The sequence below is a fragment of the Pseudomonas sp. FeS53a genome (assembly GCF_000931385.1).
GTDB lineage: Bacteria > Pseudomonadota > Gammaproteobacteria > Pseudomonadales > Pseudomonadaceae > Metapseudomonas > Metapseudomonas otitidis.
Window position 1 is genome coordinate 1 of the sequence record NZ_JYFT01000061.1, and the last position, 111,102, is coordinate 111,102.

Sequence of the window (111,102 nt, forward strand, 5' to 3'; positions counted from 1 at the left end):
GCATCTCCAAGATGGGCTCATCGCGCCTGAGGGCCGGCCTGTACATGCCCGCGATCAGCGCCCTGACCTACAACGAAGCGATCAGAGCCATGGGCGAACGGCTAAGGGAGCGGGGCAAGACCGGCAAGCAGATCGTCTGCGCAGCGATGCGCAAGTTGCTGAACATCGCCTATGGCGTGCTGAAATCGGGCCAGCCGTTTGACGCAAAACTGGCCCTTGCTCACTAGAAATCAAGACGGTATCTACGGGAGTGCCCCAGAAGTGCTCCCTACAGGGGCCTAGCGCCCGTCACCGCTGCGCCATGCGCTCGATCAGCGCTTCTGCCCGATCAGGTACAGCCCGATGAACATCGCCACCCCGCACAGGGCCGCCACGTAGTAGGCCGGCCCCAGCGGATCCCACTTCATCAGCAGCGACACGATCATCGGCGTCAGCCCGCCGAAGATGGCGTAGGCGAGGTTGTAGGAGAACGACAGGCCGGAGAAGCGCACCACCGGCGGGAAGGCCTTGACCATCACGTAGGGCACCGCACCGATGGTGCCGACGAACAGCCCGGTCAGCGCATAGAGCGGGAACAGCCAGTCCGGGTGCGCCTTGAGGCTGGAGTAGAAGGTCCAGGAACTGGCCGCCAGCAGCAGCCCGCCCACCAGGAAAGTGCGGCCCGCACCGAAACGGTCGGCCAGGGCGCCGGAGGCGATGCAGCCGACCGTCAGGCAGACGATGGCCAGGCTGTTGGCCTTGAGCGCGGTGGCCGCGTCGAAGCCGTACACCGTCTGCAGCACGGTGGGGGTCATGAGGATGACCACCACGATGCCAGCCGACAGCACCCAGGTCAGCAGCATGCTGATGGCGATGGCGCCCCGGTGCTCGCGCAGCACCGCCTTCAACGGCACCTCCTCGGCCAGCGCCTTGCGCTGCTGCAGCTCGGCGAACACCGGCGTCTCGTGCAGCCAGCGGCGCAGGTACACGGAGAACAGGCCGAACACACCGCCCACCAGGAACGGCACGCGCCAGGCCCAGGCCTGCACCTCTTCCGGGGTGTAGAGGGTGTTGATCAGGGTCGCCATCAGCGAGCCCAGCAGGATGCCGGCGGTGAGGCCCGAGGTGAGCGTTCCGCAGGCGTAGCCGACGTGCCGCGCCGGCACGTGCTCGGCCACGAACACCCAGGCGCCGGGCACCTCGCCACCGATGGCCGCGCCCTGGATCACCCGCATCAGCAGCAGCGCCAGCGGCGCCCAGATGCCGATCTGCGCATAGGTGGGCAGCAGGCCCATCACCAGGGTCGGCACCGCCATGAGGAAGATGCTCAGGGTGAACATGCGCTTGCGCCCCAGCAGGTCGCCGAAGTGCGCCATGACGATGCCCCCCAGCGGCCGCGCCAGGTAGCCGGCGGCGAAGATGCCGAAGGTCTGCAGCTGGCGCAGCCACTCGGGCATCTCGGCGGGGAAGAACAGCTTGCCCACCACGGCGGCGAAGAACACGAAGATGATGAAGTCGTAGAACTCGAGGGCGCCGCCCAGGGCGGACAGGGACAGGGTCTTGTAGTCGCTACGGGTCAGGGGACGCGCGGGCGCCTCGGAGGCGGAAACGGTGGCCATGTGGGGTCTCTTGTTCGGGGGGCAGGCAAAGCGTGCCCGCCACTGCGTTGGCGGCGGGCCGGTCCGCAACATAGCAAAAAGGCCTACCGGGCACACAATCTCTGACGTATGACCGCGACAAAGCCCGACCGGGCGGTCGTCGCCCGCCACGCCGACCTATATACTGCGCGCTGTTGCGCACGGACGACGGGCAGTGGGTCGACGGGCGCCCGGGGATTCTTTGCAGGGCAGCGTGCCCTTCCCCGCCCACCGAAGCCAAATCAGAGCAGCACAGGGGTAGAGGCACCCCAGGCATGATCGAGATCGAAGAAGAAGAAAACCTGACTCCCCAGGGCGACCTGGCCCTGCAGATCACCGCGCTCCCGCGCGAAACCAACGGATTCGGCGACATCTACGGCGGCTGGCTGGTCTCCCAGATGGATCTGGCCGGAACCGCCATGGCCAACAAGGTCGCCGGCGGACGCGTCGCCACCGTGGCCATCGACCGCATGGCCTTCCTCGTCCCGGTCGCCGTCGGCGCCCAGCTCTCCTTCTATACCCAGACCCTGGAGATCGGCCGCAGCTCGATCCAGATGCTGGTGGAAGTGTGGAGCGACGACCCCCTCTCCAGTGAATGGCGCAAGGTCACCGAAGCGGTGTTCGTGTTCGTCGCCATCGACGGCAGCGGCCGCACCCGCCCGGTTCCCCGCCGCAGCTGATGCACCGGCCGGCGGGAACCTCGCCGGCCCTGCCCTTGCCCAAGCTCGGGCCATCCCCCACGAGAGAACGCCGATGACCCGCGCGACCCCGCAGATCGAACGCATCGAAATGGACTCGCTCGCCTGCTGGCGGGTACTCACCGCCGAAGCCGAGCTGCTGGTCGCCCAGCAGGGCGCCCAGGTGCTCAGCTACCGCCGCCACGGCGAGCAGCCGCTGATCTGGCTCAGCGAACAGGCCGGCTACCAGCGCGGCCAGTCGGTACGCGGCGGCGTGCCGGTGTGCTGGCCCTGGTTCGGCGACCTGCGCCGCAACCCCGATGCCGTGCAGGCGTGCTACCCCGGTGACGGCAACGCCCCTGCCCACGGCCTGGTACGCGGCCTGGACTGGGAGCTGGACGGCGTCGAAGCCCTCGACGGCGAGGTGCAGCTGCGCTTCAGCCTCGACACCCGACGCCAGCCCCTCCCCGGCTGGCCCCACGCCGCCCGCCTGGGCCTGACCCTGCGCCTCGACGCCCAGCGCCTGCACCTGGCCCTGGACACCGAGAACCTCGGCGACGCGCCCCTGGCCATCAGCCAGGCGCTGCACACCTACTTCGCCGTGAGCGACATCCACCAGGCCCGCGTCGAAGGGCTGGACGGCTGCGACTACATCGAGACCCTGGACGGCTGGAGCCGCCGCCGGCAGGCCGGTGACGTGGCCTTCAGCGGCGAGACCGACCGCATCTACCTCGGCGTCCCCCGCCGCGTCGCCATCCACGACGCCGGCTGGAACCGCCGCGTGGTGCTGGAGGCCGAGGGCTCGTCCTCGGCGGTGGTGTGGAACCCCTGGATCGACAAGTCCACCCGCCTCTCCCAGTTCGCCCCCGACGCCTGGCAACGCATGCTCTGCATCGAGACCGCCCAGGTGATGGACGACGTCCTGCACCTGGCGTCAGGCGCGCGGCACCGCCTCGCGTTCAGCCTGTGGAGCGAAGCGCTCTGATCCCCTCAGGGGGCCGGCATGCGCCCGCCCCCACGCCTCGCTAAAAATCCCGATACATTCTCTCGCTGGTCATCACCCCGGTGACTGGGCAGCATGGCGCGCGTGATTCCCAACCCTATAGAGAGCCTGTGATGCGCCGATTCCTCAGTATCGCCCTGGCCCTGTGCGTCGGCCTGACGCTCAGCCTGGACGCCAACGCCAAGCGGATGGGCGGGGGCAAGACCTCCGGTGCCGCGCCGACCCACCAGACCCAGCAGACCCGCCAGGCCCAGCCCAACACCCCGGCCGCCGCCCCCAACGCAGCGGGCCGCCCGGCTGCCGCCAGTGGCGCCTCGCGCTGGCTCGGCCCGCTGGCCGGCCTCGCCGCCGGTGGCCTGCTGGCCTCCATGTTCATGGGCGACGGCTTCGAAGGCATGCAGATCTTCGACTTCCTGATCATCGCCCTGATCGCCTTCGTCATCTTCCGCTTCATCGCCGCCCGCAAGCGCCAGCAGATGGGCCAGCCGGCCATGGCCGGTGCCGCCGGTGGTGCCCCCTTCCAGCGTGAAATGCCGCAGCAGCAGGCGCCGATCTTCGGCAGCGCCGCCCCGGCGGCCCCGGCTCGCGCCTTCAACGCGCCGAGCTGGTTCGACGAAGCCCGCTTCGTCGAGGCCGGTCGCGAGCACTTCCTCGCCCTGCAGCAGCACTGGGACGCCGCGGAGATGGACAAGATCGCCGAGTTCGTCACCCCGCAGATGCTCAACTTTCTCAAGGAAGAGCGCGCCAGCCTGGGTGAAGGCTTCCAGTCCACCTACATCGACAACCTGCAGGTGCAGCTGGACGGCATCGACGAACTGGCCGACAAGACCGTCGCCACCCTGACCTTCAGCGGCGTCTCCAAGACCTCCCGCTTCGACCAGGGCGAAGTGTTCAGCGAAAGCTGGCGCATGGAGCGCGTCAACGGCGACAACCAGCCCTGGCTGGTGGCCGGCATCCGCCAGAACTGATCGCGACACAGGCATGAAGAAACCCCGGGCTTGTCCCGGGGTTTTCTTTTGTGGGGCCTTGGGGATGAAGGGTGGATGACGCTCTTCACATCCACCAACTCCCGCCGCCCACCCCCCGGTCGGGCTGTACACGATCCGTAGGATGCGCTGAGGCCACGAAGCGCATCGCGTCCACGCCAGGCCGTGGCACCACATGTTGCGCCCGGCCCGATGGGCATCGCTGCGCTCAGCGCCATCCTACGGGGGCGTTGACCATGGCTTTGGCGCGGGCCGGGACGCTGCGCGGCATCACACCGTCTCGGTCATCCCAGCGCCCGCCGCCTTGCGCATGCCGATATGGGGGATGTCGTCCTCCAGGTACACCTCGGTCACCGGCTCGAAGCCGAACCGCCCGTAGTACCCCTGCAGGTGCGCCTGGACCGACAGGTACACCGGCATTCCCGGCCAGAGCCGTTCGCAGGCTTCCAGCGCCTGGACCATCAGCGGCCGACCCAGGCCCGCGCCGCGCGCGCTCGCCTCGATCACCACCCGGCCGATGACCACCTCGCCGCCCTGGCGAACCGGGTCCAGCAGGCGCAGGTAGGCCACCAGGCGTTCACCGTCACGGGCCATCAGGTGGTGGGTGTCGCCCACCAGGTCCAGCCCATCCACCTCCAGGTAGGGGCATTTCTGCTCCACCACGAACACCTGGGTGCGCAGGGCGAGGATGGCGTAGAGCGCCTCCTTGGTCAGGGCGTCGTGGTGCTGGCAGCTCCAGTCGAGGGTCATGTGCGGGCCTCGCGTAGTCGATCAGGCCGGGCAGTATGCCGGCGCAGCACGTCGCCCCGCGACGGTTTTTCCGACACGCCGGCTACTGTATAAAGCGCATCCCAATGCACGAGGGCCTGTCGCCGTGGAAGAAGTCATCGAACAGCTGCGCGAACTCAACGAACCGGTTCCCGTCCCGCTGGAGCTGCCCGACGAGGAGCTGCTGGTGGAGATCGAGGAACAGTTGCTGATCAACCTGCCCTTCGAACTCCGCGAATTCCTGCTCAAGGTCAGCGACGTGGTCTACGGCCGCCTGGAGCCGGTGACCGTCACCGACCCGCAGTCCCACACCTACCTGCCGGAAGTCACCGCCGTGGCCTGGGACCTGGGCCTGCCCCGCGACCTGGTGCCGATCTGCCAGGACGGCGACGACTACTACGTGGTCGACGCCGAAGGCGAGGTGCTGCTGTGGTCCGGCGCCGAGGGCAAGATGACCGACGAGAGCTGGGACTCCGTCTGGCACTGGGCTCGGGACGTCTGGCTCGCCAACTGAGCCTCCGCCCCGGGCCACCGTCGGCAGGCGGCGATCAGCCGCCGCTGCGGGCCTGGCTGGTTTCCAGCGCCAGCAGGTTCATCAGGAAGTTGCCGAAGAACTGCATGTCCTGCTCGATGGCCGCCCGCGCGCCACGGGCGTCGCCTGCCCGTGCGGCCTCATAGGCGTCTTCATGGAAGTCGTTCAGGCGCAGGGACAGGTCCGCCTCGGTGAACAGCTGGTTGAAGAAGGGCCCGACCTGCAGCCAGAGGGATTCGATCATGCGCAGCAGCGTCGGGTTGGCGCAGGCGCGGTAGAGGGTCAGATGGAACAGGCTGTTGTCGTCCAGATAGCCCTGCACGTCGCGGCGCTCCAGGGCCTTTTCCATGCGCTCGACGCAGCCTTGCAAGGTCGCCAGCTCATCGGCGCCCAGGCGCGGTACGGCGGTTTCCACCGCCAGCCCTTCCAGCGCCAGGCGCACCTGGAACACCTGGGCGAAGCGTTCCCGGGTCATCACCGGCACCCGCACCGAGCGCTGCGGCTCGCCTTCCAGGGCGCCTTCGGCCACCAGGCGCTGCAACGCGGCGCGCACCGGCATCGGGCTGGTGCCCCAGGCGGCGGCAAGGTCGCGGATCTTCATGCGTTCGCCGGGTTTGAACTGGCCTGCCAGCAGGCCTTCACGGAGTCGGAGGTACAGCTGTTCCTGCAGGTTCTCGGCCATGGCGGATCACCGTGCGGAAACCGGCGGGGCCGGCAGTTGGCTGAGGGTCAGGCTGCAATCGCGCATCGTGGACACCGTCTATATCAAGGGTTGGGGAGGCCCGCACGGGCTGTGCGGGCGCGGAATTCGATCAGCAGAAGGACGGTTTCATTCGCCTCCTTGTGATCACAAAGCAGGTGAAAGGCTACTCCAAACGACGTATTCGGCCAATGCTTGACACAAATGTGATCACAAATCACGATGTGCGGAAATTCGAACGAGGTGTTCAGCATGACCGCCAGTGGTATCAGCCAAGCCGCCGTGGAAACCTTCGCCGCCCGTGAGCGCACCCGCTTCATCGAGCGCAACCCGACGTCCGTCGCCCTCGCCGAGCGCGCCCGCAACTCGCTGTATGCCGGCGTGCCGATGCACTGGATGGCCGACTGGTCCACCCCCTGCCCGCTGTTCGTCGAGCGCGCCAAGGGCGCCCGTTTCTATGACGTGGACGGCCACGAATACATCGACTTCTGCCTGGGCGACACCGGCACCATGTTCGGCCACTCGCCGGACCCGGTGGCCCGCGCCATCGCCGAGCAGGCCGGCAACGGCCTGACCACCATGCTCCCCGGCGAAGACGCCGTGGTCTGCGGCGAGCTGCTGGCCGCCCGCTTCGGCCTGCCCTACTGGCAGGTGACCGCCACCGCCACCGACTCCAACCGCTACGTGCTGCGCTGGGCCCGTGCCGTCACCGGCCGCAAGACCCTGCTGGTGTTCGACGGCTGCTACCACGGCACCGTGGATGACGTGATGGTGCGCAGCCGCGACGGCCGCACCGTGCACCGCTCCGGGCTGGTGGGCCAGGCCTACGACCTGACCCAGTACAGCCGCGCCATCCCCTTCAACGACGTCGAGGCCCTGGAGGCCGCCCTGGCCCAGGGCGACGTCTGCGCCCTGCTCTGCGAGCCGGCCATGACCAACATCGGCATGGTCCTGCCGGACCCGGGCTTCATGCAGAAGTGCCGCGAGCTGACCCGAAAGTACGGCAGCCTGCTGATCATCGACGAGACCCACACCATCTCCACCGACATCGGCGGCTGCACCCGCCTGTGGAACCTCGACCCGGACTTCTTCGTGGTCGGCAAGCCGATCGCCGGCGGCGTGCCCTGCGGCATCTTCGGCTGCAGCGCGGAGATGGCCGAACGCATGGCCGCCTCGCGCAGGCAGACCCAGGAAGACAGCCATGGCCACGGCCACAGCGGCATGGGCACCACCCTCTCGGCCAACGCCCTGGCCATGCACTGCATGCGCGCCAACCTCGAAGCGGTCATGACCCAGGCCGCCTACGACCACATGCTGCCCCTGGCCAAGCGCCTGGCCGACGGCTTCCGCCGGCTCATCGCCGAGCACGACCTGAAGTGGTCGGTGACCGAGCTGGGCGCCCGCAGCGAATTCCAGTTCTGCCCGGTGTCCCCGCGCACCGGTGCCGAGGCCGAGGCCGCCTTCCACGACGAGCTGCAGATGGCCCTGCACCTGTACCTGATCAACCGCGGCATCCTCATCACGCCGTTCCACAACATGACCCTGTGCTGCCCCGCCACCTCCGAGGCGGACGTGGACCGGCTGATCGCCACCCTGGACCAGGCCATCACCGAGCTGCTGGCCATCCCCGGCGCCCGCGAATAGTCCGTAGACCGGTCGGGCGGATGGCGCTGTCATCCGCCCACACCCAACCACCGGTGGCTGGAGGACGCGCCAGCCACCCGACGCGAGAACCCCCATGCCCTTCGCCCATCCCCAGGAAGCCCGCGACTTCCTCGAACGCCACCCCGAAGTCCGCAGCATCGAGCTGATGCTGATCGACGCCAACGGCATCCCCCGCGGCAAGCTGCTGCACCGCGACGAGCTGCTGGCCATCTACGAGAACGGCCGTCCGCTGCCCAGCTCCATCCTCTCCCTCACCCTGCAGGGCGAAGACGTGGAGGCCAGCGGCCTGGTCTGGGAAGTGGCCGACGCCGACTGCTGGACCTACCCCCTCGCCGGCTCCCTGTGCCTGCAACCCTGGCGCGCCACCCCCACCGGCCAGGTGCAGGTGAGCATGCACCCGACCCAGGGCCAGCCGGCCGCCGCCGGCGACCCGCGCCACGTGCTGGCGCGCACCATCGACCGGCTCAAGGCCGACGGCTACCACCCGGTGATGGCGGTGGAGCTGGAGTTCTACCTGCTGGACAAGCAGCGCGACGCCAACGGCCGCCCGCAGCCCGCCCTGCAAGCCAACGGCGTGCGCCCGCAGGCACCCCAGGTCTATGGCGTATACGAGCTGGAACAGCTGCAGCCCTTCCTCGACGACCTCTACGCCGCCTGCGAAGCCCAGGGCCTGCCGGTGCGCACCGCCATCTCCGAATACGCCCCCGGCCAGCTGGAGCTGACCCTGGAGCACCGCTTCGACGCGCTGCAGGCGGTGGACGAAGGCCTGCGCTACAAGCGCCTGGTCAAGGGCGTGGCCAACAAGCACGGGCTGATCGCCTGCTTCATGGCCAAGCCCTTCGGCGACCTGGCCGGCAGCGGCCTGCACATGCACGTCAGCCTGGCCGACGCCGAGGGCAACAACCTGATGGCCAGCGAAGACCCCCACGGCACCCCGCTGCTGCGCCACGCCATCGGCGGCATGATGGCCACGCTCAACGACGCCCTGGCGATCTTCTGCCCCAACGCCAACTCCTACCGGCGCTTCCAGGCCAACAGCTACGCGCCGCTGGCCAAGAGCTGGGGGGTGAACAACCGCACCGTGTCCTTCCGCGTGCCCGGCGGCCCGGCGAAAAGCCGCCACGTGGAGCACCGCATCTGCGGCGCCGACGCCAACCCCTACCTGGCGGCTGCGGCCATCCTGGCCGGCATCCACACCGGCATCCGCGAACAGATCGACCCGGGCGAGCCCATCGTCGGCAACGGCTACGAGCAGGCCCGCGAAACCCTGCCCACCGACTGGCTCACCGCCTTGCGCAATCTTGAGCAGTCCGCCTGGGCGAAGGATGCCCTGGGCGAGGCGTTCCTGAAGATCTACCTCGCCATCAAGTGGGAGGAGTTCCGCCAGTTCGTCAGCGAAGTGGGCGAGCAGGACTGGCGCTGGTACCTGACCCACGCCTGACCGCTGGAAGCCCTGCCGACCCATGGGCCGGCAGGGTTATCCACAGCGTCAGCGCAACGGCAGGCAGCGGGCGTTGGGCCTGGGTTCGAGGGGCCCGGCGAAGCACACCCGGTTCCCGCCCTCCAGGCGCGCCGGCTGGCCGGGGTAATAGGGGTTATCCACAGGCGAGGCCGCCAGCGCCGCCGCCCAGCCGGACGGCTCGGCGGGCAGGTCATCCAGCAACGCCAACAGGCGCAGCTTCGCGTCCAGGTCCTGGATGCGGCCGGCGTAGGCACGGAAATCCGGGCCAGCGATCCCCACCAGGCGATCCCCCATCCAGTTACGCCAGCCCGTGGGCTTGGGAAGGAGCCGGGGCTGTGCCTTCACCTCGCGGGCAAAATCCTTCGGTTCCAGCCGGGACAGTTCGGCAACCTGGCGGAAGGGCGGAAACGTGGCATTGAGGCTCATGTTCGGCCGCACCAGCAGTGCCATGCCGATGCGCTCCTTCAACGGTACCTCCTTGCCACCGGGCAGGCTCTGGAACAGCGTCGCGATGTACAGCAGCTCCCGCTGCAACGGCTTGACCAGGGCACGCTCCGCCTCGTTCAGCGGTGCGGGCTGCTGCGGTACAGGCATCCAGCCCTGACGGTACAGGCGGGCCTGCAACTCCAGGTTACGGTCGATCAGCTTGCTGGTCATGACTTTCACGACAAGCTGGTCCGTCCTCGCCAAGAGGCGGCGCAGGCTGACCAACTCCTCTGCCAACAAACGCCGGGCCTCCTCACCCTCGCCGCTGCGAGCTCGCTGCATGATCTGCAGGCCAAACATCTGCTGGGCCCGATTGAGAGGGGACAGCTTCGGCAAGGGCTCGCTGGCACCTTCGGTGGTCAGCGTCTGATAGTCATCCAGCGTCAGCAGGTGGTTGTAGCGTCCGATCAGCAGGCCATGGTCGCGCACCCACGCATCCAGCTCACCCTCCCGAGCCACAAGGCTCTCCCAGCAGCCGTCCTGCCCCAGGTCACACAGCTGGGGGATTTCGGACAGTTCAAGTCCGGGCAGGTCAGGCAATTGGGCGTCATCCGCCAACCCATGCTGGGCATACCAGCGCTCGTAGATGTCCAGCCGCTCGCGGCCGTAGGCCTCCGGCGTCTGGTCGGCCGGCGCATCCATGCCCATCAGGTAAAGGAATGCCGCGCTGTCGGCGCCCTCGTGGCGGGCATCCCGCAGCCAGTCGGCCACCTCCGGACGCAGCGGGTCGTCCCGCAGCAGCAGCGCGCCCCCCGTCACCAGAGCGCCCACCAGCACCGCACTGCCGAGCAGCCCGATCACGGCGCGCTTCATGGCTGCACCCGGGCAATGGGAAGGAGGATGAAGTTTTCGCAGCGCCACGTGGGGCGCCAGGTGTAGCCTGCCGGCATGGGAGGGCGTCCTTGCTTGGGAAAAAGACGCCCATCATACGGGCGCCCGTCCCGGCGCGGTTGGCACCGCGTCACGCACCCCGATTCACACTGCCTCTGGAGCCCCGATGGAACCCGGCAACGCACAACTGACGATGACCGTCCTGATGACCCCGGACATGGCCAACTTCTCCGGCAACGTCCATGGCGGCACCCTGCTCAAGTACCTCGACGAGGTGGCCTACGCCTGCGCCAGCCGCTACGCCGGGCGCTACGTGGTGACCCTCTCGGTAGACCAGGTGGTGTTCCGCCAGCCGGTGCACGTCGGCGAGCTGGTGACCTTCCTCGCCTCGGTGAACTACACCGGCACCACCTCCATGGAGATCGGCATCAAGGTGATCACCGAGAACATCCGCGAACGCTCGGTGCGCCACACCAACAGCTGCTTCTTCACCATGGTGGCGCTGGACGACGAGCGCCGCCCGGCGCCGGTCCCGCCGCTGGAGCCGCAGACCCCCGACCAGAAGCGTCGCTACGTGCAGGGTCAGCAGCGGCGGGAGATCCGCCAGGAACTGGAACGCCGCTACCGCGCCTTGCGCGGCGAGGACGACGTCCAGGGTTGAGGATCCGGCTTGCACCCGGCAGGGGCGAGCGCCCCTGCTGGCGGGTGCAGGCCGGCAGGCGGTTACTGGGCGTGACCGCTGTGCTGGCTGTGGTCGCCCTGCTCGGCGTGCTCGCCGTGGGCGTGGGCCTTCTCGGCGGCGGGAGCGGCCTTCTGCACGGCGATCTCCACCTTGAGGTCGCCGGCCTTCTCGAAGTGCAGGGTCAGGGGGAAGCGCTCGCCATCCTTCAGCGGCTGCTTCAGGCCGAACATCATCAGGTGGTAGCCACCCTGCTCCAGGCGTACCTCGCCCCCGGCGGGAATGGCCAGGCCACCTTCCACCTGCTGCATCTTCATCACCCCGTCCTTGTGCACGTGCTCGTGGATCTCGGTCTTGCCGGCACGGGGGGTGTCGGCGCCCACCAGGCGGTCCGGGGTGTCGCCGTTGTTGTGCACCACCAGGTAGGCCGCGCCGTTGGCGGACACCGGCGGCAGCTCCAGGGCCCACGGGTGGTCGATGTGCAGCTTGGCCACCTGGTACTCGTGGGCCAGGGCGGCGGTGCTGAACAGGCCCAGCAGGGCAGCGGCGGAAATCAGGGTCTTGCGCATGGGGTCACTCCTTGGAAAGTCGATCGGCGCCGGAGCCGGGCAGCGGCTACCCGGGCGCCGGGAACGCCGCGCACAGGGGCACGCGGCGGCAGACGGTTTCAGGCGAGCGACGGCGGTGCGCGGGGCCGGGCACCGGGGAATACCGAGGCGGCACCATGGCCCGCCTCCGGCTCCAGCGGGGCGAAGAACGCCGTGGCCGGCAACAGGGCGGGCAGCAGCGGTGCGGGCGTGAGTGCCGGGGAGGCGGAGAGCAGCGTGCAGTAGCCGCACTTGGCCAGCAGGTGGTCGGGGTGGGCCGGGAGCTTGGCCGAATCACGCCCGGAGGCGCAGGCCATCTCCGCCAGCCAGGCCGGCAGTTCGCCCGCCTGGGCGCGGACCTGGGACAGCAACGGGCCGGCCACCACCAGCCACAGGGCCAGCAGTCCGAGCCAGGCGCCGAAGCGCATGCGTCCGTGATGAGCCAATCCCGTCTCCCGGGTCCGTTGGAGGGCGGCGTGGGCAGCGGCACCACGCCGGAAACCGCGCCATGCTAGCGATACAGCGCCGGCAAGCATAGCCGCTGAAGGGCACCTCCAAACACGGCCTGCGTTGTCATCGCGGCGTTGAAAACAGCCTCAAATGCTCATTTACCGCACGTAAACTGCGCTTTTTCGCCGGTTTTTGCCTTCGGCTTCCGGCCTCGCCGACGTTTTTGGACGTGCCATGAGTCAGATGGCCGCAGGTCAGCCCAGGCGACGCGCCTCGAAGCGCACGCGCGGGTGGGCGATGCGGTCCTGGGCCCGCACCAGCTCCAGTTCGTAGCTGCCGCAGGCCTGGGTTTCCAGCAGCACCTCGTGCACCGCCGAAGCGGCGAATTCGAAGGCCGCCACCAGGGTGTCCCCCAGCAACAGGCGGGCGAGGAACACCCCTGACGTCAGGTCGCCCACGCCCACCGGCTGGCGCGGGAAGGCCAGCAGCGGCCGGCGCAGCAGCCAGCTGCCGTCGGCACAGACCAGCAGCATTTCGAAGTCCTCCGGGGCGCGGCCGGGGTAGTCCAGGTGCTTCACCAGCACTGCACGCGGGCCACAGGCCAGCAGCGCGCGGGCCATGGCCACGCAGTCCTCCATGGACTCCGGGCGGCGCCCGGCGAAGCTGTTCAGCTCCAGCTGGTTGGGGCACAGGTAGTCGGCGGCGGCGGCGGCCTCTTCCAGCAGGAAGCGGCTCACTTCGGGGGCCACCACGCAGCCCTTCTCCGGGTGGCCCATCACCGGGTCGCACAGGTACAGCGCGCGCGGGTTGGCCGCCTTGATGCGGGCCACCGCCTCGAGGATCTCGCGGCCCTGGGCGGCGCTGCCCAGGTAGCCGGACAGCACCGCATCGCAGTTACCCAGCTCGCCGATGGCGGCAATGCCCTCCACCAGCTGGGGGATCTGCCGGGGCGGCAGCACCTCGCCGGTCCACTGCCCGTACTGGGTGTGGTTGGAGAACTGCACGGTGTTCAGCGGCCAGACCTTCACCCCCAGGCGCTCGACCGGGAACACCGCCGCGCGGTTGCCGGCGTGGCCGAACACCACGTGGGACTGGATGCTGAGGAGATGGGGCGTGCGCGACATGGAAGGTCCTTCGGGTCGGGGTGGATCGAATGCCAGGAGGTGCGGGCTCGGTTCGCCGGCCATAATGGCAGGATTCTCCAACCTGCCGGCACCCAGCGTCACCATGGAATCCCTGTATTTTTCGCCCATGCTGCTCGGGCTCAACCTGATGCTGGGCAGCGCCCTGGCCTGCACCGGGCTCTGGTACGTCTCGCGCCCCTACCGCGGTCCCGGCTTCTGGGCGGCCGGCGCCTGGCTGCTGATCCTCGGCATCCTCGCCTTCTTCGTCTTCGTCGCCACCGGCAACCGCGTGCTCAACGTCCTCGGCAACGCCACCCAGCTGGCCGGCGAGGCAGTACTGATGCTCGGGGTGTTCCGCTTCCTCGGCCGGCCGTTGCCGGTCTGGACGGTGCCGGCCAGCGCCGGGCTGATGGCCGCCTTCAACAGCTGGCACTGGTGGGTGGCACCGCTCAACAGCGAGCTGCTGATCGCCGTCTATGCCGCCATCGGCGGGGCGCTGCCCCTGCAGGCCGCCAGCGCCCTGCTGCGCCACCCGCGCGAACCCCAGCTGCGCGGGGTGTGTGCCGGCGTCGGCGTGGTGCTGCTGGGCTACGCCCTGGTCACCCTGCTGCGGGGCGGCATCGCCGTGCACGACTGGCTGAACGCGGTGGAGCACCCCGACGTGACCCGCTCGGTGGCCTACCTGCTGCCCTACAACTTCGGCATCCCGCTGTGGGTCATCGCCCTGGTGGGCCTGGCGCTGATGACCATGCGCCGCATCCTCCTCGACAGCCAGCGCCACGCCGAGCAGGCCGAGGCCGGCGCCCAGCGCTTCGAGCGCCTGATGGGCCTGACCAGTGTGGGCCTGATGGTGCTGCAGGACGGCCGCATCCAGGACAGCAACCCGGCCCTCGACAGCCTGTTCGGCCTGCCCCGCGACGGCCTGCGCGAGCGCACGCCCCAGGCGCTGTTCCCGGCCAGCGAGCAGGCTGCGCTGGAGCGCCTGCTGACGGAGGCCGACGGCACCCCGCGCGACTTCGCCGTGCAGCGCCAGGACGGCACCCTGCTCGCCGTCGAGTGCTCGGTGACGGTGCTGGACGACCATCAGCGGCTGATGGAGATCCGCGACGTCAGCCACCGCAAGGCCCTGGAGGAACGCCTGCGCCTGCAGGCCACCACCGACCCGCTGACCGGCGCCCTGAACCGCCGGGCCTTCGACGCCCGCGCCGAGCAGGAGCGCCTGCGGGCCCTGCGCCAGGGCCAGCCGCTGTGCCTGGCGATGCTCGACATCGATCATTTCAAGCGCATCAACGACCAGCATGGCCACGCCGCCGGCGACCAGGTGCTGCAGGCCTTCAGCCGCCTCTGCCAGGCGGCCGCCCGCAGCACCGACGTGTTCGCCCGGATCGGCGGCGAGGAATTCGTCTTCCTGCTGCCCGACACCCCGGCCGATGCCGCCCGTCGTTTTCTTGAACGGTTGCGTGAGGCCGTGGAGCAGCTGCGCATCGAAATCGACGGTCAGGCGCTGGCCGTCAGCGTCAGCATCGGCCTGGCCGAAGCCCCGGCGGAGCGGGGTCTGGAAGCCCTCCAGGAGGCGGCCGACCAGGCGCTTTATCGAGCCAAGCAGCAGGGTCGCAACCGCCTCGAGCTGGCCTTCTGATCGGCCACGGATGGGTTAAGCTTCAGCGCATCCGAGGGGAGTGATCATGATCAGTCTGGCCGATGTCTTCCTGTTCCTGCTGCTTGCCGCCGGCGCCGCCTGGCTCTGGCGCGGCCACGGTGTGCGCGAGCGCGCCCTGGTGCTGGTGAAACAACACTGCGCCCGTTTCGACGTGGACCTGCTGGACGGCAACGTCGCCCTGCAGCGCATGGCCATCGTCCGCGATGCCAAGGGCCACCGGCGCCTGGCGCGCATCTATGGCTTCGAATTCACCGTCACCGGCGAGCAGCGCCTGACCGGCACGGTGCAGATGTTCGGCAACCACCTGGGGCGCATCCAGATGGACCCGCACCCCTTCCAGGCCCCGCGCGAGCCGGAAGTGGTCGCCAGCAACGTCATCCAGCTGGACACCTGGCGCCGCAACCACCCGCGCCAGGACGAGCAGCGCCAGGTGGAATGACCCGCCGGGCTCAGCCCTCGCCGAGCCCCTCCAGCCTGTGGATAATCCCGTTCCAGTCCGCCCGCGTGGCGCCGGTCATGGCGCCGTGCAGCAGCCGGCAGCCCAGGCGGAAGCCGAGCCGCACCCGCCGCGCCTGGTTATGCCGGCAGCGTTCGAACAGCCAGTCGGGATCGAACCCCTGCCACACCCCCGCCACGCTCCAGGCGTTGAGCCAGACGGCGGGCGCCACTTCCAGCGCGTAGATCGCCTCCAGCTCGGCCTGTGGATAACCGCTCTCGCGCAGGCAGCGCGCCAGCCGCTGCAGGTCGCCCGCGTCCAGCTCGGTGTCCAGCCACAGCTCCGAAAGCGCCAGCCAGACCGCCTCGCGGCGCGGGTCGCTCACAGGCCGCGTCCGAGGAAGTCCGCCACCCGCTCGGCGGCGGCGTCCGGGTCTTCCTGCATGAAGCAGTGGCCGCCCTCCACCACCTGGGCGCTGACGTGGCCGTTGAGGGCACAGAGCCGCGCCACCGAACGGGCGACGAAGGGGTAGCTGGCCTCGCCGTGGAGGATCAGGGTCGGCGTGGCGATGCGTGCCAGCGACGGCCAGAGGCGTTTCGGGCAGGAGCTGAACACCTCCGCCTCGCGGCTGGGGCGGCACTTCAGTTCGACGCCGTCCTCCACCGTCTTGATCGCATGGTCCACGTAGGCCGCCAGGGCATCGTCGCGCCAGCCACGGAAGATGCCGCGCCCCTGCAGCGCCTTGAACGCTGCCTCGCGGTCACTCCACTGGTGGCGTCGGGCCCGGGCGCGCTTGGCCAGGGTGGTGCGCCGGTGCAGGCCGAGCACCTCGCTGAAGGCCATCACCCCGATCATCGCCGGGGTGAAGATCACCGGGTCAAGCAGCACCGCACGCTGGAACAGCGCGGGATGGCGGGCCAGCACCAGGCTGGTGAGCACGCCGCCGAAGCTGTGCCCCAGGGCCAGGCGCGGCACCTCGCCGAAGCGCCCGCGACCGGCCTCGAACGCCTCCACGGCCAGCTCCGCGTTGCGGTTCCAGCCCAGGAAACGCCCACCGTGATCGCTCTCGCCGTGGCCCTGCAGGTCGCACAGCCAGAGGTCGAAGTGCGCCTCCAGGCGCGCCAGCATCGGCGCATAGGCGCGGGTGCAGAAGCCGTTGCCGTGCAGGAAGTGCAGCAGCGGCCGGCCGCTGGGCGGGCTGTGCCAGCCACGCAGGGTGAAACCGGCGGACGTGGAATGGGACCAGGCGATCAACGACATGGGACAGGCTCGCAACGGGAAGCGCGCAGTGTATCGCCGGATGCCGTCCACCGGCAGCCTGTGGATACCCGTGCCGACCCGCCGGCTCCGGGCTCCAGGGGTTATCCACAGGCCGCCGCCGCCCCGCTCGTGCTATCGTCGCAGCCCCCCTGCACCACCCCGGACCCGCCCGTGCCCAGCCTGTCCCCGCGCATCGTCCCGCTGACCCTGCTGTTCGTCATCGGCCTGCTGCTGTCGATGCACCAGGCCGGGCGCCAGGCCGAGTACGCCGCACTGCGCGAGGAAGGCCTCCAGGCCGGCGCCCAGCTCGGCCTCTACCGCAGCGCCCTGAGCACCCTGATCGAGCGCTACCGCGCCCTGCCCGCCGTGCTGGCCCTGGACCCGGAGCTGCGCCAGGCGCTGCAGGCACCGCTGACCGACGACCTGCAACGGCAGCTCAACCTCAAGCTGGAACGCATCAACGGCGCCGCCCACTCCTCCACCCTGGAGCTGATGCGCGAAGACGGCCTGGCCATCGCCGCCAGCAACTGGCGCCTGCCCACCAGCTACGTCGGCCACAACTACGGCTTCCGCCCCTACTTCCTGGAAACCCGCACCCAGGGCACCGGACGCTTCTACGCCGTGGGCGTGGTCAGCGGCATCCCCGGCTACTTCCTCTCCCATGCCATCCACGACGATGCCGGGCGCTTCCTCGGCGCCATCGTGGTCAAGCTGGAGTTCCCCGAGCTGGAGCAGCAGTGGCGCGAACGCCCCGACGTGATCCTGGTGAGCGACGCCAAGGGCATCGTCTTCATCGCCAACCAGCCGGCCTGGCGCTACCGCGAGCTGGCGCCGCTGGACGCAGGGCAACGTGCCGAGCTGGCCGCCACCCGGCAGTACGACAAGAAGCCCCTGGTGCCCCTGGAGCACCAGACCCGCGAGGACTTCGGCGAGGGCAGCCGCCTGGTACGGGTCAACGGCCCGGACGGCGAACAGGACTACCTCTGGGAATCCGAGGCGCTGCCCAGCGAGGGCTGGACCCTGCACCTGCTGCACCGCCCCCAGGGCGCCGCCAGCAGCGCCCGCACCGCCAGCCTGGCCGCCGGCGGGGTGTGGGCGGCATTGTTCTTCCTCGGCCTGTTCCTGCAGCAGCGCTGGCGCCTGGCACGCCTGCGCCAGCAGAGCCGCGAGGAGCTGGAGCGCCTGGTGGAGCAGCGCACCGCCGACCTGCGCACCGCCCAGGACGGCCTGGTGCAGGCCGCCAAGCTGGCCGCCCTGGGGCAGATGTCGGCCGCCCTCGCCCACGAGATCAACCAGCCGCTGACCGCCCTGCACATGCACCTGGGCAGCCTGCGTCTCATGCTCGACAACGGCCAGCTGGACCCGGCGCGCAAGGCCCTCGACCGCCTCGACGAGCTGCTGCGGCGCATGGCCGCCCTCACCGGCCACCTCAAGACCTACGCCCGCCGCACCCCCGGCGGCCTGCGGGAAACCCTGGAACTCGGCGACGTGGTGGGCAAGGCCCTGCAACTGCTCGCCCCGCGCCTGCGCGACAGCGACGCCCACATCGTCCAGCGCCTGGAGCAGCCGGCCTGGGTCCAGGGCGACGCCATCCGCCTGGAACAGGTGCTGGTCAACCTGCTGCGCAACGCCCTGGATGCCGTCGACGGCCAGGCTTCGCCAAAGGTGGAGATCAGCCTGCGGCGCGACGGCGAGCACTGGTGCCTGGAGGTCGCCGACAACGGCGGCGGCATCCCCGCCGAGGTCCTGCCCCAGGTCTTCGATCCCTTCTTCACCACCAAACCGGTGGGCGACGGCCTGGGCCTCGGCCTGGCCGTGTCCTACGCCATCGTCCATGAACTGGGCGGGCGCCTGTCTGCGGAAAACCGTGGCCCCGGCGCGGTGTTCCGCCTCAGCCTGCCGGCCAGCCCCCCCGAGGAGCGAGCATGACCTCCCCCCACGTGATCTTCGTCGACGACGAAGCCGCCATCCGCGAAGCCGTGCGCGAATGGCTGGAACTCTCCGGCTTCGCCGTGCGCCTGTGCGCCAGCGCCGCCGAGTGCCTGCACGCCCTGGAACCGGACTTCCCCGGCGTGGTGGTCAGCGACCTGCGCATGCCGGGCATGGACGGCCTGGCCCTGCTGGAAGCGGTCCAGGCCCGCGACCGCGACCTGCCCTTCCTGCTGGTGACCGGCCACGGCGACGTGCCTCAGGCGGTGGAGGCCATGCGCCTGGGCGCCTATGACTTCATCGAGAAGCCCTTCACCCCCGAGCGCCTGCTGGGCAGCCTCAAGCGCGCGCTGGAGAAGCGCCGCCTGCAGCAGGAGAACCGCCGCCTGCGCCAGCAGGCGGACAGCCGCGCGCAACTGGACGGCCGCCTGCTGGGCATCTCCCGGCCCATCCTGCACCTGCGCAAACAGGTGCTGGACCTCGCGCAGACCCCGGTGAACGTCCTGCTGCGGGGCGACACCGGCAGCGGCAAGGAGCTCGTCGCGCGCTGCCTGCACGACTTCGGCCCGCGCGCGGAACGGCCCTTCGTTGCCCTCAACTGCGCCGCCATCCCCGAGAACCTCTTCGAGAGCGAGCTGTTCGGCCATGAGAGCGGCGCCTTCACCGGCGCCCAGGGCAAGCGCATCGGCAAGCTGGAGCACGCCAACGGCGGCACCCTGTTCCTCGACGAGATCGAAAGCATGCCCCTGGCCCAGCAGGTGAAGCTGCTGCGGGTCCTGCAGGAGCAGCAACTGGAGCGCCTGGGCTCCAACCAGAGCATCCGTATCGACGTGCGGGTGGTGGCCGCCACCAAGCCGGACCTGCGCGACGAAGTGCGCGCCGGGCGCTTCCGCGAGGACCTGCTCTACCGCCTGAACGTCGCCGAGCTGCAGCTGCCGCCGCTGCGGGACCGCCGCGAGGACATCCCCCTGCTGTTCGAACACTTCGCCGCCCTGGCCGGCGAACGCCTGCAGCGCCCGGTGCCGAACCTCACCCCGGCCGAGCTGGCACACCTGCTGGCCCACGACTGGCCCGGCAACGTGCGCGAGCTGGGCAACGCCGCCGAGCGCCACGTGCTGGGGCTGGCCGCGCCGCTGGACGCCCCCCGCGAGGACAGCGCGCCGTCCCTGGCCGAGCTGATGGAAGCCTACGAGGCGCAATGCCTGCGCCAGGCCCTGGCCCGCAGCAAGGGCGACATCAAGGCGGTGATGGCGCTGCTGCAACTGCCGCGCCGCACCCTCAACGAGAAGATGCAACGCCACGGCCTGGCCCGTGGCGACTTCCTCCCCGGCGAAGACGACTGAGCCATCCACAGGGCCTTCCGGCCCTGTGATCATAAATCCACCTGAACGCCAAAGGCCCCGTCAATCGGGGCCTTCAGCACTGTGGACACAGCTTTTCAACAGGTTGATACACGCTATCTGGGGACAGCTCCCAGGCGGGGCTTTTCCACACCCTGCCCTCCCCTCACTCCGCAAAATCCCTTGTATGGCGGGGCCTTGAGAAAAACATGATCAGTAAATGCACAGTTTGCTCCGTGCCGCACCCGACACGGCCTGTGCACAACTGAAAACAGTTTATCCACAGATTTTTCCCCTTTAAGCGGGGACAAATGTGGACAGCACCGCCAGCGCGTCGCTCGCTGTGTGCATCCAATCGTCCTCGCACCCCTGGTCAAAACGCGATCAAATCAATGAAAGCCTTATGAATAAAGGCCTGTAAGCGATTGAGCACAGCTTATCAACAGGCTGCTCCACCTGATCTGGGGACTGTTGATAGCGTGATGAACAGGCAAACACCACCGCTGCGTGCGGTGCGCCCGGGCCATCGCTCGGAATTCGTACAAACCCTTGGAGGCCTTGAAATCCCTGGCCTTCAGCGAGGTACAGACAGCTTGTACACAGGCCCTTCCACCGTTATTGGGGACGGTGTGGATAGCAGGGAGAACGCCCCTTCTGACAGGCCGACTGCCGCTCCGGCCCGGCCTGTCCGGCACACGCCAGATGCCTGCACCGCCCAGCCAGCAAGGGCTCAATTAATGATCAATCGGCTGAACAGCCCGCCAGCCGTGGGTAGCAGACAGGTGCGTACAGTTTTTCCACAGGGTCTTCCCCGGATACTGGGGGCAATGTGGACAGCAAGGCCACCGGCGCAGGGCCTTTTCCACACGACTGGAGAGCCCGCGCATCGATCAAAAAACGATCTAAACGCCAGAAGCCCCGCCAAATAAGACCTCCGACGGTCTGGCTACAGCTTGTCCACAGGCTCATCCCCGGCGTTTGGGGACAGGTGGGGATCATGCAGCGGTTTTGTCCACAGTTCACAGCAGCAGAAAACCGGCGCATGGCAGGGTCCAGCTGCTGATCAGAATCTGTACGAACGCCTGAAAGGCCCGTTGAAACTGGGTCCTGTCGATCTATCAACAGCTTGTGCACAGTACCGTCCACGGGAATTGGGGACGATACCCAACAGGCCGTATCCGCTCACTTATCCCGTTGGACATTAAGTGATCAAACCTCCACAGACAGCGTACAGCCTGCCCTCTGGCGGGGTGGCTACAGCTTTTCCACAGGCTCATCCACGCCATTTGGGGACAGTCGCCCACAGGGCGGAAGCCCATCCACAGGCCCCGCCCTGTGCAAATCCTGATCGAATGCCTGAAAGCCACGGATGACGGGGCACACGGGAAGCTGCCCACAGCTTGTCCACGCTGTGCTCCACCGGAATCGGGGATGAACACCTGCCCCTGGCGCCCCCCATGTGCGGCGTGGTGCCCGGAAGCCATGCCGAAGGCATGCGCACACCAGCACCGGGCACTCGGCAAGAACCCGCTCATCGCCCGTTCCGGCATCGGCGGGATTCCGCGCAGCGATGCCCCTCCATCGAGCCGAAACCCAGCAACGGCGCGGCCTCCAGTGCCTGGCACAGGTCCTGCTATGGCGCCTGTCCAAGCCCGGCCAGTCCGTGCACACAACAACAACGACTCGAGGAACCACGATGGAAAGCTCCAGCACCCTGACTGCCTCAGCAGCAACCCGCACCACATCCCAGCGCATCAAGTCGATCTTCAGCGGCTCGGTGGGCAACCTGGTGGAGTGGTACGACTGGTACGTCTACGCCGCCTTCTCGCTGTACTTCGCCAAGGCCTTCTTCCCCCAGGGCGACCTGACCGCCCAGCTGCTGAACACCGCCGCGATCTTCGCCGTGGGCTTCCTGATGCGCCCCATCGGCGGCTGGCTGATGGGCATCTACGCCGACCGCAAGGGCCGCAAGGCTGCCCTGCTGGCCTCGGTGCTGCTGATGTGCTTCGGCTCGCTGATCATCGCCCTGACCCCCAGCTACGAGAGCATCGGCATCGCCGCGCCCATCCTGCTGGTGATCGCCCGCCTGCTGCAGGGCCTCTCGGTAGGCGGTGAATACGGCACCTCCGCCACCTACCTGTCGGAGATGGCCACCAAGGAACAGCGCGGCTTCTACTCCAGCTTCCAGTACGTGACGCTGATCTCCGGCCAGCTCATCGCCCTGGCGGTGCTGATCGTGCTGCAGCAGACCCTGACCACCGAGCAGCTGGACAGCTGGGGCTGGCGCGTACCCTTCTTCATCGGCGCGGCCTGCGCCGTGGTGGCGATGTTCCTGCGTCGCGGCATGGAGGAGACCGACTCCTTCACCCAGAAGAAGGACAAGCCCAAGGAAAGCCTGCTGCGCACCCTGATGCGCCACCCCAAGGAAGTGCTGACCGTGGTCGGCCTGACCATGGGCGGGACCCTGGCCTTCTACACCTACACCACCTACATGCAGAAGTACCTGGTCAACACCGTGGGCATGAGCAAGGACGACTCGACCATGATCTCGGCCGCCACGCTGTTCCTGTTCATGCTGCTGCAGCCCATCGTCGGCGCGCTCTCGGACAAGATCGGCCGGCGCCCGATCCTGATCGCCTTCGGCGTGCTGGGCACCCTGTTCACCTACCCGATCCTCAGCACCCTGCACACCATCGAGACCTGGTGGGGCGCGTTCTTCCTGATCATGGCGGCGCTGGTGATCGTCAGCGGCTACACCTCGATCAACGCCGTGGTGAAGGCCGAGCTGTTCCCTACCGAGATCCGCGCCCTGGGCGTGGGCCTGCCCTACGCGCTGACCGTGTCCATCTTCGGCGGCACCGCCGAGTACATCGCGCTGTGGTTCAAGAGCATCGGCATGGAGAGCGGCTTCTACTGGTACGTGACCGCCTGCATCGCCTGCTCGCTGATGGTGTACCTGTTCATGAAGGACACCCGCACCCACTCGCGCATGAACGACGACTGATTCCCTTAGGCCGCCCTGGCCCTGGCTGCGGTGTGCCGTAGCCGTTTTATTCCGCAGACGGGCCCGCAAGGGCCCGTTTTCGTTTCTGTACGCCTCGCGCTCTGTATCCAGGCGCCCAGCTCCCTCCCGAGTGCTGGAGAGGCATCACTCCCGCAACCGACAGGCCTCCAGCCCCGCCGAGAGGGCGGCCTCCTCCTGCGGCTCGCTGAAGATCAGCTCCAGCCGCGAATCCCGCCGCCACTCACTGGGGCGCCAGTGCAGCGGGGCGCCGTCCAGGGCGTTGGCCGACACCCAGCCTTGCACGCTGTGGATAACCAGCTTGGCGCGGCGCCAGTCCAGGCCCTGGAGCCAGGCGGCCAGGTGCTCCGGGTCGAAGCGCTGGGACGGGTGCCAGCGCCAGCCGATACTCCAGCCGTCCCCTTCGCCACCAACCTGGCAGAGGGGCCGGGTCGGGTCCGTCCACAGGGTCGGCAACGCCGGCGGGGCACTGGGCAGCGCGAGGTTATCCACAGCCGCCCCGGCGCGCGCCGCCAGGCCGGGCAGGCGTTCCAGCGGCAGCTGACCCTGTTCGGTCCAGCACTGGGGCACCGCCGGCAGGGCCTGGACGATGCGCTGGCGAACGTCGGCTTCCAGGCCCTCGGCCTTGTTCAGCACCAGCAGCCCGGCACCTTCCAGTGCCGCCTGCTGGCTGGCGGGCAGCGGCTCGCCCCGGGCCAGGGCCTGGGCATCCAGCACCACCAGGGTGGGCTGCAGGGCCAGCACCTCGGTCCAGGGCGCCGCAACGAGCTGCCGACGCAACTCCGCCGGGTGGCCCAGCCCGGACGGTTCGATGAACAGCCGGTCCGGCCGCGCCTTGCGCAGCAGGCGCCCGAGCCCGACCTGGAAGGGCGCGCCGTTGACGCAGCAGAGGCAGCCGCCGGCCACTTCGGCCAGGCTGATACCGTCCTCGCCGGTTTCCAGCAGCGCGGCATCCAGGCCGACCTGGCCGAATTCGTTGATGAGCACCGCCCAGCGTTCGCCCACGGGGCGTTGGGCCAGCAGGTGGCGGATCAGGCTGGTCTTGCCGGCACCGAGAGGGCCGGCCACCAGATGGGTGGGGATGTGGGTCAGCATGGAGGCCATGGTGCGGTATCACAGTCTGTGAATAACAGGACGCCTTTAAAAACGTAGGCGAGGCCGTCAGCGCAAGGCAAAAACAGGCGAAAAGCGCAGTTTACGCGCGGTAAATGAGCATATTGAGCCTGTTTTTAACGCTGCGATGACAACGCAGGTAGTTTTTAGAGGTGTCCTGAAGGCGTGATAGAGTCGCGCATCTCAACGATCCAGGTCGGTGCTTCATGCGTGTGTTCCTGCTGCCCCTGCTGCTGCTCGCCTCGTCCCAGGCCCTGGCGGAAGCCTGCATTGTCCACAGCCAGAGCGACCGGCTGGACGTGAAGGTCTGCCAGGCCAACCGCAGCATTCCCTCCCAGTTGTTCCGCGACGGCTTCTGCAAGCCGGAGATGCCGGGCCAGAAGGTGGAGGTGAGCTACGCCGAGCAGTGCCCCGAAGGGGCCTTCGGCGTCTGCCGCAACAGCCAGGTCAGCAACATCGCCTACCGCCAGGACCTCTACTACTACGGCGTCGCCAGCGACGCGCGCTACCTCAAGCCGTTCTGCGAGGGCCAGGGCAAAGGCACCTGGGAAAGCCCGTCGTCATCAGCCGGTAACAGCCAGGCGGTGAAATAGCCCCGGGTACCTCGCCCATGCCGGCTCAGCCGGTAGGGCCTCGGTGATGCAGGGCCACCTTCGGGTGGCCCTTTTTTTGACCTGTGGATAAGCACCGGCAGGCCCGGCACCTGCCGCCCCACCCCATCGAGCACAACCACACCTGCCGCTCAGACCAACCAATCCAGCGTCAGCAGCAAGCGCGCCTCGCCCGGAAGAACGTCCGGCGACCTGTGGATAACCCCGCGCCCCTCGTTGCCCAGCCACTTCTCGCCCTTGAACAAGGCCACATGGCCGGCCGCCAAGGTCTGCCCGGCGGGTACGGCTGCGGGCTCGGCGGCGGGGTCGCCCAGGCGGCTGCGGGGCATCTGGCCTTCCTGCAGCCAGTGGCTGCCGGCACCGGCGTAGGTGGTGATCAGCCGCAGGGGCACGTGGTCGACGTGGTAGCGCGGGCACATGGCGCGGTCCAGGCGCCGCAGGCGCAGGCCGATGCGCCGGGCATCCAGCAGGCAGGCGAAGGCACGCACCAGCCAGGCCACGTCGGCGAGGAAGCCGGCATGGCCGTCGATGTCGGCGAAGCGCCGGGCCAGGTTGCTCAGGTCGAGGGGCGCCTCCGGGTCCGGCAGTTCCAGGGTCAGGGACTCGCTCAAGGGTTCCCCGAGCCCCAGCAGGCAGCGGGCGTAGTCGCTGATGTGCAGGGGCAGCTGGCGCTCCCAGACGGCGAGGTTGACCTCGTCCCGCAGGGCTTCGCCCAGCACCGCCGGGTTGTCGCCGATGGCCGCCCGGGGCGGCGGGCGCAGGGCCAGGGCTTCCATCAGGCCGCCTCCCCGACCAGGCCGCCGAAGGGATCGGGCAGGCGCGACCAGCCTTCGACGCCCTGGGCCATCTCGGCATCGTCCAGCAGGCAGTCGTCCAGCTCGGCATGCAGGCGCTCGAAGTCGATGCCCTGGCCGATGAACACCAACTCCTGCCGGCAGTCGCCCACCTGGGGGTCCCAGTGCTTGAAGATCGCTTCCAGGCCTTCTTCGTCCTGGGGCCACTGCTCGCGCGGGACGAAGCGCCACCAGCGCCCGGCATGGCCGTAGCGCATCAGGCCGCCGGCCTGGGACCAGCTGCCGGCCTCGCGCCAGGCGCTGGCCAGCCAGAAGAAGCCCTTGGAACGCAGCAGGCGGCCGTTACGCCATTCGCGGTTGAGGAAGGCATGGAAGCGCTCGGGGTGGAACGGCCGCCGCGCCCGGTAGGCGCTGGAGACGATGCCGTAGGCTTCGGTCTCCGGCTGATGCTCGCCGCGCAGTTCCTTGAGCCAGCCCGGCGCACGGGCGGCCCGCTCGAAGTCGAAGCGGCCGGTGTTGAGCACCTTGTCCAGCGGCACGCGGCCCATGCTCATGGGCAGGATCTCCGCCTCGGTATTGAGCCGCTGGAGGATGGCGGTCAGCTCCTCGCGCTCGGCCTGGCTAATGAGGTCGATCTTGCTGATGAGGATGACGTCGGCGAACTCCACCTGGTCGATCAGCAGGTCGGTGATGGAGCGCTCGTCGTCCTCACCCAGGGTTTCGCCACGGCTGGCCAGGCTCTCGGCCTGGTGGAAGTCGCGCAGGAAGTTCACCCCGTCCACCACGGTGACCAGGGTGTCGAGGCGGGCGACGTCGGACAGGCCGCGCCCGTCCTCGTCGAGGAAGGTGAAGGTCTCGGCCACGGGCAAGGGTTCGGAGATGCCGGTGGACTCGATCAGCAGGTAGTCGAAGCGGCCTTCGCGGGCCAGCCGGCCGACCTCTTCCAGCAGGTCCTCGCGCAGGGTGCAGCAGATGCAGCCGTTGCTCATCTCCACCAGGCGCTCTTCGCCCCGGTTGAGGCTGACGTCGCGCTGGACCTCGCTGCCGTCGATGTTGATCTCGCTCATGTCGTTGACGATCACGGCGACCCGCAGGTTCTCGCGGTTCTTCAGGATCTGGTTGAGCAGGGTGCTCTTGCCGGCTCCCAGGAAGCCGGACAGCACGGTGACGGGAAGACGCTCTTGCATGGCGGAATCCTCTTCAGGGCACGGTTATGAGTTCAGGCGTCGCGCAGGTGCCGTTCGCGACGCTCTTCGCGCTCCTTGGCCTCGATGCACAGCTCGGCGGTGGGCCGCAGCAGCAGGCGGCGCAGGCCGATCGGTTCGCCGGTCTCCCGGCACCAGCCGTACTCGCCACGGGCGAGGCGGTCCAGGGCGCTGTCGATCTTGTCCAGCAGCTTCTTTTCCCGTTCCAGGCGGCGCAGTTGCCATTGGCGCTGCTCTTCGCGGGCGGCCACGTCCACCTCGTCGCTGGCGGGCTCGATCTCCCGCAGCTCGTTCATCTCGTTGTCGATGCGCGTACGCAGGTCGTCCCGCTGGGCCTCCAGCAGGTGCTGGAAGAAGGCTTGCTGGGCGTTGTCCATGTACTGCTCGTCCGGTTGGCTGAGCAGGTCGTCTTCGCTGGTGATGAGGTGCATGGCTTCGGTAAGGGTGGCTTGATTTTCAAGTGTTATAACATAACATATCGAATTCCCCGCAAGCCGAGCCCGACGATGAACAACCTCTCCCTGCCCGACGTGGCCAGCCAGACCCAGGCCACCCTCGCCCCGCTGGACCGCGTCGGCATGGCCGGCATCCGCTTGCCGTTGCAGGTGGCCGGGCAAGCCGTGCAGGCGCGGGTGGAAGCCAGCGTCAGCCTCGACACCCCAGGCGTACGCGGCATCCACATGTCGCGGCTGTACCTGGCGCTGGAGGCCCTGGCCGGCGAGGAGCTGACCCTCACCGCCCTGCAGGCGCTGCTGCAGCACTTCCTCGACAGCCACCAGGGCCTGTCCCTCTCGGCACACCTGCGGGTGGCCGGTGAGCTGCTGCTCAAGCGTCCGGCGCTGGTCAGCCCGCTGTCGGGGCACAAGGCCTACCCCTTCGAAATCGCGCTGAGCCTGGATCCACGGGGGTTTCACGTGGAACTCATGCTGGAACTGGGCTACTCCTCCACCTGCCCGTGCTCGGCGGCGCTGTCACGGCAGATGACCCAGCGTGCCTTCAGCGAACGCTTCGCCGGGCAGGCACCCACCTGGGAAGCCCTGCATGAATGGCTGGGCAGCGAAGCGGCCATGCCCGCCACGCCCCACAGCCAGCGCAGCAAGGCGCGGCTGTGGCTGCGCCCGGCGGACCCGCTGCAGGCACCGGACTGGATCGAGCTGGTGGACCGTTGCGAAGCCGCCCTGGGCACAGCGCTGCAGACCGCCGTGAAGCGCGCCGACGAGCAGGCTTTTGCGCTGGCCAATGGCCACAACCTGATGTTCTGCGAAGACGCCGCGCGGCGCCTGGCCGAGCCCCTGCGGGCGCTGCCGGACCTGGCTGCATTCAAGGTGCGTGTGGAGCACGAGGAAAGCCTGCACGCCCACGACGCCGTGGCGGAAATCCACTGGCTCTGGACCTSAGCCCCTTTCCCCGCCCGGCCCCTGGCCTGGCGGCACCCTCCAACTGCCCTTCCCGCTCCCAGGCCGTGGCATTGCGCCCGGCCTGAGGCCCCCGGCTGCCCCTGTCCCCCTGGCGGGCGGATTACGGAATTGTAATCAGCGCCTCATCTCCGGGTTATCCGGCGCTTGCCACGATAGCCCCGCCGCGCGCCGCCCGCGTGAGCGTCGGCGTGTTCGATAACAACAACGACATGGCCTCCACGACCTGCCATACACGAACAGGAGCATCCGATGATCCAATCCGCACGGGCCCCCCTGGCCCTCTTCGTCGCCCTCGCCGCCAGCACACCCCTGCAGGCCGCCGAGCAGAAGCCCGAAGGCTTCATCGAAGGCAGCAGCCTCACCGTCCTCAACCGCAACTTCTACATGAACCGGGACTTCCGCCACGGCCAGTCCAGCCCCACCGACAACGGCTACACCGAAGCCTGGGCCCATGGCGTGATCGCCACCTTCCAGTCCGGCTTCACCGAAGGCACGGTGGGGGTCGGCATCGACGCCTTCGCCATGCTCGGCCTGAAGCTGGACACCGGCGACGGCCGCTACGGCCCGGGCGGCAGCGTCAACCTGCTGCCGGTGAACAGCCGCGGCGAGGCCGAGGACAGCTACTCCAAGACCGGCGGCGCCCTGAAGGTGCGGGCCTTCGACACCGTGCTCAAGGCCGGCGACGTGTTCCCCACCACCCCGGTGGTGCATTACGGCGACGCCCGCCTGCTGCCGGAGAGCTTCCGTGGCGTGACCCTGGAAAACACCAGCCTGGAGGGCCTGAAGGTCCAGGCCGGGCGCCTGCACGCCATGAGCCAGCCCCAGGAAAGCGGCATGCGCGGCAACTTCGCCACCTTCTATGCCGGCCGCGTGGACGCCCCCTGGGTGGCCTACCTGGGCGGTGACTACCAGGTGAACGAGTACCTGGGCCTGAGCCTCTACAGCAGCCGCCTCAAGGACGCCTGGAACCAGCACTACGCCGGCCTCCAGCTGGAGTACCCGCTGGGCGAGGACCTGGCCCTGATCGGCGGCCTCAACCTGTACAAGGCCACCGACGAGGGGCGCCGCCTGTTGGGCACGTTCGACAACACCATCTACAGCGGCAAGGTCGGCGTGCGCTACGGCGCCCACACCCTGGCGCTGTCGCACCAGCGCAACACCGGTGACGACGACTTCGACTACCTGCGCCAGTCCGACTCGATCTTCCTCGACAACTCCATCCAGTACAGCGACTTCAACTCGCCGAAGGAGCGCTCCTGGATGCTCCGCTACGACCTGGACATGGCCGCCTACGGCGTGCCGGGCCTGAGCTTCATGACCCGCTACGCCCGCGGCACCGACGCGGACTACTCCCACGCCAACAGCACCTACATGCGCCGCGACGGCAACGGCGACCCGCTGGTGGACCAGAAGCGCTGGGAGCGCGACATCGAGGCCCGCTACGTGGTGCAGAGCGGCTCGCTGAAGGACCTGTCCCTGCGCCTGCGCCAGGCCACCACCCGCGCCACCGACTTCGAGTCGGACCTGGACGAGGTGCGCCTGATCGTCGAGTACCCGCTGAACGTGCTCTGACGGGGCGTCCGGGCCGCCCCACGGGGGTCGGCCCGGATATCAAAGATGTAATCCGCGCCTCACCGTCCTGTTAGCTTCCGCTCCTTAGCATGGGCCTCGTGGTTCGACGCCAATCCCGAAAGATGAACGAGGTTACCCCCATGAAAGCCAGTCTTCTCCTGATCGCCCTGCTTGGCCTGAACGCCACCGCCGCCCTCGCCGAAGACGGCTCGGAACGCGCCCAGCAGATGGTCCAGGCCGCCCGCGATGCCCAGCTCGCCCGCCCGGCCGACGACAGCCAGACACTCACCGCCCAGCGCGACGCCGACAAGGCCGAGGCCAGGGGCGCCGAACGCGCCAACAACTGATTTCCCCAGGCAATACGTCCACCTCCCGCTTCCGCTCCTTTGGATGGGGTGGACCCTGAGGCGCCCCGGACGGGCGCCTTTTTTTGTGGCCGTCCGGTCGCAAATCCTCTCCCCCTCTCTCCAGCGACCGATTGCCGCGCCACGGCCCGCCGTGCGCCAGGTCCGCTTCTTGCCCCGGCAAACCCGCTACAGTCTCGCCACCCCAACAGGGAGGGAGACTGATGACCGAGAACTGGGATTTCTATTTCGCCCGGGTGGATGACCGCCCGGCATCGCTGTTTGTCGACCTGGGTGCCGTGGAAGAGGCGCCGATTGAGCGCCTGCCGGCCATGGCCTACGTGCGCGTGGAGATGAACACGCCACGGGGCGACGGCCTGTCGAGCAACGAGGAGTACGACGCGCTGATCGCGCTGGAGGACGCCGTGCTGCCGAAGCTGGAAGGTGCCGACCACGCCTACGTCGGGCGCTGCACCACCAACGGCTGCCGCGATTTCTTCTTCTACACCGCCCATCCGCAAGGCTGGGAAGCCCGCGTGGCCGAGGCGTTCCGGGGCTTCCCGGACTACCGCTTCGAGGCCGGCAGCAACCCCGACCCGGGCTGGTCGACCTACCTGGAGTACCTGTACCCCAGCGCCATCGACCACCAGTGCATCCAGAACCGCCGGGTCTGCCAGACCCTGGAACAGAACGGCGACCGCCTCGACACCCCGCGTGACATCGACCACTGGGCCGAATTCGCCGAGGCCGGCGACGCCCAGGCCTTCGCCAACCGCGCCCAGGCCCTGGGCTTCTCGCTGCGGGTGCCGATCGCGGCCAACGAAGACGGGCAGTACAGCGTGCACCTGTGGCGCAAGGACCTGCCCTCCTTCGCCGAGATCGACAGCGTCACCCTGCCACTGTTCCACCTGGCCGAGGACCACGGCGGCCGCTACGACGGCTGGGAAACCCAGCTGGTCAGCGCCGACTGACGCCACCGGCGCCACCCGCGAACACGGGTGGCGCCGCCCGGGTCAGCCGCGCTCGTCGGCTTCGTCCTCTTCCTCGTCGCGCTGGTGCGCACGCAGGTAGAGCGCCGGCAGCACCAGCAGCGTCAGCGCCGTGGACGAAAGGATGCCGCCGATCACCACGGTGGCCAGCGGCCGCTGCACCTCCGCCCCGGTGCCGGTGGCCAGCGCCATGGGCACGAAACCGAGGGAGGCCACCAGGGCCGTCATCAGCACCGGCCGCAGCCGGGTCAGCGCCCCTTCGTTCACCGCATCCACCAGCGAACGCCCCTCCTCCCGCAGGTTGCGGATGAACGCCAGCATCACCAGGCCATTGAGCACCGCCACCCCGGACAGGGCGATGAAGCCGACCCCAGCGGAGATCGACAGGGGGATGTCCCGCAGCCACAGCGCCAGCACCCCGCCGGTGAGGGCGAAGGGGATGCCGGTGAACACCAGCAGGCCGTCCTTGACGTTGTTGAACATCATGAACAGCAGGGTGAAGACCAGCAGCAGTGCCACCGGCACCACCACCTGCAGGCGCCGCGCGGCCGATTGCAGCTGCTCGAACTGGCCGCCCCAGGTGGTCCAGTAGCCGGCCGGCACCTGCACTTCGGCCTGGATGCGCGCCTCGGCCTCGGCCACGAAGGAGCCGATGTCGCGGCCGCGCACGTTGGCGCTCACCACCACCAGGCGCTTGCCGTTCTCGCGGCTGACCTGGTTCGGCCCCAGCTCCAGGTCGAGGGTGGCCACGTCCCCCAGGGGGATGAAGGCGATGCCGTCCGCCGCGCCGCCGGGCAGCGGCAGCAGCAGGCGCGACAGGCCCTGCGGGTCGGTGCGCAGCCCCTCGTCGAGGCGCACCACCAGGTCGAAGCGACGGTCACCCTCGAACAGGGTGCCGGCCTGGCGCCCACCGACGGCCATGGCCAGGGTGTCCTGCACGTCGCCGACGTTGAGGCCGTAGCGCGCCGCCTTGTCGCGGTCGATGTTGACGGTGAGCACCGGCAGCCCGGAGGTCTGCTCCACCTTCACCTCGGAGGCGCCGGGCACCTGCTGCAGGGTCGTGGCGATGCGCTGGGCGGTGCTACCGAGCACGTCCATGTCGTCCCCGAAGACCTTCACCGCCACGTCGCTGCGCACCCCGGAGATCAGCTCGTTGAAGCGCAGCTGGATCGGTTGCGACAACTCGTAGTTGCTCCCCGGCACGCCGGCCGCCACCTGCTGGATCTCGGCCACCAGCGCCTCGCGGCTCTTGCCCGGGTCCGGCCATTGCTCGCGCGGGCGCAGCATCACGTAGGCGTCGGAGATGTTCGGCGGCATCGGGTCGGAGGCGATCTCGGCGGTGCCGGTGCGGGCGAACACCCGCAGCACCTCCGGCACCTGCGCCACCAGGGCGCGTTCCAGGCGCTGCTGCATGTCCAGCGACTGGCCGAGGCCGGTGCCGGGCACGCGCAGGGCCTGCAGGGCGAAATCACCCTCGCTGAGGCTGGGGACGAACTCGCTGCCCATGCGGCTGGCCAGCACGCCGGCACCGAGCACGCTGGCGGCCGCCAGGGCGAAGGCCAGGTTGCGCCGGCGCATCACCCAGGCCAGCACCGGGGCGTAGCCACGCCGGGCGGCACGCATCACGGCGTTCTCTTCCTCACGCACGCGGCCGGTGATGAACAGGGCGATGGCCGCCGGGACGAAGGTGACCGAGAGGATCATCGCGCCGAACAGGGCGATCACCACGGTGAAGGCCATGGGGTGGAACATTTTCCCCTCGACCCCGGTGAGGGCGAAGATCGGCAGGTACACCACCATGATGATCAGCTGGCCGAACACCAGGGCCCGGCGCGCCTCGCGGGAGGCGGCGAACACCTCGTGCAGGCGCTCGCTGCGGGTCAGCAGGCGGCCGTGGCGCTGCTGGGCGTGGGCCAGGCGGCGGATGGCGTTCTCCACGATCACCACCGCGCCGTCGACGATGATGCCGAAGTCCAGCGCGCCCAGGCTCATCAGGTTGGCGCTGACCTTGTTGGCGAACATGCCGGTGAAGGTGAAGAGCATCGACAGCGGGATCACCAGGGCGGTGATCAGCGCCGCACGGATGTTGCCGAGGAACAGGAAGAGCACGGCCACCACCAGGATGGCGCCCTCGATCAGGTTCTTCTTCACCGTGGCGATGGCCTTGTCCACCAGGTGGGTGCGGTCGTACACCGGCACCGCCACCACGCCGGCGGGCAGGCTGCGGTTGATGCTCTCCAGGCGCTCGGCCACCGCCTGGGAGACGCTGCGGCTGTTCTCGCCGATGAGCATGAACACGGTGCCCAGCACCACCTCGCGGCCGTTCTCGGTGGCGGCGCCGCTGCGCAGCTCCTCGCCGATGGCCACCCGCGCCACGTCGCGCACGCGGATGGGCGTGCCCTCGCGCTGGGTGACGACGATGGCGGCGATGTCCTCGATGCCCTCCAGCTGGCCGGGGGCACGGATGGTCAGCTGTTCGCCGTTGCGCTCGATGAAGCCGGCACCGACGTTGGCGTTGTTGCGTTCCAGGGCGGTGACCAGGTCCGCCAGGGTGATGCGGTAGGCGGCCAGGCGCGCCGGGTCGGGGGCGACCTGGAACAGCTTGGCGTGGCCGCCGATGGTGTTGATCTCGGCGACGCCGGGCACGGTGCGCAGCTGCGGCTTGATGATCCAGTCCTGGATCACCCGCAGGTCGGTGGCGGTGTAGGGCGTGCCGTCGGCCTTGAGGGCGCCCTCCTCGGCTTCCACCGTCCACAGGAAGATCTCGCCGAGGCCGGTGGAGATCGGCCCCATGACCGCCTCGGCGCCTTCGGGCAATTGCTCGCGGGCCGTCTGCAGGCGCTCGTTGACCAGTTGCCGGGCGAAGTACAGGTCGGTGCCGTCTTCGAAGGTGACGGTGACCTGGGACAGCCCGGAGCGGGACAGCGAGCGGGTCTGCTTCAGGTGCGGCAGGCCGGCCATGGCGGTCTCGATGGGGAAGGTGATGCGCTGCTCGGTCTCCAGGGGCGAAGAGCCGGGCGCGGCGGTGTTGATCTGCACCTGGACGTTGGTGATGTCGGGGACGGCGTCGATGGGCAGCTTCTGGTAGCTGGCGATGCCCAGGCCGGCCATCGCCAGCACGGCGAGCATCACCAGCAGGCGCTGCTCGATGGCGAAGCGGAGAATGCGTTCGAACATGGTGGCTACTCGTCAGTGGGCGTGGTCGGCGCTGGCCTTGCCCAGCTCGGACTTGAGGGTGAAGCTGCCAGCGGCGGCCAGCTCGACCCCCGCCTCCAGCCCGTCGCTCACCTCCACGAAGCCCTGGTCGCGGGCCCCCAGGGTCACCGGGCGGGTGGCGAAGCCGGTGTCGGTGCGGACGAACACCACGCTGCGGTCCTCCACCGTCTGCACGGCGGACTCGGGCACGGCGACGGGCACTTCGCGGGTGTCGGTGGCCAGCTGCACGCTGACGAACAGCCCCGGGCGCCAGGCCAGTTCCGGGTTCTCCAGGGTGGCGCGGGCGGTGGCGGTGCGGCTCTGCTCACCCAGCAGGCTGCCGACGTAGGCCACCGAGCCGGCCACTTCGGCCCCCAGGTCGCGGGCGCTGACGGTGACCGGGCGGCCCACGCGGACCCGCGCCAGGTCACGGGGCGAGACGCTGAAGGTGGCCCAGACGCGGGACAGGTCGGAGAGGGTGAAGGCGGCGCTGCTCTCGTTCACCACCTCGCCGGGCACCAGGTGCTTCTCCACCACCATGCCGGCGAAGGGCGCGCGCAGCTCGTAGCGGTTGCCGCCGCCCTGGGCGAGGCTGCCACTGAGGGCACTGACCTTCTGCCGGGCGTTGCCCAGGGCGATCTCGGCCTCGTCCAGGGCCTGGCGCGCCAGCAGGTAGTCCTGCTCGGCGGAGATGCCTTCCTGCCACAGCTGGCGCTCGCGCTCGAAGGTGGTGCGGGCCAGGCGCACGCGGCGTTCGGCGGCGGCCAGTTCGCTGCGCTGCTCGGACACCTGGGGGCTGGCGATCACCGCCAGCAGGTCGCCCTTCTGCACCGCCTGGCCGAGGCCGACGCTGACCTGCTCGACCACGCCGGCGGCACGGGGGAACAGGTGGGCGGTACGGTCCTCGTCCAGGCGGATCTCGCCGGGCAGGGCCAGGCGCTGGCTGAGGGCGCGGGGAGCGGCCTTCACCAGCTTGATGCCGGCGGCCTGGATCTGCGCGGGGCTGAGGGCGATGGCGCCCTCCTCCTCGTCGTGGTCGCCGCCCTCCTCGTCGGCATGGGCGGAGGGTGGCGGGTCGTCGGTGGCCTGGGGCGACGGGCTGCCGATGGCCGGCATCAGGGTGGCGCCCGCGCCCAGACCGAGGGCGAGCAGCAGGCCGAGGGCGAGGCCTCGTTTCATGTCCATGGGGTGTCCTCTCGAAGGGAAACGATGATGTGCAAGGCGCGGTAGAGGTCGTGACGGCACCAATGGCCGTCGGGCTCGCTGGGCACGCCGGGGGCGTAGCCGCAGCCCGCCACCAGCACCAGCAGGCCGAGCCAGGGGTGGCGACGGGGCATGCTTCAGGCCGGGCCGTCGAGGCCCGACAGGTCGCCGTAGAGGCGCTCCAGGCTGGCCCAGGCCTCGGTGGCCTCGGCCATGGCCTGCAGGTAGCGGTTGCGCGCGTCGATCAGGGTGCGCTGGGCGTCGAGCACGTCGAGGAAGGCCAGCTTGCCCATGCGGAAGCCACGGGTGGCGCTGTCCACCGCCTGCTGGGCAGCCGGCAGGATGCTGCGGTCATGGGCGTCGATGGCGGCCTGGGCACGGCGCCATTGCTCCAGGGCCATGGCCACGTCGCCGCGCAGGCGCAGCTCGGTGGCGTTGCGCAGGTCGCGGGCCTGGTCGGCGCGGCGGCTGGCGGAGAGCACGTTGCCCTGGTTGCGGTCGAACAGCGGCAGCGGCAGCGACACCCCCACCAGGTTCACGCGCTGGCGGTCCTCGGCGCTGTACTGGCTGCCGATGCTGACGGTGACGTCGGGGTAGCGCCGGGCCTTCTCCAGGTCCAGGCCGGCCTCTTCCCGCGCCACGTCGGCCAGTGCCAGGCGCAGGTCGGCGGTATCCCCCAGGCGGGACAGCAGACGAGCCTCGGCCGGGGGGGACGGCAATGGGCCGAGGCGCCCGGCAACCCGTTCGAAGCCGGGCCGGGGCTCGCCCATGAGCGTGGCGAGGCGCTGGTAGGCCTGGCGCTGCTCGGTGCGGGCACGGTCGCGCTCCAGGGTCAGCTCGTCCTGCTGGACCTGGGCCCGCAGTGCTTCCATGGGGGCGGCCTTACCGGCGCGGATGCGCGCCTGGGCCACTGTCAGGCCGCGTTCGGCCAGGGCCAGGGAGGCGTCGGCCAGCTCGTTGCGCGCCTGGGCACGCAGGGCCGCCTGGAAGGCCAGCAAGGTGTCGGCGCGCAAGGCGTTGCGGCGCTGCTCCAGGGTCAGCTCGGCCAGGGCCTGGCCGCGCTCGGCGTAGGTGACACGGGCACCGCGCTTGCCGCCCAGTTCGAGGGGCTGGGCCAGGCTGACGCTGGTGGTGCGGGTGGCGCTGCGGGTGTCCTCCATCTCCCAGGAGAGTTCCGGGTTGGGCAGCAGCGCGGCCTGGCGGCGTTCGCCGGCGGCGATGCCCGGTCCCTGGCTGGCGGCCGCCAGTTCGGGATTGCCCTGGTAGGCGGTGGCGAGGGCGGTGGCGAAGTCCAGCTCGGCGGCCGTGGCGAAGGGCGGCAACGCCAGGCACAAGGCCAGGACGGCCAGGCTCGGGCGCAGGCGCTTGGGGGGCTTGGGTCGGTACACGGTGGAAGTCCTCTGCGTCTCGGAAGCGATCAACGCCTGGCAACTTCCAGGGGTTGATCCGATAACGCCGGGGACTCTAGGGCGGGGCACTTATCCCCAGGGTGACGCACGGATTACAAATATGTAATGCCCGTTCCGGGGGCACTTATCTGGTTTAGCATCGCGCCGCGCCGAACAACTTCCGGACAACTTCCGTAGCAACTTGAAACAACTACCGGTGTTATCCACAGGCCTTACGCCGCGCTGAAAGCCTCGTGGCAGGCGGCGCTGGCGGGTCTGATCGCTTGACCTTGAAGTGACTACAGGGTTTAGCCTGCGCAACTTTCCGGTCGTTTTTCTTAATTGACTTATTTATCGCTGCCCTCTTGTTCGAACAATGAGCCGGGCACTTTTCCTTCTATATGCAGGATGAATTCCCATGCGGATCCTTATTGTCGAGGATGAGCCCAAGACAGCCGATTACCTCTACCAGGGCCTGAGCGAAAGCGGTTATGTGGTGGACGCCGCCCATACCGGCGTCGACGGCCTGCACCTGGCCCGCCAGCACCAGTACGACCTGGTCATCCTCGATGTGAACCTGCCGCAGATCGACGGCTTCGGCGTGCTCGGCCAGTTGCGCCAGGACACCGCCACGCGGGTGCTGATGCTCTCGGCCCGGGGCCGCCTGGCGGACAAGGTGAAAGGCCTGGACCTGGGTGCCGACGACTACCTGGTGAAGCCCTTCGAGTTTCCCGAGCTGCTGGCACGGGTGCGCAGCCTGCTGCGGCGCGCCGAGCAGATCGCCGTGCCGGAGGTGCTGCGGGTGGCCGACCTGGAGCTGGACCCGGGGCGCCACCGGGCCTTCCGTGGCAGCCAGCGCATCGACCTGACCACCAAGGAATTCGCCCTGCTGCACCTGCTGATGCGCCGCGCCGGCGAGGTGCTGTCGCGCACCCAGATCATCTCGCTGGTGTGGGACATGAACTTCGACTGCGACACCAACGTGGTGGAGGTCTCCATCCGCCGCTTGCGGGCGAAGATCGACGACCCGTTCGAGAACAAACTTATCCACACCCTGCGCGGCGTCGGCTACGTGCTGGAAGACCGCGGATGAAGCCGGCCAGCCTGTCCGTCCGCTTGGGGCTGGCGGTCGGCGCGATGGGCGCCGTGCTGGTGGTGGTGCTGGCCCTGCTGGCCGCCTATGGGCTGGACGGGGCGCTGGATGCCCGCGCCCGCGAGGCCCTGGAGAGCAAGCTGAAACAGATCGAGCACAGCCTGGCGCTGGACCTGGGCAACAGCCTGCGGCCCCACGTGGTGGGCGACCAGATCAAGGGCCACGACGACCTCAGCCTGGCGCTGTTCGATGCCCGCACCGGCGGGCCGGTGCGCCTGGAGCTGGGGCGCCTGCCGCTGTCGGAACGCCTGCGGGACCTGCCGGCGGGCCCGGAGGTGCGCTACCGCACCCTGTACCTGGAGGACGGCAGCGAGGTGCTGGCGGCCTACCGCGAGCTGGTGCTGCCCGACGGCCAGGCGGTGCGCCTGTTCCTCAACCTGGACCGGCGCAGCGACCGCGCCCTGCTGGCGGCCTACCTGCGCTCGGCGCTGGCGACGCTGCCGCTGGTGCTGTTGCTGATCGGCTGCGGCGCCTGGCTGGTGGTGCAGCGCGGCCTGGCGCCGCTGGCACGCTTCCGCCGGGTGGCGGCGAAGGTCTCCACCGAAGACCTCTCCCACCGCTTGCCCGTGGCGTCGCTGCCCCGGGAGCTGGGGGAGCTGGCGCAATCCATCAACCTGATGCTGCACCGCCTGGACGGCGGCGTGCAGCAGCTGGCGCAGTTCTCCGACGACCTGGCCCACGAGCTGCGTTCGCCCATCAGCAACCTGATGGGCCAGGCCCAGGTGACCCTCTCCCGCGAGCGCCCGCCGGAGGTCTACAAGGCGGTGCTGGAGTGCTGCACCGAGGAGCTGGAGCGCCTGGCGCGGATCGTCACCGACATGCTCTTCCTGGCCCAGGTCAGCCACCCGGCGGCGCTGGTGCCCATGACCCCGCTGGATCTCGGCGCCGACGCGCGCCGGGTGGCCGACCTGTTCACCCTGCCCGCCGACGACAAGCAGCAGGTGCTGGTGGTGGAGGGCGAAGGCCAGGTGCTGGGGGACCGGCTGATGGTGCAGCGGGCGCTGTCCAACCTGCTGTCCAACGCCATCCGCCACAGCCCGCCGCGCAGCTGCATCCACCTGGAGGCCCGCCGGGAGGGTGACAGCTTGGTGATGGCGGTGCGCAACCCGGGCCCGGGCATTCCCGCGCAGCACCTGCCCCACCTGTTCGAGCGCTTCTACCGGGTCGACCCCGGCCGCGCCCGGGCGGACGGCGGCACCGGCCTGGGCCTGGCCATCGTGCGCTCGATCATGAGCCTGCACCGGGGCTCGGTGGAGGTGAGCAGCGAACCGGCCGGCCCGACGGAGTTCCGCCTGCGCTTCCAGGCGGCTGGCGGCTGAGCCGCAGAGGAAACACCCGCAAGCAGTCAGGCAATATCCGCCTACAGAGCGAACTTTAGGTCTCGTTTGTACCAGTCAGAACCCTATGGCGTGTTAAGCTTGAGTAGGGCAGCGGCACTAATCGATACTCCGTAACTTTCCTCAAGGAAAAACTGGAGAAGCCGTTCCTAATCAGATGAGATCCCAACAGTTTAACGCCAAAAGAACTATGAGGTCGTGCTAGGAAATTTGAAAATTACATCAGATTAATTTTAAATGCAATATACTTCCATAACAATCTTTCCCCCAGAAGAGCTTTTAATGAATCAATAACTAGCTCAACAAGATGCCTGACCACTAAATACACAATACACCCCCTATGTATAGATAGACCAGGACTCATAGCGAGCATGCTGAAGAAAACCCTATATGAAATACTGAAGTGGCGAGACTTAGTATTTAACCTTGTGGCCAAAGAAATCAAGATTCGTTATATGGGAGCAGCTTTAGGATTTGCTTGGTCGCTTGGCAATCCACTAGTAGTAACCCTGACCTATTATGTAGTATTTACATATATATTACCCAGCAATCAAGATAGATTTGCCCTGCATCTCGTCACAGGAGTAATTCACTGGATGCTCTTCAGTCAGATTATACTGCAGAGTAGCGACTGGCTTATCGGCAATAGTGGCCTGATTCGAAAGCTTAAATTTCCAAGAATTCTGCTCCCCCTGTCAGGCTCCATAACCGTAAGCTTGTTTTGGCTAGTAGCGATGATGGTTTATTGTATTCTTTACCCTATTCTGGGAGGTAGATTAAGCGTAGCTCTATTTTGGTATCCAGCCATCATAATTCCATACGCAGGCGCTATACTTGGCTTAAGCTTCACCATAAGCGTGCTCCAAATAACTCATCGCGACATTAAGCATATGACAGAAGTCTTTATCCCCTTACTGTTTTGGGTAACCCCAATAGTCTGGATGACTTCTAATCTGCCGCACAGCATTGCCGAAGTTGCATCACTCAACCCCTTAGCACCTTTTTTTAACAGCTTCTCCGCGATTTTACACACAGGAACGCCACCCTCTGCTTTTAATATTTTGCTCTGCTGGATGATAGGGCTCTCGTCATTAGCTATTGGCATAATTACATTTAAACGGGTTGATAGAGTAGTCGAACTACTATGAGTAGCATTGTTTTGAAAGCTGAAAATCTCAGTAAAGAATTTACCATTAGACACAATAGAGGAGGCATGAAGCATAAAATTGCTGGAATATTCAACTCTCGCTTCAAGGAACGCGTAGAAAAATTTAGAGCCGTAAACAATGTCTCATTCACTCTTAGCAAGGGAGAGTCACTTTCGCTGATAGGCCATAACGGCTCTGGCAAAAGTACTCTTCTACAACTGGTTAGCGGCATACTGATTCCAACATACGGATCGGTTTTTTCTAATGGCCGTATAGCACCGCTCATTGAACTTGGAGTCGGCTTCCATCCAGAGCTAACTGGCGAAGAAAATATCTACCTCAACGCCAGCCTATATGGACTAAGCAACAAGGAGACACGGGCTAGATTCAATAGAATCGTTGATTTTTCCGGACTAGGGAGCTTCATCGACATCCCCGTTAAAAATTACTCTTCCGGGATGTATATGAGGTTAGGCTTTTCAGTCGCTGTGAATGTTGAACCTAAAATTTTGCTTGCCGACGAGGTTTTAGCTGTTGGCGATGAAGATTTTCAGAGCAAGTGCTACCAGCAAATCCGTGATATGCAAGATGACGGTATGGCGCTGATTCTCGTAACCCACTCAAAGGAACAGGGTAGGCTCTTCTGTCAAAGATACATCCATCTTGAAAAAGGAAGCGTAATAGATGAAGGTGAATTCTAGAGACTAGTTATATTTTTGTTGCTTACGACACGAGTACTTTAGTAAAACAAAGGATTCTATATGCTTCAGATCATTATTCCCATGGCTGGTGCTGGCAGCCGATTTGCGGTAGCTGGCTACAATGACCCCAAACCGCTCATCCAAGTGCACGGCGTACCAATGATTAAGGTAGTGATAGAAAATCTTACGCCAGTTAGAGACCACAAATTCATCTTCATCTGCCAAGCCGACCATGTCTCTAAGTATGGGCTACATGAAAAGCTTAACTCATGGGCGCCAGGTTGTGAAATCGTTGAACTGGACGGGCTAACGGAAGGAGCTGCGTGCACCGTTCATGCAGCTAAACACCTCATAAATAACAACAATCCAGTTATGATTGCGAATAGTGATCAATACGTAGACATAGATATTAATGGCTACTTAGAGACCATGGATGTCGCTGATGCCGATGGTTTAATCATGACGATGAAAGCAGATGACCCCAAGTGGTCGTTTGTTGGTTTTAATAAAGAGGGAAAGATAAACCGCGTAGTCGAAAAGGAGGTTATCTCTGACGAAGCAACAGTCGGAATATATAATTTTCGTAGTGGGCGACAACTAATAAAGGCAATTGAGACCATGTTTGAAAAAGACCTACGAGTTAATGGAGAGTTCTATGTGGCACCTGCCTATAATGAGATAATCAAGGAAGGTGCTCTTATACTCAACTACTCTGTCGGCTCAGAAGGTAAAGGCATGTATGGTCTTGGTATCCCATCAGACTTAGAGCTATTTCTCAGCTTACCTGTTAGCAAGAAGGCGGTATCTGGGGAGGCTTCCTGAGTGGAGATTATAAGTCATAGGGGGTATTGGCTTGAAGCAAATCAACGAAATCAACCAATTGCATTCCAGCGCTCCTTCGATTTGGGTTACGGCACAGAGACAGATGTTCGCGACTGCGGCGGCCGCCTAGTCATTTCGCATGATATGCCAACAGGCAGTGAAATGACGCTAGACAGCTTGCTCGATATTATGGGTGACCGGAACCTTCCTTTAGCTATCAATATAAAAGCTGACGGCTTGGCGCAAGCTTTGGCGGACAAATTTAAGGAAAGAGGGCATACGAACTGGTTTGTTTTTGATATGGCAGTACCAGACATGCGTAGCTATTTTAGCAAAGAGGTATGTACTTATACGCGCCTTAGCGATGTCGAACCCGTACCTGCTTGGCTTGAGTATTCCGCAGGAATATGGTTGGACCATTTTTCTACGGGCCACTTTTCCAACGAAATTATTTTGTCCTATTTAGAGCAGGGAAAGAAAATCTGCATAGTTTCGCCTGAATTACACGGCAGAGACTATATTTCGGCTTGGACGTCCTTACTGCCTCTGAAAGACAAGGCTGGGCTAATGATTTGTACAGACAAGCCTGAACAAGCCCATGCCTTTTTTAGAGAAACGTAGCATAATCTTTGGAGCTATAGACATGATATTAGGTGTAATTTTCGATATGGATGGAGTCCTTATCGAAGCAAAAGACTGGCATTATGACGCTTTGAATAAAGCACTAAATTTATTTGGTTACAACATTAGTCGGCACGAACACCTTACAAGCTATGATGGGCTACCCACAGCGCATAAGCTGAACATGCTTACTGCCGAGCGTGGATTACCACAAGCGCTACATCCTTTCATTAATGAAATGAAGCAAGCGTATACAATGGAAATCGTATATGCAAAGTGTAAGCCGACTTTTTTACATCAATATGCCCTGTCTTCACTTAAAAAGCTAGGCTATAAGCTGGCTGTCGCCTCAAACTCAGTTCGCAACTCTGTAGAAGTAATGATGGAGAAGTCTTGCTTAGACCAATATCTGGATATAAAACTATCCAATCAAGATGTAGTTAAGGGTAAACCAGCACCGGATATTTACATAAAAGCTATTGCTGAGCTTGGTCTAAGACCCGAGCAATGCTTAATAGTTGAAGATAACGAGAATGGCATACGTGCTGCTCGCGCTTCAGGCGCTCATGTCCTAGAAGTTTCTGAAACATCTGACGTAAACTTAGAGAATATTTTGGGAAAAATCAGAGAAATAGATTCTCTAGAGGGCACATCCAAATGAGCAACACGCCAAACATCATCATTCTTGCAGGCACTAGACCGGACGATATCGACTTCGAGGGAAACTTCCCTTACTACCTTAGTGAGGCTGATCGCGTCCCTCTTATTCAGTCTCTAATTGAAAAATGCTCGCCCTTAAATCCTAATAAAATCATATGTATGCTGCCAGAAGAGGAAGTTAATAAATTCCATCTCCGCAATATGATTTCGCAGATGCATCAGACTGCAATAGCTTTCCCTATATACAAGCCCACCATGGGCGCTGCTTGCACCGCTCTCCTAGCAAGCGAAAACATTGATAATGATTCAGAATTAGTAATAATAAGCGCTAACGAAATTCTTGAAGAATCTTTCAGTGAAATTGTAACAAAATTCCGAAATGATAATAACGACGCAGGCGTCGTAATATTTAAGTCACTGCATCCTAGATACGCTTTTGTTCGCCTTAACGAGACAGGAAAGGTAGTTGAGGCTGCAGAAAAAAACCCTATTAGTGCCAATGCTGTTGGCGGGATGTACTGGTTTAAAAATGGCTCAATATTTGTAGATGCAGTTAAGAGCATGATCCGAAAAGATGCGAAAGTCAATGGTTATTTCTATGTGGCTCCGGCACTGAACGAATTAATTCTTATGAACAGAAAAGTTGGTGTATACCGTGTTGACCCAAGTAAATACCGACCTCTTAAAAACGCAGCACAGATAAATGCTTATGAATCCCAAGGGGGTCGCGCATGAATTCGGCGAAATTAAGTGACATGGTCAAAGGATGGTTTGTGGGGGGATTTAAACCCACAGCATTTAATACACAAGCGTGCGAGGTAGCTGTTAAACATTATAAGGCTGGAGATAGCGAAGCAGCGCACTATCACAAAATCGCAACCGAGATAACTCTTGTTTTATCTGGAAAAGTTTCGATGAGAGGAGAAATTTGGCAAGAAGGAGATATAGTTGTTCTTGAACCAGGTGACGTGACTGCCTTTGAAGCACTCACTGACTCAACGACGGTTGTTGTTAAAACCCCCGGGGCTCTTAATGACAAATACCTTATCGAAAATCAACCTGCATTTTGATAATTATTTGCTAGCCAGCACATTCAGTATAAATAAATGAATAGCAAAACCATAAAAATTCACTCCAGCGAGATCAGTGTAGTAATACAGGGCCCTCTTAATAAGAGTTTAGCCCCCACAAGAGGGGTACATGCTTGTATTAAATCTATACGCTCTCACCTACCTATGGCTGAAATTATTGTCTCAACCTGGGACACGGAAGATACATCGAATATTGAGGCTGATGTTATTATAACTTCACCCGACCCGGGTGCCCTGCTAGACTTTAATGGTAATAAGCACAATATAAATAGGCAGCTAGTTTCCACACTGAAAGGTATTCAGTCTTCCTCTAGAGACTATATTCTTAAACTGAGATCCGACATAATTCTCAACAACTCCGAGATCGCTAAACTGGATTTCTACGAAGATCAAGTAGAGATGGCAGACCGGCTTTTCAAAAATCCTATCACAGTAACGACTCTATTTATTCGAAACGCCGCCAAGGTACCATTTTTATTCCATATATCTGACTTAGTGCAGTTCGGGACACGCGAAGACATTCATGATTTTTGGTCTCAGAGCCTTCTCCGGCAAGAAGAAGTTTTTCTCGAAAAGCCATACAAAAATCCTGTTGGAAATTTTATTGGCTACAGTGCTATGCGAATGGTTCCGGAGCAGTGCCTGATGCTTGGTTTTATGAGGAAGAAAGGCTATACCATCAATCTAAAAAACCCAGGGCATATAGACGCTCGCTTGGTGCATTTGTCGGAAAAACTGATATCAGAGAATTTCACCATTCTTGATTGGAACCTTAGTGGTCTGAATTTTCCAGAGCGATTCCTCGTAGTAGGCTACTCATTAAAGACAGTATACAAATCTAGCGAACTAAAAAAAATAAGAACCCAAAGACAAATAGATATTCGAATTCGCTACCTACGTGTATGGCTAAACAAGTATCTATTTAACTGCACTCGCCTAGCTTGGTGGGTTTCTTTAGCTTCAATTGCGCTAACAGTGATATCACCCCGGCTCGCAATCTTTGTTAGAGGTTATTTTCGCAGGCTCCGAGGAGTTGAACACCCAAGTAGAGATAGAGTTTAGACTCAGTAGATTACAGACTATATAAACACAATATACATTAAGTAGCGCATTGTGTTTTAAAAGCTTGATATTTTATGCAGATGCTGAGCTCTGCACGAAAAGTCGAAACAGGTGGGTCCGTCGCCATTATTGATCAGAGGCCACACATGGCAAGGCGCTACGACCTTCCCGATGTAGGCTGGGAGTTGATCAAATATCTGGTTTCCCCCGGAACAAAAGATGAGCCGGCCGCGGAATGATAATCGCTGGAGTTCAATGACATTTTGCCTTGGAGCAGCTTGCCGTGACCTGCCGGAGCAGGCTGACGGTTTATCAGCGATTCCGTAATTGGCGAGACGACCACACGTTTGACCGAGTCCTTGAATAATTGTAAGTCCGACCGGAATCAGGAAAGTCTGATTGATTTGGATACGTGAATGGTCGACCCCGCTGCAGTTTGTGCAAGCAGAGCTTCTTTTAGCGGCGTGAAAAGGGGAGCCAAAAGAGCCGATAGGCCGCGCGCTGGAGCATAGTCGGGTGGCCTGAGCACCAAAATTCACCTGATCTGTGATGCCACCGGGACCTCTCCGCTTCCTGCTTTCACTGGGTCAAGCCAGCGACATTACCCATGCAAAGCGCTGCCGCTGGTTATACGCAGACAACCACCCGTTGCGACAAGCTCGCCAGAGTTTCACGACATGGATTTAGAGAATAGAACTGTCGCACTACCCCGCATGATTCGGGGCTCCAGAGCGAACGAAGAAGATCGCAAAACTGTCGCAACCCTGGCCAGGTGAACCCGACGGGCAAGCGTCAGCAAATAAAACTGTCGCAGCCCGCCCTGCCTGCTTGCTAGGGCTTCTTAGGCTTTGGTAGCGGGGTCACCACCAAGTCCTCAAGAAAAGCTCTCTCTAGATTGTCCATCGAGGGCTCAGGTAAGGGTAGTTTACGGGGGACTTTGGGTCGGGAAGCTTTCGTAACTGCCGGGTGAGCCTCCTCCATGACCTCTCGCTCACCCACCGTGAGGGATGACTCGAAAGCCTTGTTAATAATCCTAGTATCACGATCATTCCGCACAAAGGCCACAACGTTTGACCTCAAGGAAGCAGGGAGCTCAAACGGACATCGCAAATCCAGCCGGCGGCGTGAGGTACGGGACACCCATGTCGTTCCTTTACGCCCGAATTCAAACGAGAGGCCGCTGGTCTGGTGCTCGATCAGGGCTACAGCCATATCGAAGCAGCTCGCTCGCTGGGGCTGGTTGAATCAGCGCTTCGTCGCTGGGTGAAACAGCTCCAAGAGGAGCGCCAGGGCGTTACCCCGAAGAGCAAAGCATTGACTCCCGAACAACAGAAAATCCAGGAGCTGGAAGCCAGGATCGACCGACTGGAACGGGAGAAAGCGATCCTAAAAAAGGCTACCGCTCTCTTGATGTCGGACGAGTTCAATCGTACGCGCTGATAGACCAGTTGAGTGAGCGGGAGTCGGTGGAAGTGGTCTGTTCAGCCTTCGACGTGGTGCGGTCTTGCTACTACGCCCATCGTCTACGGCGCTGCCGTGTTGATGCACGCTGGGTTGCCTTGCGCAGTCAGGTCAACCATCTGTTCAACCAGAGTCGAGGCTCGGCTGGCAGCCGAAGCATTCTGGGCATGCTGCGTGAGGATGGCGTAAGCATTGGCCGCTTTCGGGGGCGCCGGTTGATGCGTGAGCTAGGTCTGGTCAGCAAGCAACCAGGCTCGCACGCTTACAAGCAGGCTACAGAAGAAAAACTTAACCCACTGTCCGGGATGGGTTGGCCACTACAGTCAACGCTAGGCGCGCAGCCTCGATAGATATCACTGAGTCGAAACTAAAAATATCTCTGAAAAATCTGGCTCTCTTAAGCTCCGAGGATATATGGTTTATTCTGGAAGGGGTCTGACTTAGATGAAACCCTTTACATTCTTTCCACATAACATCTAAATCATGATTTTTGAAAAAAATGGCATTAAGCAAAATGGACATTGTTCTTCGAGATAGACGTTATGTGTAGCACACACCTTAATATCCGGATGATGTACTCTTCGCCAATAAGAAAACCCCAAAGATTCAATATCGTCCCTTACACAGTCGGGACAGAATCGAGATGACTCTTTAGCAAGCTCAAACTGACTTCCCGACGAACAATATTCCCACCCAGAATAAGATAGGTCCTCGTTTCGATGAAGAAATGCTTCCCTAGGGTAGTAGGTATGATTATTTAGCAACCGGTTAACCCCATAACAACCCAGCCGCTCCATTATTTTACCAATTTGCTTATTCGTTCCCCCAAAACTGCGAAACTAGAATAATTTTTAAGTTCCGCTACTTCAGGATTGTGTCTATTTAAATAGAAATTCCGCGCGATAAATGATCGGAGTGACTCTTCAGGTTGAATTCGCGACAACTTAATCTTGAGTCTAGGGAGTCACTGCTGAAGGAGGGCGGCTGCAGCCATCTACCGCATCGCAGGGGCAGTGAGCCTGGCCCTGGATGCGACAGTTTTCATTTTCTAAAACTAGACAATCCGTTTGAAGTTTCCCGTCACTCCACAGTCACGGACTTGGCCAGGTTGCGCGGCTGGTCGACGTCGGTGCCCTTGAGCACGGCGACGTAGTAGGACAGTAGTTGCAGCGGCAGGGTGTAGAGGATCGGCGCGAGGATGTCGACGGTGTGGGGCATGGCCACCACGTGGGTGCCGGGGCCGTTGTCGATGCCGGCCTGGCGGTCGGCGAAGACGATCAGTTCGCCGCCCCGGGCGCGGACTTCCTGCAGGTTGGACTTGAGCTTCTCCACCAGCTCGTTGTTCGGTGCCACGGTGACCACCGGCATGTCGGCATCCACCAGGGCCAGCGGGCCGTGCTTGAGCTCGCCGGCCGGGTAGGCCTCAGCGTGGATGTAGGAGATCTCCTTGAGCTTGAGCGCGCCTTCCATGGCCACCGGGTACTGGGCGCCACGGCCGAGGAACAGGGTGTGGTGCTTCTCGGCGAACAGCTCGGCGACCTTCTCCACGGTCTTGTCCATGGCCAGGGCCTCGCCCAGGTGGGTGGGCAGGCGGCGCAGGGCTTCCACCAGTTCGGCTTCACGGGCCTTGTCGAGGTTGCCGCGCACCTGGCCGAGGCTGAGGGTGAGCAGCAGCAGGGCCACCAACTGGGTGGTGAAGGCCTTGGTGGAGGCGACGCCGATCTCGGGGCCGGCCAGGGTCAGCAGGGTGAGGTCGGACTCGCGCACCAGGGAACTGGTGCCGACGTTGCAGATGGCAAGGCTCGCCAGGTAGCCGCCGGCGCGGGCGTTGCGCAGGGCGGCCAGGGTGTCGGCGGTCTCGCCGGACTGGGAGATGGTGACGAACAGGGTGTCGGGCTGGACCACCACCTTGCGGTAACGGAACTCGCTGGCCACTTCCACCTGGCAGGGGACGCCCGCCAGCTCTTCCAGCCAGTAACGGGCGACCATGCCGGCGTGGTAGCTGGTGCCACAGGCGACGATCTGCACGTTGCGCACCTTGGCGAACAGCTCGGCGGCACGGGGGCCGAAGGCGTTGACCAGTACATGGTCGGCGCCCAGGCGGCCTTCGAGGGTGCGCTGGACGACCTTGGGCTGCTCGTGGATCTCCTTGAGCATGAAGTGGCGGTACTCGCCCTTGTCGGCGGCCTCGGCGCCTTCGTGGTACTGCACCTGCTCACGCTGCACGGGCTGGCCGGCGCTGTCCCAGATGCGCACCTGGTCGCGGTGGATCTCGGCGATGTCGCCCTCTTCCAGGTACATGAAGCGGTCGGTGACCTGGCGCAGGGCCAACTGGTCGGAGGCGAGGAAGTTTTCCCCCAGGCCCAGGCCGATCACCAGCGGGCTGCCGCTGCGGGCGGCCACCAGGCGGTCGGGCTGGCTGCGGCTGATCACGGCCAGGCCGTAGGCGCCGTGGAGCTCGCGCACCACCACCTTGAGCGCTTCGGTGAGGTCGCCGAGGTTGGACAGGTGGTGGTCGAGCAGGTGGACGATGACCTCGGTGTCAGTGTCGGAGGTGAAGACGTAGCCCAGGCCCTTGAGGTGCTCGCGCAGGGGCTCGTGGTTTTCGATGATGCCGTTGTGCACCAGGGCGAGGTCGCCGGAGAAGTGCGGGTGGGCGTTGTGCTCGGTGGGCGCGCCGTGGGTAGCCCAGCGGGTGTGGGCGATGCCCAGGCGGCCGGCCAGGGGCTCGGCGGCCAGGGCCTGTTCCAGTTCGCTGACCTTGCCGACGCGACGACGGCGCTGCAGGCCGCCCTGGTTGTCCAGCACGGCGACGCCGGCGCTGTCGTAGCCACGGTATTCGAGGCGCTTGAGGCCTTCGACGAGGATGGCGGTGATGTTCCGTTCAGCCACTGCGCCAACGATGCCACACATGGGTTGTCTCCTCAGTTATCCACAGGCGCGCAGACCAGCGTGATGCCGCGCGCTTCTATCTGTTGGCGAGCGTCCTGGGGCAGGCGCTCGTCGGTGATCAGGGTATGGATGCTGCTCCAGGGCAGCTCCAGGTTGGGGATGCGCCGCCCGACCTTGTCGGCCTCGGCCATGACGATCACCTCGCGGGCGACCTCGGCCATGACCCGGGACAGGCCCAGCAGCTCATTGAAGGTGGTGGTGCCACGGGCCAGGTCGATGCCGTCGGCGCCGATGAACAGCTGGTCGAAATCGTAGGAGCGCAGCACCTGCTCGGCGACCTGGCCCTGGAAGGACTCGGAGTGCGGGTCCCAGGTGCCGCCGGTCATCAGCAGCACCGGTTCGTGCTCAAGCTCGCGCAGGGCGGTGGCGACATTCAGCGAGTTGGTCATCACCACCAGGCCGGGGCGGTGGCCGAGTTCGGGAATCAGCGCGGCGGTGGTGCTGCCGCTGTCGACGATGATCCGTGCGTGCTCACGGATGCGCTCGGCGGCGGCGCGGGCGATGGCCTGCTTGTAGCGGGACACCGGCTGGCTGGTTTCGCTGATGAACTCCTGGGGCACGGGCACGGCGCCGCCGTAGCGACGCAGCAGCAGGCCGTTGGCCTCCAGGGCGGCGAGGTCCTTGCGGATGGTCACTTCCGAGGTGGCGAAGGCCTTGGCCAAGGCGTCGACGCTGACCTCGCCCTGCTCGGCGAGCAGGGCGAGGATGGCATGGCGACGCTGGGGCGTATTGCGCTTCGACATCTCGTAAGTTTCGATTCGAAAGAAAAAGTGGGCGAATCAAAACTCAACGAAGCTTTTGCGTCAACCCCGGAAACGACAGAAGGCGACCTCGGTCGCCTTCTGTCGGGCCTGCGGTTTATCCACAGGCGGGGTTATCCACAACTCACTTCTTCTTCACGGGTCGCTTCCAGCCTTCGATGTTGCGCTGCTTGGCGCGGCCGACGGCGAGGCTGTGGGCGGGTACGTCCTGGGTGATGGTGGAGCCGGCCCCGGTGGTGGCGCCGTCACCGAGGGTCACGGGCGCGACCAGGGCGCTGTTGGAGCCGATGAAGACGTCTTCGCCCATGACGGTGCGGGACTTGTTGGCGCCGTCGTAGTTGCAGGTGATGGTGCCGGCACCGATGTTGGTGCGTGCGCCGATCTCGGCATCGCCCAGGTAGCTCAGGTGGCCGGCCTTGGCGCCCTCACCCATCACGGCGTTCTTCAGTTCGACGAAGTTACCCACATGGGCCTTGGCACCCAGCACGGCACCGGGACGCAGGCGGGCGAACGGGCCGCAGTCGGCGCCTTCGCCCAGCTCGGCACCGTCCAGGTGGCTGTTGGCCTTGACGATGGCGCCACGGCGCAGGGTGCTGTCCTTGATGACGCAGTTGGGGCCGATCTGGACGTCGTCTTCGATCACCACGCGGCCTTCGAGGATGACGTTGACGTCGATGAGCACGTCGCGGCCCACGCTGGCTTCGCCACGCAGGTCGAAGCGCGCCGGGTCCAGCAGGGTCACGCCCTGGGCCATGAGGCGGCGGGCCGCCCGCTGCTGGTAGTGACGCTCCAGTTCGGCAAGCTGGATGCGGTCGTTGGCGCCCTGCACTTCCATGGCGTCCTGGGGCTGCTCGGTGGCCACCACCAGGCCGTCGGCCACGGCCATGGCGATGACGTCGGTCAGGTAGTACTCGCCCTGGGCATTGTGGTTGGACAGCCGGCCCAGCCAGTCGGCCAGGCGCTTGCCGGGGACGGCGAGGATGCCGGTGTTGCCTTCGCGGATGGCGCGCTGCTCGGGGCTGGCGTCCTTGTGTTCGACGATGGCCTTCACCACGCCCTGGGCGTCCCGCACGATGCGGCCGTAGCCGGTGGGGTCGTCCAGCTCGACGGTGAGCAGGGCGAGCTGGTCGTCCTGGACCTTGTCCAGCAGGCGGCGCAGGGTGGCTTCCTCGATCAGCGGTACGTCGCCATAGAGGATCAGCACGCGCTCGGCACTGAGCTGCGGCAGGGCCTGGGCCACGGCGTGGCCGGTGCCCAGCTGCTGGGCCTGCAGGACGAAGCCGAGGTCGTCTGCGGCGAGGCGCTCACGCACGAGGTCGGCCCCATGGCCGATGACCACGTGGATGCCCTGGGGCTGCAGCGCACGGGCGCTGTCGATGACGTGCCCGAGCATGGGTTTGCCGGCAACGGGGTGGAGAACCTTGGGCAGCGCCGAGCGCATGCGGGTGCCCTGGCCTGCGGCGAGGATGACGATATCGAGGGACATGAAAGGACGCTTCCGAGCCTGTGGATAACCGGCGATGCCGGAAAAGAAAAAGGGTAGCCAAGGCTACCCTTTTACTTGCATGCGATGAAGAGCGGTGGCTTAGCCGCCGAACTTCTTGCGCAACTGCTGGACGGTACGCAGCTGGGCCGCGGCCTCTGCCAGACGGGCGGCAGCGGAGCTGTAGTCGAACTCCGAGCCCTTCTGGTTCAGCGCCTTCTCAGCGGCCTTGAGGGCCTCCTGAGCAGCGGCTTCGTCCAGGTCACCGGCGCGGACCACGGTGTCGGCCAGGACCTTCACCATGCTCGGCTGCACTTCGAGGAAACCACCGGAGATGTAGAACACCTCCTCCTCGCCGCCCTGCTTGACCAGGCGGATCGGACCCGGCTTGAGATCGGTGATCAGCGGGGCGTGGCCCGGCGTGATACCCAGGTCGCCCAGGTTGCCGTGGGCGATCACCATCTCGACCAGACCGGAGAAGATCTCCGCTTCGGCGCTGACGATATCGCAGTGGACAGTAATAGCCATACGCTTGCCTCACGTAAGCGCCCGTTGCCGGGCGCTCAGGGGGTTACAGTTTCTTGGCTTTCTCGATGGCTTCATCGATGCCGCCGACCATGTAGAACGCCTGCTCGGGCAGGTGGTCGTAGTCACCGTTGAGGATGCCCTTGAAGCCCGCGATGGTGTCCTTCAGGGAAACGTACTTGCCCGGGGAGCCGGTGAAGACTTCGGCCACGAAGAACGGCTGGGACAGGAAGCGCTGGATCTTACGAGCGCGGGCTACCAGTTGCTTGTCCGATTCGGACAGCTCGTCCATGCCGAGGATCGCGATGATGTCCTTCAGCTCCTTGTAGCGCTGCAGTACGTACTGCACGCCACGGGCGGTCTCGTAGTGCTCCTGGCCGATTACCAGCGGGTCCAGCTGACGGCTGGTGGAGTCCAGCGGGTCAACGGCCGGGTAGATACCCAGGGAGGCGATGTCACGGGACAGTACGACGGTGGCGTCCAGGTGGGCGAAGGTGGTCGCCGGGGACGGGTCGGTCAGGTCGTCCGCAGGTACGTATACGGCCTGGATGGAGGTGATCGAACCGGTCTTGGTGGAGGTGATGCGCTCTTGCAGAACGCCCATTTCCTCGGCCAGGGTCGGCTGGTAACCCACAGCGGACGGCATACGACCCAGCAGCGCGGACACTTCGGTACCGGCCAGGGTGTAACGGTAGATGTTGTCGACGAACAGCAGTACGTCGCGACCTTCGTCACGGAACTTCTCGGCCATGGTCAGGCCGGTCAGTGCAACGCGCAGACGGTTGCCCGGCGGCTCGTTCATCTGGCCGTAAACCAGGGCGACCTTGTCCAGTACGTTGGAGTCCTTCATCTCGTGGTAGAAGTCGTTGCCCTCACGGGTACGCTCGCCCACGCCGGCGAACACGGAGTAACCGCTGTGCTCGATGGCGATGTTACGGATGAGTTCCATCATGTTCACGGTCTTGCCCACGCCGGCGCCGCCGAACAGGCCTACCTTGCCGCCTTTGGCGAAGGGGCAGACCAGGTCGATCACCTTGATGCCGGTTTCCAGCAGCTCGTTGCCACCCGCCTGGTCGGCGTAGGACGGAGCAGCGCGGTGGATTTCCCAACGCTCTTCTTCGCCAATGGGGCCGGCTTCGTCGATGGGGTTGCCCAGGACGTCCATGATGCGGCCCAGGGTGGCCTTGCCAACCGGGACGGAGATGGCTGCGCCAGTGCTGGTGACGTCCAGGCCACGCTTCAGACCTTCGGTCGAGCCCATGGCGATGGAACGAACCACGCCGTCGCCCAGCTGCTGCTGGACTTCGAGGGTGGTTTCGGCGCCTTGAACTTTCAGCGCCTCGTATACGGCCGGTACCTGATCACGCGGGAATTCCACGTCGATAACGGCGCCGATGATTTGAACGATACGTCCGCTACTCATCTTTGGTTCCTCTGAATATTTGAACCGTTCTTAAACCGCGGCAGCGCCGCCGACGATTTCCGAAATTTCCTGGGTGATCGCTGCCTGACGCGCCTTGTTGTAGATCAGCTGCAGATCGCTGATCAGTTCACCGGCGTTGTCGGTGGCGTTCTTCATCGCGATCATCCGCGCAGCCTGCTCGGCGGCGTTGTTCTCGACCACCGCCTGGTACACCTGCGACTCCACGTAACGCACCATCAGCCCGTCGAGGAGCTGCTTGGCGTCGGGTTCGTACAGGTAGTCCCAGTGGTGCTTGAGCGCTTCATCCGGAGTCGCCACCAGCGGAACGAGCTGTTCCACAGTGGGCTTCTGCACCATGGTGTTGACGAACTTGTTCGAAACCACGGACAGACGATCGATGCGACCTTCGAGGTAGGCATCGAGCATAACCTTGACGCTGCCGATCAGATCGTTGATCGACGGCTCTTCGCCGAGGTGGCTGATCGCAGCAACGACATTGCCACCAAAGTTGCGGAAGAACGCCGCACCCTTGCTGCCAATCACGCAGAGATCAATCTCCACGCCTTGCTCGCGATTGCTCGCCATGTCCTTGACCAGGGCCTTGAACAGGTTGGTGTTCAAGCCACCGCACAGACCACGGTCCGAACTCACCACGACATAGCCGACGCGCTTGACGGGGCGCTCGATCATGAAGGGGTGGCGGTACTCGGGGTTGGCGTTGGCCAGATGACCGATCACCTGGCGGATGCGCTCCGCGTACGGACGGCTGGCAGCCATGCGCTGCTGAGCCCTGCGCATCTTGCTGACGGCCACCTTTTCCATGGCGCTGGTGATCTTCTGCGTGCTTTTGATGCTCGCAATCTTGCTGCGAATCTCTTTTGCGCCTGCCATTTGACACCTTTCGGGTTAGCAGGCGGGGGCCCTGGGGCCCCCGCTGCGGCTTACCAGGTTTGGGTGGCCTTGAACTTCTCGATGCCGGACTTGATGCCTGCGTCGATTTCGTCGTTGAAGTCACCTTTCTCGTTGATCTTGGCCATCAGTGCGGCCAGCTCACGGTTGAAGTAACCCAGCAGGGCTGCTTCGAAGGCGCCAACTTTGTTCACGTCCACATCGGTCAGGAAGCCACGCTCGGCAGCGTACAGGGACACGGACATGTCAGCGATGGACATGGGCGCGTACTGCTTCTGCTTCATCAGCTCGGTAACGCGCTGACCGTGCTCCAGCTGCTTGCGGGTGGCTTCGTCCAGGTCGGAGGCGAACTGGGCGAAGGCCGCCAGTTCACGGTACTGGGCGAGTGCGGTACGGATGCCACCGGACAGCTTCTTGATGATCTTGGTCTGGGCGGCGCCACCCACGCGGGATACCGAGATACCGGCGTTGACGGCCGGACGGATACCCGAGTTGAACATGGCGGATTCCAGGAAGATCTGACCGTCGGTGATGGAGATCACGTTGGTCGGAACGAACGCGGAAACGTCACCAGCCTGGGTTTCGATGATCGGCAGGGCGGTCAGGGAACCGGTCTTGCCTTTCACTTCGCCGTTGGTGAACTTCTCGACGTATTCCTCGGAAACGCGGGATGCGCGCTCCAGCAGGCGGCTGTGGAGATAGAACACGTCACCCGGGTAGGCTTCGCGGCCCGGCGGACGGCGCAGCAGCAGGGAGATCTGGCGGTAGGCGACGGCCTGCTTGGACAGGTCATCGTAGACGATCAGGGCGTCTTCACCGCGGTCGCGGAAGTATTCGCCCATGGTGCAGCCGGCGTAGGGAGCCAGGAACTGCAGCGCAGCGGATTCGGAAGCCGAGGCAGCCACCACGATGGTGTTGGCCAGGGCGCCGGTTTCTTCCAGCTTGCGTACGACGTTGGCGATGGTCGATTGCTTCTGACCGATGGCTACGTAGACGCAGCGGATGCCGCTGTTCTTCTGGTTGATGATGGCGTCGACAGCCAGGGCGGTCTTGCCGATCTGACGGTCACCGATGATCAGCTCGCGCTGGCCACGGCCGACCGGGATCATGGCGTCAACCGACTTGTAGCCGGTCTGTACCGGCTGGTCGACCGACTTACGCCAGATCACGCCCGGAGCCACTTTCTCGACAGCGTCGGTGGCTTTGGCATTGATCGGGCCCTTGCCATCGATCGGGTTGCCCAGTGCGTCGACGACGCGGCCCAGCAGTTCCGGACCAACCGGGACTTCCAGGATGCGGCCGGTGCACTTGGCGCTCATGCCTTCGGCCAGGCTCAGGTAGCTGCCCAGTACCACGGCACCTACGGAGTCCTGCTCCAGGTTCAATGCCATGCCGTAGACGCCACCCGGGAACTCGATCATCTCGCCGTACATCACGTCGGCCAGGCCGTGGATGCGGACGATACCGTCGGAGACGGAGACGATGGTGCCTTCGTTGCGGGCTTGGGAAGAGACGTCGAGTTTCTCGATACGCCCCTTGATGATTTCACTAATTTCGGAAGGATTGAGTTGCTGCATTGCTCTGCTGCCCCTTCAAACTCAAGATTTCAACGCTTCGGCCAGCTTCGCGATCTTGCCGCGAACCGAGCCATCGATAACCAGGTCGCCGGCACGGATCACGACACCGCCGATGAGGCTGGTGTCTTCCGCAGCGTGCAGTCGCACTTCCCGGCCAAGCCGAGCGCTGAGAACCTTGGCGAGTTTGTCTTGCTGTTCAGTGTTCAATGCGAAGGCACTGGTGACTTCCACGTCGATCGACTTCTCCTGCTCGGCCTTGTACAGCTCGAACAGTTCGACGATCTCCGGCAACAGGCCGATGCGGCCGTTTTCGGAGAGGACGCGGATGAAATTGCCTACCTGAGCATCGAATTTGTCGCCAACCACCTCGATGAAGGTGTTGGCTTTCTCTTCGCTCGTCAGACGCGGGGCTTTGAGCACCTGCTGCATGGTGGTGTCCTGAGACACCGCAGCGGCCAGGCCAAGCATGGCCGACCAGGCGGCCAGCTGCTGATGGGCCTGGGCGTACTCGAAAGCCGCCTTGGCGTAAGGTCGGGCCAGCGTGGTCAGTTCTGCCATGATCGCCCTCGCTTAGATTTCGGCGGCCAGTTTGTTAACCAGCTCCGCGTGCGCGTTTTGATCGATAGTGGCACCCAGGATCTTCTCGGCACCGCTGACGGCCAGGCTACCCAGTTGGGCACGCAGCGCGTCTTTGACACCGTTGAGTTCCTGCTCGATCTCGGCCTGAGCCTGCGCCTTGAGGCGCTCGCCTTCGGTGCGGGCCTGATCGCGAGCTTCGTCGACGATCTGGGTAGCACGCTTCTTGGCTTGCTCGATGATTTCAGCTGCCTGAGTCTTGGCCTCGCGCAGTTGCTGGGCCACTTTCTCGTGGGCCAGCTCCAGGTCACGAGCCGCGCGGTTGGCAGCGTCCAGGCCGTCGGCGATCTTCTTCTGACGGTCGCGCAGTGCCGTGATGACCGGAGGCCACACGAACTTCATGCAGAACAGTACGAAGATGAAGAACGCGACGGACTGGCCGATCAGGGTTGCATTAATATTCACGCCAACACCTCGCTCGTTCGTTGTCAGTCCAATTCCCTAAGGAAGGGATTACTGGGCTACCTGAGCAATGAACGGGTTAGCGAAGGTGAAGAACAGAGCGATACCAACGCCGATCATGGTCACGGCGTCCAGCAGGCCGGCGACGATGAACATTTTGACCTGCAGCATCGGGACCATTTCCGGCTGGCGAGCAGCGCCTTCCAGGAACTTGCCACCCAGCAGACCGAAGCCGATAGCGGTACCCAGGGCACCCAGACCAATCAGCAGAGCTACGGCGATCGCGGTGAGACCTACTACAGTTTCCATTTTTCCTCCCGACTTTATGTCGTGTTGGTTAGGTTTAAGTGAAGCGGTAGAACGAAATCGTTTTGGTGTTCCCATCGCCCTTTCGGGCATTCCCGCGCGGACTGCGGCGGGACCATCGCTAGCCTGAGACGCCTCCTGCTGTTCCTCCCCGTGGGGAAGACAGCCAGGAGGCGCCGCGCGCTATCAATGGTTGTCTTCGTGCGCCATCGACAGGTAGACGATGGTCAGCATCATGAAGATGAAGGCCTGCAGGGTGATGATCAGGATGTGGAACACGGCCCACGCCCACTGCAGGGCGATGCCGAGGCCGCTGAGCAGCAGGATGCCGGCACCGAACATCACGGCGATCAGGATGAACACCAGTTCGCCGGCGTACATGTTGCCGAACAGACGCAGGGCGAGGGAGATCGGCTTGGCGATCAGGGTGACGAATTCGAGCAGGAAGTTCACCGGGATCAGCAGGATCTGCACGGCGATGTTCTTGCTGCTGAAGGGGTGCAGGGTCAGTTCGCCGATGAAGCCGCCGATGCCTTTCACCTTGATGCTGTAGAAGATGATCAGGGCGAACACGGAGAAGGCCATGCCCAGGGTCGCGTTCGGGTCGGTGGTCGGTACGGCGCGGAAGAACAGGTGCTCGTTGCCGGAGATCTTGGCGGCCAGCATCGGGATCCAGTCCACCGGGACCAGGTCGATGGCGTTCATCAGGAAGATCCAGACGAAGATGGTCAGCGCCAGCGGGGCGATCAGCGGGTTACGGCCGTGGAAGGTGTCTTTGACGTTGGTGTCGACGAAGTCGACCATCACTTCCACCAGGTTCTGCAGGCCACCGGGAACGCCGGAGGTGGCCTTCTTGGCCGCCATGCGGAACAGGAAGACGAACAGCAGACCGAGGCCGATGGACCAGCCCAGGGTGTCCACGTGGAACGCCCAGAAGCCCATTTCCTTGGCTTGTTCGGCGGTGTGGGCGAAGCCCCACTCGCCGGACGGCAGCTTACCGAAGGTCAGGTTTTGCAGGTGGTGCTGGATATAGCCCGAAGCGGTTTGCTCTGCCATGTTTGCCTCAAACGCCCTAAGGTTTCGAATATCTTGTTCTCATCAGCAGGGGAGCGAACCAGCTGACCGATTGCGTCAGCAGGAAGGCACCGAACAGGGCCGGCGCCTCCAGTGGTTTCACGCCTGCAAACGTCAGTGCGAAGAGCACTGACGTCAGAATCAGCTTGCCCATCTCGCCGGCGTAGAACGACCGGACGATCGCCTGGGCTGCCCGGGCCCCGCTGTAGCGGAAGGCCTTGTGGGCGAAGTACAGGTTCGGCAACCAGGCGATAAGCCCACCGCACAAGCCAGAGTACCCGGCGACCGTGCCGCGCCACTGCCAGAGAACGACGGTGACGATCAGCAATACGACCCCTTGGACGAGCAGCACCGGGAAGACCGGTAGACGATGGAAGGGCAAGCGATTCGGCGTGCGGATATCCATCGCAGCATGTCCTCTGAGTCGGCGCCTTGAATCAATGACTTGGCATACTTTGTGCCGACAAAATTGCGCGCAGAGTATAGGGGCCTAACCCCCCCCGTTCAACTGCCCGGTAGTGAAATCCGACTATCCGCTACATGCCCAGATGTTTCAGCGGATGTGGGCCAGGACACCCTGCAATTCGTCGAGGGAGTTGTAGCGGATCACCAGTTGTCCCTTGCCCTTCTGCCCGTGCTTGATCTGCACCGGAGCGCCCAGGCGCTCAGCCAGGCGCTGTTCGAGCCGGCTGATGTCCGGGTCGGACTTGACCGCTTCGACAGGCTTCTCGCGGGTGTTCAGCCACTGCCTCACCAGTGCCTCGGTTTGGCGCACGGTGAGCCCGCGTGCGACAACATGTCGCGCGCCTTCCACCTGGCGTTCCAGGGGCAGGCCGAGCAGTGCACGGGCATGGCCCATTTCCAGGTCGCCATGGGCCAGGAGGGTCTTCACCTCTTCCGGCAGGCCGATCAGGCGCAGCAGGTTGGTGATGGTGACGCGGGACTTGCCCACCGCTTCGGCCACCTGTTGCTGGGTGAGCTGGAACTCCTGCTGCAGGCGCTGAAGCGCCACGGCCTCTTCGATCGGGCTGAGGTCTTCACGCTGGATGTTCTCGATCAGCGCCATGGCGATGGCGGCTTCGTCCGGTACCTCACGCACCAGGGCCGGGATGCGGTCCAGACCGGCCTGCTGGCTGGCACGCCAGCGGCGCTCACCGGCAATGATCTCGAAGCGGCCGCCACCGATGGGGCGCACCACGATGGGTTGCATGACGCCCTGGGCCTTGATCGACTGGGCCAGCTCTTCGAGGGCGGTGGGATCCATGTCCCGGCGGGGTTGGTACTTGCCGCGCTGGATCAGGTCCAGAGGCAGGTTCTGCAGCTCGCGAGTATCGGCCTTGCTGGCCTCCTCCTGCAGGACGGTGGCGTTGTTGCCGCCCAGCAGGGCGTCCAGGCCACGACCCAGGCCTCGTTTTTTCGCTGCCATGCGGTTTCCTTATGCGGTAGCTGTTCTGGCGCCGGCGCGCTGTCGGCGAACCACTTCGCCAGCCAGCGCAAGGTAGGCGATGGCGCCACGGGATTGCTTGTCGTACACCAGCGCCGGCATGCCGAAGCTGGGTGCCTCGGCGAGGCGTACGTTGCGGGGGATGACGGCGTCGTAGAGCTTGTCGCCGAAGTGCTCCTTGAGCTGGGCGCTGACGTCGTTGGTGAGGCTGATGCGCGGATCGTACATGGTGCGCAACAGGCCTTCGATCTTCAGTTCGGGGTTCAGCAACTGGCCGATGCGCTGGATGCTGTTGATCAGGTCGGACAGCCCTTCCAGTGCGTAGTACTCGCACTGCATGGGGATGATCACACCATCGGCCGCCACCAGGGCGTTGATGGTGAGCATCGACAGGGACGGCGGGCAGTCGATGAGGATGTAGTCGTAGTTCTCCCGCACCGGTGCCAGGGCATAGCGCAGGCGGCTTTCCTTCATCTTCATTTCCAGCAGGGCCACTTCGGCCGCGGTCAGGTCGCGGTTGGCCGGCAGCAGCTGGTAGCCACCGTGCTCGGAGAACTGCATGGCGTCGGCCAGGTCGCACTCGCCGATCAGGACGTCATAGATGGAATGCTCCAGGGCGTGCTTGTCGATGCCGCTGCCCATGGTGGCGTTGCCCTGGGGATCGAGGTCGATCAGCAGGACACGACGCTTGGTCGCGACCAGCGACGCAGCCAGGTTGATGCAGGTGGTGGTCTTGCCCACTCCGCCCTTCTGGTTGGCGATCGCGAATACCTTGGCCATGGCTGCCTTACCCCCCTTCATTCCGTGCGGCGCAGTATCAGCAGATGGCGTTGGCCTTGGCAACCGGGAACCGCGAGGGTGTGCTCCGCTTCGACCTTGAAGTCTTCGGGCATGCGCGCCAGTTCGTCATCCGGGCGCAGTCCCTTCATGGCCAGCCAGTGGGTGTCGCGGTCGCCCAGGTGGCGGGTCCAGTTGGCGAAGTCCTCCAGGGCACTGAATGCGCGGGAGACGATGCCGGCGAAGGGTTGCTCCGGACGGAAGGCTTCGACGCGTGCGTTGACCACACCGAGGTTGTCGAGACCGAGCTCCAGCTTCACCTGGGTGAGGAAGCGGGTCTTCTTGCCGTTGGAGTCCAGCAAGGTGAAGCGACGCTCGGGGAACAGGATCGCCAGGGGCACGCCGGGCATGCCGCCGCCGCTGCCGACGTCGAGCCAGTCATTGCCGCGCTCGGCGACGAAGGGCACCACGCTGAGGCTGTCCAGCAGATGGCGCGACACCATCTCGTCCGGGTTGCGCACCGCGGTGAGGTTGTAGGCCTTGTTCCACTTGATCAGCAGGGCCAGGTAGCCCATCAGCAGCTCATGCTGACGGGCATCAAGCGCTACGCCCAGGGTCGCGGCGCCCTGGGTCAGTTCTTCGGCGTGCCGGGAGGTGACGAGGGACATCAGGCACTTCTCTCCAGCGACTGACCGGCACCACGCTTCTTCAGGTGGATCAGCAGCAGCGAGATGGCCGCCGGGGTGACGCCGGGGATGCGCGAGGCCTGCCCCAGGGTCTCCGGACGGGCGTTGCCCAGCTTGTGCTGGATCTCCTTAGACAGGCCGGAGATGGCGGCGTAGTCCAGGTCATCGGGCAGGCGGGTGTTCTCGCTGGCGCGCAGGCGGGCGATCTCGTCCTGCTGGCGGTCGATGTAGCCGGCGTACTTGGTCTTGATCTCCACCTGTTCGGCCACCTGCGGATCCTCGGCGCCGTTGCCGGTCACTTCCACCAGGCCGGCGTAGTCGATCTCCGGGCGGCTGAGCAGGTTGAGCAGGTTGTACTCGTGGGTGAGCGGCGTGCCGAAACGCTCGGCGATGGCATCGCCCTGGGGCGTACCGGGGCGTACCCAGGTGCTCTTCAGGCGCTGCTCTTCCAGGGCGATGCCCTCGCGCTTGGCCTCGAAGGCGGCCCAGCGACGGTCGTCCACCAGACCCAGTTCGCGACCTTTTTCGGTCAGGCGCAGGTCGGCGTTGTCCTCGCGGAGGATCAGCCGGTACTCGGCCCGCGAAGTGAACATGCGGTAGGGCTCCTGGGTGCCCAGGGTGATGAGGTCATCCACCAGCACGCCGATGTAGGCCTCGTCACGACGCGGGCACCAGGCTTCACGGCCCTGGGCACGCAGCGCGGCGTTGGCGCCGGCCAGCAGGCCCTGTGCACCGGCCTCTTCGTAGCCGGTGGTGCCGTTGATCTGCCCGGCGAAGAACAGGCCGCCGATGACCTTGGTCTCCAGGCTGTACTTGAGGTCGCGCGGGTCGAAGTAGTCGTACTCGATGGCGTACCCGGGACGCACGATGTGGGCGTTCTCCATGCCGCGGATGGAGCGGACGATGTCCAGTTGCACATCGAAGGGCAGCGAGGTGGAGATGCCGTTCGGGTACAGCTCGTGGGTGGTCAGGCCTTCCGGCTCGAGGAACACCTGGTGGCTGTCCTTGTCGGCGAAGCGGTGGATCTTGTCCTCGATCGACGGGCAGTAGCGCGGGCCGACCCCTTCGATGACCCCCGAGTACATCGGCGAGCGGTCGAGGTTGCTGGCGATGATCTCGTGGGTGCGGGCATTGGTGTGGGTGATCCAGCAGCTGACCTGGCGCGGGTGCTGCTCCTTGTTGCCCAGGAAGGACATCACCGGGATCGGCGTATCGCCGGGTTGCTCGGTCATCACCGAGAAGTCGACGGAGCGGCCATCGATGCGCGGCGGGGTGCCGGTCTTCAGGCGTCCGACCCGCAGGGGCAGCTCACGCAGGCGATGAGCCAGGGCGATGGACGGCGGGTCGCCGGCACGACCACCTGAATAGTTCTGCAGCCCGATGTGGATAAGTCCGCCGAGGAAGGTGCCAGTGGTCAGTACCACGGATTCGGCATGGAAGCGCAGGCCCATCTGAGTTACGACGCCCTTCACCTGGTCGTTTTCCACAATCAGGTCGTCACAGGCCTGCTGGAATATCCACAGGTTCGGCTGGTTTTCCAGGATCTCGCGAATCGCCGCCTTGTAGAGGACACGGTCAGCCTGGGCACGTGTAGCGCGTACTGCCGGGCCCTTGCGGCTGTTGAGTACGCGGAACTGAATGCCGCCCAGATCGGTGGCAGTGGCCATGGCGCCACCCAATGCATCGATTTCCTTGACCAGGTGGCTCTTGCCGATGCCGCCGATGGCCGGGTTGCAGCTCATCTGGCCCAGGGTTTCGACGTTATGGGTCAGCAGCAAGGTCTTAACGCCCATGCGGGCGGATGCCAGCGCGGCCTCGGTACCGGCATGACCGCCGCCGATCACGATCACGTCAAAACGGGAAGGGAAATCCACCACGCACCTCGTGCCTGTTCTGGAAGGGGGAAATAGGGAAGGCGGCAAGTATAGGGATTTAGCCTTCTTGAATGAAGCCTTCTGCACAAAAAATAGCCAATTGGTGATTCCGTAAGTTTTCCACACCCGCTTCCCCTGATTAACCCGTCTTGTGGAAAAACCTCGTGGGTAGAAAAAAGAAAAGAGAAGAGAATTTCTTAAAGAGCTTGTTCTTGTGTTTATGTATGGTGAAGCACCTTTCTGTGGATAAGTACCTGTCAGCCCCTAAACACAATGCGTGTAGCCAAGGATAAGCCTGTCGAGTTCCTGGCGGTTTCCTGGGGGATGCCCGTGTCGGGCCTGTGGATTAAAAATGATCTTATTCACAGGGCAGTTATCCTCCGTCTTTTACCCAGGGTTATGGACGGGGTTCAGGCCAGGTTATCAACAGGGTTTATTCGGCGCGCAGGCGCCCATTCCACGCTGCCGTGAGTTGGCAGCATGGGGAGGGGGAAGTGGTCGTGGAGGGGGGAGCGGCTACTTGCCGATGCAGAAGCTGGAGAAGATCCGGCCCAGGAGGTCGTCGGAGCTGAATGCACCGGTGATTTCGCCCAGGGCCTGCTGTGCAAGGCGCAGGTCTTCCGCCAGCAGCTCGCCAGCGCCCAGGTGGGTGAGCTGATCACGGCCATGATCCAGATGGGTGCTGGCCTGCCGCAGGGATTCCAGGTGCCGGCGGCGGGCGCTGAAGCTGCTCTCGGCGGTCTGCTCGTAGCCCATGCAGGCCTTGAGGTGATCCCGCAGCAGCTCGAGGCCGGCGCCGGAGCGTGCACTGAGGCTCAGGGTGGCGTGGCCGTCGGCGGAAATTTCCAGCCCCACGGCTTCGCCGCTCAGGTCCGCCTTGTTGCGGATCAGCGTCACCCGCGCGGGGTCGGGCGAGGTGTCGAGGAACTCCGGCCAGAGAGCGAAGGGGTCGGCCGCTTCCGGTGCACTGGCGTCCACCACCAACAGGACGCGGTCAGCCTCGTTGATGGCCTTCAGGGCACGTTCCACGCCGATCTTTTCCACATGGTCGTCGGTGCTGCGCAAGCCGGCGGTGTCCACCACGTGCAGGGGCATGCCGTCGATGTGGATATGTTCACGCAGCACGTCTCGGGTGGTACCGGCGATGTCGGTGACGATGGCTGCCTCTCGCCCCGCCAGGGCATTCAGCAGGCTGGACTTGCCGGCGTTGGGGCGCCCGGCGATGACCACGGTCATGCCGTCCCGCAGCAAGGCGCCCTGCCCTGCTTCCTTGAGGACTGTGGATAAGTCCGTGCGAACGCCGTCCAGCAGGCCGAGCACATGGCCATCGGCGAGGAAGTCGATTTCCTCTTCCGGAAAGTCGATGGCGGCCTCGACATAGATGCGCAACTGGATGAGTCGCTCGGTCAACCCGTGTACCCGAGCCGAGAAAGCGCCCTGCAGGGAGCGCAGGGCATTTCGCGCGGCCTGTTCGGAGCTGGCTTCGATCAGGTCGGCGATCGCCTCGGCCTGGGCCAGGTCGAGCTTGTCGTTGAGGAAGGCGCGCTCGCTGAACTCACCAGGGCGTGCCAGGCGTGCGCCCAACGCGAGGCAGCGTTTGAGCAGCAGGTCGAGCACCACGGGGCCGCCGTGCCCCTGCAACTCCAAGACGTCTTCCCCGGTGAAGGAGTTCGGTCCGGGGAAGTACAGGGCAAGCCCTTCGTCCAGGGCGCCGTTCTCGCTGTCCCGGAAGGCGCCGTAATGGGCGAATCGGGGCTTGAGCGAGCGACCGGTGACGGCCTCGCCGATCTGTCCCGCCAGGGGACCCGAGACGCGCACGATACCGACACCACCCCGACCCTGGGCGGTGGCGACGGCGGCGATGGTTTCACGGGGCGCGTTCATGGGCTCTCCTTCAACGAGCGGATAGCAAGACGCCCCACGATGGGGGCGTCTTTTTTCAGGCGGTTCTGGCGTCAGGCACTGGCCTTGGTGGACGCTTCGATCTGCCGCGTAATGTACCACTGCTGTGCAATGGACAGGCAGTTGTTGACCACCCAGTAGATCACCAGGCCGGCCGGGAACCACAGGAAGAAGAAGGTGAAGATCACCGGCATCAGCTTGAGGACCTTGGCCTGCATCGGATCCGGCGGGGTCGGGTTCAGGTGCTGCTGGATGAACATGGTGGCGCCCATGATGATCGGCAGGATGAAGAACGGATCCTTGATCGACAGGTCGGTGATCCAGAACATCCAGGGGGCCTGGCGCATCTCGACGCTTTCCAGCAGTACCCAGTACAGGGCCAGGAACACCGGCATCTGCACCAGGATCGGCAGGCAGCCGCCCAGCGGGTTGATCTTCTCTTTCTTGTACAGCTCCATCATCGCCTGGGACATCTTCTGGCGATCGTCACCGAACTGTTCCTTCAGCGCCTGCAGCTTGGGCGACACGGCACGCATGCGGGCCATGGACTTGTAGCTGGCGGCGGAGAGGGGGAAGAAGGCGAGCTTGATCAGCACGGTCAGGGCGATGATCGACCAGCCCCAGTTGCCGATCAGGCTGTGGATATGTTGCAGCAGCCAGAAGATCGGCTGGGCGATGAACCACAGGAAGCCGTAGTCGACGGTCAGTTCCAGGCCTGGGGACAGTTCCTTCAGGTGGTTCTGGATCTTCGGACCGGCGTACAGCACGGCCGAGCTTTCACCCTGGCCACCCGCGGCGACGTTGAGGCTGGAGCCGACGAAACCGACGATGTAGTTGCCCTTGGTGTCCTTGCGGGTCTGGATGATGCTGGTCTGGCCTTTTTCAGGAATCCAGGCCGTCACGAAGTAGTGCTGCAGCCAGGCGACCCAGCCGCCATCGACGGTTTCCTTGAACTCCTGCTTGTCGATGTCCTTGATGGAAATCTTCTTGTAGGGCTCGCTCGGGGTCCAAACAGCTGCACCCAGGTAGGTGGAGACGCCGGTGGCGGTGCTGGAGGACGGATCACCGCTACCGTCACGCTTGAGCTGGGCATAGAGGTTGCCGGTCCAGGGCTGGCCGCTCTGGTTGTCGATGCGGTAGGTCACCTTGAGGTCGTACTGGCCGCGGGTGAAGGTGAAGCGCTTGGTGTAGTTCACACCGGCGTCGCTGTAGGTCAGGTCGACCACCAGCTGATCCTGGCCGTCGGCCAGCTTGTACTGGCGCTGGGCAGAGGCATACATCGGGCGGCCGCTGGCACGACCATCCGGGCCGTTGGCACCGATCAGACCGCTCTGGGCCAGGTAGGTACGCTCGTTGCCGTTGTCGAACAGCTGGAACGGAACATCCGGGTGATCCTGGCGACGGGGGTACTTCGGCAGCGTCAGCTGGACGATGTCACCACCGTTCGGATCGATGGCGATGTTCAGCACGTCGGTGTCGACACGGATCAGCTCGTTGCTCGGCGCGCTCTGTGCCGTCATGGGGGCGCTGGCCTGGCCAGGTCCCTCGGCGGTGGGCACGTCGTCGCTGCTGCGTTGGGCCGGCGAACCGGTTTCCGGCAGGGAAGACGGTGCACTGGAGGCAGCGGTGCTGGTGGTCGGCAGTGCGGCCTGGCCGTAGTCCTGGTTCCACTGGAGAACCATGAGGTAGGACACGATCGCCAGGGCGACTATCAGGATCGAGCGTTGGATATCCATGATTACTCGGCCATCGAAGAGGATTGGGATGTGTTGGCAGGGGGAACCGGGTCATAGCCGCCGGGGTTCCAGGGGTGACAGCGACCCAGTCGACGCAGGGTCAGCCAGCCACCACGCAGGACGCCATGACGTTCGATGGCCTCCTGTGCATAACAGGAACAGCTGGGATAGAAGCGGCAGTGACTGGCCATCAGCGGGCTGATGGCGTAGCGATAGAACTGGATCGGAACGAGGGCCAGTTTACGCATGAGGGGTGTCGGCCATCCCTGGTTCGGTCGGAGACTCAGGGCGAGGCCGGCTGCGTGCAAGGCGCTTCCAGAGTTTGCCGAATTGCTGCTTGAGCTCTTCGTTCTCCAGATCGCCCAGGCCTCGCTTGGCCACGATCACGATGTCCCAACCGGCCAGCAACTCGAGGTTGTGGCGGAAGGATTCGCGTATCTGGCGTTTGAGGCGGTTGCGCTCGACGGACAGCTTGACGCTCTTCTTGCCGATCACCATGCCCAAGCGGGGATGATCGAGGGCGTTGTCGCGTGCGAGCAGCAGGACATTCCTGCCGGGGACCTTGCCGGAAGGGGAGTCGAAGACCGCCTTGAATTGCCGGGGGACCAGTAGTCGCTTTTCCCGGCCGAAGCCTCGACTCACCACCTGTTCCGGGTGAATCAGACGGTCAGGCGCTTGCGGCCCTTGGCGCGGCGACGCGACAGGACTTGGCGGCCGTTCTTGGTGGCCATACGAGCACGGAAACCGTGGGTACGAGCGCGCTTGAGGGTGCTGGGCTGGAAAGTGCGTTTCATGATTCGTTACCTGGTTGATCACAACGGGCCGAGGTGGCCCCCGTTTAAGAGACCGGCAATTCTAGAGAAATGGCGTGAGCAGGTCAATTTCCAACCAGCGATGAATCCCAGGCAGGAATAGATAGAAAAGAAGACGGATTAAAGAAGGATGAATGAGCTTATAAATGTAGTGAGCCCCTCTGCCTGTGGAAAACTGCCTCAAGGGGCCGGGTTGCGCACAAGCTGGCCCGGGAAAAGCCTGTCAGCAAGTCGGGGAGCAGCTGTGCCGGGGCTGTTGGCAAGCGGGGCATAAATCGGTCTGTTGTCCACAGGGTCTTTGTGCACTGGGTTATCCAGGGCCTTGTATACCGAGCTAAGCGGTCGTTATCCACAGCTTTCACGGGCTATCCCAGGTGCTGCGTGGTGCGTCAATAAGACATTGATTTTCCTTGGCGAATCGACGAATTGCATGTGGATAACTTGGCCGCTGACCGCTACACTATGCGCCAGCTTTTTCACCGCACTCCTTTCCTACCTGGGGGACATCCGTGTCAGTGGAACTTTGGCAGCAGTGCGTCGATCTTCTGCGCGACGAACTGCCCGCCCAGCAATTCAACACCTGGATCCGTCCGTTGCAGGTCGAGGCCGAGGGTGACGAACTCCGGGTCTACGCCCCCAATCGTTTCGTATTGGACTGGGTCAACGAAAAGTACATGGGTCGCCTGCTGGAGTTGCTCAGTGAGCGAGGCAATGGCCTGGCGCCTGCGCTGTCGTTGCTGATCGGCAGCAAGCGCAACCCACCGCCGCCCCGTGTCGCGCCCGTTCCGGTTTCCGCGCCACCTGTGATCACCCCTGCGCCCGTTGCGCCGGTGGCTGCACAGCGTGTCGAGACCGTCGAGGAAAGCCGCGCGAGCCTCGATCCGCTCGCCTCCGTCTCGGCACCGCCCGCCGTTCGCACGGAGCGCTCGGTGCAGGTCGAGGGGGCGTTGAAGCACACCAGCTACCTGAACCGCACCTTCACCTTCGAGAACTTCGTCGAAGGCAAGTCCAACCAGTTGGCCCGTGCTGCAGCCTGGCAGGTGGCGGACAACCCGAAGCACGGCTACAACCCGCTCTTCCTTTATGGGGGCGTGGGCCTCGGCAAGACCCACCTGATGCACGCGGTGGGTAACCACCTGCTGAAGAAGAACCCCAATGCGAAAATCGTCTACCTGCACTCCGAGCGTTTCGTCGCTGACATGGTCAAGGCGCTGCAGCTGAATGCGATCAACGAGTTCAAGCGCTTCTACCGCTCGGTGGACGCGCTGCTCATCGACGACATCCAGTTCTTCGCCCGCAAGGAGCGTTCCCAGGAGGAGTTCTTCCACACCTTCAACGCCCTGCTGGAGGGCGGCCAACAGGTGATCCTCACCAGTGACCGCTATCCAAAGGAGATCGAGGGGCTCGAGGAGCGCCTGAAGTCCCGTTTCGGCTGGGGCCTGACGGTGGCAGTGGAGCCGCCGGAGCTGGAGACCCGTGTGGCGATCCTGATGAAGAAAGCCGAGCAGGCCAAGGTCGACCTGCCCCACGATGCCGCGTTCTTCATCGCCCAGCGCATCCGCTCGAACGTCCGTGAGCTGGAAGGTGCGCTCAAGCGGGTCATCGCCCACGCGCACTTCATGGGGCGCGAGATCACCATCGAGCTGATCCGTGAATCCCTGAAGGACCTGCTGGCCCTGCAGGACAAGCTGGTCAGCATCGACAACATCCAGCGCATCGTCGTCGAGTACTACAAGATCAAGATGTCGGACATGCTGTCCAAGCGCCGCTCGCGCTCCGTCGCGCGGCCGCGCCAGGTGGCCATGGCACTGTCCAAGGAACTGACCAACCACAGCTTGCCGGAAATCGGCGACGCCTTTGGTGGACGAGACCACACGACTGTTCTGCATGCCTGTCGTAAGATTGCGGAACTCAGGGAATCCGACGCGGATATCCGCGAGGACTACAAGAACCTGCTGCGTACACTGACCACGTGACCGTTCAAGCGCAGCCCATTGAGGCAAGGGACTAGACCATGCATTTCACCATTCAACGCGAAGCCCTGTTGAAACCCCTGCAACTGGTCGCCGGCGTCGTCGAGCGCCGCCAGACCTTGCCGGTCCTCTCCAATGTGTTGCTGGTGGTTGAAGGCCAGCAGCTGTCGCTGACCGGTACCGACCTTGAGGTCGAGCTGGTCGGGCGCGTAGTCCTCGAAGAAGCGGCTGAGCCGGGTGAGATCACCGTACCGGCGCGCAAGCTGATGGACATCTGCAAGAGCCTGCCCAGCGATGCGCTGATCGATATCCGCGTCGACGAGCAGAAGCTGCTGATCAAGGCCGGCCGGAGCAAGTTCACCCTCTCCACCCTGCCTGCCAATGACTTCCCCACCGTGGAAGAGGGCCCGGGCTCGCTGAACTTCAGCCTGGTGCAGAGCAAGCTGCGTCGCCTGATCGAACGCACCAGTTTCGCCATGGCCCAGCAGGACGTGCGCTACTACCTCAACGGCATGCTGCTGGAAGTGAACGCCGGCGTGCTGCGCGCCGTTGCCACCGATGGCCACCGCCTGGCGATGTGCGCCATGCAGGCCGGCATCGAAGGTGTGGATCGCCACCAGGTGATCGTGCCGCGCAAGGGCATCCTCGAACTGGCGCGCCTGCTCACAGAGCAGGATGGCGAAGTCCGCATTGTGCTTGGCCAGCACCACATCCGCGCCACCACCGGCGAGTTCACCTTCACCTCCAAGCTGGTCGACGGCAAGTTCCCGGACTACGAGCGTGTGCTGCCCCGTGGCGGCGACAAGCTGGTCGTCGGTGATCGCCAGGCGCTGCGTGAGGCCTTCAGCCGCACCGCGATCCTGTCCAACGAGAAGTACCGCGGCATTCGCCTGCAACTGGCGGCCGGTCTGCTGAAGATCCAGGCCAACAACCCGGAGCAGGAAGAGGCGGAAGAGGAAGTGGCCGTCGAGTACGGTGGCAGCAACCTGGAGATCGGTTTCAACGTCAGCTACCTGCTCGACGTGCTGGGTGTGATGACCACCGACCAGGTGCGCCTCATCCTGTCCGATTCCAACAGCAGTGCCCTGCTCCAGGAAGCCGACAACGACGACTCCTCCTATGTCGTCATGCCGATGCGCCTGTAACACGCTCGATGTCCCTCAGCCGCGTCACCGTCACCGCGGTGCGAAACCTGCACCCGGTGACGCTCTCCCCTTCCCCCCGCATCAACATCATCCATGGCGACAACGGCAGCGGTAAGACCAGCCTGCTCGAAGCCATCTACCTGCTCGGGCTTGCCCGATCCTTTCGCAGCAACAAGCTGCAGCCTGTCATCCAGCACGACCAGCCAGCCTGTACCGTCTTCGGCCAGGTCGAACTCCTGGAGGGGCGTAGCAGCAGCCTGGGCATATCCCGGGAACGGAACGGGGAGTTCCATATTCGCATCGACGGGCAGAATGCCAAGAGCGCTGCTCAGCTTGCCGAGACCTTGCCGCTTCAAGTCATCAATCCGGACAGCTTCCGTCTTCTGGAAGGTGCTCCAAAGATTCGTCGGCAGTTTCTCGACTGGGGAGTGTTCCACGTGGAACCTCGTTTTCTCCCCGCCTGGCAGCGCCTGCAGAAGGCCCTGAGGCATCGGAACTCGTGGCTCCGGCATGGTACACTTGACGCCGTTTCGCAGGCGGTCTGGGACCGTGAACTGACCCTCGCGAGTGCGGAAATCGATGGCTATCGACGAGCCTATATCCAGGCGTTGAAGCCGGTTTTCGAGCGCACCCTGCAGGAGCTGGTACAGATCGAAGGGCTCACCCTCAGCTATTACCGCGGATGGGACAAGGACAAGGAGCTTGCCGATGTGCTGGCCACTTCCCTTCTCCGCGACCAGCAAATGGGGCATACCCAAGCCGGCCCCCAGCGTGCCGACCTGCGGTTGCGATTAGGTGGGCACAATGCCGCCGAGATTCTTTCCCGAGGCCAGCAGAAGCTGGTGGTGTGCGCGTTGCGCATCGCCCAGGGGCACCTGCTCAACCAGGCCAAACATGGCCAATGCATCTATCTGGTGGACGACCTTCCGTCTGAACTGGATGAACAGCACCGGCGCGCCCTTTGCCGTTTGCTGGACGAATTGGATTGCCAGGTATTCATCACCTGCGTCGATCACGAACTAATGAGGGACGGCTGGCGAACGGATACGCCGGTAGCCATGTTCCACGTGGAACATGGTGGTATCACCCAGACCTTTGATCATCGGAGTGAAGCATGAGCGAGAACAACACGTACGACTCTTCCAGCATCAAGGTGCTGAAGGGACTGGACGCCGTACGCAAGCGCCCGGGTATGTACATCGGCGATACCGACGATGGGACCGGTCTGCACCACATGGTCTTCGAAGTGGTGGACAACTCCATCGACGAAGCCCTGGCGGGTTACTGCTCCGAGATCAGCATCACCATCCACACCGATGAGTCGATCACCGTCCGTGACAACGGCCGGGGTATTCCGGTGGATATCCACAAGGAAGAAGGGGTCTCCGCTGCCGAGGTCATCATGACCGTGCTCCACGCCGGCGGTAAGTTCGATGACAACACCTACAAGGTGTCCGGCGGCCTCCACGGCGTGGGGGTTTCCGTGGTCAACGCCCTGTCCGAGGAGCTGCGCCTGACCATTCGCCGTGCAGGCCAGGTCTGGGAGCAGATCTATCGCCACGGCGTTCCCCAGTTCGCCCTGCGTGCCGTTGGCGAGACCGACGGAACCGGCACCGAGGTGCACTTCAAGGCCTCTGCCGAGACCTTCACCAATATCCATTTCAGCTGGGACATCCTCGCCAAGCGTCTGCGCGAACTGTCCTTCCTCAACTCCGGCGTGGGCATCCTCCTGCGTGACGAGCGCAGTGGGAAGGAAGAGATGTTCAAGTACGAGGGCGGCCTGAAGGCCTTCGTTGAGTACCTGAACACCAACAAGACCATCGTCAATGAGGTCTTCCACTTCAACATCCAGCGCGAAGAAGACGGCGTGGGTGTCGAGGTGGCGCTGCAGTGGAACGACAGCTTCAACGAGAACATCCTTTGCTTCACCAACAACATTCCCCAGCGTGACGGCGGTACCCACCTGGCAGGCTTCCGCTCTGCCCTCACCCGTCACCTGAACAACTACATCGAGCAGGAAGGCCTGGCGAAGAAGTACAAGATCGCCACCACCGGCGACGATGCCCGTGAAGGCCTGACCGCCATCATCTCGGTCAAGGTGCCGGATCCGAAGTTCAGCTCGCAGACCAAGGACAAGCTGGTCTCCAGCGAGGTGAAGACTGCCGTCGAGCAGGAAATGGGCAAGTACTTCGCCGACTTCCTGCTGGAGAACCCCAACGAAGCCAAGGCTGTCGTCGGCAAGATGATCGATGCCGCCCGCGCCCGTGAGGCTGCGCGCAAGGCCCGCGAGATGACACGCCGCAAGGGCGCCCTGGACATCGCCGGCCTGCCCGGCAAGCTCGCCGACTGCCAGGAGAAGGACCCTGCCCTTTCCGAACTCTACATCGTGGAGGGTGACTCCGCGGGTGGCTCGGCCAAGCAAGGGCGCAACCGTAGGACCCAGGCCATCCTCCCGCTGAAGGGCAAGATCCTCAACGTGGAAAAGGCCCGTTTCGACAAGATGCTGTCCTCCCAGGAAGTCGGCACCCTGATCACCGCGCTGGGCTGCGGGATCGGGCGCGAGGAGTACAACATCGAGAAACTGCGCTACCACAACATCATCATCATGACCGACGCCGACGTGGACGGTTCGCACATCCGTACCTTGCTGCTGACGTTCTTCTTCCGTCAGATGCCGGAGCTGATCGAGCGCGGCTACGTCTACATCGCCCAGCCGCCGCTGTACAAGGTCAAGCGTGGCAAGCAGGAGCAGTACATCAAGGACGACGAGGCCATGGACGAGTACATGACCCAGTCGGCCCTGGAAGACGCCAGCCTGCACGTCAACGAAAACGCCCCGGGCCTGTCGGGCGAAGCCTTGGAGCGTCTGGTCAACGAATACCGCGCCGTCATGCGCACCCTCAAGCGCCTGTCCCGCCTGTACCCGCAGGAGCTCACCGAGCACATGGTCTACCTGCCCCGCGTCAGCGTGGAGCAGCTGTCCGACCAGGGCGCGATGGAGGGCTGGCTCAAGCAGTTCGAAGAGCGCCTGAAGGGTGCGGAGAAGTCCGGCCTGACCTACTCCATCAGCCTGCGTGAAGACCGCGAGCGCCACCTGTGGCTGCCCGAAGTCCAGCAGACCGCTCATGGCCTGTCGCACTACGTGACCTTCAACCGCGACTTCTTCGCCAGCAATGATTACCGCCAGGTCACTACCCTCGGCGAGCAGCTCAACAGCCTGCTGGAAGAGGGGGCCTACGTGCAGCGTGGCGAGCGTCGCAAACCCGTCAGCAGCTTCAAGGACGCCCTGGCCTGGTTGATGACCGAGAGCACCAAGCGCCACACCATCCAGCGATACAAAGGCCTTGGCGAGATGAACCCGGAGCAGCTGTGGGAAACCACCATGGACCCGAACGTCCGCCGCATGCTCAAGGTGACCATCGAGGACGCGATCGCCGCGGACCAGATCTTCAACACCCTGATGGGCGATGCGGTGGAACCCCGTCGCGACTTCATCGAGAGCAACGCCCTGGCGGTGTCCAACCTCGACGTGTAACCCACCCGAGTGCTTGGCTATGCTTCCAGCCCCGGCCCTGTGCCGGGGCTTTTTATTGGGAACAGGAAAGGAGTGCGCGTCATGCAGGAAACCCCAGGCTTGCCGGAGGCGCTCGTCAGCGATGACGTGCTGATGGACTATCTGGAGCGACAGCTGCGCAGCGGCAGGGTAAAGGTCGGCGTGCTGATGGTGCAGTTCGAGAAGGCATTTCCCGGTGTGGAGCGGGATCGTCTGGTGCGCTGTTTCAATGCATTGGAATCGCGCTACCTGAAGCGCTGAATCCCGTCCGGGCAATCAGCTTATGCACCAATCGTCGGTTTCCCAGGGAAAAGCTGTGAGGCCCGACTGACGCGGGCCTCAGGCAGGAAACAATCAATAGCCGGTATTTTTATCCACAGCTTTTCAACAGATCAGGCAGGCGTGGAGTCCGCCGCTTCCACAGGCTGGGGCGCGGCGCCTTCGATCCGCTGCTGGGCCTGCTCGACCCAGGCGTAGGCGCGGTCGTTCAGCTCGGCAATGGCACGAGGCCCCTCCCCTTCTGCGTACATCGCCGGGCCGATCTCCACCTGGATGGTGCCGGGGTACTTGGCCCAGCCCACCTTGGGCCAGAACAGCCCGGCGTTGTGCGCTACCGGCAACACCGGCAGCCCTGCGTTGACTGCCAGTGCAGTGCCGCCGCGGGAGAACTTGCCCATCTGCCCCACCGGAACCCGGGTTCCTTCCGGGAACACCAGCACCCAGGCCCCCTGGCGCAGGCGCTCGTCGCCCTGGCTGGCGAGCTGCTTGAGCGCAGCCTTGGGGTTGCTGCGGTCGATGGCGATGGGGCGCAGCAGGGCCATTGCCCAGCCGAAGAACGGCACGTAGAGCAGCTCGCGCTTCACCACCTGGCTGAGGGGTTCGAAGAAGCCGGAGAGGAAGAAGGTTTCCCAGGTGCTCTGGTGCTTGGAGAGGATCACGCAGGGCGTCTGCGGGATGTTCTCCATGCCCCCAACGCGGTAGTCGACACCCGCCACCACCTTGGCCAGCCAGACCGCGAAGCGGCACCAGCGCCAGATCACGAAGCGGTAGCGTGCGCGGAACGGCAGGAAGGGTGCGACCAGGAAGCTGATCGTGCCCCAGACGAAGGCACTGGACGACAGCAGCAGGTAGAAGAGGACGGTTCTGATGGCCTGCACTGTCGTCATGGTTCCTTGCCTTGGCTAACTGAGGAGATGGTTGGCGACGGCCGCCAGGTCGTCGAATACGAGGACGTCCCCGGGCACGCCTTTGGCCAGGGTTCGCTCGCCCTTGCCGGTTCTAACCAGCACAGGCTGACAATCGACGGCTCTGGCCGCCTCCAGGTCACCGCTACTGTCGCCGACGAACCAGATGCCGCCCAACGGTACGCCGTAGTGCTCGGCAATCTGCAGCAGCATGCCCGGCTTGGGTTTGCGGCAGTCGCAGCCGTCGTCGGGCCCGTGGGGGCAATGGACGATCAGGCCGACGTCGCCGCCCTGCTCCGCCACCCGCTCACGCAGCCGCCCATGCATGGCGTCGAGGGTTTCCAGGGGGTAGTAGCCACGCGCGATGCCCGACTGGTTGGTGGCCACGGCCACGGTCCAGCCCGCACGCGAGAGGCGCGCAATGGCCTCGATGGCGCCCGGGATCGGGATCCATTCATCGAGGCTTTTGATGTAGGCGTCGGAGTCATGGTTGATGACGCCGTCGCGGTCGAGGATGAGCAATTTCATGGTACGTCCTGGCAGCCAACCGCAGGCGTGGCGCCTGCGGTTGGCTCAGCCTTTAGCCGAGAACGGAGATGTCGGCGGCGCCGAGGAACAGGCCGCGCAGCTTCGCCAGCAGGGCGTAGCGGTTCGCACGGACGGCTGCGTCATCGACGTTGACCATCACCGCCTCGAAGAACGCATCCACCGGCTCGCGCAGGCTCGCCAGGCGGCCCAGAGCTTCGCTGTAGCACCGGGCGGCTGCCATGGGGGCCACGGCACGCTCGGCCTCTGCCACGGCTGCGGCAAGGGCCTTCTCGGCGTCTTCCTGCAGCAGGGCGCTGTCGACCACGGCCGGAACTTCGCCTTCGGCCTTGCCCAGCAGGTTGGAGACGCGCTTGTTGGCGGCGGCCAGGGCGGCGGCTTCGGGCAGGGCGCGGAAGGCCTGCACGGCTTGCACGCGCTGGTCGAAGTCCAGGGCGGAGGTCGGCTTGAGGGCACGGACGGAGAGGTACACCGCCACGTCCACGCCTTCGTCTTCGTAGCGGGCGCGCAGGCGGTCGAAGATGAAGTCCAGCACCTGGGTGGCCAGGCCGTCCGCCTTCACCTTGTCGCCGTACTGGGCGATGGCGAAGCCGACGGCGTCGTCCAGGTCCAGGTCCAGCTTCTTCTCGATGAGGATGCGCAGTACGCCGAGGGCCTGGCGGCGCAGGGCGAAGGGGTCCTTGCTGCCGGTGGGCAGCATGCCGATGCCGAAGATACCCACCAGGGTGTCCAGCTTGTCGGCCACCGCCAGCGCAGCACCGGTCAGGGTCTGCGGCAGCTCGGCGCCGGCGCCACGCGGCATGTACTGCTCGTTCAGGGCGTGGGCGACGTCGTCCGCTTCACCATCGTTCAGAGCGTAGTAGTAGCCGGCGATGCCCTGCATCTCCGGGAACTCGCCGACCATCTCGGTGGCCAGGTCGCACTTGGCGAGGATGCCGGCACGGGCGGCTTTCACCGGGTCTGCGCCGACGCGCTCGGCGATGTGGGCGGCCAGTGCGGAAACCCGCTCGGCCTTCTCGTACACGGTGCCGAGCTGGGCCTGGAACACCACGTTCTTCAGGCGCTCGTTGAAGGTTTCCAGCTTCTGCTTCTTGTCCTGCTTGAAGAAGAACTCCGCGTCGGTCAGGCGCGGACGCACGACCTTCTCGTTGCCCGAGATGATCTGCGCCGGGTCCTTGCTCTCGACGTTGGCCACGGTGATGAAGCGCGGCAGCAGCTTGCCGTTGGCATCCAGCAGGCAGAAGTACTTCTGGTTGTCCTGCATGGTGGTGATCAGGGCTTCCTGGGGCACCTCGAGGAAGCGCTCCTCGAACGAGCACACCAGCGGCACCGGCCACTCGACCAGTGCCGTCACCTCGTCCAGCAGGTCCGCCGGTACCACGGCGCTGCCCTTCTGCTCGGCAGCCAGTTGGTCGACGCGCTTGGCGATCAGCTCGCGGCGCTCGGCGAAGTCGGCCAGCACGTAGGCGGCGCGCAGGTCCTCCAGGTAGCTGGAAGGCTTGCTGATGCGGATGTTCGCGGGGTTGTGGAAGCGGTGGCCACGGGACTCGCGGCCCGCCTTCTGGGCGAGGATCTCGCAGTCCACCACGTCATCGCCGAAGAGCATCACCAGCCACTGGGTCGGGCGCACGAACTCTTCGCGGCGAGCAGCCCAGCGCATGCGCTTGGGAATCGGCAGGGCGGCCAGGGAGGCCTCGACGATGCCAGCCAGCAGGCCCTTGGCGGGTTGGCCGGGAATGGTCTGGCTGAACTTCAGCTTCGGCCCGCTGGTGTCGATCTGGGCCAGGTCGACGCCGCACTTCTTGGCGAAGCCGAGGGCGGCCTGGGTCGGGTTGCCGGCGGCGTCGAAGGCGGCCTGCAGCGGCGGGCCGTCGAGGTTGACGCTGCGGTCGGGCTGCTGGGTGGCCAGTTGCTCGACCAGCACCGCCAGGCGGCGCGGCGCGGCGTAGACGCGGGCGGCGCCGTGGCTCAGGCCGGCCGTCTTGAGGCCGCCGAGGATACCGGCGAGGAAGGCGTCACCGAGGGACTTGAGGGCCTTGGGCGGCAGCTCTTCGGTGCCCAGTTCGACGAGGAAATCTTGTGCACTCATTCTGCCGCCTCCAGCTTGGCCAGTACTTCGTCACGCAGTTCGGGGGTCGCCATGGGGAAGCCCAGGCGCGCGCGCGCCTGCAGGTAGCTCTGGGCCACGGCGCGGGCCAGGGTGCGCACGCGCAGGATGTAGCGCTGGCGCTCGGTCACGGAGATGGCGCGGCGGGCATCCAGCAGGTTGAAGGTGTGGGAGGCCTTGAGGACCATCTCGTAGGTCGGCAGCGGCAGCTGCAGCTCGATCAGGCGGTTGGCCTCGCTCTCGTAGAAGTCGAAGAGCTCGAACAGCTTCGGCACGTTGGCGTGCTCGAAGTTGAAGGTGGACTGCTCCACCTCGTTCTGGTGGAACACGTCGCCGTAGGTGACCACGCCGAAGGGGCCGTCGGTCCACACCAGGTCATAGACCGAGTCCACGCCCTGCAGGTACATGGCCAGGCGCTCCAGGCCATAGGTGATCTCGCCGGTCACCGGGTAGCACTCGATGCCGCCGACCTGCTGGAAGTAGGTGAACTGGGTGACTTCCATGCCGTTCAGCCAGATTTCCCAACCCAGGCCCCAGGCGCCGAGGGTGGGGGACTCCCAGTTGTCCTCGACGAAGCGGATGTCGTGCACCAGCGGGTCGATGCCGATGGCCTTCAGGGAGCCCAGGTACAGCTCCTGGAAGTTCTCCGGGTTGGGCTTCAGGACCACCTGGAACTGGTAGTAGTGCTGCAGGCGGTTGGGGKTCTCGCCGTAGCGGCCGTCAGTGGGGCGGCGCGAGGGCTGCACGTAGGCGGCGTTCCAGGTCTCCGGGCCGATGGCGCGGAGGAAGGTGGCGGTGTGGAAGGTACCGGCGCCCACTTCCATGTCGTAGGGCTGGAGCACCACGCAGCCCTGCTCGGCCCAGTACTGCTGCAGGGCGAGGATCAGGTCTTGGAAGGTGCGCACGGCGGGCGTAGTCTGGCTCACGAATTTCACCTGTGCTGGGTATTCGACTGAAAGGGCGCGAGTATACCCGATCCGACCCGCCGCAACCGCATGGAAAGCCTTATGCCACGCTGCTTCTGGTGCAACGAAGACCCCCTCTACATCGCCTACCACGACCAGGAATGGGGCGTGCCCCAACGGGATGCCGGGGCGCTGTTCGAGATGCTCCTGCTGGAGGGTTTCCAGGCCGGCCTGTCGTGGATCACGGTGCTGAAGAAGCGTGCCCGCTACCGCGAGGTGCTGTTCGGTTTCGACCCACAGCGCCTGGCGCAGATGACCGACGAGGAAGTCGAGGTGCGCATGCAGGACCCGGGCATCATCCGCAACCGCGCCAAGCTGCGCGCGGCCCGGCAGAACGCCCAGGCCTGGCTGCGCCTGGAGGACCCCTCCGCCCTGCTCTGGTCCTTCGTCGGCGGCGCACCACGGATCAACCGCTTCGCCGACCGAAGCGAGGTGCCGGCGGTGACGGCCGAGGCCGAGGCGATGAGCAAGGCGCTGCGCAAGCTGGGCTTCACCTTCGTCGGGCCGACCATCTGCTACGCCTTCATGCAGGCCACCGGCATGGTCATGGACCACACCCTCGACTGCGACCGGCATCCGCTCCTGGCGGGCTGACGGTCCGTCCCGCACCTGAGCGCGCGTCACGGTAGAATGCGCGCTTTTCCTTGCCCTGGAGTTGCCTGTGGACAAGCTCAAAGGCGCCCTCGTGGTCGGCTTCCTGCGCCTCTTCGCCCTGCTGCCCTGGCGGGCCGTACAAGCCGTGGGCGCGGCAATCGGCTGGCTGATGTGGAAGCTGCCCAACCGCTCCCGCGAGGTCACGCGGATCAACCTCGCCAAGTGCTTTCCGGAACTGTCCCCGGCCGAGCTCGACCAGCGGGTCGGCCAGAGCCTGATGGACATCGGCCGCACCCTCACCGAAAGCGCCTGCGCCTGGATCTGGCCGGCGGAGAAGTCCATCGGCCTGGTGCGCGAGGTGGAAGGCCTGGAGGTGCTGCACGAGGCATTGGCCAGCGGCAAGGGCGTGGTGGGCATCACCAGTCACCTGGGCAACTGGGAGGTGCTGAACCACTTCTACTGTGCCCAGTGCAAACCGATCATCTTCTACCGTCCGCCGAAGCTGAAGGCCGTGGACGAACTGCTGCAGAAGCAGCGCGTGCAGCTCGGCAACCGCGTCGCGCCGTCCACCAAGGAAGGCATCCTCAGCGTCATCAAGGAAGTGCGTCGGGGCGGCGCGGTGGGCATTCCGGCCGACCCGGAGCCGAGCCTGTCCGCCGGCGTGTTCGTGCCCTTCCTCGGCACCCTGGCGCTGACCAGCAAGTTCGTCCCCGGCATGCTCGCCGGCGGCAAGGCGCGCGGGGTGTTCCTGCATGCGTTGCGCCTGCCGGATGGCTCCGGCTTCAAGGTCATCCTCGAAGCCGCGCCGGAGGGGATGTACAGCGACAACGTGGAAGAAGGCGTGGCGGCGATGAGCGCCGTGGTGGAGCGCTACGTGCGCACCTACCCGACCCAGTACATGTGGAGCATGAAGCGCTTCAAGAAGCGCCCCGAGGGCGAAGCCCGCTGGTATTGAGAAAAGGCGCTTCGGCGCCTTTTTTGCGCCTTCTGCTGGGCGAGTCGGTGGTTTTAGGCTAAAAAACCGCTCAGACCAATCCAAGGTGTGTCGCGATGTCCTCCAACCAGCGCCAGCATCCCCGTACGCCGATGAAGTGCCGGATCAAGATCAGTCACGAGAGCTTCGGGGATCTCTTCGCCCAGACCCGCGACCTGTCGGACGGCGGCGTTTACGTCCGTCACCCGGACCTGGTGGCCCTGCCGGTGGGCACCATCCTCACCGGACAAGTGCAGGACCTGCCCTTCGAAGCGCCGATCCTGCAGATGGAGATCATGCGGGTGGACGCCGAGGGTGTCGGCCTGCGCTTCGTCGAGTCCTGATCCGCTCCTGACCGCTCCCGGAAATCCCCTAGCCTTCCTCGTCCGCCGTCAGCAGCACCAGTGGTTCGCACGCCTGGCGGCGGCAGCCCCAGCGATACTCCTCCCGGGTCGGCCCTTCACCGCGCCAGGTCGTTGCCGTGGCGCCGCCGTTGATGCGGAAGTTCCACACCTGGCCACGGCCGTCATGCAGGCGCCCTTCGATGCTGCAGGGCACCCAGGAGAACGCGTGGTGCAGCACCACGCCGTCCAGCAGCTCGGCCAGGGTGAAGAAGCGGCTGGCACCCCGCGCGTCCAGCTTCCAGGCGCGGCAGGCTTCGGTCAGGGCAGGTTCGGCCGAAGGCGGGGCTTCCAGTATCGGTGGCTTGATCGAATCGACCTGGTAGGGCGGCACCGGTTGGGCAGCGACGCCGTCCAAGGCGAACGCCGCAATTCCCAGGGCGAGCACGGTGCGCACCATGTCACTGCCCTCCCTGGCGGCGGGCGAGGCGCTTGAGGAACACCCCCATCTCCTTCTCCGCCTGCTTGTCGCCCTTGGCCTGCGCGGCGCTCAGGCCCTGCTCCCACGCCTGGCGAGCCCCCTCGCTGTCACCAGTGCTCTCCAGCGCCTTGCCCAGCAGCTTCCAGGCCGCCGAGTAGGCCGGGTCCTGCTCGACGCAGCGTTGCAGGTGCAGCGTTGCTGCCGTCGCATCACCCTGGTCGAGGTAGCCCTTGCCGAGGCCGAAGCGCAGCAGCGCGTTGTCCACGCCCTTGGCGAGCATCTTCTCCAGTGAATCGATCATGGTCCTGTCCCCGGGCTGTCGAGGCGCTCACCCTACCCTGATCGACGCGAGCGCCCAACCCCAAGGCTCAGAACCGCCAGAAGGCCGGGCTGAGCAGGATCAGCAGGGAGAACACCTCCAGCCGCCCCAGCACCATGGCCAGGCTCAGCACCAGCTTGGCGCCATCGGGCAGGTTGCCGTAGTGCGCCGCCGCCTCGCCCAGTGCCGGGCCCAGGTTGTTCATGCAGGAGGCCAGGGTGGAGAAGGCGGTGAGCTGGTCCAGCCCCATGGCAATCAGCAGCAGGAGCAGCACCACGAAGGTCATCAGGTAGATGGAGCAGAAGGCCCAGACCGACTCCACCACCCGCTCGGGAATCTGGCGCCGACCCAGCTTGAGGGTGAACACCCCGTTGGGGTGCAGCAGCCGCTGGAACTCCCGCACCCCCTGGCGCAGCACCAGCAGGATGCGCATCACCTTCATGCCGCCGCCGGTGGAGCCGGCGCAGGCGCCGATGAAGGTGGTGTAGAGCAGCAGGTGCGGCAGCAGGGTCGGCCAGGTGCTGAAATCGGCCAGGCCGAAGCCGGTGGTGGTGGCCACCGAGACCACCATGAACGCGGCATAGCGGATCGATTGCAGCGGCGCCTCGTAGTGCTGGTGGACGATGAGCGTGGTGGCGCAGATCACGAAGGTGCCCAGCAGCAGCAACAGGTACGCGCGGCATTCCGCGTCGCGCAGGTAGTGCCGCAGGCTGCGCTGTCGCCAGGCGAGGAAGTGCAGGCCGAAGTTCACCCCCGAGACCACCAGGAAGAACATGCACACCGCCTCCACCAGCGGGCTGTCGAAGTAGCCGATGCTGGCGTCGTGGGTGGAGAAGCCGCCGATGGCGATGGTGGAGAAGCTGTGGCAGATGGCGTCGAACAGGCTCATCCCGGCGGCCCAGTACGCCAGCGCACAGGCCAGGGTCAGGCCGCAGTAGATCAGCCACAGGGTGCGCGCGGTTTCCGCGATGCGTGGCGAGAGCTTCTGCTCCTTCAGCGGGCCGGGCATCTCGGCGCGGTACAGCTGCATGCCGCCGATCCCGAGCATGGGCATGATCGCCACCGCGAGGACGATGATCCCCATCCCGCCGAACCACTGCAGCTGCTGGCGGTAGTAGAGGACCGCCTTGGGCAGCTGGTCGAGCCCTGTGAGCACGGTTGCCCCGGTGGTGCTGATGCCCGAGACGGACTCGAACAGCGCGTCCACCAGGTCCATGCGCGGTGTGTCGATGAGCAGGAAGGGTATGCAGCCGAAGGTGCCGAGCACGGTCCAGAACAGCGCGGTGATCAGGTAGCCGTCGCGGATCTTCAGGTCCCCGTTGGCGCCGCGCACCGGCAGCCAGGTGAGCAGGCCGATGCCCAGGGTGATCAACAGCGCCATCAGAAAGCCCTGCCAGGCGCCTTCGCCGTAGTACAGATCGATCAGCAGGGGCGGCAGTTGGGTGCTGCTGAACAGCATCAGCAGCACGCCGAGGATCCGGCGGATCACCGCATGGCGCTGGGCTCGCCCGGTCACGGCGTTAGGCAGGTAAGTGTTCTGGCGCAGCGGCAGGAGGGGTTCGAAGCGGGACATGGCGGGCCCTCGGAACGGGAGGGTCCGAACCCTACCGCTGGCTCGCAGGGAGGGGATGTAGGAAGTGGCTGAAAACCGGGCGGCCGGTATCTGGATACCGCGCGCGCCCGGTTGGCGGCGTCAGAAGAAGGTCAGGCCGACCTGGAACAGCCGCTCCACGTCGCGGATGTACTTCTTGTCCACAAGGAAGAGGATCACGTGGTCGCCGGACTCGATCACCGTGTCGTCGTGGGCGATCAGCACCTCGTCGTCACGGATCACCGCGCCGATGGTGGTGCCCGGCGGCAGGGCGATGTCCTCGATCATCTTGCCCACCACCTTGCTCGACTTGGCGTCGCCGTGGGCGATGGCCTCGATGGCTTCGGCCGCGCCCCGGCGCAGGGAGTGCACGCTGACGATGTCGCCCCGGCGCACGTGGGTGAGCAGGGTGCCGATGGTGGCGAGCTGGGGGCTGAGGGCGATGTCGATCTCGCCGCCCTGCACCAGGTCCACGTAGGCGGGGTTGTTGATGAGGGTCATCACCTTGCGCGCGCCGAGCCGCTTGGCCAGCAGCGAGGACATGATGTTGGCCTCGTCGTCGTTGGTCAGGGCCAGGAAGATGTCGGCGTCGTTGATGTTCTCTTCCACCAGCAGGTCGCGGTCCGAGGCGCTGCCCTGCAGCACCACGGTGCTGTCGAGGGTGTCCGACAGGTAGCGGCAGCGGGCCGGGTTCATCTCGATGATCTTCACTTGGTAACGGCTCTCGATGGCCTCGGCCAGGCGCTCGCCGATGTTGCCGCCGCCGGCGATGACCACGCGCTTGTAGCTGTCCTCCAGGCGGCGCAGCTCACTCATCACCGCGCGGATGTGGGCCTTGGCAGCGATGAAGAACACCTCGTCGTCCGCCTCGATCACGGTGTCGCCCTTGGGGATGATCGGCCGGTTGCGGCGGAAGATGGCCGCCACGCGCGTGTCGACGCTGGGCATGTGCTCGCGGATCTGGCGCAGCTCCTGGCCCACCAGCGGGCCGCCGTAGTAGGCGCGGACGCCTACCAGCTGGGCCTTGCCTTCGGCGAAGTCGATCACCTGCAGGGCACCGGGGTACTCGATCAGGCGCTTGATGTAGTTGGTGACCACCTGCTCGGGGCTGATCAGCACGTCGACCGGGATGGCCTCGTTGTCGAACAGCGCCTCGCGGGTCAGGTAGGCCGACTCGCGCACGCGGGCGATCTTGGTGGGGGTGTGGAACAGGGTGTAGGCCACCTGGCAGGCGACCATGTTCACCTCGTCGCTGTTGGTCACGGCCACCAGCATGTCGGCGTCGTCGGCACCGGCCTGGCGCAGCACGGTGGGGAACGAGCCCTTGCCCTGCACGGTGCGGATGTCCAGGCGATCGCCGAGGTCGCGCAGGCGATCACCGTCGGTGTCGACCACGGTGATGTCGTTGGCTTCGCCGGACAGGTGTTCCGCGAGGGTGCCGCCGACCTGGCCGGCCCCGAGAATGATGATCTTCACTGATTGCTCCGTTAGCCGCGGGGAGACGCGGCGATCTTCATCAGCTTGGCATAGTAGAAGCCGTCATGGCCGTCTTCCCGGGCCAGCAGCTGGCGGCCATGGGGTTGCTTGATGCCGAACCCGCCGGCGATGTCCAGCTCCCGCGCGCCGGGGGTGCGGGCGAGGAAGGCGGCGATGTTCTCGCTGTTTTCCGCCGGCAGCGCCGAGCAGGTGGCGTAGAGCAGGATGCCGCCCACTTCGAGGGTGGGCCAGAGGGCGTCCAGCAGCTCGCCTTGCAGGGTGGCCAGGGGCGCGATGTCCTCGGCCTTGCGGGTCAGCTTGATGTCGGGGTGGCGACGGATCACGCCGGTGGCCGAGCACGGGGCATCGAGCAGAATGCGCTGGAAGGTTTTGCCGTCCCACCAGCTCGCGGTGTCGCGGCCGTCGGCGGCGATCAACTGGGCATCCAGGCCCAGGCGCGCCAGGTTTTCGCGCACGCGCACCAGGCGGCTTTCTTCCAGGTCCACGCCGACCACCTGGGCCAGGCCAGGTTCGGCTTCCATCAAATGGCAGGTCTTGCCACCGGGGGCGCAGCAGGCATCCAGCACCCGCTGGCCGGGGGCCAGTTCCAGCAGGTCGGCGGCCAGTTGCGCGGCTTCGTCCTGGACGCTGACACGCCCTTCGGAAAAGCCCGGCAGGCCGGTGACGTCGCAGGCTTCAGCCAGGCGGATGCCATCGCGGCTGAAGGGGCAGGGTTCGGCTTCGATCCCGGCCTGGCGCAGTTCGGCGAGGTAGGCATCGCGGTCGCCGTGACGGCGGTTGACCCGCAGGATCAGCGGCGGGTGGGCATTGTTGGCCGCGCAGACGGCTTCCCACTGTTCCGGCCAGGCAGCCTTCAGGGCCTTCTGCAGCCAGCGTGGGTGGGCGGTGCGTACGGCCGGGTCGCGTTCGAACTCGGCGAAGATCGCCTCGCCCTGGCGCTGGGCATTGCGCAGCACGGCGTTGAGCAGGCCCTTGGCCCAGGGCTTCTTCAGCTTGTCGGCACAGCCGACGGTTTCGCCGATGGCCGCGTGGGGCGGGATGCGGGTGTGGAACAGCTGGTATAGGCCCACCAGCAGCAGGGCCTCGACGTCACGGTCGGCCGCCTTGAAGGGCTTCTGCAGCAGGCGCTCGGCCAGGGCCGACAGGCGGGGTTGCCAGCGGGCGGCGCCGAAGGCGAGGTCCTGGGCGAGGCCGCGGTCGCGCGGGTCCACCTTGTCCAGCTGGGCAGGCAGGCTGCCGCCGAGGGAGGCCTTGCCGTTGAGCACGGCCGCCAGGGCACGGGCGGCGGCGAGGCGCGGGCTCATGCGCCGAGCACCTGGCCGGGGGCGAACTGTTCGCGGCGGCTGTTGTAGAGGTCGGCGAAGGCCAGGGGCTTGCCGCCGGGCAGTTGCAGGCGGGTGAGGCGCAGGGCGCCTTCGCCGCAAGCCACGGTGAGGCCGTCCTTGCTGGCGTCGAGGATCTGGCCGGGTTGGCCGCGGCCTTCGGCGGGCTCGGCAGCGAGCACCTTCAGCGGCTGGCCGTCGAGGGTGCTGTGGCAGATGGGCCAGGGGTTGAAGGCGCGCACCAGGCGCTCCAGTTCGTCGGCCGGGCGGCTCCAGTCGATCCGCGCCTCGTCCTTGTTGAGCTTGTGGGCGTAGGTGGCCAGGGCGTCGTCCTGCACCTCGCCCTGCAGCGTTCCGGCGGCAAGACCGGCGATGGCCTGGACGACGGCCTGGGGGCCGAGCTGGGCGAGGCGGTCATGCAGGCTGCCGCCGGTGTCGGCGGCGGTGATCGGGGTGGTGACCTTGAGCAGCATGGGGCCGGTGTCGAGACCCGCCTCCATCTGCATCACGGTGACGCCGCTCTCGGCGTCGCCCGCCTGCACCGCCCGCTGGATCGGTGCGGCGCCACGCCAGCGCGGCAGCAGCGAGGCATGGCTGTTGATGCAGCCGAGGCGCGGGATGTCCAGCACCACCTGCGGCAGGATCAGGCCGTAGGCGACCACCACCATCAGGTCCGGGGCCAGGGCGCGCAGTTCTTCCTGGGTGGCAGGGTCGCGCAGGGTCGGCGGCTGCAGGACCGGGAGGCCGTGCTGCAGGGCGAGCTGCTTGACCGGGCTGGGCATGAGCTTCTGGCCGCGGCCGGCGGGGCGGTCGGGCTGGGTGTACACGGCAACGATCTGGTGAGGGGTGTCGAGCAGGGCCTGGAGGTGTTCGGCGGCGAACTCCGGGGTGCCGGCGAAGACGAGGCGCAGGGCTTGGGTCATGCGGGGCTCACTCTCTAAAAAGAAAAAGGCTTGCCGGAGCAAGCCTTTGGGGTTCAGGGATCAAGCCTGCTGGCGGTGCTGCTTTTCCAGCTTCTTCTTGATCCGGTCGCGCTTGAGGCTGGAGAGGTAGTCGACGAATAGCTTGCCGTTGAGGTGGTCGCATTCGTGCTGGATGCACACTGCCAGCAGGCCTTCGGCAATCATCTCGAACGGCTGGCCATCGCGGTCCAGGGCCTTGATCTTGACCTTTTGCGGGCGGTCGACGTTCTCGTAGAAGCCGGGCACCGAGAGGCAGCCTTCCTGGTACTGGTCCATCTGGTCGGTCAGGGACTCGAACTCGGGATTGATGAAGACCATCGGCTCGGACTTGTCCTCCGACAGGTCCATCACCACCACGCGCTTGTGCACATTCACCTGGGTCGCCGCCAGGCCGATGCCGGGGGCTTCGTACATGGTCTCGAACATGTCGTCGATCAACTGGCGCAGCGCGTCGTCCATCACCTCCACCGGTTTGGCGATGGTGCGCAGGCGCGGATCAGGGAATTCGAGGATGTTCAGGATCGCCATATGGGTTTGTGATGCACTTGTGGAATAAAGTCAAAATCCGCTGCTAAGATGATGAGCAGCATTGAAAAACGCCTGAAAAGCCCGGTTGGGGCGGCTTTCAGGCCGTTTCGCGTGAACGCACATAATAAAGGGATTCACCGCATGAGGAAATCACTACTCGCCCTGCTGCTCCTGGCTGCCAACGGGCTGGCACAGGCTGCGGTGGAGCTCAAGGACGGCCATCCGGAACGCTATACGGTGGTCCGTGGCGACACACTCTGGGACATCTCCGGCAAGTTCCTCAGCGAACCCTGGAAATGGCCGGAAATCTGGCACGCCAACCCGCAGATCCAGAACCCGCACCTCATCTACCCCGGTGACACCCTGAGCCTGGTGTATGTCGATGGCCAGCCGCGCCTGGTGCTGGATCGCGGCGCGTCCCGCGGCACCATCAAGCTGTCGCCTCGTGTTCGCAGCACACCGATGGCCGAGGCCATTCCGACCATTCCGCTGGAGGCGATCAACAGCTTCCTGTTGTCGAACCGCATCGTTGATACCCCTGAGCAGTTCGAGGGTATTCCGTACATCGTCGCGGGTAACGCCGAGCGTGTTGTCAGTGGCGCGGGTGACCGCGTCTATGCACGCGGCAAGATCGACCCCGCAGGTGCCTCCTACGGCATTTTCCGCCAGGGCAAGACCTACATCGACCCGGATACCGAGGAATTCCTGGGCATCAATGCCGATGACATCGGTGGCGCCAACGTGGTTGCCCAAGAGGGGGATGTCACCACCATGGCCCTGACACGCTCGACCCAGGAAGTTCGCCTGGGGGATCGTCTTTTCCCCACCGAAGAGCGCTCCATCACCTCGACCTTCATGCCGAGTGCGCCCGACCGCGAGGTCAAAGGGCTAATCCTCGATGTACCTCGAGGTGTGAGCCAGATCGGCCAGTTTGATGTGGTCACCCTGAACAAGGGCAAGCGCGATGGCCTGGCCGAAGGCAACGTACTGGCGGTCTACAAGACCGGCGAAACCGTCCGCGATCGGGTCACCGGTGAGATGGTGAAGATCCCCGACGAGCGTGCCGGCCTGCTGATGGTGTTCCGCACCTACGACAAGCTCAGCTATGGTCTGATTCTCGCGGCGAGTCGCCAGTTGCAGGTGATGGACAAGGTACAAAATCCGTAGTGCCAATCAGCCCCCGCCTAGCGGGGGCTTGTTGTATACAGGGCGGCCAGCCGCGCCATGCGGCACCGGTCAAGGACGAACCCCATGCCGCCCGCCCTCTCCCCCGCCGAGCTGGAAGCCCGGCTCCGCCTGCACAGCCTCCCCGAAGTCGGCCCTCGCCGTTTCCACACCCTGATCGAAGCCTTCGCCAGCGCCTCTGCCGCGCTCAGCGCCCCGGCTGCCGCCTGGCGTTCCCTCGGCCTGCCGGAAGCCTGTGCCGGCCCGCGCCGGGATGCCGCCATCCGCGAGCGGGCCGCCCATGCGCTGGCCTGGCTGGAGGGGCCGGACTGCCACCTGATCACCTGGGATGATCCGCGCTACCCCGCCCTGCTCGCCGAACTCCCGGACGCCCCGCCCCTGCTCTTCCTCCAGGGCGACCCCGGCCTGCTGGAGACCCCGCAACTGGCCATCGTCGGCAGCCGTCGCGCCTCCGCCGCCGGGCTCGACAACGCCCACGCCTTCGCCCGCGCCCTGGCTGGCGGAGGGTTCACCATCACCAGCGGGCTTGCCCTGGGCATCGACGGTGCCGCCCACCATGGCGCGCTGGATGCCGGCGGCAAGACCATCGCCGTGCTCGGCACCGGCCTGCAGCGGCTCTACCCCCGGCGCCATGCCAGGCTGGCCCGGGACCTGCTGGCCGGGGGCGGCGCCCTGGTGTCCGAACTGCCTCTGGACTGCCCGCCCCAGGCCGCCAACTTCCCCCGCCGCAACCGCATCATCAGCGGGCTGTCCCTGGGCGTGCTGGTGGTGGAAGCCAGCCCCTCCAGCGGCTCGCTGATCACCGCCCGCCTGGCCGCCGAGCAGGGTCGCGAGGTCTACGCCCTGCCCGGTTCCATCCACCACCCGGGCGCGCGGGGTTGCCACCAACTGATCCGCGAAGGCGCCGTGCTGGTGGAGACCACCGAGCACATCCTCGAAGCCCTGCGGGGCTGGCAGCAGGTGGCACCGCTCCCAGCTGCCAAGCCGATCGAAGCCCCCCGCCAGCACCCGCTGCTGGACCTGCTGCGGGCCGCCCCCTACAGCAGCGAGGCCCTGGCCCACGCCAGCGGCTGGGACCTGCCCCGCGTACTGGCCAGCCTCACCGAACTGGAGCTCGACGGCTGTGTCGCCTGCGAGGCGGGGCGCTGGGTTCATCGCCGCGGGTGAGCCCTGTACACTCGCGCCATCGTTTTTCCGGGAGCAGGCGATGGTCAACAAATGGCAGGTTCAACGCGTGGCGCGGATCGTTCGAGAAGGCGGCGTGATCGCCTACCCCACCGAAGCAGTGTGGGGCCTGGGCTGTGATCCGTGGAATGCGGACGCGGTCTACCGCTTGCTGGCGCTCAAGGACCGGCCGGTGGAAAAGGGCCTGATCCTGGTGGCCGACGACATCCAGCAGTTCGACTTCCTCCTCGACGGCCTGCCCGACGCCTGGATCGACCAGCTCACCGCCAGCTGGCCGGGCCCCAACACCTGGCTGGTGCCCCACCAGGGCCTGCTGCCCGAATGGATCACCGGCCAGCACGACAGCGTCGCCCTGCGCGTCACCGACCACCCCCTGGTGCGCGCCCTGTGCGCTGAAGTCGGGCCGCTGGTCTCCACCTCCGCCAACCCCGGCGGGCGGCCCGCCGCCATGTCGCGCCTGCGGGTCCAGCAGTACTTCCCCGGCCAACTGGACGCCGTGCTCGGCGGCGCCCTGGGGGGCCGCCGCAAGCCCAGCACCATCCGTGACCTGGCCACCGGACGGGTGATCCGCCCCTCCTGAAGACCGCCTCCGGCCTCCAGGCCGGAACAGCCCCGGCATCGTCCGGGGCTGATGCGTTCAGGGCAGCAGCACACTGGAGCCCTGGGTGCGTCGCCCCGCCAGGTCGGTGTGGGCCCGTGCCACCTCTGCCAGGGCGTAGCGCTGGCCGATCTCCACCTGGATCGCCCCGCTGGCGATCATCCCGAACAGCTCGTCCGCCATCGCCTGCAGGCGTGCCGGCGTGTCCGCGTAGCCGCCCAGGGTCGGACGGGTGACGAACAGCGAGCCCTTCTGGGCCAGCACCCCCAGGTTGACCCCGGTGACCGGCCCCGACGCATTGCCGAAGCTCACCAGCAGCCCGCGCGGCGCCACGCACTCCAGCGAGGTCGCCCAGGTGTCCTTGCCCACCGAGTCGTACACCACCCGGCACTTCTGCCCATCGGTCAGCTCCAGCACTCGCTGCACCACGTCCTCGCGGCTGCTGTCGATGCACGCCCAGGCGCCCAGCGCCTTGGCCCGCGCGGCCTTATCCGCCGAGCCGGCGACGCCGATCAGCTTCGCCCCCGCGGCCTTCGCCCACTGGCAGGCGATGGAGCCGACCCCGCCGGCTGCCGCGTGGAACAGCACCGTCTCGCCGGCCTCCAGCGCATGGGTCTGGCGCAGCAGGTACTGCACCGTCAGCCCCTTCAGCAGCACCGCCGCCGCCTGTTCGAAGCCGATGGCATCCGGCAGCGTCACCAGGTGCCCCTCGGGCAGCACGTGGAACTCCCCGTAGGCGCCCAGCGGGCCCGTGGCGTAGCCCACCCGGTCGCCCACCTTCACCCGTGCCACGCCCTCGCCCACCGCATCGACCACCCCCGCGCCCTCGCTGCCCAGCCCGGACGGAAAGCCCGGTGCCGGGTACAGGCCGCTGCGGTAGTAGGTCTCGATGAAGTTCAGGCCGATGGCGTGGTTGCGTACCCGCACCTCGCCCGGCCCTGGCTGTGGCAGCGCGACCTCCGCCAGTTCCAGCACCTCGGGGCCGCCGTATCGGGAAAACTGGATGCGTCTGGGCATGGTTCAGGCTCCTGCATGGGAAAGGCCCTCATCCAAGCCTTCCGCTTGATCGCCGTCAAGCCACCGCCAGCCCCCGGCAGTGGTATGCTTGCGCCCTCTTTTTTCCCCGCAAGCCCCGTCCGGCGGCGCTCGCAAGCCGACTCAAGGTGTATCCGACGTGAGTGAACACATTGCGGCCGTGAAGGCCTACCTGCTCGATCTGCAAGACCGCATCTGCACCGCCCTCGCCGCCGAGGATGGCCAGGCCAGCTTCTTCGAGGACGCCTGGGACCGCCCCGCCGGCGGCGGTGGTCGCACCCGCGTGATCGAGAACGGCGCGCTGATCGAAAAGGGCGGGGTCAACTTCTCCCACGTGTTCGGCACCAGCCTGCCGCCCTCGGCCAGCGCCCATCGTCCGGAGCTTGCCGGCCGGGGCTTCCAGGCCATGGGCGTGTCCCTGGTGATCCACCCGGAAAACCCCCACGTACCCACCTCCCACGCCAACGTGCGCTTCTTCATCGCCGAGAAGGAAGGCGAGGCCCCGGTGTGGTGGTTCGGTGGCGGCTTCGACCTCACCCCCTACTACGGCCACGAGGAAGACTGCGTGCACTGGCACCAGGTGGCCCGCGACGCCTGCGCGCCCTTCGGCGAGGACGTCTACCCGCGCTACAAGGCCTGGTGCGACCGCTACTTCCACCTCAAGCACCGCAACGAGCCGCGCGGCATCGGCGGCCTGTTCTTCGACGACCTCAACGAGTGGGACTTCGACACCAGCTTCGCCTTCATGCGCGCCATCGGCGACGCCTACCTGGAGGCCTACCTGCCGATCATCCGCCGTCGCCGCCACACCCCCTTCACCGAACAGCAGCGTGAGTTCCAGGCCTACCGCCGCGGCCGCTACGTCGAATTCAACCTGGTGTTCGACCGCGGCACCCTGTTCGGCCTGCAATCCGGCGGGCGTACCGAATCCATCCTCATGTCCCTGCCGCCCCACGTGCGCTGGGGCTACGACTGGAAGCCCGAGCCGGGCAGCGAAGAAGCACGCCTCACCGAGTACTTCCTCCAGGACCGCGACTGGCTGGCCACCCAGCCCTGACGCCCCGCGCCCGGCCAGGCGCGCCGGCCCGGACCCGGCAAGCGCATCCACCGATGTAGACTCCGCCGCTGATCCGGGCCCGCGCTGCCGGGCCTTCCAACGTGACGCGCCGAAGCGGACTTCCGAACCGCCCCGGCCCTGCCCCAAGGACTTCCCATGGACCGCTACTGCGTCTTCGGCAACCCCATCGGCCACAGCAAGTCGCCGCTCATCCACCGCCTCTACGCCGAGCAGACCGGCCAGGTGCTGAGCTACGAAGCGGTCCTCGCCCCGCTGGACGACTTCACCGGCTGCGCCCGCGCCTTCTTCGCCACCGGCCTGGGCGGCAACGTCACCGTGCCCTTCAAGGAGCAGGCCTTCGAACTGGCCGACCAGCTCAGCGCCCGCGCCCAGCGCGCCGGTGCGGTGAACACCCTGAAGAAGCTCGACGACGGCCGCCTGCTCGGGGACAACACCGACGGCGCCGGGCTGGTCCGCGACCTCACCCGCAACGCCGGGCTGTGCCTGGCCGGCAAGCGCATCCTCCTGCTGGGCGCCGGAGGGGCCGCGCGCGGGGTGATCGAACCGCTGTTGGCGGAAAAGCCGGCGTCCCTGGTGATCGCCAACCGCACCGTGGAAAAGGCCGAAGCCCTCGCCCGCCTGTTCGCCGACCTCGGCCCGGTGTCCGCCAGCGGCTTCGACTGGCTGGAAGAACCGGTGGACCTGATCATCAACGGCACCTCCGCCAGCCTGGCCGGCGACCTCCCCCCCATCGCCCCCAGCCTCATCCAGCCGCGCCACACCGCCTGCTACGACATGATGTATGGCAAGGAACCGACCGCGTTCAACCGCTGGGCCGCCAGCCACGGTGCCGCGCGCACCCTCGACGGCCTCGGCATGCTGGTGGAGCAGGCCGCCGAAGCCTTCCTGCTGTGGCGTGGCGTGCTGCCCGACAGCGCCCCGGTACTGGCCGAACTGCGTCGCCAGCTCGCCGAGGGCTGAGCGACCCCCGGCCTGACGCCGGGCTACGGCTCGATCAGCAGGCCGCTGCCCTCGCCCTCCAGCTTGCGTAGCTCCCGCTCCACCTGCGGGCGGGCCCGGCGCAGCACCAGGCAGCGGCCCTCCCCGCCCAGGCGACGGGCCTCGTCGTGGAGCAGGCTGACCCCGGCGTAGTCGATGAAATTGACGTGGTGGGCATCCAGCACCAGGCGTCCGGCCTGGCTCTTCTGGATCAGCCGCTGCAGGTACGGGCAGGCCCCGAAGAAGATCGACCCCTCGATGCGCAGCACCTCCTCGTCACCCTGCCGGGCCTGCAGCACCCGTGGCTGCGAGGTGCGCTTGAGGTAGAAGAACAGCGACGCCAGCACCCCGGCATAGATGGCCGTCTGCAACTCCAGCAGCAGGGTCGCCGCCAGGGTCAGCGCCATCACCGCGAACTCCGCCCGGCTCACCCGCCACAACTGGCGCACCCCGCGCGCGTCCAGCAGGCCCCAGCAGATCATCAGGATGCCGGCGGCCATAGCCGGCAGCGGGATATGGCCGATCAGGTCCGCGCCGCCCCACGCGAACAGCGCCACCCACAGTGCCGAGAACACCCCCGCCAGGGGCGAGCCGGCGCCCGCCTGCAGGTTGAGCCCCGACCGGGTAAAGGAGCCCGCCGACAGGTAGCCGGAAAACCAGGCGCCGACCAGGTTGGACAGCCCCTGGCCACGGGTTTCCTGGTTCACGTCCAGCACCTGCCCCGAGCGGCTGGCCAGGGCGCGGGCGATGGACAGGCTGGTGACCAGGCCCAGCAGCCCGCACGCCACCGCCGACGGCAGCAGGCGCAGCATGTCCTCGGCATCGAAGCGCAGCATCGCCAGTGGCGGCAGGCTGCCCTGGAAGGCCGCCACCCGCGCTACCGCGCCGAACGGGCCGGGCAGCGCCATCACCAGCAGGCTGCCCGCGAGCAGGCCCAGCAGCAGGGCTGGCAGGCGCGGCGCCAGCACCCTCGCCAGAATCGACACGCCGAGGCTCACCCCCGCCACGGTGAGCGACGGCCCGTGTGCCTCGCCCAAGTGGGCGGCCAGCGCCAGCGCGCTCTGCCAGGCCGTGGCGCGACCCTCCGGCGGCACCAGGCCGAGCAGGTTGGGCACTTGCCCCAGGGCGATCACCAGCGCCGCACCCAGGGTGAAACCGAGCACCACCGACTGCGAGACGAAGTTCGCCAGGGCACCGAAGCGCAACAGCCCCATGAGGAACTGGAAGGCCCCCGCGAGAAAGGTCAGCAGCAGCACCAGGCCGATGTAGTCCTGGCTGCCCGGCAAGGCCAGGGGGCTGACGCTGGCCATCAGCACCACCGAGATGGCCGCCGTGGGCCCGCCGATCAGGTGCCGCGACGAGCCCCACAGGCAGGCGACGATCACCGGCACCACGGCGGCATACAGCCCATAGGCCGCCGGCAGCCCGGCGATCAGCGCATAGGCGATGGACTGGGGCAGCGCCAGCACCGCCCCGGTCAGCCCCACCAGGGCATCACGGCCGACGGCCCGGGGGCGCAGGCCGGGTAGCCAGTGGAGGAAGGGGAAGAGGCGGGATGGGCGCATGGCGGCGTCGCTGTGGCTCGGTTGCGGGAGCGCGGTTATTCGGGAAGGGCAACGCTGCCAGCCCGCCCGGTGGGCGCGGTTTCAACCGTGAGAGCGCCCCCGGGTGTGTGCGAGCGGTCGGGCTCAGAGCTTCGCCTTCACCGCCGCCAGCCCATCGCCGCCCTCGCGGGTGGTCACGCCGTTCAACCAGGCCTGCAGGGCTGCCGGGTTGGCCTTGATCCAGGCTTTCACCGCCGCCTCGTTGCTGGCCTTGCCGCTCAGCACCTGGTCCATCACGCTGTTTTCCATCCCCTGGGTGAACTGCAGGTTGGCCAGCAGCCGACCCACGTTCGGGCACTGCTGGGCGTAGCCCTTGCGGGCCAGGGTGTTCACGCTGCCGCTCTCGCCGAAGTAGCGCTCGCCACCCTTCAGGTAGACCAGGTCGTACTGCACGTTCATCGGGTGCGGCGTCCAGCCGAGGAACACCACGAACTCGTTGCGCTTCACCGCCCGGCCCACCTGCACCAGCATCGCCTGCTCGCTGGACTCCACCAGCTTCCAGTCGCCCAGGCCGAACTCGTTCGACCGGATCATCTCCTGGATGGAAACGTTGGCCGGCGAGCCGGCGGCGATGCCGTACAGGGTGTGCTTGAACCGCTCGGCATGGCTGTCCAGGTCGGCGAAGGTCTTCACCCCGGCCTCGTAGGCGTAGCGCGGCACTGCCAGGGTGTACTCGGTGCCCGTGAGGTTCTCGGTCAGCTTGTCCACCTCGCCGCTGGCGACGAACCGGTCGTAGTTGCTCTGCTGGGCCGGCATCCAGTTGCCGAGGAAGGCGTCCACCTGGCCCTTCTGCAACCCGGCGAAGATGATCGGCACCGCCAGGGTCTGGGTCTCGGTGCGGTAGCCCAGCCCGTCCAGCAGCAGGCGTGCCACGCCGTTGGTCACGGCAATGTCGCTCCAGCCCGGGTCGCCCAGTTTCACCGTGGCGCAGCGGGCGTCCTCGGCCTGCGCCGCCAGGGCCAGGGTGGTGCTCAGCAGGCCGGCGGCCACGGCAGGGATCAGCGTCTTCATGGGGCGGTCCTCAGGGTTGGGGGAAGCGCGCGCGGCGCTCCAGGTCGTCCAGGTCGATGTGGTTGCGCATGTACTGCTGGCTGGCGTCGACGAAGGGCTGGTGGTCCCAGCTGGTCAGCGTGCCCTGGGCCAGGGCCTCGGCGACGAAGCGGCGGCGGCGCTGGCTGGCGAGGGTCGCCTCGGCGATGGCCGCGACGTTCCAGCGCGCCCGCGCCTCGTCGAGGAAGGTCGCCAGCAGCGCCTGGTGTTCGGCGGAGCCGGCCAGGTTCTCCAGCTCCAGCGGGTCGTTGGCCAGGTCGAACAGCAGGCACGGGTCCTGCTCCGAGTAGATGAACTTCCACTGCCGGCGACGGATCATCATCAGCGGGCTGGTGGTGCCTTCGGCCATGTATTCGCCCAGCACCTCGTCGTGGCCTTCGCGGCCTTCCAGGTGCGGCAGCAGCGAGCGGCCGTCCAGCGGCAGGTTCGCCTCCAGGTGGCCGCCGGCCAGTTCCACCAGGGTCGGCAGCAGGTCCACGGTGGACACCGAGGCCGCCACCCGGCGGGCCGCGAAGCGCGCCGGGGCGTGCACCAGCAGCGGCACCCGGGCGGCCATCTCGAACCAGTGCATTTTGTACCAGAGGCCCCGCTCCCCAAGCATGTCGCCGTGGTCGCCGGAGAACACCACGAGGGTGTCCTCGGCCAGGCCGCACTCGGCCAGGGTCTTCAGCAGCGCGCCGACCTGGTCGTCGACGTAGCTGCAGGCGCCGAAGTAGGCCCGGCGGGCATCGCGGATCTTCGCCTCCCGCAGCGGCTTGCCCCACAGGTCGATGACCTTCAGCAGGCGCTGGCTGTGGGGGTCCTGCTCGTGGTCGGCGAAGCGCACCCGGGGCATGGGGATCGCCGCCTCGTCGTGGCGGGCCCAGTAGTCGGCCGGGATGGTGTAGGGGTCGTGGGGGTGGGTCATCGACACCGTCAGGCAGAAGGGCTGGTCCGCCCGCTGGCGCACGTGGTCGTAGAGGTACTGGCGGGCCTTGAACACCACCTCCTCGTCGAAATCCAGCTGGTTGGTGCGCACGCTCGGCCCGGCCTGCAGCACCGAGGACATGTTGTGGTACCAGCTCGGGCGCACATCCGGCGCGTCCCAGTTCACCGCCCAGCCGTAGTCGGCGGGGTAGATGTCGCTGGTCAGGCGCTCCTCGTAGCCGTGCAACTGGTCCGGGCCGCAGAAGTGCATCTTGCCCGACAGCGCCGTGCGGTAGCCGAGGCGGCGCAGGTAGTGGGCGTAGGTGGGGATGTCGGCGGGGAACTCGGCGGCGTTGTCATAGGCACCGATCTTCGACGGCAACTGCCCGCTCACCAGGGCGAAGCGCGAGGGGGCGCACAGCGGGCTGTTGCAGTAGGCCGAGTCGAACACCACGCCCTCGGCGGCGAGGCGCGCCAGGTGCGGCACCTTCAGCGGGGAGGACGGGGTGTAGAAGGGCAGCAGCGGCGCGGCCATCTGGTCGGCCATGATGAAGAGGATGTTGGGGCGTTTCATCGTGCGCTTATCCATACCGATGAATTATGCGAGAGTGCTGGCGCTGATGATTGCGTCAGCCCCTCGCCCCGGTAAACCGCACGGGGAGACATGACTCGGATAAGCAAGGCTTATGGCAGATTTCCCTGACATCGCCCTCGACCTGCTGCGTGTGTTCGAGGCCGCCGCCCGCCACCTCAGCTTCACCGCCGCTGCCGTGGAGCTGGGCACCACCCAGCCGGCGGTGAGCCAGCAGATCCAGCGGCTGGAGAAGCAACTGGCGACCCGGCTGTTCGACCGCGTCTACCGCGGCATCGAGCTCACCGATGCCGGGCGCGTGCTGTTCCTCCACGTGCAGGAAGGCCTGCAGGCGATCCAGGCCGGCCTGGAGGCCGTGGGCGCCCGCAGCCAGCACGAGGTGCTGCAGGTGGCCACGGATTTCGCCTTCGCCGCCTACTGGCTGATGCCGCGCCTGCACCGCTTCCATGAAGCCAACCCGGACATCGACGTCAGCCTCGTCACCAGCGACCGCACCATGAACATGCTGCGCTCGGAGGTGGACATCGCCATCGCCTTCGGCGACGGCCGCTTCAAGCACGGCGATGCCTTGCTGCTGTTCCGCGAGGAGGTCTTCCCCATCGCCAGCCCGCGCCTGCTGGCCGGGCGCGCCACGCCGCTGCCGGCCGCCGCGCTGGCCGAGCTGCCGCTGCTGCACCTGAAGCCGGAGGTGCGCACCCGCTGGTTCGACTGGAGCAGCCTGTTCCGCGAGCTGGGCATCAGCCAGAGCCCGCCCTCCGGCGCGCTGCGCTTCGACAACTACACCCTGCTGATCCAGGCCGCCATCGCCGGCCAGGGCGTCGCAATCGGCTGGCGCTACCTGGTGGACGACCTGCTGGAGCAGGGCCTGCTCGCCCCGCTGCTGGAAGGCCGGGTGTGCTCGGACCTCGGCTACTACCTGGTCCAGCCCGAGCGCAAACGCCGCGCCCGGCTGATGAAATGCTTCGTCGACTGGCTGCAGCAGGAGCTGGGCGATGCTGCTCGACAGGCACATCTGATCCGCAATCGCGAGGGCATCGCGATCTGAGCGCGAAACGTCTGCAGACCCGAACCATCGTTTGGGCGCCGCTATTATGTGATGCCCGTCACGGGGCGCCGGCCTGAGCGTCATGCAAAGGCCACAACCTTCGCCCATTACTGACACACCACCACTCCAAAGAGCGCTGCCCCCAATGAGACCGACCTCCCGCCTGGTCGCCAGCCTTGTGCTGTGCGCCCTCACCGGCCAGGCCCACGCCTGGTCGCAGCCCACCCACAAGAACATCGTCAAGGACGCCCTGGCGTACATGAACTCTCCCTACGCCACCGAGGAGATGCGCCAGGCCTATGCCTTCTACGTCGGCGCCGCCGGTAGCGAGGCCAAGGCCGGCGAGATCCTCGGCCAGGCCGCCTACGACGTGGACGACTTCCGCGACACGCGCCTGGGTGGCTGGTGGGTTGGCTACGAATACGCCCCAGTGTGGAATGCCGCCGCCAAGCTGGTGAACTACACCTCCTACTGGCACTTCCTCAACATGGGCCGCCAGGGCGATGCCCACGGCAACCCTCACGGCGGCTACGACTACCGCTACCACAAGGTGGACGGCACCATCGCCGACGTGGACTGGTACGCCAAGGTCTACCTGTACAACCGCGAGCTGAAACGCGAGGACTTCGACACCACCGAGGCCCACTACCGGCGCGGCAGCCGGTCCAACTGGCAGGAGCACTACGGCGACTTCCAGACCGCCGCCTTCCAGCCCATCGATAACCTCGCCGGCTACTGGTTCGACCAGTTCCGCGCCGCCCCCTCGCTGCAGACCATCGGCTATGCCCTGCACGCCACCGGCGACGTGGCCCAGCCCCACCACGTGTGGATCACCTCGGCCAACGGCCACGTCAGCTGGGAAGGCTGGGTCGATGACCACTACGCCAGCGAGAAACTCAACGACCCCACCGCCGTGGCCAACCTCATCAGCCGCTACGACCCGGCCCGCAGCATCCGCGAGCTGCTGACCCAGACCGGCCAGGTCGCCTACGCCCATCCCGAGCCGCTCTACGACACCAGCTACGCCACCCGGCTGCGGGTCGCCCGCGAGCTGATCCCCGAGTCCATCGCCCTGACTGTCACCGTGCTGACCAAGGGCGCACGCAGCTTCAATGCCCGTGAAAGCCTCTGATCGCCCCTGGCGCCGGCGGGGCCTGGCGCTGCTGCTCGGCGCCTGGCTCGGCGGCGCGCAGGCCATGCCCAGCACCCCGGACCTGCGCATCGACGGCCAGCGCCTGCCCGGACGCAGCATCGCCCTGCTGGAACAGGTGCTCACCCGGGTCAAGTTCAACACCGACCCGCGCCAGCTGCGTCGCGGCCTGGTGGAGAACCACCTGCTGGCGCGGGAACTGGAGCCGCAGCTGAACGAGCAGAACCGCCGCGACCTCGACGCCAGCGTCGAGATCGAGGCCGGCAACCTGCTGGAGCAGTACTTCGGTCGCCGCGCTGAGGAAGACCTCAGCCCCTACCTGCGCCAGCCCCGGCCGCTCAGCGCGGAGCGCCTGCGCCAGGTGCTGGCCCCCGCCTCCCGGGTGCTGGTGGTGGACAGCCTGCAGCTGGACCCGACCCAGACCCGCGAAGCAGCAGCCACCGAGCTGATCCGCTGGCAGTTCCCCGGCGAAGCCGAGCAGCGCCTCGACCTGCTCGACCTCTACCAGGGCGACAACGTCCAGGGCCGGGTGGAGCTGCAGCAGGGCAACCTCGGCTACCTGGCGCGCCAGGTCCAGGCCCGGATTCAGCGGGACCGCCTCTGGTACCGCCTCGGCCAGGAGGGCTTCAGCGCTGAAGAGCGCCAGGGCCTGCGCACCCTGGTGCGGGATCGCCTGGTGCGCCAGCGCTACCTGCACCAGGTCGGCCTCTACAGCGACTTCCACCACGAGTCCGACAACCTGCGGGCACGGGCCGCCCGGGTCAGCGACGCCGATGCCGAGGCCTACTACCAGCGCAACCTGGCGAACTACCGCAACGTCGCCCAGGTCCAGGCCGCGCACCTGCGCGTGGGGGACCAGGCCAGCGCCGACCGCCTCTACGCCGAGCTGCAGCAGGGCCTAGATTTCGACGAGGCCGTGCGCCGCCATTCCCTGGCGGAGGACAAGGCCCGCACCCCGCCGGGGGACCTCGGGCTGATCCGCGCCGACGACCCGAAGCTGGACCTGCTGCACAAGACCGCGCTGATCCAGAAGGCCAACACCCTGTCGCAGCCGATGCTGATCGACGGTGCCTTCGAGATCCTCCGCGTGCGCAGCCGCGAGGACCGCCAACTGCCCCTGGCGGACCCGAGCGTGCGCTACGAGGTGAACCAGGCCGTGGCCCGTGAGCAGCTGGCCGCCGAGTTCGAGGCGCGTATCCGCCAGTTGCTGGCCGATGCCCGCGTGGAGGGCTTGTGAAGGGCTGGCTGGGGCTGGCCCTGGCCAGCGTGCTGGTCAGCGCCGGTGTGGGTGCAGCCTGGAGCTGGCGCGAAGCCCCGGTGGCCGTGGCGTCGCCTGCCCGGGCGCCGTCCGCGCCGGCCAGCCTTCCGCCCGTGCCCGTTCCGGCGGCYKCGCRGCCGCCGGCCTCCCCCGCACCGGTGGCCCCCGTGGCCGCCAAGGCCGTGGACGAGGCCCCGCCCGCCCCGGCGCCACTGGATCTCCAGCAGGCCCAGCAGCTCATGCAGTGGACGGCGGAACACGGCGACCCGCGCAGCCCGGCCCTGGGCGGGCTCAAGCCACGCCAGGCCGCCAGCGATGCCGAACGGGCCGATCCACAGGCCTACACCGCCCTGGAGGAGCGCCAGACCCGCGAGCTGGTGCAGGCCTATGCCGCTGGCGTGCAGCAGATCCCCGAGATCCGCGCACGCATCGAGGCCGCCGCCCAGAGCGGCGAACGCAGCCCCGCCGAGCTGGACGAGGCCCGCGCCGCGCTGGAACAACTGGAGGCCATGCAGGCGCACCTGGAGCGTGAGGCGCCCGAGCTGCTGCCCGGCAGCACCCGCGCCGACTGAGCAGCCCCGGGCGCAAGCGGCTACCATGGCAGCCTCCGTTTTCGGGAGACCGCCATGTCGGCCTTTGCCACCCCCCGCATCAAGGGCTTCCACGCCCACGTCTACTTCGACGCCGAGACCCTGCCCCAGGCCCGTGCGCTGTGCGAGGAGGCGGCCCGCCGCTTCCCGCTGAAGATGGGCCGCGTCCACGAGAAGCGGGTCGGCCCGCACCCGGACTGGAGCTGCCAGCTGGCCTTCAAGCCCGAACTGTTCGGCGACGTGGTGCCCTGGCTGGCGCTCAACCGCGGTGGCCTCAACGTGCTGGTGCACCCCATTACCGGCAGCGACCTGAAGGACCACCGCGACTTTCCGCTGTGGATGGGCGAGGTCCGCCCGCTGGACCTAGCTGATCTGCAGGATGGGGCCATCGAGTACGACCTTTAGGCCCGCCCCAGCGCCACCAGCACCTCCTGCGCGACCCGTTCGCCGGCGCGCACCGCCCCTTCCAGGTAACCGCACCAGATCGGCGAGGCCTCGCTCCCGGCCCAGTGCAGCCGGCCCAGGGGCGCCCGCAGCCAGTGGCCGTTGCGCGCCAGCACACCGGGCGGCAGGGGCGACACGCAGCCGGCGCTCCAGCGCTCCTGGGACCAGTCCTGCTCCACATAGGCCAGCGGCCGCGCGGCTTCATCACCCAGCAGGCGGCTCAGCTCGCGCAGCACCCGCTTGCGCCGCCGGGCCGGGTCACCCCCCGCGCGGGCCGGGTCGAGGAAGGCCAGGAGCACGCCGTCCCCCTGGCCTTCCGGGGTGCTGTCGACCGTCATCTGCACCAGCCCGTCGGTGACCAGTCCGGCCCCCGAGAGACCGGCCGCGCGCCAGAACGGTGCCGGGTAGCGCAGGTGCACCTTGATCCCGCCGCTGGCGGCCCAGCTCCGCTGCAGGGCCTCGCGACCCGGCGGCAGGGCGGGGCTGAAGCCGATGCGGCTGACATCGGCCGGCATCATCGCCACCACCACCTGTTCGGCGCTGATCACCGCCCGTTCGCTGTGGACCCGCAGCGGGCCCTCCAGCCAGCCGTCGATCCGGCTCACCGGGCTGCCGGTGAGCAGGCTGTCGCCCAGCTGCTCGGCCAGCAGCAGGGACAGGCGCTGCGCCCCGCCCCGCAAACGGTATTGCTGGGCCTGGTCGTCCAGGGCGGTGAAGCCGCCCGCTGAACGCAGGTAGAACAGGAACCACAGCAGTGAGACCCGCCCCGGTTCGCTGGCCAGGGTGGTGGAGAGGGTGGTCGCCACCGCTTCGACGGCCTCCTCGTCCGCGCGCTGGGCCTTCAGCCAGGCCGCCACGCTCATGGCGTCCCAGGCCTCGGCGCGGGGTGCCTTCCAGGGCGCCTCCGGCGGCACCCGCGCCGCCATGGCTTCGAGCCGGTCCATCAACGCCCGCGCCTTGGGGCCGGGGCCTTCGGGCGGGAAGGTGTAGCGCTGGCCCTGGATCAGGGCCGCCATCTCGCCCTGGGTGTACTGCGGCACCAGCGGCACGCCCAGTTCACCGGCCAGGCGCATCACCGCCTGCTGGCTGCCGCCGACCCACTGGCCACCACCGTCCACCTCGATGCCTTCGCCCAGGGGCTGGTTGAGGGTGCGCCCGCCGACCCGCTCGCGGGCCTCCAGCACCTGCACGCGGCACCCTGCGGCCACCAGGCGTCTAGCTGCCACCAGGCCGGAGAGGCCCGCACCCACCACCACCACGTCCACCTGCCGGTCCGGCGGCCCGCCGGGCGAGGCCTGTCCACCCCGGGCCAGCCCGGACAGCAGCGCCGCGCCGCCCAGGCGCAGCAGGGAGCGGCGGGAAACACCCAGGGCATCGAGCAATCGCGTGTACATCCTGTATCTCCACTTGGTTACCAAGTTGATCGGGTCGAAAAACCACCCAATCCGGGGTGGCGACGGGTTCAGGCGGCCGGTGTACGCACCGAGGCCAGGTAGAACGGGATCGGGTCCTGCCGGGCGTGCAGCTGGCGCACCAGGGTCAGGTAGAACCAGCGCAGCTCCGCCGGGTCGCCCGCCGAAGGCGGCTCCTCGCCCAGCCAGCGCTGCCACAGGGCCATTTCCATCTGCAGCACACGGTTGCGGCCGAAGGCGGTGAGCCGCTGCCACACCCGTCGCTCCAGGGCCTGCAACTGCTCCGGGGTCGGTGTGGCGGGGCAGCCTTCCACCTCCGCCAGCAGTTCGGCCCGCTCGTCGTCCGTGGCGTGGCGCGCTGCCGCCTCCAGCAGGCCGATGGCATAGAGCTGCTGGTACTCGTCCAGGTCGCGCAGCAGACGGCGGGCAGCATCCGAGCGCAGGCGGGCGCCGTAGCGCAGCAGCAGCTCGAACACCCGCGCATCGGCGCGGGCCGGGTCCAGCACCCGGCTGGCGCCGCCCTGGCGCACTTCCACCAGGCCGGCGTCCTTCAGCTTGTGCACCGCCTGGCGCACGGTGATGCGCGAGACGCCGTAGCGTTCGGCCAACAGCCGTTCCGCAGGCAATGCCTCGCCGGGAGCCAGGTGGCCGTCGAAGATTTCGACGAACAGCCCTTCCAGGGCGTCGTCAGCGGCATGCCGCGTGGGGGGATTCGCTGTGCTCATGGGGCGCCACTGTACTTGGTTACCAAGTACAGTCAAGCACCCGCGATGACGAACGACGAGGCAGCGCCTATCATCGCGGCCCGCGTTTCCGGAGGCCGTCCATGTCCTTCCTGCTTATCGTCACCCTGCTCTGGGCTTTCTCCTTCAGCCTGATCGGCGAGTACCTGGCCGGCCGGGTGGACAGTGATTTCGCGGTGCTGGCGCGGGTGCTGATCGCGGCGCTGGTGTTCCTGCCCTTCACCCGCTGGCGCGGCCTGCCGACCCGCCTGCTGGCCGGCTTCTGGCTGGCCGGTGCGCTGCAGTTCGGCATCACCTACCTGTGCCTGTACCGCAGCTTCGCGGTGCTCACGGTGCCGGAGGTGCTGCTGTTCACCGTGCTCACGCCGATCTACGTGACCCTGCTGGACGATGCGCTGGCGCGGCGCTTCAGCCCCTGGGCGCTGCTGGCCGCACTGGTGGCGGTGGGTGGTGGGGTGATCATCCGCTTCGACCGGCTGGAGGGGGAGTACCTGCTGGGCTTCATCCTCTTGCAGGTGGCCAACGCCACCTTCGCCGCCGGCCAGGTGCTGTGCCGCCGGCTGCTGGTGCGCTACCCGGTGGAGCAGCCGCTGCACCGCTTCTTCGGCCACTTCTTCCTCGGCGCGCTGGTGCTGGCGCTGCCCTCCTTCCTGCTCTTCGGCAACCCCGAGCGCCTGCCGCAGACCGTGGTGCAATGGGGCGTGCTGCTGTGGATGGGGCTGTTCGCCACGGCACTGGGGATGTTCTGGTGGGTCAAGGGCAGCACCCGCGTCAGCGCCGGCACCCTGGCGGTGATGAACGAACTCCACGTACCCGCCGGGCTGCTGGTCAACCTGCTGATCTGGAACCGCGACGCCGACCTCCCCCGCCTCGCCCTGGGCGGTGCGGTGATCCTCGCGTCCCTGTGGATAAGCCGTTTGGGCCGGAAGCCGGCCATGCAGCAGCCCTAGGACTGGGCGCTGCCCTCACCTATCGCGCTCGGCCTATCGGGAGGCGCTGGGTCAATCGACGAACTCGGTCAACAATCTGTGCCCGGTTTCAGTGACCTCAACCATGACGGACAACACAACAGCATCCCCTCTGTCTCCGGTGTAGTACTGGAAACCCTCCTCTCCCCTGACGCGTGTACGAACTTGCGCTCTTTGAGCCAGCACCTGGATGTTCAATACCTGGCCAGCCTCCATACAGGTCCCACGGGAAGGTATACCGCGGAGGCCATAGCCCAGGATCTGCGGCTCTTCGACACGTTGCGCACCCATCGTGTACCCGCATAGCTCGCGGATCGGGAAAAGGTCGTTTTCATCGAGCACCTTGGAGATCGCGTCGCCGATGGTGTCGATCCTGGCCCCATGGCGTACCGGCTCGATGCCCTTGCGCAGTGCCAGCCGCGCTTTGTCGAGCATGAACAGTTGCAGCGGTGTGGCGTTCCGGCCAGCAAAGGTCCAGGTCTGCGCCAAGTGCGAAACGGGAGTGCCTGCGATCAGCTCGACCTTGACCAGTGCCGCCTCCGGGATCGGCTTGTCGGTCGGGATAACACCTCCGACGCCATAGTTGACCGAGACGGGGACCGCCGCCGGATAGCCGTGGTAACCCACCAGCATCGGGCGCCAACCCCGTTCCAGATAAGCGTTCAGCAGGTGCTCCTGGATCTCTAGTCCATTGGCCCCTTGGATGATCAATGGCGCCAGCGAACGCAACAGGCGGCTCGCCTCGGGGGCTTGTTCCCGCTGGTCCTTGAGGCGCTCGGCAGCTGATCGTCGGGCGATGCTTTTCGCCAATCGCTGATTACCGGCGGCGTATCGATCCCATAGCGGACGGACTCGGGGGCGTCCTGTCAGGGCGTGAAGTGAGTTGAACAGGCGCTTCATGGTGGGGAGCATGAATTACATCCGTGGGACTGGAGCGGAGAACGGAGATTATCGGAGAGTACGCCGCCTGAGACGGGATCTTGATCGCAGGGCTACGTCATTCGATGGCGGAATGATCGGGGGCGGTGATGCTGGCTGCTCTCGATGTGGGGCCTCGCTCGCACGTGCTTCAGCGTGAAAAGCCGCTGCTCCCAACTGGGGGCGGCGGCTTCTATTGCGGCTGTATCGTGATCAGGCGCGGGCGCTGCGCACGCCGTCGGCCAGGGTCTTGCAGAGGGTGAGGACGCCGTCGACGGCCTGTTCGGCGGTTTCGGCCTTGGCGATCTGGTCCACCAGGGCGGAGCCCACCACCACGCCGTCGGCGAGGCGGGCGATGCTGGCGGCGTGTTCGGCGGTGCGGATGCCGAAGCCGATGGCCACCGGCAGGTCGGTGTGGCGGCGCAGGCGGGTCACGGCGGCCTGCACGTGCTCCAGGGTGGCGGAGCCGGCGCCGGTGACGCCGGCCACCGAGACGTAGTAGACGAAGCCGGAGCTGCCGGCGAGCACCGTCGGCAGGCGGGCGTCGTCGGTGGTCGGGGTGGTCAGGCGGACGAAGTCGATGCCGGCGTTCTGGGCCGGCAGGCACAGGTCGTCGTTATGTTCGGCCGGCAGGTCGACGACGATAAGGCCGTCCACGCCCGCGGCCTTGGCGTCGCTGACGAAGCGCTCGACGCCGTAGTGGTGGATGGGGTTGAAGTAGCCCATCAGCACCAGCGGGGTGCTCTGGTTGCCCTCGCGGAATTCCCGGACCATCTGCAGGGTCTTGGCCAGGTTCTGCTTGCCGGCCAGGGCGCGGATGTTGGCCAGCTGGATCGAGGGACCGTCGGCCATCGGGTCGGTGAAGGGCATGCCCAGTTCGATCACGTCGGCACCGGCCTCCGGCAGGCCCTTGAGGATCGCCAGGGAGGCGTCGTAGTTCGGGTCGCCGGCGGTGACGAAGGTCACCAGGGCTGCGCGGTTCTGCTGCTTCAGCTCGGCGAAGCGGGTCTGCAGGCGGCTCATCAGTGCTTCTCCTGGTTCTGTTGCATGTGGTGCATCACGGTCTGCATGTCCTTGTCGCCGCGGCCGGAGAGGTTGACCACCATGATGTGGTCCTTGGGCAGCGTGGGCGCGCGCTTGAACACTTCGGCCAGGGCGTGGGAGCTCTCCAGGGCCGGGATGATGCCTTCGAGGCGGCAGCACTGGTGGAAGGCTTCCAGGGCTTCGTGGTCGGTGATCGAGGTGTACTCGACGCGGCCGATGTCGTGCAGCCAGGCGTGTTCCGGGCCGATGCCGGGGTAGTCCAGGCCGGCGGAGATGGAGTGGGCGTCGATGATCTGGCCGTCGTCGTCCTGCAGCAGGAAGGTGCGGTTGCCGTGCAGCACGCCCGGTACGCCGCCGTTGAGGCTGGCGGCATGCTTGCCGGTCTCGATGCCGTGGCCGGCGGCTTCCACGCCGACGATCTGCACCGAGGCGTCGTCGAGGAAGGGGTGGAACAGGCCCATGGCGTTGGAGCCGCCGCCGATGCAGGCGACCAGGGAGTCGGGCAGGCGCCCTTCCTTCTCGGCCAGCTGCTCGCGGGTTTCCTTGCCGATCACGGCCTGGAAGTCACGGACCATGGCCGGGTACGGGTGCGGGCCGGCGACGGTGCCGATCAGGTAGAAGGTGGTGTCGACGTTGGTCACCCAGTCGCGCAGGGCCTCGTTCATGGCGTCCTTGAGGGTGCCGGTGCCGGCGGTGACCGGGATCACGGTGGCGCCCAGGAGCTTCATGCGGAACACGTTGGCCTGCTGGCGGTCGATGTCGGTGGTGCCCATGTACACCACGCATTCCATGCCGAAGCGGGCGGCCACGGTGGCAGTGGCCACGCCGTGCATGCCGGCGCCGGTCTCGGCGATGATGCGTTTCTTGCCCATGCGGCGGGCCAGGAGGATCTGGCCGATGCAGTTGTTGATCTTGTGCGCGCCAGTGTGGTTCAGCTCTTCGCGCTTGAGGTAGATCTTCGCGCCGCCGCAGTGCTCGGTCAGGCGCTCGGCGAAGTACAGCGGGCTCGGGCGGCCGACGTAGTCACGCTGGAAGTAGGCCAGCTCTTCGATGAAGGCCGGGTCTTCCTTGGCCTTCTCGTATTCGCGGGCCAGGTCGTGGATCAGCGGCATCAGGGTCTCGGCGACGTACTGGCCGCCGAAGGCGCCGAACAGGCCCTTGGCGTCCGGGCCGTTGCGATAGGAATTCTGTGAACCAGGCATGGCGGTCATCCGTTGGGTGGCTGGGACAATGGTGGCCAGTCTACGACTGGACGGGGCGGTAGAAAAACCGATAATTCCGCCTCGACGTGTGATTTTTACTCACAGGAAGATCGACGCATGAAACTGGGATGGTTGTGGGTGTTTCCCGCCCTGGGCGGTCTGATGATCGCGGGTGCGGTGGCGGTGCAGGTGGCGCGGCTGAGCGACCAGGCACGCATGACGCTGGCCTCGGCGGAGGTGATCGATATCAGCGGCGGCTGCCCGACGGTGGCCTTCCGCACGGCGGCGGGTGAGGCGGTGGAGCACACCAGCAGCGGCTGCAGCAGCCCGCCGGCCTTCGAGCTGGGCGAGTCGGCGAGGGTCTACTACGACCCGGCAGACCCCCGCGATGCGCACCTGGACAGCTTCGTCGACAACTGGGTCGGCTCCCTGGTGCTCGGTGGCATCGGTGCGGTGTTCGCCCTGATCGGCTCGTGCTTCGTGGTGCCGCCGCTGCTGGCCCGGCGCCGCGCCGCGCAACTGGCGGTGAGCGGCCAGGCGGTGATGGCCGAGGTGGTCGACGTACGGCTCAACGGCTCGCTGAGCGTCAACGGCCAGCACCCCTGGCGCATCGTGGCCCAGTGGAAGAACCCGGCCACCGGCAAGCTGCACCTGTTCAACAGCGAGAACCTCTGGTTCGACCCGTCCCGCTTCCTGCCTGACGATGGCTGGGTGCGGGTGCTGATCGACCCGGCCAACCCGCGCCGCTATGCCATGGACACGGCCTTCCTGCCGGAACTGGCGGACTGAGATGAGCCAGGACCTGCCCTCCCTCAACGCCCTGCGCGCCTTCGAGGCCGCGGCGCGGCTGCAGAGCATGAGCCGCGCCGCCGATGAACTGCACGTCACCCACGGGGCGGTGAGCCGCCAGGTGCGGCAGCTGGAGGAGTCCCTCGGCGTGGCGCTGTTCAGCAAGGACGGGCGCGGCGTAAAACTCACGGATGCTGGCCAGCGCCTGCGGGACGCCACGGCGGAGGCCTTCGAGCGCTTGCGCGGGGTCTGTGCGGACCTCGCACGGCGCAGCGACGAGGCGCCTTTCGTCCTCGCCTGCCCCGGCAGCCTGCTGGCGCGCTGGTTCATTCCGCGCCTGGACCGCCTCAACCGAGAGCTGCCGGACCTGCGCCTGCAACTGTCCGCCAGCGAGGGCGAGCTCGATCCACGGCGACCGGGGGTGGACGCCACCCTGTGCTTCGCCGCACCGCCCTGGCCGGCGGACCTGCGGGTGGTGGAACTGGCGGCGGAATCCATCGGCCCGGTGCTGAGCCCCCGCTACGCGCGGCATGACCGGCTGGCCGGTGCGCCACCCGTGGCCCTGCTGGACGAGGCGCTGCTGCACACCACTTCGCGGCCCCAGGCCTGGCCGCAATGGGCGGCAGCCCAGGGCCTGGCGGTGGATCGGCTGCGCCTCGGCCAGGGCTTCGAGCACCTCTACTACCTGCTGGAGGCGGCGGTGGCCGGCCTGGGCGTGGCCATCGCCCCGCAGCAGCTGGTGGCGGACGAACTGGCCTCGGGCCGCCTGGTGGCGCCCTGGGGCTTCGTCGAGACGCCCGCGCGCCTGGCGCTGTGGATCAACGGCCGGCAGGCCGATCGCCGCGCCGATGCCCTGGCGGGCTGGTT

General features: G+C 65.8%; 107 protein-coding genes and 3 pseudogenes (1 of these 110 only partly in view). 51 read left to right on the plus strand and 59 right to left on the minus strand.

Annotated features, from left to right (window positions below):
• Positions 1–227: pseudogene (locus SZ55_RS28340) on the plus strand (IS110 family transposase); the annotation flags it as partial.
• Positions 228–311: 84 nt separating this feature from the next.
• On the opposite strand, the gene SZ55_RS18945 reads toward SZ55_RS28340, so the two are convergent.
• Positions 312–1,598: an MFS transporter gene (locus SZ55_RS18945; protein WP_044409878.1), complete on the minus strand. Its 1,287-nt coding sequence runs from the start codon at positions 1,596–1,598 to the stop codon at positions 312–314.
• Positions 1,599–1,891: 293 nt separating this feature from the next.
• Here SZ55_RS18945 and SZ55_RS18950 point away from each other — a divergent pair, with 293 nt between their 5' ends.
• From SZ55_RS18950 to SZ55_RS18960, 3 genes are all read left to right on the plus strand, one after another.
• Entirely contained in the window at positions 1,892–2,296 is a 405-nt protein-coding gene (locus tag SZ55_RS18950) for an acyl-CoA thioesterase (protein ID WP_044409881.1), read from the plus strand.
• A 73-nt stretch (positions 2,297–2,369) separates the two neighbouring features.
• Entirely contained in the window at positions 2,370–3,278 is a 909-nt protein-coding gene (locus SZ55_RS18955) for a D-hexose-6-phosphate mutarotase (RefSeq protein WP_044409884.1), read from the plus strand.
• A gap of 131 nt (positions 3,279–3,409) precedes the next feature.
• Positions 3,410–4,264 (plus strand): Tim44 domain-containing protein, encoded by an 855-nt coding sequence (locus SZ55_RS18960; protein WP_044409887.1) that lies wholly within the window; start codon positions 3,410–3,412, stop codon positions 4,262–4,264.
• A gap of 288 nt (positions 4,265–4,552) precedes the next feature.
• On the opposite strand, the gene SZ55_RS18965 is transcribed toward SZ55_RS18960, so the two are convergent.
• Positions 4,553–5,032, minus strand: a complete 480-nt coding sequence (locus tag SZ55_RS18965) for a GNAT family N-acetyltransferase (protein ID WP_044409890.1) — start codon at positions 5,030–5,032, stop codon at positions 4,553–4,555.
• Between the two features lie 124 nt (positions 5,033–5,156).
• Here SZ55_RS18965 and SZ55_RS18970 point away from each other — a divergent pair, with 124 nt between their 5' ends.
• Entirely contained in the window at positions 5,157–5,564 is a 408-nt protein-coding gene (locus SZ55_RS18970; protein ID WP_044409894.1) for an SMI1/KNR4 family protein, read from the plus strand.
• Positions 5,565–5,598: 34 nt separating this feature from the next.
• Here SZ55_RS18970 and SZ55_RS18975 read toward each other — a convergent pair whose 3' ends face one another.
• Entirely contained in the window at positions 5,599–6,264 is a 666-nt protein-coding gene (locus tag SZ55_RS18975; RefSeq protein WP_044409896.1) for a GntR family transcriptional regulator, read from the minus strand.
• A gap of 270 nt (positions 6,265–6,534) precedes the next feature.
• Here SZ55_RS18975 and SZ55_RS18980 point away from each other — a divergent pair, with 270 nt between their 5' ends.
• Positions 6,535–7,926: an aspartate aminotransferase family protein gene (locus SZ55_RS18980; protein WP_044409899.1), complete on the plus strand. Its 1,392-nt coding sequence runs from the start codon at positions 6,535–6,537 to the stop codon at positions 7,924–7,926.
• 94 nt (positions 7,927–8,020) lie between these two features.
• The gene (locus SZ55_RS18985; RefSeq protein ID WP_044409902.1) at positions 8,021–9,388 is read left to right on the plus strand and encodes a glutamine synthetase family protein; all 1,368 of its coding nucleotides are present in this window, start codon (positions 8,021–8,023) and stop codon (positions 9,386–9,388) included.
• A gap of 48 nt (positions 9,389–9,436) precedes the next feature.
• On the opposite strand, the gene SZ55_RS18990 is transcribed toward SZ55_RS18985, so the two are convergent.
• Positions 9,437–10,708, minus strand: a complete 1,272-nt coding sequence (locus tag SZ55_RS18990; protein ID WP_044409904.1) for a hypothetical protein — start codon at positions 10,706–10,708, stop codon at positions 9,437–9,439.
• Between the two features lie 184 nt (positions 10,709–10,892).
• Here SZ55_RS18990 and SZ55_RS18995 point away from each other — a divergent pair, with 184 nt between their 5' ends.
• Complete coding sequence (locus tag SZ55_RS18995) at positions 10,893–11,387, plus strand: acyl-CoA thioesterase (protein WP_044409907.1); 495 nt, start codon at positions 10,893–10,895, stop codon at positions 11,385–11,387.
• Positions 11,388–11,449: 62 nt separating this feature from the next.
• On the opposite strand, the gene SZ55_RS19000 is transcribed toward SZ55_RS18995, so the two are convergent.
• The 3 genes from SZ55_RS19000 to pdxY form a co-directional block, all read right to left on the minus strand.
• Positions 11,450–11,974 (minus strand): copper chaperone PCu(A)C, encoded by a 525-nt coding sequence (locus tag SZ55_RS19000; protein WP_044409910.1) that lies wholly within the window; start codon positions 11,972–11,974, stop codon positions 11,450–11,452.
• 98 nt (positions 11,975–12,072) lie between these two features.
• Positions 12,073–12,438 carry a DUF2946 family protein gene (locus SZ55_RS19005; protein ID WP_232104237.1) on the minus strand — a complete coding sequence of 122 codons (366 nt, stop codon included), beginning with the start codon at positions 12,436–12,438 and terminating at the stop codon, positions 12,073–12,075.
• Positions 12,439–12,696: 258 nt separating this feature from the next.
• Complete coding sequence (gene pdxY, locus SZ55_RS19010) at positions 12,697–13,566, minus strand: pyridoxal kinase PdxY (RefSeq protein ID WP_044409916.1); 870 nt, start codon at positions 13,564–13,566, stop codon at positions 12,697–12,699.
• Positions 13,567–13,630: 64 nt separating this feature from the next.
• Between pdxY and SZ55_RS27150 the strand changes: the two genes are divergently transcribed.
• Both SZ55_RS27150 and SZ55_RS19020 read left to right on the plus strand, forming a co-directional pair.
• The gene (locus SZ55_RS27150; protein WP_052807631.1) at positions 13,631–15,205 is read left to right on the plus strand and encodes a GGDEF domain-containing protein; all 1,575 of its coding nucleotides are present in this window, start codon (positions 13,631–13,633) and stop codon (positions 15,203–15,205) included.
• A gap of 46 nt (positions 15,206–15,251) precedes the next feature.
• Positions 15,252–15,665 carry a DUF3301 domain-containing protein gene (locus tag SZ55_RS19020; protein ID WP_044409919.1) on the plus strand — a complete coding sequence of 138 codons (414 nt, stop codon included), beginning with the start codon at positions 15,252–15,254 and terminating at the stop codon, positions 15,663–15,665.
• A gap of 10 nt (positions 15,666–15,675) precedes the next feature.
• Here the strand turns inward: SZ55_RS19020 and SZ55_RS19025 are convergent, their stop codons facing one another.
• A complete protein-coding gene (locus SZ55_RS19025; RefSeq protein ID WP_044409922.1) occupies positions 15,676–16,047 on the minus strand; it encodes a DUF7079 family protein in 372 nt (123 codons plus the stop codon).
• Positions 16,044–16,922: an alpha/beta fold hydrolase gene (locus SZ55_RS19030; RefSeq protein ID WP_044409926.1), complete on the minus strand. Its 879-nt coding sequence runs from the start codon at positions 16,920–16,922 to the stop codon at positions 16,044–16,046. Before SZ55_RS19030 ends, SZ55_RS19025 begins: the two co-directional genes overlap by 4 nt.
• Before the next feature lie 237 nt (positions 16,923–17,159).
• Between SZ55_RS19030 and SZ55_RS19035 the strand changes: the two genes are divergently transcribed.
• The 3 genes from SZ55_RS19035 (at position 17,160) to SZ55_RS19045 (ending at position 23,195) form a co-directional block, all read left to right on the plus strand.
• Positions 17,160–18,851 carry an ATP-binding protein gene (locus SZ55_RS19035; protein WP_082078293.1) on the plus strand — a complete coding sequence of 564 codons (1,692 nt, stop codon included), beginning with the start codon at positions 17,160–17,162 and terminating at the stop codon, positions 18,849–18,851.
• A complete protein-coding gene (locus tag SZ55_RS19040) occupies positions 18,848–20,194 on the plus strand; it encodes a sigma-54-dependent transcriptional regulator (protein WP_044409931.1) in 1,347 nt (448 codons plus the stop codon). The genes SZ55_RS19035 and SZ55_RS19040 overlap by 4 nt, the downstream gene beginning before the upstream one ends.
• A 1,693-nt stretch (positions 20,195–21,887) precedes the next feature.
• The gene (locus SZ55_RS19045) at positions 21,888–23,195 is read left to right on the plus strand and encodes an MFS transporter (RefSeq protein ID WP_044409934.1); all 1,308 of its coding nucleotides are present in this window, start codon (positions 21,888–21,890) and stop codon (positions 23,193–23,195) included.
• A gap of 144 nt (positions 23,196–23,339) precedes the next feature.
• Here SZ55_RS19045 and SZ55_RS19050 read toward each other — a convergent pair whose 3' ends face one another.
• Positions 23,340–24,308: a CobW family GTP-binding protein gene (locus SZ55_RS19050; protein ID WP_044410256.1), complete on the minus strand. Its 969-nt coding sequence runs from the start codon at positions 24,306–24,308 to the stop codon at positions 23,340–23,342.
• Positions 24,309–24,532: 224 nt separating this feature from the next.
• Between SZ55_RS19050 and SZ55_RS19055 the strand changes: the two genes are divergently transcribed.
• On the plus strand, positions 24,533–24,919 hold the full coding sequence (locus tag SZ55_RS19055; protein ID WP_044409936.1) for a hypothetical protein: 387 nt from the start codon (positions 24,533–24,535) through the stop codon (positions 24,917–24,919).
• A 149-nt stretch (positions 24,920–25,068) separates the two neighbouring features.
• Here the strand turns inward: SZ55_RS19055 and SZ55_RS19060 are convergent, their stop codons facing one another.
• From SZ55_RS19060 to dksA, 3 genes are read right to left on the minus strand one after another with little or no spacing between them, the layout of a single operon-like run.
• Positions 25,069–25,713: a DUF1826 domain-containing protein gene (locus SZ55_RS19060; protein WP_044409937.1), complete on the minus strand. Its 645-nt coding sequence runs from the start codon at positions 25,711–25,713 to the stop codon at positions 25,069–25,071.
• Positions 25,713–26,918, minus strand: a complete 1,206-nt coding sequence (gene zigA / locus SZ55_RS19065; protein ID WP_044409939.1) for a zinc metallochaperone GTPase ZigA — start codon at positions 26,916–26,918, stop codon at positions 25,713–25,715. Before zigA ends, SZ55_RS19060 begins: the two co-directional genes overlap by 1 nt.
• A 32-nt stretch (positions 26,919–26,950) precedes the next feature.
• The gene (gene dksA / locus SZ55_RS19070) at positions 26,951–27,367 is read right to left on the minus strand and encodes an RNA polymerase-binding protein DksA (RefSeq protein ID WP_044409940.1); all 417 of its coding nucleotides are present in this window, start codon (positions 27,365–27,367) and stop codon (positions 26,951–26,953) included.
• A 75-nt stretch (positions 27,368–27,442) separates the two neighbouring features.
• Between dksA and folE2 the strand changes: the two genes are divergently transcribed.
• The 4 genes from folE2 to SZ55_RS19090 all read left to right on the plus strand — a co-directional run bounded on the left by folE2 (position 27,443) and on the right by SZ55_RS19090 (position 31,241).
• The gene (gene folE2, locus SZ55_RS19075; RefSeq protein ID WP_082078287.1) at positions 27,443–28,468 is read left to right on the plus strand and encodes a GTP cyclohydrolase FolE2; all 1,026 of its coding nucleotides are present in this window, start codon (positions 27,443–27,445) and stop codon (positions 28,466–28,468) included.
• A 135-nt stretch (positions 28,469–28,603) separates the two neighbouring features.
• Entirely contained in the window at positions 28,604–29,926 is a 1,323-nt protein-coding gene (locus tag SZ55_RS19080; protein ID WP_044409942.1) for an OprD family porin, read from the plus strand.
• Positions 29,927–30,066: 140 nt separating this feature from the next.
• Positions 30,067–30,273 carry a hypothetical protein gene (locus tag SZ55_RS19085; RefSeq protein ID WP_044409945.1) on the plus strand — a complete coding sequence of 69 codons (207 nt, stop codon included), beginning with the start codon at positions 30,067–30,069 and terminating at the stop codon, positions 30,271–30,273.
• Between the two features lie 221 nt (positions 30,274–30,494).
• Complete coding sequence (locus SZ55_RS19090) at positions 30,495–31,241, plus strand: DUF695 domain-containing protein (RefSeq protein ID WP_044409948.1); 747 nt, start codon at positions 30,495–30,497, stop codon at positions 31,239–31,241.
• A gap of 42 nt (positions 31,242–31,283) precedes the next feature.
• On the opposite strand, the gene SZ55_RS19095 is transcribed toward SZ55_RS19090, so the two are convergent.
• The 4 genes from SZ55_RS19095 to SZ55_RS19105 are packed head-to-tail and all read right to left on the minus strand — an operon-like array spanning position 31,284 to position 37,045.
• On the minus strand, positions 31,284–34,436 hold the full coding sequence (locus tag SZ55_RS19095) for an efflux RND transporter permease subunit (RefSeq protein WP_044409951.1): 3,153 nt from the start codon (positions 34,434–34,436) through the stop codon (positions 31,284–31,286).
• 12 nt (positions 34,437–34,448) lie between these two features.
• Positions 34,449–35,639, minus strand: a complete 1,191-nt coding sequence (locus SZ55_RS19100) for an efflux RND transporter periplasmic adaptor subunit (RefSeq protein ID WP_044409954.1) — start codon at positions 35,637–35,639, stop codon at positions 34,449–34,451.
• The gene (locus tag SZ55_RS28345; protein ID WP_160158615.1) at positions 35,630–35,791 is read right to left on the minus strand and encodes a hypothetical protein; all 162 of its coding nucleotides are present in this window, start codon (positions 35,789–35,791) and stop codon (positions 35,630–35,632) included. Before SZ55_RS28345 ends, SZ55_RS19100 begins: the two co-directional genes overlap by 10 nt.
• Before the next feature lie 3 nt (positions 35,792–35,794).
• Positions 35,795–37,045, minus strand: a complete 1,251-nt coding sequence (locus tag SZ55_RS19105) for a TolC family protein (RefSeq protein ID WP_044409957.1) — start codon at positions 37,043–37,045, stop codon at positions 35,795–35,797.
• 418 nt (positions 37,046–37,463) lie between these two features.
• Here SZ55_RS19105 and SZ55_RS19110 point away from each other — a divergent pair, with 418 nt between their 5' ends.
• The 12 genes and pseudogenes from SZ55_RS19110 to SZ55_RS28135 form a co-directional block, all read left to right on the plus strand.
• On the plus strand, positions 37,464–38,138 hold the full coding sequence (locus tag SZ55_RS19110; RefSeq protein ID WP_044409960.1) for a heavy metal response regulator transcription factor: 675 nt from the start codon (positions 37,464–37,466) through the stop codon (positions 38,136–38,138).
• Entirely contained in the window at positions 38,135–39,517 is a 1,383-nt protein-coding gene (locus SZ55_RS19115; RefSeq protein ID WP_044409963.1) for a heavy metal sensor histidine kinase, read from the plus strand. Before SZ55_RS19110 ends, SZ55_RS19115 begins: the two co-directional genes overlap by 4 nt.
• A gap of 389 nt (positions 39,518–39,906) precedes the next feature.
• The gene (locus SZ55_RS19120; protein ID WP_044409966.1) at positions 39,907–40,683 is read left to right on the plus strand and encodes an ABC transporter permease; all 777 of its coding nucleotides are present in this window, start codon (positions 39,907–39,909) and stop codon (positions 40,681–40,683) included.
• Positions 40,680–41,384: an ABC transporter ATP-binding protein gene (locus tag SZ55_RS19125; protein ID WP_044409969.1), complete on the plus strand. Its 705-nt coding sequence runs from the start codon at positions 40,680–40,682 to the stop codon at positions 41,382–41,384. The genes SZ55_RS19120 and SZ55_RS19125 overlap by 4 nt, the downstream gene beginning before the upstream one ends.
• Positions 41,385–41,444: 60 nt before the next feature.
• Entirely contained in the window at positions 41,445–42,206 is a 762-nt protein-coding gene (locus SZ55_RS19130) for a glycosyltransferase family 2 protein (RefSeq protein WP_044409971.1), read from the plus strand.
• Positions 42,207–42,827, plus strand: coding sequence for a phosphodiesterase (locus tag SZ55_RS19135; protein WP_044409974.1), 621 nt, complete (start codon positions 42,207–42,209; stop codon positions 42,825–42,827).
• Positions 42,828–42,849: 22 nt separating this feature from the next.
• On the plus strand, positions 42,850–43,488 hold the full coding sequence (locus SZ55_RS19140; RefSeq protein WP_044409977.1) for an HAD family hydrolase: 639 nt from the start codon (positions 42,850–42,852) through the stop codon (positions 43,486–43,488).
• Positions 43,485–44,222: a glycosyltransferase family 2 protein gene (locus SZ55_RS19145; protein ID WP_044409980.1), complete on the plus strand. Its 738-nt coding sequence runs from the start codon at positions 43,485–43,487 to the stop codon at positions 44,220–44,222. Before SZ55_RS19140 ends, SZ55_RS19145 begins: the two co-directional genes overlap by 4 nt.
• Positions 44,219–44,557 (plus strand): cupin domain-containing protein, encoded by a 339-nt coding sequence (locus tag SZ55_RS19150; protein WP_044409983.1) that lies wholly within the window; start codon positions 44,219–44,221, stop codon positions 44,555–44,557. The genes SZ55_RS19145 and SZ55_RS19150 overlap by 4 nt, the downstream gene beginning before the upstream one ends.
• Before the next feature lie 36 nt (positions 44,558–44,593).
• Positions 44,594–45,640, plus strand: coding sequence for a WavE lipopolysaccharide synthesis family protein (locus SZ55_RS27590; RefSeq protein WP_044409986.1), 1,047 nt, complete (start codon positions 44,594–44,596; stop codon positions 45,638–45,640).
• A gap of 146 nt (positions 45,641–45,786) precedes the next feature.
• Positions 45,787–46,279: pseudogene (locus tag SZ55_RS28715) on the plus strand (IS5/IS1182 family transposase); the annotation flags it as partial.
• Between the two features lie 546 nt (positions 46,280–46,825).
• A pseudogene (locus SZ55_RS28135) lies at positions 46,826–47,388 on the plus strand (transposase); the annotation flags it as partial.
• Positions 47,389–47,577: 189 nt separating this feature from the next.
• Here the strand turns inward: SZ55_RS28135 and SZ55_RS29160 are convergent.
• From SZ55_RS29160 to rpmH, 22 genes are all read right to left on the minus strand, one after another.
• A complete protein-coding gene (locus SZ55_RS29160; protein WP_152644517.1) occupies positions 47,578–47,898 on the minus strand; it encodes a TniQ family protein in 321 nt (106 codons plus the stop codon).
• Positions 47,899–48,181: 283 nt separating this feature from the next.
• Positions 48,182–50,014 carry a glutamine--fructose-6-phosphate transaminase (isomerizing) gene (gene glmS / locus SZ55_RS19165; protein WP_044409990.1) on the minus strand — a complete coding sequence of 611 codons (1,833 nt, stop codon included), beginning with the start codon at positions 50,012–50,014 and terminating at the stop codon, positions 48,182–48,184.
• Positions 50,015–50,025: 11 nt separating this feature from the next.
• Positions 50,026–50,796 carry a DeoR/GlpR family DNA-binding transcription regulator gene (locus tag SZ55_RS19170; protein WP_044409993.1) on the minus strand — a complete coding sequence of 257 codons (771 nt, stop codon included), beginning with the start codon at positions 50,794–50,796 and terminating at the stop codon, positions 50,026–50,028.
• A 142-nt stretch (positions 50,797–50,938) separates the two neighbouring features.
• Positions 50,939–52,300, minus strand: a complete 1,362-nt coding sequence (glmU, locus tag SZ55_RS19175; protein WP_044409996.1) for a bifunctional UDP-N-acetylglucosamine diphosphorylase/glucosamine-1-phosphate N-acetyltransferase GlmU — start codon at positions 52,298–52,300, stop codon at positions 50,939–50,941.
• A gap of 99 nt (positions 52,301–52,399) precedes the next feature.
• Positions 52,400–52,825, minus strand: coding sequence for a F0F1 ATP synthase subunit epsilon (locus SZ55_RS19180; protein WP_044409999.1), 426 nt, complete (start codon positions 52,823–52,825; stop codon positions 52,400–52,402).
• Between the two features lie 43 nt (positions 52,826–52,868).
• Positions 52,869–54,245 (minus strand): F0F1 ATP synthase subunit beta, encoded by a 1,377-nt coding sequence (atpD, locus tag SZ55_RS19185; RefSeq protein ID WP_044410002.1) that lies wholly within the window; start codon positions 54,243–54,245, stop codon positions 52,869–52,871.
• A gap of 30 nt (positions 54,246–54,275) precedes the next feature.
• On the minus strand, positions 54,276–55,136 hold the full coding sequence (atpG, locus tag SZ55_RS19190) for a F0F1 ATP synthase subunit gamma (protein WP_044410005.1): 861 nt from the start codon (positions 55,134–55,136) through the stop codon (positions 54,276–54,278).
• A 50-nt stretch (positions 55,137–55,186) separates the two neighbouring features.
• On the minus strand, positions 55,187–56,731 hold the full coding sequence (atpA, locus tag SZ55_RS19195; RefSeq protein ID WP_044410008.1) for a F0F1 ATP synthase subunit alpha: 1,545 nt from the start codon (positions 56,729–56,731) through the stop codon (positions 55,187–55,189).
• A 21-nt stretch (positions 56,732–56,752) separates the two neighbouring features.
• Positions 56,753–57,289: a F0F1 ATP synthase subunit delta gene (locus tag SZ55_RS19200; protein WP_044410011.1), complete on the minus strand. Its 537-nt coding sequence runs from the start codon at positions 57,287–57,289 to the stop codon at positions 56,753–56,755.
• A gap of 12 nt (positions 57,290–57,301) precedes the next feature.
• The gene (locus tag SZ55_RS19205) at positions 57,302–57,772 is read right to left on the minus strand and encodes a F0F1 ATP synthase subunit B (protein ID WP_044410014.1); all 471 of its coding nucleotides are present in this window, start codon (positions 57,770–57,772) and stop codon (positions 57,302–57,304) included.
• Between the two features lie 48 nt (positions 57,773–57,820).
• Positions 57,821–58,078 carry a F0F1 ATP synthase subunit C gene (gene atpE, locus SZ55_RS19210; protein WP_003457994.1) on the minus strand — a complete coding sequence of 86 codons (258 nt, stop codon included), beginning with the start codon at positions 58,076–58,078 and terminating at the stop codon, positions 57,821–57,823.
• 183 nt (positions 58,079–58,261) lie between these two features.
• Positions 58,262–59,131 carry a F0F1 ATP synthase subunit A gene (gene atpB, locus SZ55_RS19215; RefSeq protein WP_044410020.1) on the minus strand — a complete coding sequence of 290 codons (870 nt, stop codon included), beginning with the start codon at positions 59,129–59,131 and terminating at the stop codon, positions 58,262–58,264.
• A 16-nt stretch (positions 59,132–59,147) separates the two neighbouring features.
• The gene (locus SZ55_RS19220; RefSeq protein WP_044410022.1) at positions 59,148–59,555 is read right to left on the minus strand and encodes a F0F1 ATP synthase subunit I; all 408 of its coding nucleotides are present in this window, start codon (positions 59,553–59,555) and stop codon (positions 59,148–59,150) included.
• Between the two features lie 147 nt (positions 59,556–59,702).
• Entirely contained in the window at positions 59,703–60,575 is an 873-nt protein-coding gene (locus SZ55_RS19225; protein WP_044410025.1) for a ParB/RepB/Spo0J family partition protein, read from the minus strand.
• A gap of 9 nt (positions 60,576–60,584) precedes the next feature.
• Positions 60,585–61,373: a ParA family protein gene (locus tag SZ55_RS19230; protein WP_044410028.1), complete on the minus strand. Its 789-nt coding sequence runs from the start codon at positions 61,371–61,373 to the stop codon at positions 60,585–60,587.
• Between the two features lie 17 nt (positions 61,374–61,390).
• Positions 61,391–62,038 carry a 16S rRNA (guanine(527)-N(7))-methyltransferase RsmG gene (gene rsmG / locus SZ55_RS19235; protein WP_044410031.1) on the minus strand — a complete coding sequence of 216 codons (648 nt, stop codon included), beginning with the start codon at positions 62,036–62,038 and terminating at the stop codon, positions 61,391–61,393.
• Positions 62,038–63,930 (minus strand): tRNA uridine-5-carboxymethylaminomethyl(34) synthesis enzyme MnmG, encoded by a 1,893-nt coding sequence (mnmG, locus tag SZ55_RS19240; RefSeq protein WP_044410034.1) that lies wholly within the window; start codon positions 63,928–63,930, stop codon positions 62,038–62,040. Before mnmG ends, rsmG begins: the two co-directional genes overlap by 1 nt.
• Before the next feature lie 516 nt (positions 63,931–64,446).
• Positions 64,447–65,814: a tRNA uridine-5-carboxymethylaminomethyl(34) synthesis GTPase MnmE gene (gene mnmE, locus SZ55_RS19245; protein ID WP_044410037.1), complete on the minus strand. Its 1,368-nt coding sequence runs from the start codon at positions 65,812–65,814 to the stop codon at positions 64,447–64,449.
• A 71-nt stretch (positions 65,815–65,885) separates the two neighbouring features.
• Positions 65,886–67,568, minus strand: coding sequence for a membrane protein insertase YidC (yidC, locus tag SZ55_RS19250; RefSeq protein WP_044410039.1), 1,683 nt, complete (start codon positions 67,566–67,568; stop codon positions 65,886–65,888).
• Positions 67,569–67,570: 2 nt separating this feature from the next.
• A complete protein-coding gene (gene yidD / locus SZ55_RS27600; RefSeq protein ID WP_074969834.1) occupies positions 67,571–67,816 on the minus strand; it encodes a membrane protein insertion efficiency factor YidD in 246 nt (81 codons plus the stop codon).
• Positions 67,809–68,213: a ribonuclease P protein component gene (gene rnpA / locus SZ55_RS27605; RefSeq protein ID WP_074969836.1), complete on the minus strand. Its 405-nt coding sequence runs from the start codon at positions 68,211–68,213 to the stop codon at positions 67,809–67,811. The genes yidD and rnpA overlap by 8 nt, the downstream gene beginning before the upstream one ends.
• A 14-nt stretch (positions 68,214–68,227) precedes the next feature.
• Complete coding sequence (gene rpmH, locus SZ55_RS19260) at positions 68,228–68,362, minus strand: 50S ribosomal protein L34 (protein ID WP_003458028.1); 135 nt, start codon at positions 68,360–68,362, stop codon at positions 68,228–68,230.
• Positions 68,363–68,889: 527 nt separating this feature from the next.
• Between rpmH and dnaA the strand changes: the two genes are divergently transcribed.
• From dnaA to SZ55_RS19285, 5 genes are all read left to right on the plus strand, one after another.
• The gene (gene dnaA / locus SZ55_RS19265) at positions 68,890–70,356 is read left to right on the plus strand and encodes a chromosomal replication initiator protein DnaA (RefSeq protein WP_044410048.1); all 1,467 of its coding nucleotides are present in this window, start codon (positions 68,890–68,892) and stop codon (positions 70,354–70,356) included.
• A gap of 38 nt (positions 70,357–70,394) precedes the next feature.
• The gene (gene dnaN, locus SZ55_RS19270; protein ID WP_044410051.1) at positions 70,395–71,498 is read left to right on the plus strand and encodes a DNA polymerase III subunit beta; all 1,104 of its coding nucleotides are present in this window, start codon (positions 70,395–70,397) and stop codon (positions 71,496–71,498) included.
• An 8-nt stretch (positions 71,499–71,506) separates the two neighbouring features.
• On the plus strand, positions 71,507–72,616 hold the full coding sequence (gene recF, locus SZ55_RS19275; protein ID WP_044410054.1) for a DNA replication/repair protein RecF: 1,110 nt from the start codon (positions 71,507–71,509) through the stop codon (positions 72,614–72,616).
• On the plus strand, positions 72,613–75,033 hold the full coding sequence (gene gyrB / locus SZ55_RS19280) for a DNA topoisomerase (ATP-hydrolyzing) subunit B (RefSeq protein WP_044410057.1): 2,421 nt from the start codon (positions 72,613–72,615) through the stop codon (positions 75,031–75,033). Before recF ends, gyrB begins: the two co-directional genes overlap by 4 nt.
• Positions 75,034–75,114: 81 nt before the next feature.
• Positions 75,115–75,312: a hypothetical protein gene (locus SZ55_RS19285; protein ID WP_044410060.1), complete on the plus strand. Its 198-nt coding sequence runs from the start codon at positions 75,115–75,117 to the stop codon at positions 75,310–75,312.
• 131 nt (positions 75,313–75,443) lie between these two features.
• Here the strand turns inward: SZ55_RS19285 and SZ55_RS19290 are convergent, their stop codons facing one another.
• The 4 genes from SZ55_RS19290 to glyQ are packed head-to-tail and all read right to left on the minus strand — an operon-like array spanning position 75,444 to position 79,814.
• Complete coding sequence (locus SZ55_RS19290; RefSeq protein ID WP_044410063.1) at positions 75,444–76,217, minus strand: lysophospholipid acyltransferase family protein; 774 nt, start codon at positions 76,215–76,217, stop codon at positions 75,444–75,446.
• A gap of 15 nt (positions 76,218–76,232) precedes the next feature.
• A complete protein-coding gene (gene gmhB, locus SZ55_RS19295; RefSeq protein WP_044410067.1) occupies positions 76,233–76,763 on the minus strand; it encodes a D-glycero-beta-D-manno-heptose 1,7-bisphosphate 7-phosphatase in 531 nt (176 codons plus the stop codon).
• A 52-nt stretch (positions 76,764–76,815) separates the two neighbouring features.
• Positions 76,816–78,870, minus strand: a complete 2,055-nt coding sequence (gene glyS / locus SZ55_RS19300) for a glycine--tRNA ligase subunit beta (RefSeq protein WP_044410069.1) — start codon at positions 78,868–78,870, stop codon at positions 76,816–76,818.
• Positions 78,867–79,814: a glycine--tRNA ligase subunit alpha gene (glyQ, locus tag SZ55_RS19305; RefSeq protein ID WP_044410072.1), complete on the minus strand. Its 948-nt coding sequence runs from the start codon at positions 79,812–79,814 to the stop codon at positions 78,867–78,869. Before glyQ ends, glyS begins: the two co-directional genes overlap by 4 nt.
• Before the next feature lie 81 nt (positions 79,815–79,895).
• Here glyQ and SZ55_RS19310 point away from each other — a divergent pair, with 81 nt between their 5' ends.
• The 3 genes from SZ55_RS19310 to SZ55_RS19320 all read left to right on the plus strand — a co-directional run bounded on the left by SZ55_RS19310 (position 79,896) and on the right by SZ55_RS19320 (position 81,764).
• Positions 79,896–80,447, plus strand: coding sequence for a DNA-3-methyladenine glycosylase I (locus SZ55_RS19310; RefSeq protein ID WP_044410075.1), 552 nt, complete (start codon positions 79,896–79,898; stop codon positions 80,445–80,447).
• A gap of 67 nt (positions 80,448–80,514) precedes the next feature.
• The gene (locus SZ55_RS19315; RefSeq protein WP_044410078.1) at positions 80,515–81,402 is read left to right on the plus strand and encodes a lysophospholipid acyltransferase; all 888 of its coding nucleotides are present in this window, start codon (positions 80,515–80,517) and stop codon (positions 81,400–81,402) included.
• Between the two features lie 95 nt (positions 81,403–81,497).
• Positions 81,498–81,764 (plus strand): PilZ domain-containing protein, encoded by a 267-nt coding sequence (locus SZ55_RS19320; RefSeq protein ID WP_044410086.1) that lies wholly within the window; start codon positions 81,498–81,500, stop codon positions 81,762–81,764.
• Positions 81,765–81,792: 28 nt separating this feature from the next.
• Here the strand turns inward: SZ55_RS19320 and SZ55_RS19325 are convergent, their stop codons facing one another.
• The 7 genes from SZ55_RS19325 to def all read right to left on the minus strand — a co-directional run bounded on the left by SZ55_RS19325 (position 81,793) and on the right by def (position 88,461).
• Positions 81,793–82,221 carry a hypothetical protein gene (locus SZ55_RS19325; protein WP_044410089.1) on the minus strand — a complete coding sequence of 143 codons (429 nt, stop codon included), beginning with the start codon at positions 82,219–82,221 and terminating at the stop codon, positions 81,793–81,795.
• Between the two features lies 1 nt (position 82,222).
• Complete coding sequence (locus SZ55_RS19330) at positions 82,223–82,543, minus strand: tetratricopeptide repeat protein (protein ID WP_044410092.1); 321 nt, start codon at positions 82,541–82,543, stop codon at positions 82,223–82,225.
• A 67-nt stretch (positions 82,544–82,610) separates the two neighbouring features.
• A complete protein-coding gene (locus tag SZ55_RS19335; RefSeq protein ID WP_082078288.1) occupies positions 82,611–84,134 on the minus strand; it encodes a TrkH family potassium uptake protein in 1,524 nt (507 codons plus the stop codon).
• A gap of 120 nt (positions 84,135–84,254) precedes the next feature.
• Entirely contained in the window at positions 84,255–85,628 is a 1,374-nt protein-coding gene (gene trkA / locus SZ55_RS19340) for a Trk system potassium transporter TrkA (RefSeq protein ID WP_044410095.1), read from the minus strand.
• Between the two features lie 11 nt (positions 85,629–85,639).
• Positions 85,640–86,953: a 16S rRNA (cytosine(967)-C(5))-methyltransferase RsmB gene (rsmB, locus tag SZ55_RS19345; RefSeq protein ID WP_044410098.1), complete on the minus strand. Its 1,314-nt coding sequence runs from the start codon at positions 86,951–86,953 to the stop codon at positions 85,640–85,642.
• A complete protein-coding gene (gene fmt, locus SZ55_RS19350; RefSeq protein ID WP_044410100.1) occupies positions 86,950–87,894 on the minus strand; it encodes a methionyl-tRNA formyltransferase in 945 nt (314 codons plus the stop codon). The genes rsmB and fmt overlap by 4 nt, the downstream gene beginning before the upstream one ends.
• A gap of 60 nt (positions 87,895–87,954) precedes the next feature.
• Entirely contained in the window at positions 87,955–88,461 is a 507-nt protein-coding gene (def, locus tag SZ55_RS19355) for a peptide deformylase (RefSeq protein ID WP_044410103.1), read from the minus strand.
• Positions 88,462–88,602: 141 nt separating this feature from the next.
• Here def and SZ55_RS19360 point away from each other — a divergent pair, with 141 nt between their 5' ends.
• The 3 genes from SZ55_RS19360 (at position 88,603) to SZ55_RS19370 (ending at position 91,411) form a co-directional block, all read left to right on the plus strand.
• Positions 88,603–89,628 (plus strand): LysM peptidoglycan-binding domain-containing protein, encoded by a 1,026-nt coding sequence (locus SZ55_RS19360; protein WP_044410106.1) that lies wholly within the window; start codon positions 88,603–88,605, stop codon positions 89,626–89,628.
• 84 nt (positions 89,629–89,712) lie between these two features.
• On the plus strand, positions 89,713–90,813 hold the full coding sequence (gene dprA / locus SZ55_RS19365; protein ID WP_044410109.1) for a DNA-processing protein DprA: 1,101 nt from the start codon (positions 89,713–89,715) through the stop codon (positions 90,811–90,813).
• A gap of 40 nt (positions 90,814–90,853) precedes the next feature.
• A complete protein-coding gene (locus SZ55_RS19370; protein ID WP_044410112.1) occupies positions 90,854–91,411 on the plus strand; it encodes an L-threonylcarbamoyladenylate synthase in 558 nt (185 codons plus the stop codon).
• Between the two features lie 57 nt (positions 91,412–91,468).
• On the opposite strand, the gene SZ55_RS19375 is transcribed toward SZ55_RS19370, so the two are convergent.
• The gene (locus SZ55_RS19375) at positions 91,469–92,446 is read right to left on the minus strand and encodes an NADPH:quinone reductase (RefSeq protein ID WP_044410114.1); all 978 of its coding nucleotides are present in this window, start codon (positions 92,444–92,446) and stop codon (positions 91,469–91,471) included.
• 157 nt (positions 92,447–92,603) lie between these two features.
• Here SZ55_RS19375 and hemF point away from each other — a divergent pair, with 157 nt between their 5' ends.
• Positions 92,604–93,521 (plus strand): oxygen-dependent coproporphyrinogen oxidase, encoded by a 918-nt coding sequence (gene hemF / locus SZ55_RS19380; RefSeq protein WP_044410116.1) that lies wholly within the window; start codon positions 92,604–92,606, stop codon positions 93,519–93,521.
• 156 nt (positions 93,522–93,677) lie between these two features.
• A complete protein-coding gene (aroE, locus tag SZ55_RS19385; protein WP_044410119.1) occupies positions 93,678–94,502 on the plus strand; it encodes a shikimate dehydrogenase in 825 nt (274 codons plus the stop codon).
• A gap of 23 nt (positions 94,503–94,525) precedes the next feature.
• Here the strand turns inward: aroE and SZ55_RS19390 are convergent, their stop codons facing one another.
• The 3 genes from SZ55_RS19390 to betC all read right to left on the minus strand — a co-directional run bounded on the left by SZ55_RS19390 (position 94,526) and on the right by betC (position 98,654).
• Positions 94,526–96,085 carry a SulP family inorganic anion transporter gene (locus SZ55_RS19390; RefSeq protein WP_044410123.1) on the minus strand — a complete coding sequence of 520 codons (1,560 nt, stop codon included), beginning with the start codon at positions 96,083–96,085 and terminating at the stop codon, positions 94,526–94,528.
• A gap of 123 nt (positions 96,086–96,208) precedes the next feature.
• Positions 96,209–97,135, minus strand: coding sequence for a choline ABC transporter substrate-binding protein (gene choX / locus SZ55_RS19395; protein WP_044410126.1), 927 nt, complete (start codon positions 97,133–97,135; stop codon positions 96,209–96,211).
• 10 nt (positions 97,136–97,145) lie between these two features.
• The gene (betC, locus tag SZ55_RS19400; protein WP_044410129.1) at positions 97,146–98,654 is read right to left on the minus strand and encodes a choline-sulfatase; all 1,509 of its coding nucleotides are present in this window, start codon (positions 98,652–98,654) and stop codon (positions 97,146–97,148) included.
• Between the two features lie 112 nt (positions 98,655–98,766).
• Here betC and SZ55_RS19405 point away from each other — a divergent pair, with 112 nt between their 5' ends.
• The 5 genes from SZ55_RS19405 (at position 98,767) to SZ55_RS19425 (ending at position 103,120) form a co-directional block, all read left to right on the plus strand.
• Entirely contained in the window at positions 98,767–99,717 is a 951-nt protein-coding gene (locus SZ55_RS19405) for a choline sulfate utilization transcriptional regulator (RefSeq protein WP_044410131.1), read from the plus strand.
• A 145-nt stretch (positions 99,718–99,862) separates the two neighbouring features.
• Positions 99,863–100,849: a phospholipase gene (locus SZ55_RS19410; RefSeq protein ID WP_044410134.1), complete on the plus strand. Its 987-nt coding sequence runs from the start codon at positions 99,863–99,865 to the stop codon at positions 100,847–100,849.
• On the plus strand, positions 100,830–102,104 hold the full coding sequence (locus SZ55_RS28820) for a peptidylprolyl isomerase (RefSeq protein WP_082078289.1): 1,275 nt from the start codon (positions 100,830–100,832) through the stop codon (positions 102,102–102,104). The genes SZ55_RS19410 and SZ55_RS28820 overlap by 20 nt, the downstream gene beginning before the upstream one ends.
• On the plus strand, positions 102,101–102,697 hold the full coding sequence (locus SZ55_RS19420) for a hypothetical protein (protein ID WP_044410137.1): 597 nt from the start codon (positions 102,101–102,103) through the stop codon (positions 102,695–102,697). The genes SZ55_RS28820 and SZ55_RS19420 overlap by 4 nt, the downstream gene beginning before the upstream one ends.
• A 54-nt stretch (positions 102,698–102,751) precedes the next feature.
• Positions 102,752–103,120, plus strand: a complete 369-nt coding sequence (locus SZ55_RS19425; RefSeq protein ID WP_044410139.1) for a DOPA 4,5-dioxygenase family protein — start codon at positions 102,752–102,754, stop codon at positions 103,118–103,120.
• Here SZ55_RS19425 and SZ55_RS19430 read toward each other — a convergent pair.
• Together SZ55_RS19430 and SZ55_RS28825 are read right to left on the minus strand one after the other, a co-directional pair.
• On the minus strand, positions 103,117–104,553 hold the full coding sequence (locus SZ55_RS19430; RefSeq protein WP_152644518.1) for a flavin monoamine oxidase family protein: 1,437 nt from the start codon (positions 104,551–104,553) through the stop codon (positions 103,117–103,119). The genes SZ55_RS19425 and SZ55_RS19430 overlap by 4 nt on opposite strands.
• A gap of 68 nt (positions 104,554–104,621) precedes the next feature.
• Positions 104,622–105,296, minus strand: coding sequence for a FadR/GntR family transcriptional regulator (locus SZ55_RS28825; RefSeq protein WP_052807632.1), 675 nt, complete (start codon positions 105,294–105,296; stop codon positions 104,622–104,624).
• Between the two features lie 101 nt (positions 105,297–105,397).
• Here SZ55_RS28825 and SZ55_RS19440 point away from each other — a divergent pair, with 101 nt between their 5' ends.
• Complete coding sequence (locus SZ55_RS19440; RefSeq protein ID WP_044410141.1) at positions 105,398–106,264, plus strand: carboxylate/amino acid/amine transporter; 867 nt, start codon at positions 105,398–105,400, stop codon at positions 106,262–106,264.
• A gap of 51 nt (positions 106,265–106,315) precedes the next feature.
• Here SZ55_RS19440 and SZ55_RS19445 read toward each other — a convergent pair whose 3' ends face one another.
• The 3 genes from SZ55_RS19445 to trpB all read right to left on the minus strand — a co-directional run bounded on the left by SZ55_RS19445 (position 106,316) and on the right by trpB (position 109,446).
• Positions 106,316–107,194: a M24 family metallopeptidase gene (locus SZ55_RS19445; RefSeq protein WP_152644519.1), complete on the minus strand. Its 879-nt coding sequence runs from the start codon at positions 107,192–107,194 to the stop codon at positions 106,316–106,318.
• 219 nt (positions 107,195–107,413) lie between these two features.
• Positions 107,414–108,223, minus strand: coding sequence for a tryptophan synthase subunit alpha (gene trpA, locus SZ55_RS19450; RefSeq protein WP_044410143.1), 810 nt, complete (start codon positions 108,221–108,223; stop codon positions 107,414–107,416).
• The gene (gene trpB / locus SZ55_RS19455; protein WP_044410145.1) at positions 108,223–109,446 is read right to left on the minus strand and encodes a tryptophan synthase subunit beta; all 1,224 of its coding nucleotides are present in this window, start codon (positions 109,444–109,446) and stop codon (positions 108,223–108,225) included. Before trpB ends, trpA begins: the two co-directional genes overlap by 1 nt.
• 117 nt (positions 109,447–109,563) lie before the next feature.
• Between trpB and SZ55_RS19460 the strand changes: the two genes are divergently transcribed.
• Positions 109,564–110,235: a DUF3592 domain-containing protein gene (locus tag SZ55_RS19460; RefSeq protein ID WP_044410148.1), complete on the plus strand. Its 672-nt coding sequence runs from the start codon at positions 109,564–109,566 to the stop codon at positions 110,233–110,235.
• Position 110,236: 1 nt separating this feature from the next.
• On the plus strand, positions 110,237–111,102 hold the 5' portion of the coding sequence (locus tag SZ55_RS19465; protein WP_044410151.1) for a LysR family transcriptional regulator. Its footprint extends 22 nt past the window's final position; the window shows 866 of its 888 coding nt (coding positions 1–866); its start codon is at positions 110,237–110,239; the stop codon falls past the right edge of the window.

Bases quoted from the DNA above. Each gene is read 5' to 3' on its own strand.
- SZ55_RS19150 (WP_044409983.1), top strand. From the start codon at position 44,219: ATGAATTCGGCGAAATTAAGTGACATGGTCAAAGGATGGTTTGTGGGG.
- SZ55_RS18990 (WP_044409904.1), bottom strand. From the start codon at position 10,708: ATGAAGCGCGCCGTGATCGGGCTGCTCGGCAGTGCGGTGCTGGTGGGC.
- glmU (WP_044409996.1), bottom strand. From the start codon at position 52,300: ATGTCCCTCGATATCGTCATCCTCGCCGCAGGCCAGGGCACCCGCATG.
- SZ55_RS19125 (WP_044409969.1), top strand. From the start codon at position 40,680: ATGAGTAGCATTGTTTTGAAAGCTGAAAATCTCAGTAAAGAATTTACC.
- SZ55_RS19090 (WP_044409948.1), top strand. From the start codon at position 30,495: ATGACCGAGAACTGGGATTTCTATTTCGCCCGGGTGGATGACCGCCCG.
- SZ55_RS18950 (WP_044409881.1), top strand. From the start codon at position 1,892: ATGATCGAGATCGAAGAAGAAGAAAACCTGACTCCCCAGGGCGACCTG.
- SZ55_RS19120 (WP_044409966.1), top strand. From the start codon at position 39,907: ATGCTGAAGAAAACCCTATATGAAATACTGAAGTGGCGAGACTTAGTA.
- SZ55_RS28345 (WP_160158615.1), bottom strand. From the start codon at position 35,791: ATGCCCCGTCGCCACCCCTGGCTCGGCCTGCTGGTGCTGGTGGCGGGC.
- dksA (WP_044409940.1), bottom strand. From the start codon at position 27,367: ATGCACCTCATCACCAGCGAAGACGACCTGCTCAGCCAACCGGACGAG.
- zigA (WP_044409939.1), bottom strand. From the start codon at position 26,918: ATGCAAGAGCGTCTTCCCGTCACCGTGCTGTCCGGCTTCCTGGGAGCC.
- SZ55_RS18955 (WP_044409884.1), top strand. From the start codon at position 2,370: ATGACCCGCGCGACCCCGCAGATCGAACGCATCGAAATGGACTCGCTC.
- SZ55_RS19170 (WP_044409993.1), bottom strand. From the start codon at position 50,796: ATGTCGAAGCGCAATACGCCCCAGCGTCGCCATGCCATCCTCGCCCTG.
- SZ55_RS19180 (WP_044409999.1), bottom strand. From the start codon at position 52,825: ATGGCTATTACTGTCCACTGCGATATCGTCAGCGCCGAAGCGGAGATC.
- SZ55_RS19000 (WP_044409910.1), bottom strand. From the start codon at position 11,974: ATGCGCAAGACCCTGATTTCCGCCGCTGCCCTGCTGGGCCTGTTCAGC.
- SZ55_RS19035 (WP_082078293.1), top strand. From the start codon at position 17,160: ATGCACCAGGCCGGGCGCCAGGCCGAGTACGCCGCACTGCGCGAGGAA.
- SZ55_RS18975 (WP_044409896.1), bottom strand. From the start codon at position 6,264: ATGGCCGAGAACCTGCAGGAACAGCTGTACCTCCGACTCCGTGAAGGC.
- SZ55_RS19335 (WP_082078288.1), bottom strand. From the start codon at position 84,134: ATGTCCCGCTTCGAACCCCTCCTGCCGCTGCGCCAGAACACTTACCTG.
- SZ55_RS19030 (WP_044409926.1), bottom strand. From the start codon at position 16,922: ATGTCGTTGATCGCCTGGTCCCATTCCACGTCCGCCGGTTTCACCCTG.
- gmhB (WP_044410067.1), bottom strand. From the start codon at position 76,763: ATGAAATTGCTCATCCTCGACCGCGACGGCGTCATCAACCATGACTCC.
- SZ55_RS19095 (WP_044409951.1), bottom strand. From the start codon at position 34,436: ATGTTCGAACGCATTCTCCGCTTCGCCATCGAGCAGCGCCTGCTGGTG.
- fmt (WP_044410100.1), bottom strand. From the start codon at position 87,894: ATGACCCAAGCCCTGCGCCTCGTCTTCGCCGGCACCCCGGAGTTCGCC.
- trpA (WP_044410143.1), bottom strand. From the start codon at position 108,223: ATGAGCCGCCTGCAGACCCGCTTCGCCGAGCTGAAGCAGCAGAACCGC.
- SZ55_RS19370 (WP_044410112.1), top strand. From the start codon at position 90,854: ATGGTCAACAAATGGCAGGTTCAACGCGTGGCGCGGATCGTTCGAGAA.
- SZ55_RS19110 (WP_044409960.1), top strand. From the start codon at position 37,464: ATGCGGATCCTTATTGTCGAGGATGAGCCCAAGACAGCCGATTACCTC.
- atpG (WP_044410005.1), bottom strand. From the start codon at position 55,136: ATGGCAGGCGCAAAAGAGATTCGCAGCAAGATTGCGAGCATCAAAAGC.
- SZ55_RS19460 (WP_044410148.1), top strand. From the start codon at position 109,564: ATGAAACTGGGATGGTTGTGGGTGTTTCCCGCCCTGGGCGGTCTGATG.
- SZ55_RS19430 (WP_152644518.1), bottom strand. From the start codon at position 104,553: ATGTACACGCGATTGCTCGATGCCCTGGGTGTTTCCCGCCGCTCCCTG.
- choX (WP_044410126.1), bottom strand. From the start codon at position 97,135: ATGAAGACGCTGATCCCTGCCGTGGCCGCCGGCCTGCTGAGCACCACC.
- rsmB (WP_044410098.1), bottom strand. From the start codon at position 86,953: ATGAGCCCGCGCCTCGCCGCCGCCCGTGCCCTGGCGGCCGTGCTCAAC.
- SZ55_RS19130 (WP_044409971.1), top strand. From the start codon at position 41,445: ATGCTTCAGATCATTATTCCCATGGCTGGTGCTGGCAGCCGATTTGCG.
- SZ55_RS19060 (WP_044409937.1), bottom strand. From the start codon at position 25,713: ATGGAAGCCCTGGCCCTGCGCCCGCCGCCCCGGGCGGCCATCGGCGAC.
- SZ55_RS28825 (WP_052807632.1), bottom strand. From the start codon at position 105,296: ATGAGCACAGCGAATCCCCCCACGCGGCATGCCGCTGACGACGCCCTG.
- SZ55_RS18945 (WP_044409878.1), bottom strand. From the start codon at position 1,598: ATGGCCACCGTTTCCGCCTCCGAGGCGCCCGCGCGTCCCCTGACCCGT.
- dnaN (WP_044410051.1), top strand. From the start codon at position 70,395: ATGCATTTCACCATTCAACGCGAAGCCCTGTTGAAACCCCTGCAACTG.
- SZ55_RS19375 (WP_044410114.1), bottom strand. From the start codon at position 92,446: ATGCCCAGACGCATCCAGTTTTCCCGATACGGCGGCCCCGAGGTGCTG.
- betC (WP_044410129.1), bottom strand. From the start codon at position 98,654: ATGAAACGCCCCAACATCCTCTTCATCATGGCCGACCAGATGGCCGCG.
- atpE (WP_003457994.1), bottom strand. From the start codon at position 58,078: ATGGAAACTGTAGTAGGTCTCACCGCGATCGCCGTAGCTCTGCTGATT.
- SZ55_RS19220 (WP_044410022.1), bottom strand. From the start codon at position 59,555: ATGGATATCCGCACGCCGAATCGCTTGCCCTTCCATCGTCTACCGGTC.
- SZ55_RS19145 (WP_044409980.1), top strand. From the start codon at position 43,485: ATGAGCAACACGCCAAACATCATCATTCTTGCAGGCACTAGACCGGAC.
- SZ55_RS19320 (WP_044410086.1), top strand. From the start codon at position 81,498: ATGTCCTCCAACCAGCGCCAGCATCCCCGTACGCCGATGAAGTGCCGG.
- SZ55_RS19440 (WP_044410141.1), top strand. From the start codon at position 105,398: ATGTCCTTCCTGCTTATCGTCACCCTGCTCTGGGCTTTCTCCTTCAGC.
- yidD (WP_074969834.1), bottom strand. From the start codon at position 67,816: ATGCGTAAACTGGCCCTCGTTCCGATCCAGTTCTATCGCTACGCCATC.
- SZ55_RS19115 (WP_044409963.1), top strand. From the start codon at position 38,135: ATGAAGCCGGCCAGCCTGTCCGTCCGCTTGGGGCTGGCGGTCGGCGCG.
- SZ55_RS19360 (WP_044410106.1), top strand. From the start codon at position 88,603: ATGAGGAAATCACTACTCGCCCTGCTGCTCCTGGCTGCCAACGGGCTG.
- SZ55_RS29160 (WP_152644517.1), bottom strand. From the start codon at position 47,898: ATGGAGCGGCTGGGTTGTTATGGGGTTAACCGGTTGCTAAATAATCAT.
- glmS (WP_044409990.1), bottom strand. From the start codon at position 50,014: ATGTGTGGCATCGTTGGCGCAGTGGCTGAACGGAACATCACCGCCATC.
- SZ55_RS19390 (WP_044410123.1), bottom strand. From the start codon at position 96,085: ATGCGCCCATCCCGCCTCTTCCCCTTCCTCCACTGGCTACCCGGCCTG.
- atpA (WP_044410008.1), bottom strand. From the start codon at position 56,731: ATGCAGCAACTCAATCCTTCCGAAATTAGTGAAATCATCAAGGGGCGT.
- SZ55_RS19405 (WP_044410131.1), top strand. From the start codon at position 98,767: ATGGCAGATTTCCCTGACATCGCCCTCGACCTGCTGCGTGTGTTCGAG.
- SZ55_RS19285 (WP_044410060.1), top strand. From the start codon at position 75,115: ATGCAGGAAACCCCAGGCTTGCCGGAGGCGCTCGTCAGCGATGACGTG.
- SZ55_RS19410 (WP_044410134.1), top strand. From the start codon at position 99,863: ATGAGACCGACCTCCCGCCTGGTCGCCAGCCTTGTGCTGTGCGCCCTC.
- SZ55_RS19445 (WP_152644519.1), bottom strand. From the start codon at position 107,194: ATGCTCCCCACCATGAAGCGCCTGTTCAACTCACTTCACGCCCTGACA.
- SZ55_RS19045 (WP_044409934.1), top strand. From the start codon at position 21,888: ATGGAAAGCTCCAGCACCCTGACTGCCTCAGCAGCAACCCGCACCACA.
- SZ55_RS18965 (WP_044409890.1), bottom strand. From the start codon at position 5,032: ATGACCCTCGACTGGAGCTGCCAGCACCACGACGCCCTGACCAAGGAG.
- atpB (WP_044410020.1), bottom strand. From the start codon at position 59,131: ATGGCAGAGCAAACCGCTTCGGGCTATATCCAGCACCACCTGCAAAAC.
- SZ55_RS19055 (WP_044409936.1), top strand. From the start codon at position 24,533: ATGCGTGTGTTCCTGCTGCCCCTGCTGCTGCTCGCCTCGTCCCAGGCC.
- rsmG (WP_044410031.1), bottom strand. From the start codon at position 62,038: ATGTCCCTCGTCACCTCCCGGCACGCCGAAGAACTGACCCAGGGCGCC.
- SZ55_RS18980 (WP_044409899.1), top strand. From the start codon at position 6,535: ATGACCGCCAGTGGTATCAGCCAAGCCGCCGTGGAAACCTTCGCCGCC.
- def (WP_044410103.1), bottom strand. From the start codon at position 88,461: ATGGCGATCCTGAACATCCTCGAATTCCCTGATCCGCGCCTGCGCACC.
- dprA (WP_044410109.1), top strand. From the start codon at position 89,713: ATGCCGCCCGCCCTCTCCCCCGCCGAGCTGGAAGCCCGGCTCCGCCTG.
- SZ55_RS18985 (WP_044409902.1), top strand. From the start codon at position 8,021: ATGCCCTTCGCCCATCCCCAGGAAGCCCGCGACTTCCTCGAACGCCAC.
- SZ55_RS18995 (WP_044409907.1), top strand. From the start codon at position 10,893: ATGGAACCCGGCAACGCACAACTGACGATGACCGTCCTGATGACCCCG.
- recF (WP_044410054.1), top strand. From the start codon at position 71,507: ATGTCCCTCAGCCGCGTCACCGTCACCGCGGTGCGAAACCTGCACCCG.
- SZ55_RS19050 (WP_044410256.1), bottom strand. From the start codon at position 24,308: ATGCTGACCCACATCCCCACCCATCTGGTGGCCGGCCCTCTCGGTGCC.
- SZ55_RS19225 (WP_044410025.1), bottom strand. From the start codon at position 60,575: ATGGCAGCGAAAAAACGAGGCCTGGGTCGTGGCCTGGACGCCCTGCTG.
- aroE (WP_044410119.1), top strand. From the start codon at position 93,678: ATGGACCGCTACTGCGTCTTCGGCAACCCCATCGGCCACAGCAAGTCG.
- SZ55_RS19325 (WP_044410089.1), bottom strand. From the start codon at position 82,221: ATGGTGCGCACCGTGCTCGCCCTGGGAATTGCGGCGTTCGCCTTGGAC.
- glyS (WP_044410069.1), bottom strand. From the start codon at position 78,870: ATGAGTGCACAAGATTTCCTCGTCGAACTGGGCACCGAAGAGCTGCCG.
- SZ55_RS19330 (WP_044410092.1), bottom strand. From the start codon at position 82,543: ATGATCGATTCACTGGAGAAGATGCTCGCCAAGGGCGTGGACAACGCG.
- SZ55_RS19230 (WP_044410028.1), bottom strand. From the start codon at position 61,373: ATGGCCAAGGTATTCGCGATCGCCAACCAGAAGGGCGGAGTGGGCAAG.
- yidC (WP_044410039.1), bottom strand. From the start codon at position 67,568: ATGGATATCCAACGCTCGATCCTGATAGTCGCCCTGGCGATCGTGTCC.
- atpD (WP_044410002.1), bottom strand. From the start codon at position 54,245: ATGAGTAGCGGACGTATCGTTCAAATCATCGGCGCCGTTATCGACGTG.
- SZ55_RS19200 (WP_044410011.1), bottom strand. From the start codon at position 57,289: ATGGCAGAACTGACCACGCTGGCCCGACCTTACGCCAAGGCGGCTTTC.
- SZ55_RS19020 (WP_044409919.1), top strand. From the start codon at position 15,252: ATGATCAGTCTGGCCGATGTCTTCCTGTTCCTGCTGCTTGCCGCCGGC.
- SZ55_RS19290 (WP_044410063.1), bottom strand. From the start codon at position 76,217: ATGACGACAGTGCAGGCCATCAGAACCGTCCTCTTCTACCTGCTGCTG.
- rpmH (WP_003458028.1), bottom strand. From the start codon at position 68,362: ATGAAACGCACTTTCCAGCCCAGCACCCTCAAGCGCGCTCGTACCCAC.
- mnmE (WP_044410037.1), bottom strand. From the start codon at position 65,814: ATGAACGCGCCCCGTGAAACCATCGCCGCCGTCGCCACCGCCCAGGGT.
- SZ55_RS28820 (WP_082078289.1), top strand. From the start codon at position 100,830: ATGCCCGTGAAAGCCTCTGATCGCCCCTGGCGCCGGCGGGGCCTGGCG.
- SZ55_RS19040 (WP_044409931.1), top strand. From the start codon at position 18,848: ATGACCTCCCCCCACGTGATCTTCGTCGACGACGAAGCCGCCATCCGC.
- SZ55_RS19080 (WP_044409942.1), top strand. From the start codon at position 28,604: ATGATCCAATCCGCACGGGCCCCCCTGGCCCTCTTCGTCGCCCTCGCC.
- SZ55_RS19425 (WP_044410139.1), top strand. From the start codon at position 102,752: ATGTCGGCCTTTGCCACCCCCCGCATCAAGGGCTTCCACGCCCACGTC.
- SZ55_RS27150 (WP_052807631.1), top strand. From the start codon at position 13,631: ATGGCAGGATTCTCCAACCTGCCGGCACCCAGCGTCACCATGGAATCC.
- pdxY (WP_044409916.1), bottom strand. From the start codon at position 13,566: ATGTCGCGCACGCCCCATCTCCTCAGCATCCAGTCCCACGTGGTGTTC.
- SZ55_RS19310 (WP_044410075.1), top strand. From the start codon at position 79,896: ATGCCACGCTGCTTCTGGTGCAACGAAGACCCCCTCTACATCGCCTAC.
- SZ55_RS27590 (WP_044409986.1), top strand. From the start codon at position 44,594: ATGAATAGCAAAACCATAAAAATTCACTCCAGCGAGATCAGTGTAGTA.
- SZ55_RS19100 (WP_044409954.1), bottom strand. From the start codon at position 35,639: ATGGACATGAAACGAGGCCTCGCCCTCGGCCTGCTGCTCGCCCTCGGT.
- trpB (WP_044410145.1), bottom strand. From the start codon at position 109,446: ATGCCTGGTTCACAGAATTCCTATCGCAACGGCCCGGACGCCAAGGGC.
- SZ55_RS19140 (WP_044409977.1), top strand. From the start codon at position 42,850: ATGATATTAGGTGTAATTTTCGATATGGATGGAGTCCTTATCGAAGCA.
- gyrB (WP_044410057.1), top strand. From the start codon at position 72,613: ATGAGCGAGAACAACACGTACGACTCTTCCAGCATCAAGGTGCTGAAG.
- SZ55_RS18960 (WP_044409887.1), top strand. From the start codon at position 3,410: ATGCGCCGATTCCTCAGTATCGCCCTGGCCCTGTGCGTCGGCCTGACG.
- SZ55_RS19085 (WP_044409945.1), top strand. From the start codon at position 30,067: ATGAAAGCCAGTCTTCTCCTGATCGCCCTGCTTGGCCTGAACGCCACC.